The sequence below is a fragment of the Methylosinus sp. Sm6 genome (genome assembly GCF_019802345.1).
Lineage (GTDB): Bacteria > Pseudomonadota > Alphaproteobacteria > Rhizobiales > Beijerinckiaceae > Methylosinus.
In genome coordinates this window covers 1-114,071 of the sequence record NZ_JAINDZ010000013.1, presented here as the reverse complement: position 1 = coordinate 114,071, position 114,071 = coordinate 1, and the positions used below count along the sequence as shown (strand labels likewise).

Annotated in this window: 98 protein-coding genes and 2 pseudogenes (1 of these 100 running past the window's edge); 48 read left to right on the top strand and 52 right to left on the bottom strand. The window is 67.0% G+C overall.

The features are described from left to right. From K3F48_RS10960 to K3F48_RS10945, 4 genes and pseudogenes are all read right to left on the bottom strand, one after another. Window positions 1-832, bottom strand: the 5' portion of a protein-coding gene (locus K3F48_RS10960; protein WP_222575473.1) for a DUF5691 domain-containing protein. It extends 599 nt beyond the left edge of the window; 832 of the gene's 1,431 nt are visible here — the first part of the coding sequence; the start codon lies at window positions 830-832; its stop codon lies beyond the left edge, outside the window. Continuing rightward, complete coding sequence (locus K3F48_RS10955; protein ID WP_222575487.1) at window positions 829-2,238, bottom strand: SWIM zinc finger family protein; 1,410 nt, start codon at window positions 2,236-2,238, stop codon at window positions 829-831. The genes K3F48_RS10960 and K3F48_RS10955 overlap by 4 nt, the downstream gene beginning before the upstream one ends. 66 nt (window positions 2,239-2,304) lie before the next feature. Continuing rightward, a pseudogene (locus K3F48_RS10950) lies at window positions 2,305-2,536 on the bottom strand (DUF3008 family protein); the annotation flags it as partial. A 96-nt stretch (window positions 2,537-2,632) separates the two neighbouring features. Continuing rightward, entirely contained in the window at window positions 2,633-3,559 is a 927-nt protein-coding gene (locus tag K3F48_RS10945; RefSeq protein ID WP_222575472.1) for a DMT family transporter, read from the bottom strand. Window positions 3,560-3,734: 175 nt separating this feature from the next. Between K3F48_RS10945 and K3F48_RS10940 the strand changes: the two genes are divergently transcribed. After that, on the top strand, window positions 3,735-4,727 hold the full coding sequence (locus K3F48_RS10940) for a glycoside hydrolase family 3 N-terminal domain-containing protein (protein ID WP_222575471.1): 993 nt from the start codon (window positions 3,735-3,737) through the stop codon (window positions 4,725-4,727). Between the two features lie 28 nt (window positions 4,728-4,755). On the opposite strand, the gene nagA is transcribed toward K3F48_RS10940, so the two are convergent. Together nagA and K3F48_RS10930 are read right to left on the bottom strand one after the other, a co-directional pair. Continuing rightward, complete coding sequence (gene nagA, locus K3F48_RS10935) at window positions 4,756-5,892, bottom strand: N-acetylglucosamine-6-phosphate deacetylase (protein ID WP_222575470.1); 1,137 nt, start codon at window positions 5,890-5,892, stop codon at window positions 4,756-4,758. Beyond that, complete coding sequence (locus K3F48_RS10930) at window positions 5,889-6,920, bottom strand: SIS domain-containing protein (RefSeq protein ID WP_222575469.1); 1,032 nt, start codon at window positions 6,918-6,920, stop codon at window positions 5,889-5,891. The genes nagA and K3F48_RS10930 overlap by 4 nt, the downstream gene beginning before the upstream one ends. Window positions 6,921-7,165: 245 nt before the next feature. On the opposite strand from K3F48_RS10930, the gene K3F48_RS10925 reads away from it, so the two are divergent. Next, window positions 7,166-8,119 carry an N-acetylmuramic acid 6-phosphate etherase gene (locus K3F48_RS10925; RefSeq protein WP_222575468.1) on the top strand — a complete coding sequence of 318 codons (954 nt, stop codon included), beginning with the start codon at window positions 7,166-7,168 and terminating at the stop codon, window positions 8,117-8,119. Here the strand turns inward: K3F48_RS10925 and K3F48_RS10920 are convergent. The 6 genes from K3F48_RS10920 to K3F48_RS10895 all read right to left on the bottom strand — a co-directional run bounded on the left by K3F48_RS10920 (window position 8,068) and on the right by K3F48_RS10895 (window position 17,959). Beyond that, a complete protein-coding gene (locus K3F48_RS10920; protein ID WP_222575467.1) occupies window positions 8,068-10,212 on the bottom strand; it encodes a patatin-like phospholipase family protein in 2,145 nt (714 codons plus the stop codon). The genes K3F48_RS10925 and K3F48_RS10920 overlap by 52 nt on opposite strands. 189 nt (window positions 10,213-10,401) lie before the next feature. Beyond that, a complete protein-coding gene (locus K3F48_RS10915; RefSeq protein WP_222575466.1) occupies window positions 10,402-11,511 on the bottom strand; it encodes a HupE/UreJ family protein in 1,110 nt (369 codons plus the stop codon). Then, a complete protein-coding gene (locus K3F48_RS10910; RefSeq protein WP_222575465.1) occupies window positions 11,511-12,122 on the bottom strand; it encodes a hypothetical protein in 612 nt (203 codons plus the stop codon). Before K3F48_RS10910 ends, K3F48_RS10915 begins: the two co-directional genes overlap by 1 nt. Before the next feature lie 5 nt (window positions 12,123-12,127). Beyond that, window positions 12,128-14,056, bottom strand: coding sequence for a GMC family oxidoreductase (locus K3F48_RS10905; RefSeq protein WP_222575464.1), 1,929 nt, complete (start codon window positions 14,054-14,056; stop codon window positions 12,128-12,130). Between the two features lie 63 nt (window positions 14,057-14,119). Next, window positions 14,120-16,738 (bottom strand): hypothetical protein, encoded by a 2,619-nt coding sequence (locus K3F48_RS10900; RefSeq protein WP_255608846.1) that lies wholly within the window; start codon window positions 16,736-16,738, stop codon window positions 14,120-14,122. Between the two features lie 96 nt (window positions 16,739-16,834). After that, window positions 16,835-17,959: a DUF4331 domain-containing protein gene (locus K3F48_RS10895; RefSeq protein WP_255608845.1), complete on the bottom strand. Its 1,125-nt coding sequence runs from the start codon at window positions 17,957-17,959 to the stop codon at window positions 16,835-16,837. A gap of 263 nt (window positions 17,960-18,222) precedes the next feature. Here K3F48_RS10895 and K3F48_RS10890 point away from each other — a divergent pair, with 263 nt between their 5' ends. The 7 genes from K3F48_RS10890 to yidD all read left to right on the top strand — a co-directional run bounded on the left by K3F48_RS10890 (window position 18,223) and on the right by yidD (window position 32,876). Further along, complete coding sequence (locus K3F48_RS10890) at window positions 18,223-19,383, top strand: lipopolysaccharide assembly protein LapB (protein ID WP_222575463.1); 1,161 nt, start codon at window positions 18,223-18,225, stop codon at window positions 19,381-19,383. Between the two features lie 114 nt (window positions 19,384-19,497). Further along, entirely contained in the window at window positions 19,498-22,119 is a 2,622-nt protein-coding gene (locus tag K3F48_RS10885) for a DUF2235 domain-containing protein (protein ID WP_222575462.1), read from the top strand. A 588-nt stretch (window positions 22,120-22,707) separates the two neighbouring features. After that, window positions 22,708-23,229 carry a 50S ribosomal protein L10 gene (rplJ, locus tag K3F48_RS10880; protein ID WP_222575461.1) on the top strand — a complete coding sequence of 174 codons (522 nt, stop codon included), beginning with the start codon at window positions 22,708-22,710 and terminating at the stop codon, window positions 23,227-23,229. A 48-nt stretch (window positions 23,230-23,277) separates the two neighbouring features. Continuing rightward, the gene (rplL, locus tag K3F48_RS10875; RefSeq protein ID WP_222575460.1) at window positions 23,278-23,658 is read left to right on the top strand and encodes a 50S ribosomal protein L7/L12; all 381 of its coding nucleotides are present in this window, start codon (window positions 23,278-23,280) and stop codon (window positions 23,656-23,658) included. Between the two features lie 154 nt (window positions 23,659-23,812). Continuing rightward, a complete protein-coding gene (gene rpoB / locus K3F48_RS10870; protein WP_222575459.1) occupies window positions 23,813-27,961 on the top strand; it encodes a DNA-directed RNA polymerase subunit beta in 4,149 nt (1,382 codons plus the stop codon). Window positions 27,962-28,211: 250 nt separating this feature from the next. After that, entirely contained in the window at window positions 28,212-32,402 is a 4,191-nt protein-coding gene (rpoC, locus tag K3F48_RS10865; protein ID WP_222575458.1) for a DNA-directed RNA polymerase subunit beta', read from the top strand. An 81-nt stretch (window positions 32,403-32,483) separates the two neighbouring features. Then, a complete protein-coding gene (gene yidD, locus K3F48_RS10860; RefSeq protein ID WP_222575457.1) occupies window positions 32,484-32,876 on the top strand; it encodes a membrane protein insertion efficiency factor YidD in 393 nt (130 codons plus the stop codon). On the opposite strand, the gene K3F48_RS10855 is transcribed toward yidD, so the two are convergent. Further along, window positions 32,792-33,607 carry a hypothetical protein gene (locus K3F48_RS10855; protein ID WP_255608844.1) on the bottom strand — a complete coding sequence of 272 codons (816 nt, stop codon included), beginning with the start codon at window positions 33,605-33,607 and terminating at the stop codon, window positions 32,792-32,794. The genes yidD and K3F48_RS10855 overlap by 85 nt on opposite strands. Before the next feature lie 104 nt (window positions 33,608-33,711). Then, a complete protein-coding gene (locus K3F48_RS10850) occupies window positions 33,712-34,062 on the bottom strand; it encodes a hypothetical protein (RefSeq protein WP_222575456.1) in 351 nt (116 codons plus the stop codon). 134 nt (window positions 34,063-34,196) lie between these two features. Here K3F48_RS10850 and K3F48_RS10845 point away from each other — a divergent pair, with 134 nt between their 5' ends. Together K3F48_RS10845 and K3F48_RS10840 are read left to right on the top strand one after the other, a co-directional pair. Then, complete coding sequence (locus K3F48_RS10845) at window positions 34,197-34,568, top strand: helix-turn-helix domain-containing protein (protein WP_222575455.1); 372 nt, start codon at window positions 34,197-34,199, stop codon at window positions 34,566-34,568. Continuing rightward, a complete protein-coding gene (locus K3F48_RS10840; protein WP_222575454.1) occupies window positions 34,565-35,410 on the top strand; it encodes a DUF6456 domain-containing protein in 846 nt (281 codons plus the stop codon). Before K3F48_RS10845 ends, K3F48_RS10840 begins: the two co-directional genes overlap by 4 nt. Before the next feature lie 170 nt (window positions 35,411-35,580). On the opposite strand, the gene K3F48_RS10835 is transcribed toward K3F48_RS10840, so the two are convergent. Continuing rightward, on the bottom strand, window positions 35,581-36,024 hold the full coding sequence (locus K3F48_RS10835; RefSeq protein ID WP_255608843.1) for a pilus assembly protein N-terminal domain-containing protein: 444 nt from the start codon (window positions 36,022-36,024) through the stop codon (window positions 35,581-35,583). A 259-nt stretch (window positions 36,025-36,283) separates the two neighbouring features. Here K3F48_RS10835 and K3F48_RS10830 point away from each other — a divergent pair, with 259 nt between their 5' ends. The 11 genes from K3F48_RS10830 to K3F48_RS10780 all read left to right on the top strand — a co-directional run bounded on the left by K3F48_RS10830 (window position 36,284) and on the right by K3F48_RS10780 (window position 47,241). Then, complete coding sequence (locus K3F48_RS10830) at window positions 36,284-36,448, top strand: Flp family type IVb pilin (RefSeq protein WP_222575452.1); 165 nt, start codon at window positions 36,284-36,286, stop codon at window positions 36,446-36,448. Between the two features lie 149 nt (window positions 36,449-36,597). Further along, on the top strand, window positions 36,598-36,762 hold the full coding sequence (locus tag K3F48_RS10825) for a Flp family type IVb pilin (RefSeq protein WP_222575451.1): 165 nt from the start codon (window positions 36,598-36,600) through the stop codon (window positions 36,760-36,762). A 170-nt stretch (window positions 36,763-36,932) separates the two neighbouring features. Continuing rightward, window positions 36,933-37,436 carry a prepilin peptidase gene (locus K3F48_RS10820; RefSeq protein WP_222575450.1) on the top strand — a complete coding sequence of 168 codons (504 nt, stop codon included), beginning with the start codon at window positions 36,933-36,935 and terminating at the stop codon, window positions 37,434-37,436. 47 nt (window positions 37,437-37,483) lie between these two features. After that, window positions 37,484-39,382: a hypothetical protein gene (locus K3F48_RS10815; RefSeq protein ID WP_222575449.1), complete on the top strand. Its 1,899-nt coding sequence runs from the start codon at window positions 37,484-37,486 to the stop codon at window positions 39,380-39,382. A 69-nt stretch (window positions 39,383-39,451) separates the two neighbouring features. Further along, window positions 39,452-40,243: a Flp pilus assembly protein CpaB gene (gene cpaB, locus K3F48_RS10810; protein WP_222575448.1), complete on the top strand. Its 792-nt coding sequence runs from the start codon at window positions 39,452-39,454 to the stop codon at window positions 40,241-40,243. A 58-nt stretch (window positions 40,244-40,301) separates the two neighbouring features. Further along, window positions 40,302-41,753 carry a type II and III secretion system protein family protein gene (locus K3F48_RS10805; RefSeq protein ID WP_222575447.1) on the top strand — a complete coding sequence of 484 codons (1,452 nt, stop codon included), beginning with the start codon at window positions 40,302-40,304 and terminating at the stop codon, window positions 41,751-41,753. Between the two features lie 23 nt (window positions 41,754-41,776). Continuing rightward, window positions 41,777-42,517 (top strand): CpaD family pilus assembly protein, encoded by a 741-nt coding sequence (locus K3F48_RS10800; protein WP_222575446.1) that lies wholly within the window; start codon window positions 41,777-41,779, stop codon window positions 42,515-42,517. Then, complete coding sequence (locus tag K3F48_RS10795) at window positions 42,517-43,770, top strand: CtpF protein (protein ID WP_222575445.1); 1,254 nt, start codon at window positions 42,517-42,519, stop codon at window positions 43,768-43,770. The genes K3F48_RS10800 and K3F48_RS10795 overlap by 1 nt, the downstream gene beginning before the upstream one ends. Window positions 43,771-43,800: 30 nt before the next feature. Then, window positions 43,801-45,231, top strand: coding sequence for a CpaF family protein (locus tag K3F48_RS10790; RefSeq protein ID WP_222575444.1), 1,431 nt, complete (start codon window positions 43,801-43,803; stop codon window positions 45,229-45,231). Between the two features lie 14 nt (window positions 45,232-45,245). Next, window positions 45,246-46,217, top strand: a complete 972-nt coding sequence (locus K3F48_RS10785; RefSeq protein ID WP_222575443.1) for a type II secretion system F family protein — start codon at window positions 45,246-45,248, stop codon at window positions 46,215-46,217. 34 nt (window positions 46,218-46,251) lie between these two features. Next, window positions 46,252-47,241, top strand: a complete 990-nt coding sequence (locus tag K3F48_RS10780) for a type II secretion system F family protein (protein ID WP_222575442.1) — start codon at window positions 46,252-46,254, stop codon at window positions 47,239-47,241. Here K3F48_RS10780 and K3F48_RS10775 read toward each other — a convergent pair. The 3 genes from K3F48_RS10775 to mgtA all read right to left on the bottom strand — a co-directional run bounded on the left by K3F48_RS10775 (window position 47,229) and on the right by mgtA (window position 51,854). Next, entirely contained in the window at window positions 47,229-48,059 is an 831-nt protein-coding gene (locus tag K3F48_RS10775; protein ID WP_222575441.1) for a tetratricopeptide repeat protein, read from the bottom strand. The two genes, K3F48_RS10780 and K3F48_RS10775, sit on opposite strands and share 13 nt — an antisense overlap. Before the next feature lie 70 nt (window positions 48,060-48,129). Continuing rightward, window positions 48,130-49,212, bottom strand: a complete 1,083-nt coding sequence (locus K3F48_RS10770) for an aromatic acid exporter family protein (protein WP_222575440.1) — start codon at window positions 49,210-49,212, stop codon at window positions 48,130-48,132. 32 nt (window positions 49,213-49,244) lie between these two features. Then, the gene (gene mgtA / locus K3F48_RS10765; RefSeq protein WP_255608841.1) at window positions 49,245-51,854 is read right to left on the bottom strand and encodes a magnesium-translocating P-type ATPase; all 2,610 of its coding nucleotides are present in this window, start codon (window positions 51,852-51,854) and stop codon (window positions 49,245-49,247) included. A gap of 149 nt (window positions 51,855-52,003) precedes the next feature. Here mgtA and K3F48_RS10760 point away from each other — a divergent pair, with 149 nt between their 5' ends. Then, window positions 52,004-53,251, top strand: a complete 1,248-nt coding sequence (locus tag K3F48_RS10760) for an O-antigen ligase (RefSeq protein ID WP_222575439.1) — start codon at window positions 52,004-52,006, stop codon at window positions 53,249-53,251. Between the two features lie 83 nt (window positions 53,252-53,334). After that, window positions 53,335-54,522, top strand: a complete 1,188-nt coding sequence (locus tag K3F48_RS10755; RefSeq protein ID WP_222575438.1) for an acyltransferase — start codon at window positions 53,335-53,337, stop codon at window positions 54,520-54,522. Window positions 54,523-54,590: 68 nt separating this feature from the next. Here K3F48_RS10755 and K3F48_RS10750 read toward each other — a convergent pair whose 3' ends face one another. Together K3F48_RS10750 and K3F48_RS10745 are read right to left on the bottom strand one after the other, a co-directional pair. Further along, window positions 54,591-56,276, bottom strand: a complete 1,686-nt coding sequence (locus K3F48_RS10750) for an outer membrane beta-barrel protein (RefSeq protein ID WP_222575437.1) — start codon at window positions 56,274-56,276, stop codon at window positions 54,591-54,593. Window positions 56,277-56,364: 88 nt separating this feature from the next. Beyond that, on the bottom strand, window positions 56,365-56,625 hold the full coding sequence (locus K3F48_RS10745; protein WP_255608839.1) for a DUF2312 domain-containing protein: 261 nt from the start codon (window positions 56,623-56,625) through the stop codon (window positions 56,365-56,367). 245 nt (window positions 56,626-56,870) lie between these two features. On the opposite strand from K3F48_RS10745, the gene K3F48_RS10740 reads away from it, so the two are divergent. From K3F48_RS10740 to K3F48_RS10730, 3 genes are all read left to right on the top strand, one after another. Then, window positions 56,871-57,332 (top strand): RDD family protein, encoded by a 462-nt coding sequence (locus K3F48_RS10740; protein WP_222575436.1) that lies wholly within the window; start codon window positions 56,871-56,873, stop codon window positions 57,330-57,332. A 133-nt stretch (window positions 57,333-57,465) separates the two neighbouring features. Continuing rightward, window positions 57,466-58,197, top strand: a complete 732-nt coding sequence (locus K3F48_RS10735; protein WP_222575435.1) for an arginyltransferase — start codon at window positions 57,466-57,468, stop codon at window positions 58,195-58,197. 262 nt (window positions 58,198-58,459) lie between these two features. After that, window positions 58,460-59,749: a murein L,D-transpeptidase gene (locus K3F48_RS10730; RefSeq protein ID WP_222575481.1), complete on the top strand. Its 1,290-nt coding sequence runs from the start codon at window positions 58,460-58,462 to the stop codon at window positions 59,747-59,749. A 110-nt stretch (window positions 59,750-59,859) separates the two neighbouring features. Here K3F48_RS10730 and K3F48_RS10725 read toward each other — a convergent pair whose 3' ends face one another. Beyond that, window positions 59,860-60,288, bottom strand: coding sequence for a hypothetical protein (locus tag K3F48_RS10725; RefSeq protein WP_222575434.1), 429 nt, complete (start codon window positions 60,286-60,288; stop codon window positions 59,860-59,862). After that, window positions 60,288-62,144, bottom strand: coding sequence for a methylmalonyl-CoA mutase family protein (locus K3F48_RS10720; protein ID WP_222575433.1), 1,857 nt, complete (start codon window positions 62,142-62,144; stop codon window positions 60,288-60,290). Before K3F48_RS10720 ends, K3F48_RS10725 begins: the two co-directional genes overlap by 1 nt. Window positions 62,145-62,336: 192 nt before the next feature. Between K3F48_RS10720 and K3F48_RS10715 the strand changes: the two genes are divergently transcribed. Genes K3F48_RS10715 through K3F48_RS10685 form a run of 7 tightly spaced genes read left to right on the top strand, consistent with a single transcriptional unit; the run spans window position 62,337 to window position 67,967 of the window. Beyond that, the gene (locus K3F48_RS10715; protein ID WP_222575432.1) at window positions 62,337-62,612 is read left to right on the top strand and encodes a phosphopantetheine-binding protein; all 276 of its coding nucleotides are present in this window, start codon (window positions 62,337-62,339) and stop codon (window positions 62,610-62,612) included. Then, a complete protein-coding gene (locus K3F48_RS10710) occupies window positions 62,613-63,866 on the top strand; it encodes a beta-ketoacyl synthase (RefSeq protein ID WP_222575431.1) in 1,254 nt (417 codons plus the stop codon). Next, window positions 63,856-64,272 carry a hypothetical protein gene (locus tag K3F48_RS10705; protein WP_222575430.1) on the top strand — a complete coding sequence of 139 codons (417 nt, stop codon included), beginning with the start codon at window positions 63,856-63,858 and terminating at the stop codon, window positions 64,270-64,272. Before K3F48_RS10710 ends, K3F48_RS10705 begins: the two co-directional genes overlap by 11 nt. Further along, complete coding sequence (locus K3F48_RS10700; RefSeq protein WP_222575429.1) at window positions 64,269-64,691, top strand: MaoC family dehydratase; 423 nt, start codon at window positions 64,269-64,271, stop codon at window positions 64,689-64,691. The genes K3F48_RS10705 and K3F48_RS10700 overlap by 4 nt, the downstream gene beginning before the upstream one ends. Beyond that, window positions 64,688-65,479 (top strand): SDR family oxidoreductase, encoded by a 792-nt coding sequence (locus tag K3F48_RS10695; RefSeq protein ID WP_222575428.1) that lies wholly within the window; start codon window positions 64,688-64,690, stop codon window positions 65,477-65,479. The genes K3F48_RS10700 and K3F48_RS10695 overlap by 4 nt, the downstream gene beginning before the upstream one ends. Continuing rightward, entirely contained in the window at window positions 65,476-66,660 is a 1,185-nt protein-coding gene (locus K3F48_RS10690) for a glycosyltransferase (protein ID WP_222575427.1), read from the top strand. The genes K3F48_RS10695 and K3F48_RS10690 overlap by 4 nt, the downstream gene beginning before the upstream one ends. A 5-nt stretch (window positions 66,661-66,665) precedes the next feature. After that, the gene (locus K3F48_RS10685; protein WP_222575426.1) at window positions 66,666-67,967 is read left to right on the top strand and encodes a glycosyltransferase; all 1,302 of its coding nucleotides are present in this window, start codon (window positions 66,666-66,668) and stop codon (window positions 67,965-67,967) included. Window positions 67,968-67,982: 15 nt separating this feature from the next. On the opposite strand, the gene K3F48_RS10680 is transcribed toward K3F48_RS10685, so the two are convergent. Next, on the bottom strand, window positions 67,983-68,459 hold the full coding sequence (locus K3F48_RS10680; protein ID WP_222575425.1) for a DUF3617 family protein: 477 nt from the start codon (window positions 68,457-68,459) through the stop codon (window positions 67,983-67,985). 248 nt (window positions 68,460-68,707) lie between these two features. Between K3F48_RS10680 and K3F48_RS10675 the strand changes: the two genes are divergently transcribed. The 3 genes from K3F48_RS10675 to K3F48_RS10665 all read left to right on the top strand — a co-directional run bounded on the left by K3F48_RS10675 (window position 68,708) and on the right by K3F48_RS10665 (window position 69,727). Continuing rightward, the gene (locus tag K3F48_RS10675) at window positions 68,708-68,896 is read left to right on the top strand and encodes a DUF3008 family protein (protein ID WP_222575424.1); all 189 of its coding nucleotides are present in this window, start codon (window positions 68,708-68,710) and stop codon (window positions 68,894-68,896) included. Window positions 68,897-69,165: 269 nt separating this feature from the next. Beyond that, window positions 69,166-69,450, top strand: coding sequence for a hypothetical protein (locus tag K3F48_RS10670; protein WP_222575423.1), 285 nt, complete (start codon window positions 69,166-69,168; stop codon window positions 69,448-69,450). Window positions 69,451-69,493: 43 nt separating this feature from the next. After that, a complete protein-coding gene (locus K3F48_RS10665) occupies window positions 69,494-69,727 on the top strand; it encodes a hypothetical protein (protein WP_222575422.1) in 234 nt (77 codons plus the stop codon). 33 nt (window positions 69,728-69,760) lie between these two features. Here K3F48_RS10665 and K3F48_RS10660 read toward each other — a convergent pair whose 3' ends face one another. From K3F48_RS10660 to K3F48_RS10635, 6 genes are all read right to left on the bottom strand, one after another. Next, window positions 69,761-71,587, bottom strand: a complete 1,827-nt coding sequence (locus tag K3F48_RS10660; RefSeq protein WP_222575421.1) for an ATP-binding protein — start codon at window positions 71,585-71,587, stop codon at window positions 69,761-69,763. Further along, the gene (locus K3F48_RS10655) at window positions 71,584-72,285 is read right to left on the bottom strand and encodes a response regulator transcription factor (RefSeq protein WP_222575420.1); all 702 of its coding nucleotides are present in this window, start codon (window positions 72,283-72,285) and stop codon (window positions 71,584-71,586) included. Before K3F48_RS10655 ends, K3F48_RS10660 begins: the two co-directional genes overlap by 4 nt. Window positions 72,286-72,540: 255 nt before the next feature. Further along, window positions 72,541-73,611 (bottom strand): formylglycine-generating enzyme family protein, encoded by a 1,071-nt coding sequence (locus K3F48_RS10650; protein WP_222575419.1) that lies wholly within the window; start codon window positions 73,609-73,611, stop codon window positions 72,541-72,543. A 5-nt stretch (window positions 73,612-73,616) separates the two neighbouring features. Then, window positions 73,617-76,010, bottom strand: coding sequence for a sulfatase-like hydrolase/transferase (locus K3F48_RS10645; protein ID WP_222575418.1), 2,394 nt, complete (start codon window positions 76,008-76,010; stop codon window positions 73,617-73,619). 193 nt (window positions 76,011-76,203) lie between these two features. Then, window positions 76,204-77,130: an adenosylcobinamide-phosphate synthase CbiB gene (gene cbiB, locus K3F48_RS10640; RefSeq protein WP_222575417.1), complete on the bottom strand. Its 927-nt coding sequence runs from the start codon at window positions 77,128-77,130 to the stop codon at window positions 76,204-76,206. Further along, on the bottom strand, window positions 77,127-78,104 hold the full coding sequence (locus K3F48_RS10635; RefSeq protein ID WP_222575416.1) for an aminotransferase class I/II-fold pyridoxal phosphate-dependent enzyme: 978 nt from the start codon (window positions 78,102-78,104) through the stop codon (window positions 77,127-77,129). Before K3F48_RS10635 ends, cbiB begins: the two co-directional genes overlap by 4 nt. 616 nt (window positions 78,105-78,720) lie before the next feature. Here K3F48_RS10635 and K3F48_RS10630 point away from each other — a divergent pair. Continuing rightward, complete coding sequence (locus K3F48_RS10630; RefSeq protein ID WP_222575415.1) at window positions 78,721-81,738, top strand: HAD-IC family P-type ATPase; 3,018 nt, start codon at window positions 78,721-78,723, stop codon at window positions 81,736-81,738. Window positions 81,739-81,745: 7 nt separating this feature from the next. Here K3F48_RS10630 and K3F48_RS10625 read toward each other — a convergent pair whose 3' ends face one another. Both K3F48_RS10625 and K3F48_RS10620 read right to left on the bottom strand, forming a co-directional pair. Then, on the bottom strand, window positions 81,746-82,192 hold the full coding sequence (locus K3F48_RS10625) for a hypothetical protein (RefSeq protein WP_222575414.1): 447 nt from the start codon (window positions 82,190-82,192) through the stop codon (window positions 81,746-81,748). Further along, on the bottom strand, window positions 82,185-82,694 hold the full coding sequence (locus tag K3F48_RS10620; RefSeq protein ID WP_222575413.1) for a hypothetical protein: 510 nt from the start codon (window positions 82,692-82,694) through the stop codon (window positions 82,185-82,187). Before K3F48_RS10620 ends, K3F48_RS10625 begins: the two co-directional genes overlap by 8 nt. Before the next feature lie 172 nt (window positions 82,695-82,866). Here K3F48_RS10620 and K3F48_RS10615 point away from each other — a divergent pair, with 172 nt between their 5' ends. Both K3F48_RS10615 and K3F48_RS10610 read left to right on the top strand, forming a co-directional pair. Beyond that, a complete protein-coding gene (locus tag K3F48_RS10615; protein ID WP_222575412.1) occupies window positions 82,867-83,571 on the top strand; it encodes a YjbE family putative metal transport protein in 705 nt (234 codons plus the stop codon). Between the two features lie 322 nt (window positions 83,572-83,893). Continuing rightward, complete coding sequence (locus tag K3F48_RS10610) at window positions 83,894-84,136, top strand: BON domain-containing protein (RefSeq protein WP_222575411.1); 243 nt, start codon at window positions 83,894-83,896, stop codon at window positions 84,134-84,136. Between the two features lie 184 nt (window positions 84,137-84,320). Here the strand turns inward: K3F48_RS10610 and K3F48_RS10605 are convergent, their stop codons facing one another. Then, window positions 84,321-84,887, bottom strand: a complete 567-nt coding sequence (locus K3F48_RS10605) for a ferritin-like domain-containing protein (protein ID WP_222575410.1) — start codon at window positions 84,885-84,887, stop codon at window positions 84,321-84,323. A gap of 198 nt (window positions 84,888-85,085) precedes the next feature. On the opposite strand from K3F48_RS10605, the gene K3F48_RS10600 reads away from it, so the two are divergent. Beyond that, window positions 85,086-85,382, top strand: a complete 297-nt coding sequence (locus K3F48_RS10600) for a hypothetical protein (protein WP_222575409.1) — start codon at window positions 85,086-85,088, stop codon at window positions 85,380-85,382. 117 nt (window positions 85,383-85,499) lie between these two features. Here the strand turns inward: K3F48_RS10600 and K3F48_RS10595 are convergent, their stop codons facing one another. The 3 genes from K3F48_RS10595 to K3F48_RS10585 all read right to left on the bottom strand — a co-directional run bounded on the left by K3F48_RS10595 (window position 85,500) and on the right by K3F48_RS10585 (window position 87,832). Further along, window positions 85,500-86,333 (bottom strand): hypothetical protein, encoded by an 834-nt coding sequence (locus K3F48_RS10595; protein ID WP_222575408.1) that lies wholly within the window; start codon window positions 86,331-86,333, stop codon window positions 85,500-85,502. Between the two features lie 98 nt (window positions 86,334-86,431). After that, complete coding sequence (locus K3F48_RS10590; protein WP_222575407.1) at window positions 86,432-87,307, bottom strand: manganese catalase family protein; 876 nt, start codon at window positions 87,305-87,307, stop codon at window positions 86,432-86,434. Between the two features lie 21 nt (window positions 87,308-87,328). Beyond that, on the bottom strand, window positions 87,329-87,832 hold the full coding sequence (locus K3F48_RS10585) for a ferritin-like domain-containing protein (protein WP_222575406.1): 504 nt from the start codon (window positions 87,830-87,832) through the stop codon (window positions 87,329-87,331). A gap of 371 nt (window positions 87,833-88,203) precedes the next feature. Between K3F48_RS10585 and K3F48_RS10580 the strand changes: the two are divergent. Next, window positions 88,204-88,749, top strand: a pseudogene (locus K3F48_RS10580) (SDR family oxidoreductase); the annotation flags it as partial. 60 nt (window positions 88,750-88,809) lie between these two features. On the opposite strand, the gene K3F48_RS10575 reads toward K3F48_RS10580, so the two are convergent. From K3F48_RS10575 to rfaD, 4 genes are all read right to left on the bottom strand, one after another. Beyond that, window positions 88,810-89,358 (bottom strand): HAD-IIIA family hydrolase, encoded by a 549-nt coding sequence (locus K3F48_RS10575; protein WP_222575405.1) that lies wholly within the window; start codon window positions 89,356-89,358, stop codon window positions 88,810-88,812. Beyond that, on the bottom strand, window positions 89,355-90,470 hold the full coding sequence (locus tag K3F48_RS10570; RefSeq protein WP_222575404.1) for an AGE family epimerase/isomerase: 1,116 nt from the start codon (window positions 90,468-90,470) through the stop codon (window positions 89,355-89,357). The genes K3F48_RS10575 and K3F48_RS10570 overlap by 4 nt, the downstream gene beginning before the upstream one ends. Then, on the bottom strand, window positions 90,449-91,930 hold the full coding sequence (gene rfaE1 / locus K3F48_RS10565) for a D-glycero-beta-D-manno-heptose-7-phosphate kinase (RefSeq protein ID WP_370631401.1): 1,482 nt from the start codon (window positions 91,928-91,930) through the stop codon (window positions 90,449-90,451). The genes K3F48_RS10570 and rfaE1 overlap by 22 nt, the downstream gene beginning before the upstream one ends. 408 nt (window positions 91,931-92,338) lie before the next feature. Then, complete coding sequence (gene rfaD / locus K3F48_RS10560) at window positions 92,339-93,289, bottom strand: ADP-glyceromanno-heptose 6-epimerase (protein WP_222575403.1); 951 nt, start codon at window positions 93,287-93,289, stop codon at window positions 92,339-92,341. Window positions 93,290-93,645: 356 nt separating this feature from the next. Between rfaD and K3F48_RS10555 the strand changes: the two genes are divergently transcribed. Then, window positions 93,646-95,295, top strand: coding sequence for a hypothetical protein (locus tag K3F48_RS10555; RefSeq protein WP_255608837.1), 1,650 nt, complete (start codon window positions 93,646-93,648; stop codon window positions 95,293-95,295). A gap of 103 nt (window positions 95,296-95,398) precedes the next feature. On the opposite strand, the gene K3F48_RS10550 is transcribed toward K3F48_RS10555, so the two are convergent. The 9 genes from K3F48_RS10550 to K3F48_RS10510 form a co-directional block, all read right to left on the bottom strand. After that, window positions 95,399-96,244, bottom strand: coding sequence for an NlpC/P60 family protein (locus K3F48_RS10550; RefSeq protein WP_222575401.1), 846 nt, complete (start codon window positions 96,242-96,244; stop codon window positions 95,399-95,401). Continuing rightward, window positions 96,241-97,638 (bottom strand): M17 family metallopeptidase, encoded by a 1,398-nt coding sequence (locus K3F48_RS10545; protein ID WP_222575400.1) that lies wholly within the window; start codon window positions 97,636-97,638, stop codon window positions 96,241-96,243. The genes K3F48_RS10550 and K3F48_RS10545 overlap by 4 nt, the downstream gene beginning before the upstream one ends. Before the next feature lie 80 nt (window positions 97,639-97,718). Continuing rightward, window positions 97,719-99,350 (bottom strand): ABC transporter ATP-binding protein, encoded by a 1,632-nt coding sequence (locus tag K3F48_RS10540; RefSeq protein ID WP_222575399.1) that lies wholly within the window; start codon window positions 99,348-99,350, stop codon window positions 97,719-97,721. After that, entirely contained in the window at window positions 99,347-99,793 is a 447-nt protein-coding gene (locus K3F48_RS10535; RefSeq protein WP_222575398.1) for a type II toxin-antitoxin system VapC family toxin, read from the bottom strand. The genes K3F48_RS10540 and K3F48_RS10535 overlap by 4 nt, the downstream gene beginning before the upstream one ends. After that, a complete protein-coding gene (locus K3F48_RS10530; protein ID WP_222575397.1) occupies window positions 99,790-100,035 on the bottom strand; it encodes a hypothetical protein in 246 nt (81 codons plus the stop codon). The genes K3F48_RS10535 and K3F48_RS10530 overlap by 4 nt, the downstream gene beginning before the upstream one ends. A 33-nt stretch (window positions 100,036-100,068) precedes the next feature. Further along, a complete protein-coding gene (locus tag K3F48_RS10525) occupies window positions 100,069-101,247 on the bottom strand; it encodes an ABC transporter permease (protein WP_222575396.1) in 1,179 nt (392 codons plus the stop codon). 4 nt (window positions 101,248-101,251) lie between these two features. Continuing rightward, window positions 101,252-102,358, bottom strand: a complete 1,107-nt coding sequence (locus tag K3F48_RS10520) for a microcin C ABC transporter permease YejB (RefSeq protein ID WP_222575395.1) — start codon at window positions 102,356-102,358, stop codon at window positions 101,252-101,254. A 3-nt stretch (window positions 102,359-102,361) separates the two neighbouring features. Beyond that, window positions 102,362-104,233, bottom strand: a complete 1,872-nt coding sequence (locus K3F48_RS10515) for an extracellular solute-binding protein (RefSeq protein WP_222575394.1) — start codon at window positions 104,231-104,233, stop codon at window positions 102,362-102,364. A 4-nt stretch (window positions 104,234-104,237) separates the two neighbouring features. Continuing rightward, complete coding sequence (locus tag K3F48_RS10510) at window positions 104,238-106,100, bottom strand: extracellular solute-binding protein (protein ID WP_222575393.1); 1,863 nt, start codon at window positions 106,098-106,100, stop codon at window positions 104,238-104,240. Between the two features lie 353 nt (window positions 106,101-106,453). Between K3F48_RS10510 and K3F48_RS10505 the strand changes: the two genes are divergently transcribed. After that, a complete protein-coding gene (locus K3F48_RS10505) occupies window positions 106,454-107,908 on the top strand; it encodes an NAD-dependent succinate-semialdehyde dehydrogenase (protein WP_222575392.1) in 1,455 nt (484 codons plus the stop codon). Window positions 107,909-108,071: 163 nt separating this feature from the next. Here the strand turns inward: K3F48_RS10505 and K3F48_RS10500 are convergent, their stop codons facing one another. Next, complete coding sequence (locus tag K3F48_RS10500; protein ID WP_222575391.1) at window positions 108,072-108,491, bottom strand: SufE family protein; 420 nt, start codon at window positions 108,489-108,491, stop codon at window positions 108,072-108,074. A gap of 117 nt (window positions 108,492-108,608) precedes the next feature. After that, window positions 108,609-108,917 (bottom strand): hypothetical protein, encoded by a 309-nt coding sequence (locus K3F48_RS10495; RefSeq protein ID WP_222575390.1) that lies wholly within the window; start codon window positions 108,915-108,917, stop codon window positions 108,609-108,611. 227 nt (window positions 108,918-109,144) lie between these two features. Between K3F48_RS10495 and K3F48_RS10490 the strand changes: the two genes are divergently transcribed. The 3 genes from K3F48_RS10490 to K3F48_RS10480 are packed head-to-tail and all read left to right on the top strand — an operon-like array spanning window position 109,145 to window position 111,986. Next, a complete protein-coding gene (locus tag K3F48_RS10490; RefSeq protein WP_222575389.1) occupies window positions 109,145-110,965 on the top strand; it encodes a PAS domain-containing sensor histidine kinase in 1,821 nt (606 codons plus the stop codon). After that, entirely contained in the window at window positions 110,958-111,632 is a 675-nt protein-coding gene (locus K3F48_RS10485; protein WP_222575388.1) for a peptidoglycan-binding domain-containing protein, read from the top strand. Before K3F48_RS10490 ends, K3F48_RS10485 begins: the two co-directional genes overlap by 8 nt. A 6-nt stretch (window positions 111,633-111,638) precedes the next feature. Continuing rightward, window positions 111,639-111,986 carry a DUF1491 family protein gene (locus tag K3F48_RS10480; protein ID WP_222575387.1) on the top strand — a complete coding sequence of 116 codons (348 nt, stop codon included), beginning with the start codon at window positions 111,639-111,641 and terminating at the stop codon, window positions 111,984-111,986. Here the strand turns inward: K3F48_RS10480 and K3F48_RS10475 are convergent. Beyond that, on the bottom strand, window positions 111,976-113,043 hold the full coding sequence (locus tag K3F48_RS10475) for a DUF2336 domain-containing protein (protein ID WP_222575386.1): 1,068 nt from the start codon (window positions 113,041-113,043) through the stop codon (window positions 111,976-111,978). The genes K3F48_RS10480 and K3F48_RS10475 overlap by 11 nt on opposite strands. A gap of 142 nt (window positions 113,044-113,185) precedes the next feature. Between K3F48_RS10475 and K3F48_RS10470 the strand changes: the two genes are divergently transcribed. Beyond that, window positions 113,186-113,353: a hypothetical protein gene (locus K3F48_RS10470; RefSeq protein ID WP_222575385.1), complete on the top strand. Its 168-nt coding sequence runs from the start codon at window positions 113,186-113,188 to the stop codon at window positions 113,351-113,353. A gap of 13 nt (window positions 113,354-113,366) precedes the next feature. Here K3F48_RS10470 and K3F48_RS10465 read toward each other — a convergent pair whose 3' ends face one another. After that, complete coding sequence (locus K3F48_RS10465) at window positions 113,367-113,876, bottom strand: CAP domain-containing protein (RefSeq protein WP_222575384.1); 510 nt, start codon at window positions 113,874-113,876, stop codon at window positions 113,367-113,369. Between the last annotated feature and the right edge of the window lie 195 nt (window positions 113,877-114,071).

The window sequence follows — 114,071 nt, the reverse complement described above, 5'->3', positions numbered from 1 at the left end:
CCGTCGCCGGCAGCTCCATCGTCAGCGCGAGGCGCTTGCGCAGCAGCCCCTGGCTTCCGACACGCACGCGCGTCATCGCCTCGGCCAGCATCGGATCGGCGCCGGCGAGCTTGCCGAGAAGCCGCGCGGCGAGATCGCGCACCTTGGGCGCGCGATCCTTGGCGAGCCCTTCCAGAAATGCGCGGTCCTCGATGCAGAGCCCGACGCGCAGGGCTTTCAGCAGCCGAAAGCGCATGTCGGCGGATTCGCCCGGCCAAGCCGCTTCCGCCAGCTCGCGCGCGCGTCGCGGATCGCTCGAGCGGCGTCGCTCGAGAAAATCGACGCGGCGGGCCGGCGCGGCGTCGTTCCAATTGTCGTCGACGACGAACTCCGCATCGAAATAGCCGCGCCGCTCCTCGACCGCCTTGTCGCGCTCGATGAAGGCCAGCGCGTCGGCGCCGAGCCGTTCCGCATGTGTGCGCAGAAACGGCTCCAAGCGATGAAAGTCGAACGGATGCGGCGCGACGCGCGCGCGCTCCAGCGCCAGGGCGACGGCGAAAGCGAGATCGTCCTGCGGGGCGAGCGCCGGCTTTCCGGATGCGAAGAGACGCAGCATCAGCGCGCGCTGTTCCTGCGTCACGAGGCGCCGTGCGGAATCGCGTGGGCTCGCGGCGAAAAAAGTATCCGGCGCAAGCGGCGGCGCGAAGCGCAGCGCCATGGCGAGCAGCGCCAGCGCTTTCAGATCGGCTTTCGGATCGGCGGGTGGAAGGGCGAGCCGCGAATAATCCGGCGTCCGTCGCGACGTCCCGACGACGAAGCCGGGCAGCAGGGAGGAGACGGCCGCGCGCTTCATGCCTGTGTCCATCGGCCGAGATCGGAGCTCGCCTCGGCGAGGAGAAATCCGCGCCCATCCCAGAGACCGACGCCGTCGAGACGCGACGCCATGGCGAGGCCGGGCGCGGCGCCGTCCAGCTCCGGGGCGAGCGGCAGAGCGAGGCCGGCGTCCGTCTCATCGACGAGAAAGGCGCCGGAGGCGGCGCGTCGGACGTGCGCATTGCGAAAGGCCATCGGCCAGACATCGAGCCATGGCCGCGCGGCGAGCGCGCTGCGATAGGTCTCGAAGGCCTGTCCGAGCGACTGCCCGGGAAGGGGCGCCGCGGGGCTCTGCGCCGAAGGCCCGATCTGGCGCGCCACCAGCGCGCGCATCGGCGCGGGCGAGGCGTAATAGACGAGCTCGGCCTCGAACCCGTCTCCGGTCGAATAGGCGGAAACATTGCCGCCGCCGGAGAGCGGAACGAAATCGAGCAGCAGCGCGAAACGCGGCCCTTGCGCGTCACTCTCGCGCAAAAGCCAGGTCTCTACGCGCCGCAGCCGATCCGGCTGGACGATGGCGCGCGTGAGGAACACGCGCCAGCGATCCGCGACCCGCAGCGCGCCGGCGTCGGCGAGCAGGGCCTCGCGCGTCTGCGTCCAGCCGATCAATTGGCGTACGTCGTCGCGAAGCGGCGCATCGAGCGACGCCTGCCGTCGATAGGCTTCCGCGAGCAGATGAAAAAGCCCCAGCTCCTCGGCTGCGGCCTGCGGACGCAGCGGCTCCGCCAGTCTGAAGAGCCGCGCCGGCAGGCTGTCGAGGCGCGTCGCGAGGCCGGGCGCCTTGGCGTCGACGAGGCGCTGCGCCATCTTGCGGCAGGACGAAGCCGCATCGGCGACGAAGACGGCGAGGCCGCGCTCGATCTGATCCTTCAGCCAGACATCGAGCTCGTCCAGCCCCGCGAGCACGCCCGCCTCGCGCGCCTGGCGATTCTTCTCGCGCTGAGCGGCGGCGCGCGCCTCCGCCTCGGGATCGGCCTTCGCGCTGGCGCTTTCTTCTTCGATCGCCTTCGCGATCGATGCCTCGCGCGGGGGCTGCTCGGCGGCTTCGGCGGAGGGGCCGCGTCGACGCGCCGTCCAGTCGCGCACCCATTGCGGCGCCTCGCCCGGCGCAAAGCTCGCCTTGCCCTCGACGCGCAGCCACATCAGCGCGAGCGAATGTTTGCAGGGAAATTTTCGGCTCGGACAGGTGCATTTATAGCCGGCGTCGGTCTCGCAGACGATGACGCGATAGGGAGCCGAGCCGGAGCCCTGCGCCTCGCCCCAGACGAGCCCCTGTCCGTCGCTCGCCAAAGTCGGCCAGCTCGACGGCTTCAGGAGCTTGCGCGCCGCGGCGAGCGAAGCCTGGTCCGGCGCGAGCGCCTCGATGCGAGAGAGTGTGAGCGCCACCAAATCACCTTGCGCCTTCTGGCGACGAATAGGCTGAAACGAAACAGCGCGGCGAGAATAGCCGATCTACGTGATTGTCCCAAGCGGGTTGCGTCCATTCGAGCTCGAATCGATCCTTTCCCTCGATTGCTCGGGCTTGCCCTTGCGCTTCGTCGCGGCGAAGTCAGCGAAGCTGATCCTCGCTCATCGATTCGTACATGGATTTCGACGCGCCTTTCAGCTCGCTCGGAGATATCTCGCCGCGCTTGGCGGCGAGCGCGGCCCCCGCGGCCTGTTGCTGCGCTTTGGATTTTGCCGGCGCTTTCTCCTCCGCATGCGTCCCGCCGCGGCTCGCTGACGCGCGCGACGCGGGACGAAGCCGAGGATAGCCCGGGGCCCGCGGACTCGTTCCGCGTCAGTCGCGTCCGCGGCGCGGCAGGACGTCCGGAAGCCGGCCGCCGCTCGCGAGATAGACGCCGAGCGAGACGCAGAGCAGCGCAGCCTGCTCGACGAGAGAGGGGATCTCGCCGAGGATCGGCACGGCGAGCAGCGCCGCCATGGGCGGCGTCAGCGCCGCGAAGGCCGCTCCGGCGGACGCGCCGAGCAGCTCGATCGCCTTGCCGAAAAAATAAAGTGCGACGATGGAGACGAGCACGCCCTGAAACAAGGTCTGGAAGAGAACGTCGTGCAGCGGCGCCTCGAGCGCCCGCGCGCCAAAAGCCGCGAGATAGATCGGCCCATAGAGCAGCAGCGATCCGGTCGCGACCAGCGCCGCCGCATGCAGCGAATCGAGACGCGCCGCGCGCAGCACGATCGTATAGCAGGCCCAGATGAAAGCGGCGCCGAGCAGCAGAACATGGCCGAGCGCGCCGTCGGCGAGCGGCGCCGTTCCGAGCGCGATCGCCGCGACGCCTGCGGCGATCAGCCCATAGCCGAGCTTACGGCTCGCGGAGAAACGCTCCCTGGTCAGCACGGCTGCGAGCGCCGCGACGAACATCGGCATGGCGCCGGGCAGCAGAGCGCCGGCGTGAGCGGCGGGCGCGAGGCGCAGCCCGCTCGCCGCCACCAGAACGTAAGGGGCGCCGGCGCCGCAGACGAGCATCAACAGGCCCCACGGCCCGAGCCGTTCGAGCGCGAGGCCCTTGCGCAGAACCACCGGCGCCAGCAGCGCGCCGGCCGCGCCGAAGCGCAGCATGGTGAGATCATAGACGGAGAGCGTCGTCGTGACGCCGAGCCGCGTGACCGCGATCCAGGTCGCCCAGACGCAGACGGCGGAAACGCCGAACAGCGCGCCCATCGCATAGCGCGCCGGCGGCGCGGCTTCGGCGATCTGCTCGCTCATGGCCTTTCCTCGTTTCTGGAGCGCGGCCACACTCATAGTCGAGGTCGGGCGAAAACGCAGCAATTATCTCGCCCCGCATTTGACCGCCCGCCCTGCCGCGCCATTTGCGTGTCGAGGTCGGCGCGCTTTTATGCCGGACCACGAGCCTTCGCTCGCATAAAGGGAGCTGTCCGTCATGACGCTGCCGATCGGAGAGCTTTTCCTGCTGGGCTTTCGTAGCCCGCAAATCCCCGCATGGCTGCGCGATTTCGCGCATGACTTCGGCCTCGGCGGCGTCATCCTGTTCGACTATGACTGCATCGATAAGAAATACGAGCGTAATATTTTCGATCCGGCGCAGGTGAGAGCGCTCTGCGCCGATCTGCATGCGCTGCCCGGCGGGCCTTTGATCTTCATCGATCAGGAAGGCGGCAAGGTGCGTCGACTCAAGGAGGAGCGCGGCTTTGCGCCGCTGCCGAGCGCGCGCATGCTCGGCCGCATGAGCGTGGCCGAGCGTCTCGCCGTCTTGCGGCCGGCCTATCGCGAGTTGCGCGAGCTCGGGATCGATGTGAATCTCGCGCCGGTCGTCGATCTCGACATCAATCCCGACAGTCCCGACATCGGCTCCGCGCAGCGCAGCTTCTCCGCCGATCCGGCGATCGTCGAGGAGTGCGCGGCGACGCTCGCCGAGGTCGCGCGCTCGGTCGCGCTGAAGCTTTGCCTGAAGCATTTTCCGGGCACGGGCGGCGCCAGGGTCAATCCGCATGATCATGTGATGGATTTGTCCGACTGCCTGACCGAGCCGCAGGTCGCGGTGTTCGAACGGCTGATCGATCGCATTCCGATGGTTCTGTTCAGCCACGGCGTCGTGAGCCAATGGGAGAAGGACACGCCCGTATGCCTCTCTTCCGTTGCCGTCGGCAAGCTGCGCGCCGTCGCTCCGCAGGCGACGATCCTGACCGACGATCTGCAGATGCAGGGCGTGCAGAAGCTGATGTCGACCGGCGAAGCCTGCAGCCGCGCGCTGCGCGCCGGCGCGGATTTTTTGCTCATCGGCAATAATATGCTGGACGAGCAGGCGCAGGCGGCCGGCTATGCGCATGAATTATGCGAGGCCTGCGAGACGGACGCGCTCATGCGCATTCACGCCGAAGAGTCGATCGATCGCATTCGCGGGTTGAAGCCGTAATATGGTTTTCGGCTGATCGTTGCGCGAGTCACCGCTCGCCCGCCACCCACGTCTCGACGACGTCGACCGTCTCCGGCCGGAATGCGACGAGATCGGCCCGAAAGCCGGGCGCGATGCGTCCGAGCCGGTCGCCGATCCCCAGAAAATGCGCCGGCTCGCGCGACGCGAGGGCGAGCGCGCGCTCCAGCGGCAGGCCCAGCAGCGCGACGCAATTGCGCACGGCGCTCGCCATGTCGAGCGCGGCGCCCGCCAAAGTCCCGTCTTCCGTCACGCAGCGTCCATCGCGCGCGAGAATGCGACGGCCTTGCAGATCGAATGTTCTCGCGCTTCCGCCGACCGGCGGCATGGCGTCGGTGACGAGCATCGGATGGCCGAGGCCGGCGCGCAAAGCGAGCCGCAGCATGGCTGGATGCACATGCTCGCCGTCGACGATCAAGCCGTAGCATGCATCCGCCGATTCGAGGGCGGCGGCGATCGGCCCGCCCTCGCGGCTGCCGAGCGGGCGCATGGCGTTGAACAAATGGGTGAAGCCGGTGAGCCCTTCGCGCATCGCCGCGCGCGTCTGCTCATAGGTCGCCATGGAGTGGCCGAGCGCGACCTTGCAGCCGGTGCGAATGAGCGACGCGATGAAGCCTTCCGGCGCCTCTTCGGGCGCGAGCGTGACGAGAGAGATTCCGCCGGGCGGCGGCGCCGCCAGCGACAGATCATGCGGCTGCGGCCGCCGCACGAGATCGCCGCGATGCACGCCGAGCCGCTGCGGCGAGAGGAAGGGCCCTTCGAAATGAATGCCGAGCACGCCCGGCTCGCGGCCCATGCTCTCGGCGACCGCGCGCGCGGCGGCGCGCATTTTCTGGTCGGTGTCGGTGATGAGCGTCGGCAGCAGCGATGTCGTGCCGAATTGGCGATGCGCGCGCAGGATCGTCGCCACGCCTTCGCACGTCGGCTCGTCATTGAACAGAACATCGCCGCCGCCATTGACTTGAATGTCGATGAAGCCCGGCGCGAGCCAGGCGCCGGAGGGCAGCTCGACGATTTCGACTCCCGAGACTTTTTCGCGCGGCGCGAGCGCAACGATCATTCCCGCTTCGATCGTCACCGCGCAGCCAGGACGAACCGTCTCTCCGTCGAAGACGACATCCGCCGCGATCGCAAAGCTTCGTCTCATCGTGTGCGCGTCACCTTCTGCAAATGGCGCGGCCGATCGACATCGGCGCCGCGCGCCGCCGCGAGCCGCGCGACGACGCCGTAAAAGCTCTGGATCAGGCAGATCGCGTCGATCTCCGGATGGTCGGGCGCGAGTGTCGGCAGATGCGCCGTGGCGTCGCTCTCCCGGTCGGTCGCAAACAGCGCGGCGCCCTTGTGGCGAAGATCGGCGGCGAGCGCGCGCATGCCGGGGGCGGCCTCGTCCTGCGGCGTGAACATCAGCACTGGATAGAGCGACGACACCAGCGACACGGGCCCGTGCAGGAACTCCGCCGAGCTGAAGGCTTCGGCGTGTAAATTGGACGTTTCCTTCAGCTTCAGCGCCGCCTCGCGCGCAATGGCGAGCGTCGGTCCGCGGCCGATCGTCACGAGGCTGTCGGCGCGCGAGAAGGCGCCGACGAGGGCGCTCCAATCGAGCTGCGCCGCCGCCGCCAGGCGCTCCGGCAAGCGCGTCAGCGCCGCCGTCGCGGCTTCGTCCGCCGACCACAGCGCGACCAGCCGCGCCAGCGCCGCGAGCGATGCGATGAACGTCTTCGTCGCCGGCACGGCGATCTCGGGCCCGGCCTCCATCGGCAGCACGAATTCGCATTGCGCGGCGAGCTCGCTGCGCGTCTCATTGACGAGGCAGGCGGTCACAGCCCCGCTCGCGCGCGCGCTGGCGGCGAGCTCGATGAGATCATTGCTGCCGCCCGATTGCGAGATCGCCAGGAACAATTGCCCGTCGAGGGCGAGGCCGCGATGATAGACGCTGGCGATGTTGGGCGCAGCGGCCGCGACGGGCAGGCCGATATGACGTTCGATCATATGCTTGCCGAAGGTCGCGGCATGGGCGGAGCTGCCGCGCGCGCAAGTGACCACGAGCCGAGGCGTTCTTTCGCGCAGACGCGCGACGAGACGGGCGAGCGGCTCGGCGAGCGCACGCTCCTGTCGCGCCACGGCTTTCGGCGCCTCGCGCGCTTCGGCGGCCATCTGATTGTCTGGCGTGGTCATCGGCGGCTCTGCTCATGCGCGCCCCCCGGCCGCTTTCTTATCTCACAATGGCGCACGGCGCGCGAGATGCAAATCGCAAAAGCCTCGGCTCGCGCTTGCGAATCGCGGCCACAGACCAAAACTTTGTCGCAAGACCGCTTTCCGATCGAACGGAGTCGTTCGATCGATCAGAATTCGCTCGAACGAAAGAATGCTGGAGCGCTATTCGATCCAATCGGATCGGATAGCGCTCGAGGAGAAGCGCCATGGAAACGGAACGTCCGAGCCCACGCTACACGCGCATCGACGCATGGGAGCCGGGAGACATCCTCGATGCGATGATCGAGGGGCAGTTCGCCGCGGTCGCCGCGGTGCGGGCGGCGCGCTCGTCTCTGGAACAGGCGGCGCTCGCGATCGGGCGGCGACTGGGCGAGGGCGGGCGCCTCGTCTATGTCGGCGCCGGAACCTCGGGGCGGCTCGCCGTGCAGGACGGCGCCGAGCTGACGCCGACGTTCGGCTGGCCGCCGGAGCGCTTATTGCTGCTCATCGCCGGCGGCGAGGACGCGCTGCTGAAGGCGGTGGAAGGCGCCGAGGACGAGAGCGCGCGCGCGACCGAGCTGATGCGCCGCCATGAGGTGCGGCGTCCCGATGTGCTGATCGCGCTCGCCGCGAGCGGCACGACGCCCTTCACTCTCGCCTGTCTGCGTGAGGCGAGGCGCGCGGGCGCGCTCACCATCGGCGTCGCCAATAATCGCGACACGCCTCTGCTCGCCGAAGCCGATCATGCGATCTTCCTCGACACCGGGCCCGAGGCGATCGCCGGCTCGACGCGCATGAAGGCGGGAACCGCGCAGCGCATCGCGCTGCTGCTGCTCTCCTCTTTGGTGATGATACTGCTCGGCCGCGTCTATGAGGGCCTGATGGTCGATGTGCAGGCGTCGAACAAGAAGCTCATTCGCCGCAGCGAGAAGATTCTCGCGCGCCTGACCGGCCGCGGCGCCGAGGACATCGACGACGCTCTGCGCCACGCCGGCGGCAGCGTGAAGCTCGCCTTTCTTCTGCTGCAGGGCTGGGGTCGCGCCGAGGCGGAGGCGGCGCTCGCCGCCGCCAATGGACATTTGCGTCGCGCCTTCGAGACGCTCGAGGCGCGGCGGGGCGCCGCTGCTGTTCAGATTCCCGGCGCGTCGACGGTGGGCTTGAAGAAGCCGACCCCGAGCTGAATGAGCGCGCGGCTGACGATATCCGGCCGGCGGCTCACGAGCGTGTAGAGACGGCCGCCGTCCTTGTCTCTCCAAGGAGCCTCCCACACCTGGTAGGGCTTGCCGCGCGCCGTCTTCAGGCGATCGAGAACGCGCTCGATCGCCGCCGCGTCGAGCATTTGGCTCATCGGCGCCGCGGCCTTGCGAATGCCTTCGACATTGCGTTCGTCATAGGCTGGATCGAGCAGCTCGCCGATGACGAGACGCGCATCGTCCGGATCGACGCCGATGTCGCCCGGCAACTCCCAGCCTCTGATCTGATCGCGGCGCACGAGGTCGGAGAGAATGGCGAGGCGCGTGAAGCTCAGCGCCTTGTCCTTGATGAGTCCCGGCAGATTGCGGACGCCGGGCAGCAGCACGAAGCCGAGCAGAAGGCCGAGCACGCCGCGTACATTCTGCTGCACCAGCAGCGGCGCGATTCGATCGAAGCGGGCGCCGATGCGCTCCATCAGCCTGTCGAGATCGGCTTGCGCGATCTGCGGCCAGGGCGGCAGCGCGACGGTTTCCTTCGCCGAGCCGTAGAGCGGGACGAGGCAATAGGAGATGGCGTCGGCGCGGTCGCTCGCTTCCGGCAGCGCCTCGAGCGGCGTCTTGTCCAGCTGCTGCGGCCAGCTCGTCACGATCGGGTGATCGGCCGGAACGGCGAATGCGGTCATCAGAAATTTTTGGCAGTTGCGCCGCCCGAGCTGATAATCGTGATCGCGAAAGGCGCGGGCGACGAAGCCGCCGAAGCCGCCGAGCAGCCCGCTGGCGATGCCATAGCGTTGCGGCTTGCCGTCGACGACGCGGCGCGGGCCGATGAGATAGCGGCTGCCGTGATCGGGATCGACGGCGAGGGCGAGCTCGCTCGGCTTGAAGCGCGCCTGATCGATCAGCGAAGGCATCAGCGATCTGAACAGGCTGACGATATCCATCGCCGGCTCGCCTTCGTTGCGGATCGGCTTCGGCTCCGGAAAAGGCGAGATCATCACCACCGCGCGATCGGCCTTGTGGAGATCGAAGAGAATGCGCTGGTCGGTCGCCTTCTTCTTCAGCGTGAAGCGCGCATATTCGAACGGATCATTGTCGATGATGCCGCCGTCCGCGCAGGTGAACCAGAACGGCGTCTCCTTCACCACCGCCGGCGGCCATTGCGGCGCGAGATTGTTCAGCCCGGCGATGTCGCTGTTCGGATAGCGGCGGCCGGCATAATCCTGCGGCAGCGGAGCGTCGATGAGGCGAGGCGCGAGCCCGACGGGAAACGCCGAGGAGCCGAGCGCGCAGACGGCATAATCCTTCCATCCGTTTCGATTCGCAGGATCGGGGATCGTCGCGAGATCGAGCTCGGCGCGCGATGTGTCATTGTCGGCGAAGTCGCTGCTCGTCGCCCAGGCGCCCGCGCCCTGCAGCACGAAATGCGCGCGGTCGCCATGCGAGATCATATGATAATCGCCGCCGTCGAAGCGCAGGCTCCAAGGCACGCCGCGAAGATTGGACAGGGTGAGATAGACATGCAGCGTCGCCGACACATAGGGACGCGGGCCTCGCACCTCGCCGACGCTGATCGCGCCCGCGGCGATATCGTCGAGCAGGCGCGAATTCAGCAGCGAGACCACGGGCAAAGGATCGTTCTTCGCCGGATAGGGCGTCCTGCTCGTGCGCGAAAAGTCCTCGGTTTCGGGCGGACGCGCCTCGATATCGTCGAGAGAAAGGAAATCCTGAATCTTCGGGTCGCCCGCGTCGAGCGTGGGCTTGACGACCCAGGCTTCGTAGAGCTTCGGGAGCGTGTAGCGATAGACGAAGCCGTCATGCGTGAAGGAGCCGGCTTTCGCCTCGTCGACGAGCGCGATGGCGCCGATCGCCGCGGTGATCGCGCCGGCGGAGGCGCCGGACATGACCTTTATGCCGACGCGATGGTTCGGGACCGTTCCGTCCGTGTTCGCTTCGCGCGCTTTTTCCCAGGCCTCCAGCGCCTCGATCAGAAAATCGACGACGCCGGCCGTATAAGCGCCGGCGGATATGGCGCCGGACATTGTGAGGCCGATCTGAAATTCCTGCTTCGACAATTCATGCATGTCGGTGTCCCTCTCGGCTCACGCCATGGCCGCGCCGTGCACGATCGCTTTTCGCCGCTTGGTCCGATCATGTCTCGAAATCTCTCGTCCGCCCGGGGCGACGACGCCGCTCAAAAAGCGGCGCGCGATGTCCCGGCGCCGACACGAATGTTTTTTCTGTTCGATCGCAAGTGCGCAGTGGTCTAAAGATTATCGCAGCGTTCCGACACGGTCAACGAACCATGCGAGCGCGACGACGAATGCGACGAATGTGAGCGCCGGGGCGATCATGCGGACATAAAGAAGATTGCGACGCGCAGCGAACACGATCGGCAGAAGCAATGACGCGGCCGCGATTTGTCCCAGCTCGACGCCGCCGTTGAAGCCGGCGAGCGCCAGCAGCGTCCCGGAAGTGGAGAGTCCCATGGGACCGAGCGCCGTCGCGAAGGCGAGCCCATGCACGAGGCCGAAGCCGAAGGCTACGATCCAGCGCGCACGCGGCAGAATAGGGCGGAGATTATCGATCGCCGCCGCCATGATGGTCGCCGCCACCGCCGGCTCGACGAGGCGTGCGGGCGCGTCGACGAGGCGAAACGCCGAGAGGGAGAGCGTGACCGCGTGCGCCGCCGTGAAGGCGGTCAGAATCGTCACTGTCTGCAGCGCGGACTCGCCGAAGCCGTCGAGCGGCTTCCAGCGGCCGTCCTCGCCACGCCGAAAGGCGGCGAAGATCATGAGAACGGCGACGAACAGCAGATGATCATGACCGAGCAGGATATGCCCGACGCCGAAGCGAACGAAGCCGAGAACGGAGCCGGACTGATCGGAGCTCAAATCATCGAGCGCGCTGTCGGCGCCGTCCGGCGAGAGAATTTCCGATCGCTCGCTCGCGGGCGTCGTGATGGTGAGGAGGCCGCGATGCGTGGGATCGATGTCGAAGAGAAGACGATAGTGAAGGCGCCGCGAGCGCGTCGCGCCGCACTCGGCGGAAAAGCGCAAGACGGCATAGGCGGCGCCGGCGTGGTAATCGACGAGCAGGTCCAGCGGCTGCAGCGCGCAGCCGTCGATTGCGAGCCGCGCATAGGCATAGGCTTCGATCGCGTCGCGCCGCGCTTTCAGCCGTCCCCAGGTCACGACGCCGTCTTCCGGCGCGTCGAGTCCGACGGCGGCGTCGAGATCGCGCAGGGCGATGTCCCATTGCCCGCGCAGGCCCCGCGCATCGACGTCGATATGGAGATAGCTGTCGGAGGAGAGATGCGCGCGCGCATCATGCGCGAGCAGCGCCGGCGCGAGGGCGAGCAGCCTCACGAGAAGGCGAAGCATCAGCCGCTTGCGCAAATCGACGAATGCCCGAGAGCGCAGAAGGCGGCGGCGATTGCGCCGGCTGCGGCGCACAGCCTGAGGCCGACACGCGCATGGCGCCAGGGCGCGACGAAGGAGGCGGCGACCAACCCATAGGCCGCCGCCGCCGCGGCCGCGAGCGACACGCCGATCGCAGCGAGCGCGCGATCGGATATGGTTTCTTCCGCGACGCCGACGGCGCCCGCGAGCGCGCCGCAGCCGGCGGCGGCCAGCAGCAAGGTGCGCGCGTCGGCGCGAACGCCGACGGCCCCGGCGCCGCCGACCAATGCGAGAGCGACGACCGCCGGCGCAAAAGCCGAATGAGCGTCTTCGCCTCTCTGTCCCATCGCCAGCGCAGAGGCGAAGGCGCCGAGAGCGACGACGGCGACGAGGGCCGCATCGGCGCGCTGCGTCTGAGCGCCCGCCCAGATCGCGAGCGCGACGACGAGCGACGGGCGCTCGAAGCCGGTCAGGAAATGAACGACTCCCGACCAGAATCCGCCGAGCGCCGCGAATTCCGCATGCGCATGCGCGGGCGTCGCAAACACCGCGGCGACGACTATGACGAGCGGAATTCGCGAGCCCGGGCGCAAGACGCCTATTCCGCCGCTCGAGCCATGTCGGGTTCGGTCCTGCGATCGGCGAGAATGGCGTCGGCGGCCTTCTCGCCGATCATATAGATCGCGCTGACGATGAAGAAGCCCGGTATGCGCGGAAACACCGATGCGTCGACGACGCGCAGCCCCTTTGCGCCGCGCACCCTGAAGCGCGAATCGAGAACCGCGTCGCCTGCGCCATCCGGACCGATCGCGCAGGTGCAGGAGGCGTGATGGCCCCAGGACTGGTAGCGCACGAAATCGCGCAGCTGTTCGTCGCTCGTCTTGTCGGCGCCGGGCGATTCTTCCTCTTCGATGATGCCGGTCTCGATGAGCGGGCGCGTGAGATCGCGCACGAATTTCACGCCGTCGATCACCGAATCGAGATCCTGATCGTGGTCGGGCGTGCCCTCGCTGAAATAGCGGAAATTGATTTCGGGACGCTCGAGAGGATTCGTCGACTTCAGCTTCACATGGCCGGCGCGGTTGTTGGTGTGCGCCTTCAGCACCGCCCAGGTGAGATAGTTGAGCTTCTCGACGATCGGCCGCGAATAGCCCGGATAATAGCCGCGGAAATCGGCGAGCACGGCGAAGCAGAAGAGATCGGGCAGAGGCCGCTCCCTCGCCGAGCGGCGGATCGCGGCGAGCACCGCGCCATTGGTGCCATAGACGGAACCTGTATAGTCGTTCTTGGTGCGCAGCCAATCGGCATATTGAGAATCGGTGCTCTTATATTTCGCGCCCTTCAATATGCCCCAATCCTTCTTGACCCGGTTGACGACCCCGACTTCATAGCGGTCCTGGAGATTCTTGCCGACGCCCGGAAGATCGATGCGCGTCGCGATGCCGAGAGGCTCCAGCTCCTCCTTGGCGCCGACGCCGGACAGCATCAGAAGCTGCGGCGTGTTGAAGGCGCCGCCGGCGAGGATCACCTCGCGCGTCGCATAGACGGCGCGCGTCTCGCCCGTCTCGCCGCTCGGATCGAAATGCGCCTGATAGAGCTTGCGACCCTTGCGATATTCGACGCCGATCGCGCGATTGTCGTCGTCGAACAGCACGCGCGTCGCCAGAGCGTCGAGCTCTATGGTGAGATTGTCGGGATATTTCTCGGCGGTCTCGATCAGCCGCTCGCGCGTGCCCATGCGCTCGTGCTTGCGCGTGTTGAGCGGCGGATAATGCAGTCCGAACGCATTGTCCCGCACGAGTCGCCAATCATTGGGATCGCCCTTGCCGAGCAGCCACCATGCAAGCCGACGGAGGAGCGAGGGAGAATCGCCGATCGCTTTCAGGATGGACCCGGTCAACGCGCCGACGAGGTCGAAATCGTCGAGCGCCGCAGCCGGAACATTTTTTTCGGTGTGCAGCCACCCCTTCCATCCGTGGCGCGTCGGATTGAGGCCGAGCTTGGCGAGCAGGCGAAAGAAAAAGCGATGATGGCAATTCTCCAGCCGTTCGAAATAGCGGCGCATATTGTCGGCGCGCCAAGACGCGTCGCCGGTGAGCTCGGCGATATGGTCCCAATCCGCATTGTGGGGATAAACCATGATCATCGCATTATGCGCCGTGCAGCCGCCGAGACAGCCGGCGCGCGGATAGAGCACGCCGTCGACACGCTCGCCACGATAGAACTCGCGGTATTTCACATCCCTTTTCTGCAGCTGGTCGTCGCCGTAATGACGCACGAAGAAATCCCATTGCATCGCCTGATTTTCGGTCGAGCAGGCGTGGAACACGGGCACGCGATAATCGTCGGGAAGCCGCTGTTCGTCGGGATAGGCCGCATCGCCTCCCGAAAGCGTTCGCGGATCGCCGCCCGCTTCGAGCACCAGCACCCTGCACCCGGCCTCCGCGAGCCGCGCCGCCACCGTGCCGCCGCCGGCGCCCGAGCCGACCACCACATATTCGAAGCTCGCCTTGTCGCTGAGGCTCATGATCGTTCCCCTTGTTTCCCCTGGACGGTCCGGACCGCCGCGGCGGCCCGGACCGAAGGCGCGTCACATTGTCTTCAGGAAGGCGATCAGGGCCTTTTTGTCGGCGTCGCTCAGCCCCGGCTCCTCGGCGAGATAATCGGTGCCGAAATAATGTCCGCGGTTGGCGATGAAGTCCGGACATTTGTTGAGCTCGAGCAGGTCGCCGTAGGAGCCGGCGAAGGCTCTGCGCGCCTCTTCGTCACTGGCGTTCGCCGGCAGCGATTTGAGCGCGAATTTGAGCTTGGCGAGAAGCTTCAGCACTTTCGCCTTGTGCAGAAGGTCCTCGATCGGATTCTCGCGCTTGTCGAGATCGAGATTGCCGATGAGCGCCACCGGCGTGCCTTTCGGGATGGGTCCGATGGCGACGCCGTTCTCGTCGAAGAAATGGCTGAGGCGCAGAGCGTCCACGAGCCATTTCACATCCTCGCCGACGTCGACGCCCGCCTTCAGCAGGTCGGGCAGGAAGCCCTTGGGAACGCGCAGATAGCTCGTGTCGGTCGTCACATCGACGGCGCCGCGCAGCTTCTTGCCCGAGGCCGTCACATAGTCGATGTCGTGCTGACCGTAGGTTTCATATTTGGTGATGCGCTTTTCCGGCCACAGCAGCTGCTCGATCGAGCTGTCGAAGGATTTGATCCGGCTCTCCACCGACGGGCTCTCTTGGAAATCGCCGAGGCTGTTGTTGAGCAGGAAGGGCGCCGTCGACCAGAGGCTGACGAGCGAGGCCGGACGCGTATAGCCGCGCCCGCCGCCGGGCATTTCATAAGGACGCGGCGCGCCAGTGTAGGGATCATGCACCGTGATCGAGCCGACCGACGGCAGCCGCTTGTAGGAGGTGGAAGAAAAATCGTTCCAGATATTGTCCTTGATGGCGTTCGTCGCGAGCGGGCTGCAGGCGTTGGTCTCGAGCAGCGTCACCGGCACGCGCAGATCCGTGGAGAGGAAATTGTCGGTGAGGAAATCGCTTTTCTTGGCGATCGCCTTGGCCTCCTGCTTGAACGCGTCGGTCTTGCTATAGGCCCAATATTTGTTCCAGCAGGCGAGATAATCCTTGCCGACGCAGCCCTCCTTCGGGAAGAATTCGAAGGTTTTCTCCGGAAGCTTGCTCGAATGGCAGCGCAGGCAGCGCTCGCCGAACACCTCCTTGCCGCGCTCCAGCGTCGCCGAGTCCCAGGTCAGATATTTGTCGCCGCCGGGCGCGCTCCTCAGATAATCCGGCTTGGCGGTGGCGAGGAAGAACAGCGCCGTATTCGGCGTCTGCGCCTCATTGGCCTGCCAATAGGAGGAATTGGCGCGGCCCGTGGCGATCGGAATGGCGCTGATCGGCTTGCCGCCGACGATCGCATTGAAATGCTCGAGCCATTCCTCGCTGAACAGGCCGATATTGACATAGACGCGGTTGAACGAGCCGAGCGCGCCTGCCGAGTCCGATCCGTCCTTGAGCACGTGCGGCGTGAACGCCTGATCGGGCGCCTTGAAGAATTGCGTCAGCGGCGACTGCGCGGGCACATATTCGGTGAACTGCTTGTTGAGCCGCTCCCCGCCCGTCAGCGTCTCGCGGCCGAGCTTCAGGCCGAGCTCGAGTCGCGGACCGAGCTGATAGATCGCGTTCATCGTGCGCGGGTTCATGATGTAGTCGGTCGACAGCAGCGATGTGTCGAGCGCGCCCGGCCGCGACAGGTGGAAATATTGCCAGGCGAAATCCTTCGGATCGGCGGCATAGGTGAAGATGCGGTCCCACCAGAAATATTGCGCGCCGGGGTTGGAGTTGAGATTCTCCCATTTCGGATGCTCGGGGTCCGCCGGCGGATTGGTCGGATTGGGGCCGACATGGCAGAAGCCGCAAGACATTCCGACGCGATAGGGACGAATGAGGTTCTTGTCGTTGTAGTAGGAGGGATCGCTGTAGTAGCGGACCGGATCCCATTTTTTCTCGGCGTCCTCGTCGAAATCCGGATTGGGGAACAGTCTCAGGCCGACGATGCCGGTTGCATAGCCGTAATAGGAGCCGACCGGAAATTTCTCGCTGCGCCCACGCGCGCCGATCTTCACGCCGGGATATTTCGCTTCGTCCTCATAAGGGTCGGCGGGGCAGCCCGGATCGCGCGTGTCGAGCCAGAGTCCGAAACGGTCCTCGCGCGGGCCGGCCGGCTTCTCGAAGCAGGGCTCGTTGACGAGGCCCAAATATTTCCAACGATTGTCGCGGCTGAATTTGGTGAGGCTCGGATGGCTCGACAACGTCTTCAGAAAGTCGAGCTGCCCGAAGGATTTCTGATTCATGATGTTCCAAAGGCGGTCGTTGCCGGCCGTCCACACGACCCAATTGTTGCGGCCGACCACCGCCGCCTTGCGCGCCTCCTCGGGCGTGATCCCGGGCAGATAGGGCGCCAGCGCTTTGGCGAGCTCTTCGGGCCGCTTGGTCGCGCCGTAATCCATGTCGGCGAAATAATCGTCGTCGGCGCCGGCCAGCGATTCGGCCGTGCGTCCGACGCACATCGGCTCGTCCTTGACGTTGCCGGCCCCCGACCCGCAGTCCTCGGCCGCCGTCGCCGCTCCGCTAGCGCAAAATATCGCCGCTCCGAGCGTCAGGCCCCGTAGCAATCTTCCGAGCATCACATCCTCCCGATTGATGAATGCAGACATGTCGCGTCCCTATCGACGATCGGAGTCGATCGGCGGCGCATTTGGCGCTGCGGAATGCGCCGAAGGCTCGCCTCGCGTCTCCGCTGCGCTTATCCGTTAAGCTTTCAGCGCCGCCCGACGTCCGAACCAGTGGATCGCGCCGCGGATCACCAAGAGAAGCAGGAGAGCGCCGATCGCGATCTGCACGATGGGACGTGTGAAGAAACGATAGACATAAGGACCAAGCGCGCCTTCTGGCTGCGGCTTTTGGGGCCAGGGCTCGGCCAGATAGGGAAACTCCTTCGACAATGGCTTGTCGTTGACGGTCGAGCGCGGCCATTGCGTCGTGTCGATGAAAGCGTTTTCCTGCAGCGGACAATCGCCCTGCGCGCATGTCAGCAGCGCGACGTCGTCTTCGAGACGGCGGCCGTTGGGAAAGCCCGGCGGCCGCGTCTGCGTGAAGATCATCACATCCGGCGCGGCGTCGTAATGGCGAATGAGAAATCCGCTCAGCTGGTTGAGATTGGCGAGCGGCGGCGCCCAGCGCGCGAGAAACGATTGAACGCTGCTTCGCGATCCGGCTTTCTCCTTGATCTCGGCTACATGCCGGCTCGGCGGAATCGTGTTCAATATTTCGAAGCGGCCGAGCTGCGTGCGATTCGATCGTCCGACATGATCGATCTGCTCGCCGCCGTCGACGCGCTTGCTCGTCGCCCATAGCAGCCAGCTCTGGGCGTGCTCGGGAAAGGCGGATTTCGGAATGCTGAACGCCATGGTGATGACGTTCACATTGAAGAATTTGGGAAAGATGAAGGGATCGTCGCGCACGCCGGCATAGACTTTTATGTCTTTGGCGTCCGTCAGTCCCTCGAAGGACTGTTCCTTCACCGTGGCGTCATTGTTGAGACGAATGCGGATCGTGGCGTCCGGCGCTATTTTGTCCGGAGTGTCGATCGTGCCGCCGTAGCGCGCGACGTCCTCCGCATTGTCGAAGCGGAGATTCGTGTGAAAGTCCAGATGGATGTTGTATTCGAAGGGCTCGAGATTATAGGGCGGCGGACCGATCAGCGACCGGCGCACGTCGAGAACCGCCACCCAGCGGTCGCCGTCGGGAAAGAAGAAGAGGCCGGTGATATTGGCCTCCTGTTCGTCTTCCGCGAGCCACATGGGATCGGCGTGATCGGAGGCGCGGGCCACAGCGGGCAGGAGAAGCGTCGAGGCCAGCCAGAATGCGATAAACAACGGCTTCGCCGAGATACGAGCGGTCATCATAACCTCACGCGATCAAACGATGTGCTCGCCTCGACGCGAGAAGAAAACAATGGCGTGGATGCTACGAGGCGATCGTCGAGTCATAAACAACCAATTGCGCGGAGGATAAGATCGTCTCATATTTTTTGCAAGGCTCGACGCGCGAAAATGTCTCGATGCGCGAAAAAGACGCGCGAGAAAGAAGCGCGCGTTCGTCATGCGCGCGGGGGGCGCGCGACAGGAGGATCGGGCGCATGCGAATCGTGATCGCGCCATGGTGTCTCATCGCCGCGGCTCTGATCGCCGTCCGGGCCGCGAGCGCGCCATTTGCGCCGATGAACGACGATCAGCCGCTGGAGCGGCTGCCGCGCACGGCTGCGCGAGTGAGCGAGGAGCTGAGCGATCGATCGGTCGATCTATCGCGAGCCCTGCGGCTCGCGCGCAAATATGTGCGGCTCGGCGGAGACGACTCCGACCCGCGCTATTTCGGCTATGCCGCCGCTGCGCTGGCGCCTTGGTGGAGCCTCGCCGCGCCGCCGGCCGAGGCGCGGCTCCTGCGCGCGGCGATTTTGCAAAATCGTCATGATTTCAACGGCGCGATGGCCGACCTCGACGCGGTCGCGCGGGCCGATCCCGGCAATCTGCAGGCATGGCTGATGCGCGCCGCCATCTCCAAGCTGCAAGGCCGCTTCGACGATGCGCGGGCGAGCTGCGCGCCCGTCGTCGCAGCGGCGGATGCGCTGCTCGCCGTCGGCTGCGTCAGCGATGTGGCGAGCCTCGTCGGCGCGTCGGGGGAGGCGGCGGACGCGCTCGAGCGGATCATCGCGGAGCGCCCATCGGCGCCGCCGGAGCGACGTCGCTGGGCGTCGACGCTGCTCGCCGAGATCGCGGCGCGGCGCGGCGAAGCGCAGCGCGCCGAGCGCTATTTCACGCAGGCTCTTCGAGCGGCGAAGCCGACGGCCTATCTCATCTCCGCCTATGCCGATTTCCTGTTGGATGAAGAGCGCTTCGCCGACGTCGCGTCGCTGCTCGCCGACGCGACGCGCAATGACGCGGCTCTGCTGAGGCTCGCGCTCGCCGAGCGCCGGCTCGGCGCAGATCGACTTCCCGAGCATGTGACGGCGATCGCGGAGCGTTTTTCGGTCGGCCGGCGCCGCGGCGAGTCCTTTCACCTCGGCGACGAGGCGCGCTTTGCGCTTTTTCTGCAGCGCGATCCGACGAAAGCGCTGCGCCTCGCCCGAGAAAATTGGCGCATTCAGCGCGCGCCGTCCGACGCGCGCATCGCGTTCGAAGCGGCGAGCGCGACGGGCGAGGCCGGGCTCGCCGCGGAAGCGCGCGCAGCGCTTCTGAACGCGGGATGGGACGAAACGCGTCTCGCGCGTCTCGCGGCTGCGGCGCAGTCGGCCGCGCGATGATCGCAAGCCGAATGTTTGGGCTTGCCAAAGCGTGCGCGCGGGTGGACCATCGCCGCCTTCCTCCTCGCAATGTTTCGCGGGACACGGAAAACGATATTGCAGCGGACGTCGCCGATGATGCGCAAATCCATTCGCGAGAAAAAGAAAATCCTGCTGTTCGCCGACGGGACGGGCAATTCGGTGACGACGCAGGAGTCGAATGTCTGGCGCATCTATCGCGCGCTCGACACGACCGCGCAAAATCAGATCGCTTATTACATTCCCGGCGTCGGCACCTCCGAGTTCAAGCCCTGGGCCATGCTCGACGGCGCGACGGGAATCGGCGTGCCCGCCAATGTGTTGAAGCTCTATCGCTTCCTCAGCTGGAACTACGCCCCTGGCGATGACGTCTACCTGTTCGGCTTCAGCCGCGGCGCATTCACGATCCGCGTGCTGATCGATCTCGTGTATCGAGAGGGCCTTCAGCCGAACGAGATCGATGGCGTCGCGGTCTCCTCGGCGACCATGCGCCGCAATGCGAAGGCGGCGTGGCGCTCCTACCAGAAGAATGACGACAGCCGGCTGAAGAATGTGTGGATATGGCTGCGCCGGCTCGGGCGCAGAAGCAATGCCGCGCCGAAGGGCGACAATATGACATTCGCCTTCGTCGGCCTGTTCGACACGGTCGAGGCCTATGGCGTGCCGATCGAGGAGCTGCGCGAGGCGATCAATATTTTCGTGGCTCCGATCTCCTTCGGCAATGATCGAGCCATCGCGCCCATTGCGCGCCACATGCGTCACGCGCTCGCGCTGGACGACGAGCGCACGTCCTTCCATCCGATCCGCATCGACCAGCGCGGGCGCAGAGGTGGCGGTGGCGATCCCGAGATACAGGAAGTGTGGTTCGCGGGCGTGCATTCGAATATCGGCGGCGGCTATGCCGATGATTCCGTCGCGCATACGCCGCTCGTGTGGATGCTGGAGGAAGCGCAGCGACTGGCGCGCGATCATGCGGGCGCCGAAGGTCTGGCGCTGACGCCCGGCGCGCTCGACGCGTTTCGCGCGACGGCGTCGTCCTTCGCGCCGCTCGCCGATTCGCGCGCTGGCCTGGCGTCGCTCTATCGCTATGATCCGCGCTCGCTGGCGCCGACTCCGCGCTGGGATTTCGGTCCCACGATCGTGCATCATTCGGTCGCCGAGCGCATGGCGGAGCAGTCCTGCAATTATGCTCCCGTTGTGCTGCCGGCGGAGGCCGTGTTTCTCGCTCCCGATCGCGCGCTGCTCGCGCGCGGCGAGACGCGCTGGGAGACGCTTCGCGCCGAGGCCCCGTCGCAGCCGCCGATCGAAGCGGGGCTGCTCGCGCGCATGCAGGAGCGCGCGGAGGCGGCGGTCGCCGCGCTGCTCGGGCCGGCGGAGGCGACTCTCGAGCTCGCGCGCGATCACATCTGGCGGCGGCGCGTCAATTATTTCGCGCTGGTCGCAACTCTGCTCGCGCTGTTGTCATTGCCGGCGACCGGCGATCTCTGGGGCAATCTGGTCCACATCGACACCGATTCCCTGTCGGCGGGCGGCGTCGCGCCGGCGGGCGCGTTCGAGCTGGCGGGGCGGATCGGCGACGGCGTTCTCAGCGCGCTGAAAGGCGTCGCGGAGCTGCTGCTCTCGGTGACGCCTTCTTATTTCGCGCCGTTTCTCCGCGGGGTTTTCACGCATCCCTGGATCGGCGGCGCGCTGGCCGTCCTGCTGGTCTGGCTGTGGCGACGCGCGGGCGCGCTCGAGGAGCTGATCCACGATCTCGCGCAGCGGGGCTGGGTTCAGGGCGCTCCGCCGCCGCCCGAGGCGCGGACCAACGCGCTCGTCCGCATGTTGCGCAAAAGCCTGCTCGCGGCTTTTCTGCATCGGCAGGCGCAGGCCTGGGCGGCGCCGGCGCTGTTTTCCGTGGCGATCCTGGGCGCGGCGCTCGCCGTGGCGAGCCGGCTCTGGTTCAATGCGCTGGTCGGCGCCGGCCTCGTCTGCTGGGCGAGCCCGCCCGAGCGGCTGGAATGGCTCGGCGCCGGCGCAGCCGCGAGCAAGCCGGGCTATTCGGCGGCCCATCCGGATGGCTTCGCGACCAATAATCCCTGCTGGGCGAGCGGCATGGCGGTGGAGCGGGGCGCCGCCTACCGGCTTTCCGTCGAAATCGGCCCGCACGACGACCCTTGGCTGGATCAGACCATGCTGACCGATGTCGAAGGCTTCGACAGTCCCGGCGCGGCGTTTCTTTTCGCCGCGGTGTTTCGGCGCTGGCCGGATGCGGCCTGGCATCAGCCGGTCGCGCGCATCGGCGCGCGGGGCGCCGAGGAATGGCCGCTGCTCCCCGCCTCTCGCGACCTGCCGCTGTCGCCGCGCGAGGGGAAATGCACCGGCCTGCCGCGCGATTTCGCCGCGACCGCCGAGCACGCGGCCTTTTGCTCGAGCGATCCGGATCCGTCCGCCTGCCGGGCTCTCGGGGAACGGCTGAAGCTCGGCGATCCGCTGCCGCGCGCCGAGATCGCGGCGGCGCGCGCGGCCTGGGAGACGCGCGACTTCACCTTTTCCGGCGGCGTTTGCCGCTCCGTCTATCCGCGGCGGACGCTGGTCTCCGACTTCGTCGCCGAGGCGACCGGCGAGCTTTTCCTTTTCGTCAATGACGTCGTATTCTTCCCGTGGGGGCAGACGCCGCAGGGCTTCTACACCGACAACACCGGCACGGCGACGATCACGCTCGAGCGGCGGCCGTGAGGCGAACAGGCGCGAGCGCGGCGTGGACGATTTCGCTTCGCCTTGCGTGGGCGAGAAAATCTCGCGAAAAACAATCTCGCGAAAAACACCTTGGCAAAGGTCGCCGGGATCGTTAAATAGGCCATTCCGGGGTCGGCCAGCGTTCGCGACCCCGCTTTCAAACAGAGCTTCCGCCGGACCGATCTCCCGTCCAGGGAGGAGGCGAGGCGGTGGATAGGCCGGCGGACCCGGGGAAATTTCCTCGCGTCCCGTCCGGCCATGTCCTGTCCGAGACTGCCGGCGCTCCTCTTCGGGCTTCGCCCCGGGGAGAGCTCAATCGGCTCGGGCGTGGCGGAGCGATCCGTCCGACGCGCGAGCGGCCTGCATAGACGGGGAAGACCGGAATTGTAGGGCCGGCGAGCCGCTTTGCAAAGCGGCCTTCGCGCGGTCTTTCGAATTTGGTTGGCGCCCCTCTGATCCGAAGCGCGGCCCGTCCCGGCCGTCGCTGAGGGGACAGGATCTACGGGGCCGTTTCTCTCAGCGCTCGCGGGGAGGGCGGCTTTTCGCAACCGGCGGGGCCCTGCGGTCCCGCTCGAGGAGAGAGCAACCGTGGACAGAGCGGAGAAAAAGCAAGCCGTGGCGGCGCTGAACGAGGTCTTCTCCAAGACCCCGATCGTCGTCGTGGCTCATTACTCCGGCCTGACCGTCGCCCAGATGCAGAAGCTGCGCAAGCAGGCTCGTGAATCTGGCGCTTCCGTTCAGGTCGCCAAGAACCGCCTCGCCAAAATCGCTCTCGACGGCACGAGCGTCGCCTCCATCGGCTCCCTTCTGAAGGGACCGACCCTGATCGCCTATTCGGACGATCCGGTGGCTGCGCCCAAGGTCGCCGCGGCCTTCGCCAAGGATCACGACAAATTCGTCATCCTCGGCGGCGCGCTCGGCGCCACCGCGCTCGACGTGGACGGTGTGAAGTCGCTCGCGACTCTGCCGTCGCTCGACGAGCTGCGCGGCAAGCTCGTGGGCCTCATCCAGGCGCCCGCGACGAAGCTGGCCCAGCTCACGACGGCTCCGGCCGGCAAGCTGGCGCGCGTGGTCAAGGCCTATGCCGACAGAGACGCGAATGCGGCCTGATAGGCGGCTCGCACCAACCATCCAACCAAATTCGAAGGACTGAACACCATGGCCAATCTGGAAAAGATCGTCGAGGACCTGTCGGCTCTGACCGTGCTCGAGGCCGCCGAGCTGGCGAAGATGCTCGAGGAGAAGTGGGGCGTGTCGGCCGCTGCGGCGGTCGCGGTCGCCGCGGCTCCGGGCGCCGGCGCCGCCGCCGCTGCGCCGGTCGAGGAGAAGACCGAGTTCAACGTCATCCTGGCCGCCGCCGGCGACAAGAAGATCGAGGTCATCAAGGAGGTCCGCGCGATCACCGGCCTCGGCCTCAAGGAGGCCAAGGACCTCGTCGAGGGCGCGCCCAAGCCGGTCAAGGAAGGCGTCGCCAAGGAGGAGGCCGAGAAGATCAAGGCCACTCTCGAGAAGGTCGGCGCCAAGGTCGAGCTCAAGTAAGAACGAGATGTCCCTCTCCCGCCTGCCGCGGGAGAGGGTTTTCGACGTGAACGATCAGGAGCGAATGGCGAATGGCGAATAGCGAATAGAGGGGCTCTTCTATTCGCTATTCGCAACTCGCTATTCGCTTACCTAAGAGGAATCGAGAGGCGACATGGCTCAGACGTCGGCGCGAACTTTCTCCGGTCGCAAGCGTGTCCGCAAATTCTTCGGACATATCCGCGAAGCGGCGGAGATGCCCAATCTGATCGAAGTGCAGAAGGCCTCCTATGACCAGTTTCTCCTCGTCGACGAGCCGCAGGGCGGCCGTCCCGACGAGGGCTTGCAGTCGGTGTTCAAATCCGTCTTCCCGATCTCCGACTTCTCGCAGGTCTCGCTGCTCGAATTCGTCCGCTACGAGTTCGAGCCGCCGAAATATGACGTCGACGAGTGCCGCCAGCGCGGCATGACCTTCGCCGCGCCGCTGAAGGTGACGCTGCGCCTCATCGTGTTCGATGTCGATCCCGACACGCAGGCGAAGTCCGTCAAGGACATCAAGGAGCAGGACGTCTATATGGGCGATATGCCCTTCATGACGGCGAACGGCACCTTCATCGTCAACGGCACCGAGCGCGTCATCGTCTCGCAGATGCACCGCTCGCCGGGCGTGTTCTTCGACCACGACAAGGGCAAGAGCCATTCCTCCGGCAAGCTGCTGTTCGCGGCGCGCATCATTCCCTATCGCGGCTCCTGGCTCGACATCGAGTTCGACGCCAAGGACATCGTCTATGCGCGCATCGACCGCCGCCGCAAGATTCCGGTGACGTCGCTGCTCTATGCGCTCGGCATGGACGGCGAGGAGATCCTGTCGACCTTCTACAAGACGATCGTCTACAAAGCCGCGAGCGACAGCTGGCGCCAGCCTTTCGATCCGGACCGGCTGAAGGGCGTGAAGGCGGTCAACGACATCATCGACGCGGATTCGGGCGAGGTGCTGCTCGAGGCCGGCAAGAAGCTCACCGTGCGCGCCGCGCGCCAGCTCGCCGAGAAGGGCGTGAAGGCGATCAAGGCGCAGTCCGAGGATCTCTACGGCCAATATCTCGCGCAGGATCTCTTCGACCCGTCGACGGGCGAGATCTTCGCCGAGGCCGGCGACGAGATCACGGCGAAGACGCTGCCGATGCTGGTCGAGAAGGGCTTCGACGAGCTGCCCATTCTCGATATCGACCACATCAACATCGGCCCCTACATTCGCAACACTCTGGCGATCGACAAGAACTCGTCGCGCGAGGACGCGCTGTTCGACATCTACCGGGTGATGCGTCCGGGCGAGCCGCCGACCATGGACACCGCCGAGGCGATGTTCCATTCGCTGTTCTTCGACGCCGAGCGCTATGACCTCTCCGCGGTCGGCCGCGTGAAGATGAACATGCGTCTCGATCTCGACGCGCCCGACACGATGCGCGTGCTGCGCAAGGACGACATTGTCGCCGTGGTGCGCGCGCTCGTCGATCTGCGCGACGGCCGCGGCGAGATCGACGATATCGACCATCTCGGCAATCGCCGCGTCCGCAGCGTCGGCGAGCTGATGGAGAATCAGTATCGCCTCGGCCTGCTGCGCATGGAGCGCGCGATCAAGGAGCGCATGTCCTCGGTCGACATCGACACGGTGATGCCGCAGGATCTCATCAACGCCAAGCCGGCGGCGGCGGCGGTGCGCGAGTTCTTCGGCTCGTCGCAGCTGTCGCAGTTCATGGACCAGACCAATCCGCTGTCGGAGATCACCCATAAACGCCGCCTCTCGGCGCTGGGTCCCGGCGGCCTGACTCGCGAGCGCGCCGGCTTCGAGGTGCGCGACGTGCATCCGACCCATTACGGCCGCATCTGCCCGATCGAGACGCCGGAAGGTCCGAACATCGGCCTCATCAACTCGCTCGCCACCTTCGCGCGTGTCAACAAATATGGCTTCATCGAGGGGCCGTATCGGCGCGTGCGCGACGGCAAGGTGACCGACGAGGTCGCTTATCTGTCGGCGATGGAGGAGCAGAAGTATCACGTCGCGCAGGCCAATGCGCCGATCGACGCGGAAGGCAATCTGCTCGAGGATCTGGTGCTCTGCCGTCACGCCGGCGATGTCGTGCTCGTCCCGCGCGAGCGCGTCGACGCCATGGACGTGTCGCCCAAGCAGCTCGTCTCGGTGGCCGCGGCGCTCATCCCGTTCCTCGAGAACGACGACGCCAACCGCGCGCTGATGGGCTCCAACATGCAGCGCCAGGCGGTGCCGCTGGTGAAGGCCGACGCGCCTTTCGTCGGCACCGGCATGGAGCCGATCGTCGCCGCCGACTCGGGCGCGGCCATTGCCGCGCGCCGCACCGGAATCGTCGATCAGATCGACGCGACCCGTATCGTCATCCGCGCGACCGAGGAGCAGGACCCGGCCAAGCCCGGCGTCGACATCTATCGGCTGATGAAGTTCCAGCGCTCGAACCAGTCGACCTGCATCAATCAGAAGCCGCTGGTGAAGGTCGGCGACTTCGTGCGCAAGGGCGACATCATCGCCGACGGTCCGTCGACCGACATGGGCGATCTGGCGCTCGGCCGCAATGTGCTCGTCGCCTTCATGCCCTGGAACGGCTACAACTTCGAAGACTCGATCCTCCTCAACGAACGCATCGTGAAGGAGGACGTGTTCACCTCGATCCATATCGACGAGTTCGAGGTGATGGCCCGCGACACCAAGCTCGGACCGGAGGAGATCACCCGCGACATTCCCAACGTCTCGGAAGAGACGCTGAAGAATCTCGACGAGGCCGGCATCGTCTATATCGGCGCGGAAGTGCAGGCGGGCGACATTCTCGTCGGCAAGATCACGCCGAAGGGCGAGAGCCCGATGACGCCGGAGGAAAAGCTGCTGCGCGCCATCTTCGGCGAGAAGGCCTCCGACGTGCGCGACACCTCGCTGCGCGTGCCGCCGGGCGTGCAGGGCACCATCGTCGAAGTGCGCGTGTTCAACCGCCACGGCGTCGAGAAGGACGAGCGCGCCCAGGCGATCGAGCGCGAGGAGATCGAGCGTCTCGCCAAGGACCGCGACGACGAGCTCGCCATTCTCGACCGCAACGTCTATGCGCGTCTTCAGGAAATGCTGCTCGGCAAGGTCGCCGTGGCCGGCCCGAAGAGCTTCAAGAAGGGCGAGTCGCTCACTCAGGCGATCCTCGACGAATATCCGCGCTCGCAATGGTGGACCTTCGTCGTCGAGGACGACAATCTGATGGCCGGCATCGAGGCCGTGCGCAAGCAATATGACGAGTCGAAGAAGGGTCTCGAGAACCGCTTCCTCGACAAGGTCGAGAAGCTGCAGCGCGGCGACGAGCTGCCGCCCGGCGTGATGAAGATGGTCAAGGTCTTCGTCGCGGTGAAGCGCAAGATCCAGCCCGGCGACAAGATGGCCGGACGCCATGGCAACAAGGGCGTGGTCTCGCGCATCGTGCCGCAGGAGGACATGCCCTTCCTCGAGGACGGAACGCCCGTCGACATCGTGCTGAACCCGCTCGGCGTGCCGAGCCGCATGAATGTCGGCCAGATTCTCGAGACGCATCTCGGCTGGGCCTGCGCCGGCCTCGGCAAGCAGGTCAGCGCCGCGGTGGACGCCTACATGCGTAGCCGGAATCCGGCGCCGTTGAAGGAGAAGCTCGTCGAGATCTACGGGCCGAACGACTCGCTCGACGCGCTCGACGAGCCGACGCTGCTCGAGGTCGGCAAGAACCTGCGCCGCGGCGTGCCGATCGCGACGCCGGTCTTCGACGGCGCGCGCGAGAAGGACATTTGCGACATGCTGACGCGAGCGGGTCTCTCGCCGACGGGGCAGGTGACCTTGTTCGACGGCCGCACGGGCGAGTCTTTCGACCGCAAGGTCACGGTCGGCTACATCTATATGCTGAAGCTGCACCATCTCGTCGACGACAAGATCCACGCCCGCTCGATCGGCCCCTATTCGCTGGTGACGCAGCAGCCGCTCGGCGGCAAGGCGCAGTTCGGCGGGCAGCGCTTCGGCGAGATGGAGGTGTGGGCGCTCGAGGCCTATGGCGCGGCCTACACGCTGCAGGAGATGCTGACCGTGAAGTCGGACGACGTCGCCGGCCGCACCAAGGTCTATGAATCGATCGTGCGCGGCGACGACACCTTCGAGTCGGGCATTCCCGAGAGCTTCAACGTGCTCATCAAGGAAATGCGCTCGCTCGCGCTCAATGTCGAGCTGACCACCGCCGAAGAGGGCGGCGAGGAGGAGCAGCCGCCGGCGGCCGAGACGGCGGAGGCCGCGGAATAACCGAACTGTGAGCGGAATCGATCGGCTCGCTCCCTTCTCCCGCTCGCGGGAGAAGGTGGCCCTCGCGAAGCGAGGGTCGGATGAGGGGCCGGCGCAGCGCGAGACGCCCGAGAGCCCTCACCCGACCCGGCTGTCGCCGGGCCACCCTCTCCCGCAAGCGGGAGAGGGGATGCGCACCAAGATGACAGACGTGACGGACAGATATCGGGAGCCGACCGCGCTTTCCGTCCTACGTCTCTAGGAGAAGACCATGAATCAGCAAGAGGTCATGAATCTCTTCAATCCGGTCGTCCAGCCGCAGGCGTTCGACCAGATTCAGATTTCGATCGCGAGCCCGGAAAAAATCCTCTCCTGGTCATTCGGCGAGATCAAGAAGCCGGAGACGATCAACTACCGCACCTTCAAGCCGGAGCGGGACGGTCTGTTCTGCGCGCGCATCTTCGGGCCGATCAAGGACTACGAGTGCTTGTGCGGCAAGTACAAGCGCATGAAATACAAGGGCGTCATCTGCGAGAAATGCGGCGTCGAGGTCACGCTCGCGCGCGTTCGCCGCGATCGCATGGGCCATATCTCGCTCGCCGCGCCCGTCGCGCATATCTGGTTCCTGAAGTCGCTGCCCTCGCGCATCGGCCTTCTGCTCGACATGACGCTGAAGGACCTCGAGCGCATCCTCTATTTCGAGTCCTACATCACCATCGATCCGGGCCTCACGCCTCTGAAGGAGCGCCAGCTCCTCACCGAGGACGAATATCTGCGCGCCCAGGACGAATATGGGCAGGACAATTTCACCGCCATGATCGGCGCGGAGGCGATCCGCAAGCTGCTCGAGTCGATGGACCTCGAGGGCATCGCCGCGCGCCTGCGCCAGGAGATCGCCGAGGCGACGACCGAGCTGAAGCCCAAGAAGCTCGCCAAGCGCCTGAAGATCATCGAGGCCTTCATCCAGTCCGGCAACAAGCCGGAGTGGATGATCCTGAAGGAGGTCCCGGTGATTCCGCCGGACCTGCGTCCGCTGGTGCCGCTCGACGGCGGCCGCTTCGCGACCTCGGACCTCAATGATCTCTATCGCCGCGTCATCAACCGCAACAATCGCCTGAAGCGGCTGATCGAGCTGCGCGCGCCGGACATCATCATCCGCAACGAGAAGCGCATGCTGCAGGAGGCCGTCGACGCGCTGTTCGACAATGGCCGCCGCGGCCGCGTCATCACCGGCGCCAACAAGCGCCCGCTGAAGTCGCTCGCCGACATGCTGAAGGGCAAGCAGGGCCGCTTCCGCCAGAACCTGCTCGGCAAGCGAGTCGATTATTCGGGCCGTTCGGTCATCGTCGTCGGCCCGGAGATGAAGCTGCATCAATGCGGCCTGCCGAAGAAGATGGCGCTGGAGCTGTTCAAGCCCTTCATCTATTCGCGTCTCGACGCGAAGGGCCATTCGGCCACGGTGAAGCAGGCCAAGAAGCTCGTCGAGAAAGAGAAGCCGGAGGTTTGGGACATCCTCGACGAGGTGATCCGCGAGCATCCGGTTCTGCTCAATCGCGCGCCGACGCTGCACCGTCTCGGCATTCAGGCCTTCGAGCCGGTGCTGATCGAAGGCAAGGCGATCCAGCTGCATCCGCTCGTCTGCGCGGCCTTCAACGCCGATTTCGACGGCGACCAGATGGCCGTGCACGTCCCGCTGTCGCTGGAGGCGCAGCTGGAAGCGCGCGTCCTGATGATGTCGACCAACAACATCCTGCATCCTGCCAATGGTCAGCCGATCATCGTGCCGAGCCAAGATATCGTTCTCGGCCTCTATTATCTGACGCTGGAGCGTGACGGCGAGCCGGGGCAGGGCATGGCCTTCGCCGACATGGGCGAGATCGAGCATGCGATCGCCGCCAAGGCGATCACGCTGCACACCAAGATCAAAGGCAGAGCCTGGACGTATAACGAAAACGGCGAGCGCGTGTCGAAGATTTTCGACACGACGCCGGGCCGCCTGATCCTCGGGCAGCTGCTGCCGAAGAACCATCGCAAGATCCCCTTCGACGCAGCCAATAAGCTGATGACGAAGAAGGAGATCTCCAACATGATCGACACCGTCTACCGCAACTGCGGTCAGAAGGAGACGGTGATCTTCTGCGACCGCATCATGTCGCTCGGCTTCCGCGAGGCGTTCAAGGCCGGCATCTCCTTCGGCAAGGACGACATGGTCGTGCCGGAGACGAAGGAGCGCATCGTCGCCGAGACGCGCGCCGCGACCAAGGAATATGAGCAGCAATACAATGACGGCCTCATCACTCAGGGCGAGAAATACAACAAGGTCGTCGACGCCTGGGCCAAGTGCACGGATAAGCTCGCCGAGGAGATGATGATTCGCATCTCGTCGGTGCACAAGGACGAGCATGGCCGCGACATGCCGATCAACTCGATCTACATGATGTCGCACTCGGGCGCGCGCGGCTCGCCGGCGCAGATGAAGCAGCTCGCGGCGATGCGCGGCCTGATGGCCAAGCCCTCGGGCGAGATCATCGAGAGCCCGATCATCTCGAACTTCAAAGAGGGCCTCACGGTTCTCGAATACTTCAACTCGACGCACGGCTCCCGCAAGGGCCTGTCGGACACCGCGTTGAAGACCGCCAACTCGGGCTATCTGACGCGCCGTCTCGTCGACGTCGCGCAGGATTCGATCATCACCACGGTCGACTGCGGCTCCGAGAAGGGCATCCGCATGCGGGCGATCATCGACGCCGGCCAGATCGTCGCGACGCTCGCCTCGCGCATTCTCGGCCGCACGACGGCGGAGGAGCTGCGCGATCCGGACGGCAATGTGATCGTTCCGATCGGCGAGATGATCGAGGAGTGGCATATCGAGCGCATCAACGCCGCCGGCATTCAGGAGGTGAAGATCCGCTCGGTGCTGACCTGCGAGGCCAAGAACGGCGTCTGCGCCAAGTGCTACGGGCGCGATCTCGCGCGCGGCACGCCCGTCAACATGGGCGAGGCGGTCGGCGTCATCGCGGCGCAGTCGATCGGCGAGCCGGGCACGCAGCTCACCATGCGCACCTTCCACATCGGCGGCGCGGCGACGATCGCGGATCAGTCCTTCATGGAGTCGAACTTCGAAGGCACGGTTCATATCCGCAACCGCCATTTGGCGCGCAACTCGGACGGCGATCTGATGGTGATGGCGCGCAATGTCGCGGTCGTCATCGTCGGGCCGGACGGCGTCGAGCGCGCGGTGAACCGCGTGCAATATGGCGCGCGGCTCAAGGTCGACGACGGCGACAAGATCAAGCGCGGCCAGCGCATGGCCGAATGGGACCCCTACACGCGGCCGATCCTCAGCGAGGTCGACGGCGTCGTGGGCTTCGAGGATCTCGTCGAAGGCCAGTCGATGGCCGAGACGGCCGACGAATCGACCGGCATCACCAAGCGCATGGTGATGGACTATCGTCTCAACCTGCGTTCCGCGACCTTGAAGCCGTCGATCGTCATCAAGACGGCGGACGGCAAGGTCGCCAAGCTCCAGCGCGGCGGCGACGCCCGCTACACTCTGCCGGTGGATTCGATCATCGCGGTGGAGCCCGGCTCGACGATCAAGGCCGGCGACATCGTCGCACGTATCTCGGTGGAGAGCGCCAAGACGCGCGACATCACCGGCGGTCTGCCGCGCGTCGCCGAGCTGTTCGAGGCGCGCCGTCCGAAGGATCACGCGATCATCGCGGAGATCTCCGGCACGGTGCAATTCGGCCGCGACTACAAGAACAAGCAGCGCCTCTCCATCGTCCCGCACGAGGAGGGCGCGGAGCCGGTCGAATATCTGATCCCCAAGGGCAAGCACATCCATCTCCAGGATGGCGACGTGGTGGAGAAGGGCGACTACATCGTCGACGGCAATCCGGCGCCGCACGACATTCTGGCCATCAAGGGCGTCGAGGAGCTCGCCGCTTATCTCGTCAACGAGATCCAGGAGGTCTACCGGCTGCAGGGCGTCAACATCAACGACAAGCACATAGAGGTGATTGTCCGTCAGATGCTGCAGAAGGTCGACATCGTCGATCCCGGCGACACCGGCTTCCTCGACGGCGAGCAGGTGGATCACACCGAGCTCGAGGAGGCGAACGCCAAGGCGCTGGAAGAGGGCAAGAAGCCCGCGACCGGCACGCCGGTGCTGCTCGGCATCACCAAGGCCTCGCTGCAGACGCGCTCCTTCTTCTCGGCGGCCTCGTTCCAGGAGACGACGCGGGTGCTGACCGAGGCGGCGGTCAATGGCAAGGTCGATCCGCTGGTCGGCCTCAAGGAGAATGTGATCGTCGGCCGGCTCATTCCGGCCGGCACCGGCGCGGCGATGGCGAAGTTCCGCGGCATCGCCACCGGCCGCGACGATCTCATCCTCACCCAGCGCCAGGCGGAGGCCGACGCGCGGCCGGCCCCGCAGCTTCCGCCCGCGGCGGCGGAGTGAGGGACGGGGACCAAAAAAACGAAGCCGCCCAGCGATGGGCGGCTTTTTTGTCGTCGTCGACCACACCGGGAGCTCGATGTGATGTTCCGACCGCCACTCGCCACGTTGGCACGCGCGCTGATTCTCCTCTATCGGCTGACTCTCTCCGCCTTCGTCGGGCGAGACTGCCGCTATCTGCCGACGTGCTCCGAATATGCCGACGAGGCGATCCGTCGGCACGGCCTCTGGGCGGGCGGCTGGATGGGGCTCGCGCGCGTCTGCCGGTGCCGGCCGGGCGGCGGCGATGGGTATGATCCGGTCCCCGAGCGTCTGGCCGAGGACGCGCGCGCATTTGCCCCCTGGCGCTACGGCCTGTGGCGCCGTCCGTCCCTGTGCGACGCGGTCGAGGATCAGGAGCGCGCCATCAGCTCCACGGCGAGCCCCCAAATGCGCAGCCGCACCGGCTCCTCCAGGCCGCGCAGCGCTTCGAGATAGGTCTGGCCCATCGCGCAGGTCTTCTCGTCGTCGAAAGGCGGGTCGGGCGTCTTGCCGTCGAGCAGCGAGCCGATCTCCGCCTTGCCGAGCCCGCGCGCGATCAGCGCCGTCTCCAGCGCGTGAAAATCCTCGTCGCTCGGCGCGGCGCGCTCCTCATTGCGCGTGCGGCCGCTCGCGATCGCCTCGAGGCCGACCGTCGCCATCTCGCCCACCAAGGCGCGTCGACGCGCGGCAAAATTGTGAAAATCGTGATCGACTCCGCCATAGAGGAAAGCGGCGCACAGACGCTTGTCCTCGCCGGCGAGGGCGCGCAGCACGGCGAGATTGAGGTCGAACACGCGCGCGAGCGCGGCGGGCTCGGCCCGCGCCGCGAGGATGCCGCGCGCCTGCCGCAGCCGGCGAACCGCCTCGGCGAGATAGAAGTCGACGCTGTCGGCGCCGGCGCCGCCGGTCGCGAAGGCGTCGAGCGTCGAATCGTAATCGCCTGGGAAAGCCGAGCGGAGCCGATCGAAGAACGGCCGGTATTCCGGCGCGCCGGCGATCACTTTCTCGATCTGCGACCGCGCGGCCGCGCGATCGATGGTCGGCGACGCCTCCAGGAAGCGCGCATGCGGCGGATCGGCCGAGTCCTTCCGGCCGGGGCCGAACGCCATCATCACCAGTCCAACGCCGAGACAAATCGCGACGATCGCGCCGGTCGCCAGAGCGAGCAATCGTTCGATCAGCATCATCGGTCTTCGATACGCCCTTTACGACAAATGACGAGGATCGGACGGCGCGTCTTTACCGCTCGTCCTATGTAGACCATTCGCGCGGCGTCACAAAGAGCGGCGCGCTACGGTCTTCGCCGGCGCGCATGTCTCGCGATGCGCTCGGCGCGCGCCTGCTCGGCGCGATAGGCGACGACGAGCCCGATGTGGCGGTCGAGATCATACGTCCAATGGCCGGCGCGGGCGCGTTCGCCGCGCAGCGCGCGCTCGATCTCGTGCAGCACGAGGCGGCACGCCTCGGGTGTTTCGGCGGCGATCGTCTCGCCGGACAAGCGATGGAAGCAACGAAGAAAATTGCGGCGGTCATAGGCGGCGAGCGCAGAGTTGAGCGTGGAGCTCAGCGCGGCGCGCGCGCCCTGCAGCAGGCGATCGCTGCGGCGCGAAGGGGATGACGACGAATTGGGCGAATGCGGCATGAGCGGCCTCCAGACGCCGCAGCATCGCCGCGGCGCGGCGCTCTGGGGATAAGTATTTTGTCTCTTGAATAGGATTTTAGTCTGACATATCGTCGGCGCTCCTCGGCCGAGCGCCGCTTTCGTCGATGACCCTCATGTGTGACGATTCTAGATTTTGTAGCGCTGTTTCAGCCCTTTGCGTCGCCGCCTCGGCCTCCGCGCGCGGCGTCGATCCGGGTGCGGTGGCGTCCGCGCGCCGCGGCCGGGCGCCCGTCTCCGCGACGCGGCAGCTCGCCGTCTATCTTCATCATGTCGTCTTCGGCGCGAGCCTCTCGGCTTGCGCACGCGCGTTTCACCGCGATCGCGCCAGCGTGCGCCATGCCTGCGCCACGATCGAGGACCGTCGCGACGATCCGCGCTTCGACCGGGCCGTCGCCGCCCTCGAGGCGGGCCTCGCCGCGCAGCGCGAGCTTGTCGCGCTATTCCAATCTTTTTCGGCCACTCCAGCGATCGGAGACGATTCATGACCCAGCGACAGCGATTTGCTTCGAACACTCTCGACCGTGTCACTCGACGCCTGCTCGAAGCGCTCGACGAGCCCGGCGCGCGCGCGCTGCGCGGCCAGATCGACGAGAGCGCCATCGTCGTCGTGGCGCCGCGCAAGGGCGTCACGGTCGTGCGCGCCAGCCTGCCCTTGGGCGCGGCCGATTCCGCCGTGGCGCAGGGTCTCGCGCGGTGGGAAGGGGAGGGCGAGGCGCGCCGTCTCGCGATCGCCCCGGAAGGGCGCGCCGCTCTTCGCCGCGACGCCGCGCCGGCGGAGGTCGATCCGTTGCGCGCCCAGCACTCGCCGCTGGCGCGGCAGCGCATCGAGCAGGGCGCGGCGCTGGCGCTGGTCAATGAGGGCGAGAGCCCGCTCGCCTGGCTCGCTCGGCGCAAGGGTCGCGACGGCCGGCCGTTTGTCGCGCCGGAGCAGGTGGAGGCGGGCGAGCGCTTTCGCCGCGATGTGACGCAGGCGCAGCTCCTGCAGCGGGTGACCGCCAATTGGGAGGCGCCCGCCGCCCGCGGCCGTGGCGGCGGCGGCGCGCCCGTGGCGGACGTGGCGTTGGACGCGCGTCGCCGCCTCGCGCGCGCTTTCGACGCGGTCGGTCCCGATCTCGCCGGCCTGCTCCTCGATGTCTGCGGCTATCTGAAGGGGCTCGAGCTCGTCGAGAGCGAGCGGGGCTGGCCGCATCGCTCGGCAAAGGTCGTTCTCAAAATCGCGCTCGAACGGCTGGCGCTGCATTATGGCCTCTGCGGCGAGGCGCGCGGCCCCGAGCAGGCGCGGCGCCTGCTGCATTGGGGCGCGGAGGATTTTCGTCCGCAGATCTGATCGCAGCACGGCGACGCCGGCCGCGGCTTTGCGTCGGTCGAGCCGAGGGGTTTCGAAGAGCGAGCCTCTAAGGCTCGCGGTCCAGACGCGCTCTCGGACCGCGAGCCTTAGAGGCTCGTACTCGAGAGATCGCAATCGACTGACGCAAGCGCTACAGCGTCTTTGCGCGCTCAGCGCTTGCCGGGCGCCGCGGCGCTCTCGTGCAGCTTCATCGCGTCGACGACCTGCGACGTATACTCTCTGTCGTCGGCGAGATCGACCGCCGGAGCGCAATCGGGCGAGCAGGCGTAGGACTCGCGCCGCGTTCCGCGCAGGACCACCAGCTTGTCGGCCGGCGACGTGACGGTGATCGTCTGCTCGACCACTTCCGCGCCGGTCTGGTCGAGCAGAATGAGATTGGTGGTTCCGAAGCTCTTTCCCGTCACGACCAGCAGCCGATTGGCCTTGAGCATGGTCACGTCGGCGACGAGCGGATTGCCGATGATGATCGTATGCGCTCCGTCCGGCATGCGCACGACGCGGGCGCGGTCCACATCGACATAGAGCGTGCGCGAATCCGCGAAGCTCCGCGACGCTGCGCCCGTGGCGGCGGCGACGACGGCGAAAGGAAACATGAGCCGAGAGACTCGCCGCCAGTTCATTACGCACCTCGTCATGACGCGGGATTTACATGGGCGCGAATCGGAGCCGATGCGCGCGATCCATCGCAACATGCAATCGTGAATTCTTGCTGAAGACCGACGCCGTTCGGACAATGATTCGCTGCACAACCCGATTAACGCGATTGCAAGGAGTTCTACCTAGTGTCTTCTCCGATCCGGCGAGCGGGGCTCGACAAGCGGATCACGTATTGTGGTGTCAGGAGCAAATGCCATGAAATCCATGATCGCCCGCTTCGTCGGGAGCGAATCCGGCGCGACGGCCATCGAATATGGCCTGATCGGCGCGCTGATCTCGGTCATCATCATCGTCGCCGTGAGGCTGGTCGGCAGCAATCTGTCGAACACCTTCGACAAGATCGCCAAGAATCTGACCTGATCGCCGCGGCGCCGAAGCCGCTGCGGCTCGCGATCGCGACGCCATAGAGAGCGCTCGGCAATGGTCGATCATCTATGTGTCTGTCGCTAACAGCGGCGCGGATCATATCTCTTTGCTCCGTCGCCACCCCGAATAGGAGAAAGCCCGCCATGAAGAATATTTTTGCCTCTTTCATCAAAAACGAGTCTGGCGCGACGGCCATCGAATACGGCCTGATCGGCGCGCTGATCTCGGTGATCATCATCGTCGCCGTGAGGCTGGTCGGCAGCAATCTGTCGAACACCTTCGACAAGATCGCCAAGAATCTGACCTGATCGGACGCCGGCGTCGTGAGCGGCCACCGAAGGAGCGGCTCTCGGGCCGCTCCTTTCGTTTGGCCACAAGTCTGCTCGAGGCCTCGTTAACGCTCCGTCAACCTTCTTGCCCGAGCTTCAGCCTCGTCATCGCGCGCGCCGCTGCGTCGTAGCGAACAGGAACGACACACATGATCGAAGCCGTCGCGCTGGTCCTGTTTCCGACTCTCATGGTGTTCGCGGCCTTCACCGATCTCTTCACCATGACGATCCCCAATCGCGTGTCGATCGCGCTGGTCGGCATTTTCGCCGCGCTCGCCGCCTACACGCAGATGCCGCTCGCGAGCGCGCTCGCGCATGCGAGTTGCGGGCTCGCCATGCTCGTCGCCACTTTCGCGATGTTCCAGCTCGGCTGGATCGGCGGCGGCGACGCCAAGCTCGCTTCGGCCACGGCCTTGTGGCTCGGCTGGGATCATCTGCTCGATTATGGATTGGCCGCCTCGCTCATCGGCGGCGTGCTGACCCTCGTCATTCTCGAGCTGCGTCGGCGCGAGCCGCCCGTTGTGGCGAGCTCGCCGCGCTTTGCGCATCTTTGCGACAAGATGGCGGGAGTGCCCTATGGAATCGCGCTCGCCATCGGCGGACTGCTGATCTATCCGCAGTCCCGGGTGTGGACGCTGCTCGTCGGCGCGTGAGCGGTCCGGTGCTCGCCCCGGCGCAATCATCGCTCCCGAGCCCGCCTGTGGCGCAATCCTTCCGGCGTGCGGCGGCTTGCGCGGCGCTCGTCGCCTGCATCGCGCTGTTGCGGCCCTATACGGGAATCGTCGGCGATTCGGTGCTCTATATGGGCGGGGCGCTGGCGGCGCTCGATCCGCAGGGGATCGGACAGGATCCCATGTGGCGGCTCGACGGCCAGATGCGGTTCAGCCTGTTTCCGGCGCTGCTGCGCCCCCTCGTCGCGTCGCTCGGCGCCGAGCGCGCCGCGCTCGTCGTCGCGGCGTCCGGCCTCCTGCTCTGGTCCGCCGCGCTCGTCGTGCTGGCGCGCCTTCTCGCGGGACGCGAGAAGGCCGTCGCCGTCGTGCTCGCCTGCGCGGGCTTTTCCGCCACTTATAATTCGCACGCCACCATCTATTTCGGCGAGCCGGTCGCGACGCCGCGCGTCTTCGCCGAGGCCGCCGTGCTCGCTGCGCTCGCCGCGACTCTCTGCGGCCGCGCCGCGCTCGCTGCACTATTCGCTGCGCTCGCCGCGCTGCTGCATCCGGTGATGGCGCTCGCCGGGGTCGGCGCGATTGTCGTCTTTCATGGCGCTTCGGACCGGCGTTGGCTCATCGCCGGCTTCGCCGGCGCCGTGCTGCTCGTCGGCGCGGCCCTGCTCGGCGCGCCGGTTCTCGACCGGCTGACGACGCCGATCGATGCGCAATGGCTGGCCATGCTGCGCGGTCCCGATGATTATCTGTTCCCGACCACCTGGCCCGAGCGCGTCTGGCAGCTGATGGCGCAGCGCGGCGCGACCGTCGCGCTCGCCGCCGTCGTTACGCGAGGGGCGACGCGGCGCCTTTTCGTTTCGATTCTCGTCGTCGCCGTGGCGGCGATGGCGCTCACTCTCGTCCTCGGCGATCTCTATCCGCTGCTGCTGATCGTGCAGGCGCAGCCCTGGCGCGCGGGATGGCTGCTGGCGCTCGCGGCCGCGGCCGGCTTCGCCCTCTGCGGCCTCGCGCTATGGCGCGAAGGACCGGCCTCGCGAATTATATTCGCGCTGCTCGCTCTCTCCTGGCTCATCGACTCGAGCGCCGCGGGCGCGCTCCTCGCGGGTCTCGCCCTCGCGCTGCGCTGCGCGCGCGTCGATCTTTCCCGCTTCGCCGAGGGAGCGGCGGGCCGCTGGCTGTGGATCGGCGTCGGCCTGCTCTCGCTGTTCGAGATCGTGGCGAATTATCGCCTCGCCGCGGCGTTCACCGCCGCCGCGCCGGCGGGCGCGCGGCCGCCGCCCTATTGGCTCATGCTCGACGGACATGTGTTCGCCGTGCCGATCGCATTGCTCGGCGTCTATCTCGCCTCGCGTCCGCCGTTCCGCGTTTCCCCGCGCGTGTCGGCGGCGGCGAGCGCGGCCTTCTGTCTCCTCGTCGCCGCGAGCTGGCGGCAGGAGTGGGACACATTTCGCATGTCGCTCGTTCGCTCCGGCCGCCAGAGCGCGCTCGTCGACATTCTGTCCGCGCGGCCCGGGCCGGTTTTGTGGCTCGGCGGCAATCAGGAGGCCTGGTATTGGGCGGGCCGTCCCAATTGGGCGGCGGGCGTGCAGGGCATGGGGATCATCTTCTCGCGCGAGCTGACGCTCACCTGGTTCGAGCGCATGCAGGCGCTGATCGATCAGGGCTGGATCGCCGACGGCGGCACGATCTCGCGCACGCTCTCCAAGCCGGATCCGATCTATCCCGACATTTCGACGGATAAACGCGAGCGATTCTGCGCGCGCCCGGATGCGCCGGCTTGGCTCATCGCGCCCATTCCCTCGGAGAGCGCGGCCGCCGGCGCGACGGTCTGGCGGGCGCCGGGCCGGCGCTTCGCCTTCGGTCCGAACGAGGGGCCTATGATCGGCCTCGATCTCCTCGCTATCTATTCTTGCGCGCGCGTAACGAGCGATTAACCATAATTTGACGTTTGTCCGCTTCAATCGCCAACGCTCCGTTCGAGCTGGAGAGTTGGGAAGCACGCAATGAACAAAGCCCAGATCGCTGTCCTCGGCGTCGCCATTATCGCGGGCGGCGGAGCTTTCGTCATGCTGAACGCCGATCCGCCGCAGCAGGAGCCGATGCAAGCCGTTGCGCCGCCGCCGGCGCGAACCGATCAGGTGCTCGTCGCCGCCCGCGACCTTCCCTATGGCGCGGCGCTGGCCGAAGCGGACACGAACTGGCTCGAATGGCCGATCAACGCCGTGCCGCACGGCGTTTTGCGCAAGAGCGAATCGCCGGAGATCAAGAAAGATCTCCAAGGCGCATTCGTGCGCAGCCCGATCGCCAATGGCGAGCCGATCCGCCGCGAGCGGCTCGTCAAGGGCCAGACCCCCGGGCTGATGTCCACCATGCTCTCCTCGGGCCGGCGCGCCGTCGCGATCGACGTGTCGCCCAATACGACGGCAGGCGGATTCATCCTGCCCAATGATCATGTCGACGTCATCCGCTTGTATCGCGACCCCGACCAGGGCGGGCAGATCGGCTCCGACATGAACTCCGAAGTGATCCTGCGCAATGTGCGCGTCCTCGCCATGGGCCCGGTGTTCGAGACCAAGAACGGCGAAGCGGTTCTCACCGGCGCGACCGCGACGCTCGACCTCGAGCCGCGCCAGGCCGAGATCGTCATTCTCGCGCAGCGCTCGGGGCAGCTCGCGCTGATGCTGCGGCCGATCGCCGACGCGCTCGCGGAGGAGAAGCCGCAGGCGGCGCCGGCCGCCGACGACCCGCTGACGATCGTGCGCTTCGGCGTGACGTCCACCATGCGCGCGAGATGACGCGCGCCGCACCGAAGAAAGAGGCGATGCAATGCACATTCGACGAGGAGCGGCGCGCATGACCAGCCCGAGACGTCACCTCATCCTCACCCTCGCCGCCGCGTCCCTGGCGCTCGTCGGCGCGGGAGCGCTTCCCGCTCGGGCGGCGCCGCAGAGCTTCGGCATCGAATCGGAGTCCGACGCGATCATGTCGCGGCGAGTCGCGATGGGCGTCGGCAAGTCGATCATCGTCGACCTGCCGGCCGACGCGGCGGAGATCGTCGTCGGCAATCCCAAGGTCGCCAACGCCGTCGTGCGCTCGACCCGCAAGCTCTACATCATGGGCGTCGACACCGGCCAGACGACGATCTTCGCGATCGACCGCAGCGGCCGGCAGATCGCCAATCTCGAAATCAGCATCGGCCGCGACGTCGGCGAGCTCGCCCCGCTGCTGCGCGCGGCCCTGCCCAATTCGAATATTTCCGCGCGCACCGTCAATGACTCGATCATTCTGACGGGGACTGTCGACTCCGCCTCCGAGGCGCAGCGCGCCGTCGACATCGCCAAGGGCTTCGCCGCGCGCTCGGCCTCGGCGCAGGGCTCCGGCTCCGCCGCCGACGGACTCGTCGTCAACGCGCTCGTCATCCGCACGCAGGACCAGGTGATGTTGAAGGTCACCGTCGCCGAAGTGCAGCGGCGCGTGCTCAAGCAGCTCGGCATCTCCGCCCAGAGCGGCGGCGAGACCATCTTGAAAGGCGGCTGGGGCCAACTCGTGCAGAGCAACCCCTTCTCCGTCAACTCCACGCTGACAGCGAGCGCGCTGACGATCAACGGCAACAACGGCGCGACGACGACCTTGCAGGCCTATGAGCGCTACGGCGTCTCGCGCGTGCTCGCCGAGCCGACGGTCACCGCCATCTCGGGCGAGAGTGCGAAATTCACCGTCGGCGGCGAGATCGCGGTGCCGGGCAATAGCAGCTGCATCGCCGGCTCGACCGTCTGCTCTTCCGTCGGCATCGTGTTCAAGCCTTATGGCGTGTCGCTGAACTTCACCCCGGTCGTGCTCGCGCAGGGACGCATCCTGCTGCATCTCGCCACCGAGGTGACGGAGATCGATTATCAGGCGGCTCAGTCCTACAATGGCGTCACCGTTCCGGGCTTCAAGACGCGCAAGAACGAGACCAGCGTCGAACTTCCCTCCGGTGGCTCGATCGCCACGGCCGGCCTTTTGACGCAGAAGTCGGATCAGGCGATCAACGGACTGCCGGGCCTCATCAATCTTCCGGTCCTCGGCGCGCTGTTCCGCTCGCGCGATTATCAGCGCAACGAGACGGAGCTGCTCATTGTCGTCACGCCCTACATCGCCCGCGCGCTCGCGGCGCGTGACGTGACGCGGCCCGACGACGGCTTCTCCGACGCGAGCGATCCGCAGGCCTGGCTGCTCGGCCGCGTCAACCGGCTCTACGCCAATCCCCAACATCCGCAGGCGGCTCCCCAGCTCAAGGGCCGCATCGGCTTCATTCAGGACTGAGCGCCAAGCGAGGAGCGGCTCATATGTCTATGCGATCCAAGAGAGCGACGATCGCCGCGCGCCTTGCCGCGCTCTGCGCTCGCGCCGGCTGCGCCGCGGCAGTGGCGGCGCCGCTCGCCGGCTGCGGCGTCAACAAGGTGCTGCCGCCGCCCTCGGTCGTTCACGATTACCGCGACCGTCATCCGGTCGTGCTCGCCGACGCGACCACCGCCATCGATGTCTTTCCCACACAGAGGCTCGATCAGGGGACTGTCGACCGAATCCAGTCCTTCGTGCAACGCTATCGGCGGATCGGCCATGGACAGATCACGCTGCTCGCGCCGGCTGGCGCGCGTGATCCTGCGGCGGCGCGCGCGGGCGTCGACGCCGTGCGGCGACAGCTCGCCGAATCCGGCGTCGCCGGCTCGGTCTATGTCGGCTCCTATCCGGTGAGCGACGCCGATCTCGCCGCGCCCGTGCGGCTGTCGTTCCAGGGGATCAAGGCCAAGGTCGCGGGCCGTTGCGGCGAATGGCCGGAGGATCTCGCCTCGGCGAGCTCGCTCAAAGGCTGGAACAACGACACGCATTGGAATTTCGGCTGCGCCAATCAGGCGACGCTCGCCGCGCAGATCGATGACCCGCGCGATCTCGCCGCCCCGCGCGGCGAGACGCCGGCCGATATCGAATCGCGCATGCGCTCGCTGAACAAGGTGCGCGCGGGCATGGATCCGTCGACCAAATGGACGGTCAAGGGCACGAATATCAGCTCGGTGGGAGGCGATTGATGACCAGTGACGCCGGCGCGGCGAGCGGCGGAACCGCGCCGCAGATCGCCCCTTTGCCCCGCGTTTCCGTGCAGGCCTTCTGCGAGACGCAGGACTGCGTGGCCGTGATGAATGCGGCGGCCGTCGACCGCCGCATGGACAAGACGCATGTGAAGGTTCACATGGGCGGCGTCGCCGCGGCCATCGAGGCGTTTCGCGGCGCGCCGACGCCCAATCTCATCGTGCTGGAGACGCTCGGCGATCGCCGCCAGCTGATCGGCCAGCTCGAATCGCTGGCCGAATTCTGCGATTCGGGCACCAAGGTCGTCGTGATCGGGCACGAGAACGACATCGCGCTGTACCGTGATCTGATCGCTCGCGGCGTCAGCGATTATGTGGTCGCTCCGCTCGACACTCTCGGCTTCATCGCGAGACTTTCCGAGCTCTATTCCGTCGCGGCCGAAACCCTCGGGCGCATCATCGCGGTCGTCGGCGCCAAGGGCGGCGTCGGCGCGTCCTGCATCGCCCATAATCTCGGCTGGTCGATCGCGCGGGGCCTGCAGATGCAGACGGTGATCGCCGATCTCGATCTCCCCTTCGGCACGGCGGGTCTCGATTTCAACCAGGATCCGCCGCAAGGCGTCGCCGAGGCGGTGTTCGCGCCCGACCGCGTCGACGCCAATCTCGTCGATCGTCTATTGTCCAAATGCAGCGATCAGCTCAGCCTGCTCGCCGCGCCCGCGACGATCGAGCGACTCTACGATCTGCCGGAATCGGCCTTCGATGCGATCATCGACGTGCTGCGGTCCACCTCTCCCTGCACGGTTCTCGACGTTCCTCACCAATGGTCGGCGTGGACGAAGCGCGTGCTGGTCGGCGCCGATCAGGTGGCGATCGTCGCCGCGCCCGATCTCGCGAGCCTGCGCAACACCAAGACGCTTCTCGACGCGCTGCGGCAGGCGCGGCGCAACGACGCGGCGCCGAGGGTCATTCTCAACACGGTCGGCGTGCAGCGCCGGCCCGAGATATCGCCCGCCGATTTCGCCAAGGCCATAGAGATCGACCTCGCCACGGTGATCCCGTTCGAGCCCAAGCTGTTCGGCTCCGCCGCCAATAACGGGCAGATGATCGCCGAGGTCGAGCCGGGATCGAAGATCGTCGAATCCTTCGACTCTCTCGGACGCGAGCTGATGGGGCGCACGGGATTGCGAAAGGCCAAGGCGAGCCTGCTCGCGCCACTCATCGAGCGATTTTCTCGCAAGCGCGCCGGCTGACGCGCGGCGCCAGGAGACGGGGAGCCGGGAATGTTCGGAAAGCGTACCAATGTCGGCGCGGAGACGCGCAAGCGGACATCCGAGCCGGCGGCGCCTGCGCCCAAGCCCATGGTCGCGGCGCCTGCGCCCGTCGCCTCCGCGCCGCCGCCGGCGCCGGTCGAGCAGCGCAAGTCCGAGCAATATTACGCCACCAAGGGCATGATCTTCGCGGCGCTGATCGAGGCGATCGACCTCGCTCAGCTCTCCAAGCTCGATCCAGACAGCGCCCGCGAGGAAATTCGCGACATCGTCCATGAGATCGTCGCGATCAAGAATGTCGTGCTGTCGATTTCCGAGCAGGAGGATCTGCTCGAGGACATCTGCAACGACGTGCTCGGCTACGGCCCGCTGGAGCCGCTGCTGATGCGCGACGACATCGCCGACGTCATGGTCAATGGCGCGTCGAAAACCTATATCGAGGTCGGCGGCAAGATTCAGCTGACCAGCGTCAGATTCCGCGACAATGCGCAATTGATGAATATTTGTCAGCGCATCGTGAGCCAGGTCGGCCGCCGGGTCGACGACTCCTCGCCGATCTGCGACGCGCGTCTGCTCGACGGCTCGCGCGTCAATGTCATCGCTCCGCCGCTCGCCATCGACGGCCCCGCGCTGACGATCCGCAAGTTCCGCAAGGACAAGCTCACTCTCGATCAGCTGATCCGCTACGCCAGCATCTCGCCCGAGGGCGGCGAGGTGCTGAAGATCATCGGCCGCGTGCGCTGCAATGTGCTGATCTCCGGCGGCACCGGCTCGGGCAAGACCACGCTGCTCAACTGCCTCACCAATTACATCGACGCCGACGAGCGCGTCATCACCTGCGAGGACGCGGCCGAGCTGCAATTGCAGCAGCCGCATGTGGTGCGCCTCGAGACGCGCCCGCCCAATCTCGAGGGTCAAGGAGCGGTGACGATGCGCGATCTCGTCAAGAACTGTCTGCGCATGCGTCCCGAACGGATCATCGTCGGCGAGGTGCGCGGACCGGAGGCTTTCGATCTGCTGCAGGCGATGAACACGGGCCACGACGGCTCGATGGGCACGCTGCACGCCAACTCCCCGCGCGAGGCGCTCTCGCGCTTGGAATCGATGATAACCATGGGCGGCTTCTCGCTGCCGGCCAAGACCATCCGCGAGATGATCGTCACGTCGATCGACATCATCGTGCAGGCGGCGCGCCTGCGCGACGGCTCGCGCCGCATCACCCATATCACCGAGGTGCTGGGGCAGGAGGGCGACGTCGTCACTCTTCAGGATCTGTTCATCTACGAAATCCTGGGCGAGGACAGCAGCGGCCGCATCATCGGGCGTCACCGCTCGACCGGCATCGGCCGTCCGCGCTTTTGGGAGCGCGCCCGCTATTACGGCGAAGAGAATCGTCTCGCGGCGGCGCTCGACGCGGCGACGGTCGACGAAGCGATCGATTAGAGAAAGGGCATCGCGTGGATCGGCAACCTCTCCTCATCGGCGCCACGCTCGTCACGCTCGCGGTCGGCGGCGTCATGTATTCGGTCGTCTATCCTTATCTCTCGGGCGACATCAAGGCGCAGAAGCGCCAGGCGGCGCTGATGGCCTCGGGCGAGCGGCGGCGCGAGGGCCGCGGCGCCGATCCGGCCAAGCGCCGGAAAATGATTCAAGACAGCCTCAAGGACGTCGAGGCCAAAGCCAAGACGGTCACGCTGGAGCAACGCATCGCCCGAGCGGGCCTCTCCGTGTCGCAGACCTTGTTCATCATCGGCGCCGGAATGGTCGGTCTCGTCGCGGCCTTCGTGTCCTTCGTCTTCAATCAGGATCCTCTGCTCGCGCTCGGCGTCGGCCTCGTCGTCGGCGTCGGCCTTCCGCATTGGACGCTGAGCTTTCTGGCGAGCCGGCGCGTCGCCAAATTCATCGAGGCCTTTCCCGGCGCGGTGGATATCATCATTCGCGGCATCAAGGCGGGCCTGCCGGTCGGCGACTGCTTCCGCATGATCGCCAGCGAGGCCGAAGAGCCGGTGCGCAGCGAATTTCGCCAGATCGTCGAGTCTCAGACGATCGGCCTTTCGATCGGCGAGGCGACGGAGCGATTCGCCGAGCGCATGCCGGTGGCCGAAGCGTCGTTCTTCTCGATCGTCATCAGCCTGCAGGAAAAGTCGGGCGGCAATCTGTCCGAAGCGCTGAGCAATCTCGCCGGCGTTCTGCGCGAGCGCAAGAAAATGAAGGCGAAGGTCAGAGCCATGTCGGCGGAGGCCAAGGCCTCGGCCGGCATCATCGGCAGCCTGCCGTTTCTCGTCGGGCTCGCCGTCTGGTTCACCAACAAGCCCTATATGGCGGTGCTGTTCAACACGACGGTCGGCAATGTGATCATTGCCGGGAGCCTGCTGTGGATGGTGGTCGGCGTGTTCATCATGAAGAACATGATCGACTTCGAGATCTGAGCGCAGAACGCCATAGTGTAAAACGAGCGAAGACATGTTCGACACCTTCGTCAAATATGCGTTCAACGGGCGGTTCATGTTCAGCCTGATCGTCGCCGCGGCGGTCGTCGCCATGGTGATATCCATCGGGCTCACCTTCTCGGGCGGCGACCGGCTGGCCAAGCGCATGAAGAGCGTCGCCAGCGAGCGCGAGCGCATCAGAGCGCGCGAGCGCGCGGCGGCCAACGCCAAGGCCAATGACAATGGCCCGAAAGGACTGCGGCAACAGCCCAAGGTCTATATGAAGAACGTCGTCGACCGCTTCTCGCTGTCGACATGGCTCAACACCGAAGACGCCAAGATGCGCCTCGCGTCGGCCGGCTATCGCGGCCCGCAGGCGGAGGTGGCGTTTCTCTTTTTCCGTCTCGTCGCGCCGATCGGCTTCGTGCTGTTCGCCATCTTCTATTTTGCCGTGCTCGACGATTCGGACTGGTCCTTTCTCGTCAAGACCGGCGTCGTGATCTTCGTCGCCTATCTCGGCGTCAAGGCGCCGGAGCTGTTCCTCACCAATGCGATCGCCAAGCGCCAGCAGAGCATGCGCATCGCCTTTCCGGATGCGCTCGATCTGATGTTGATCTGCGTCGAATCGGGCATGTCGATCGAGCACGCCTTCCGCAAGGTGGGCAAGGAGATCGGCGTGCGCTCCGTGCCGCTCGCGGAGGAGTTCGCGCTGGCGACGGCCGAGCTCTCTTATCTGCCCGATCGTCGCGCGGCTTTTCACAATCTCGCCTTGCGCACCGGCCTCGATAGCGTCAAGCAGATCTGCACCGTCCTCGTTCAGGCGGAGAAATATGGAACGCCGCTCGGCCGCGCCTTGCGCGTGACGGCGCAGGAGAGCCGCGACATGCGCATGGCCGAGGCGGAGCGCAAGGCGGCGGCGCTGCCGCCCAAGCTCACCGTCCCGATGATCGTGTTCTTTCTGCCGGTGCTGATGGTGGTGGTGATGGCGCCGGCCATCATTCAGGTGATGGCTCAGAGCTGGTGAGCCGCGCGCGGCGCAGACGCCTTCGCGCCGCGCGCGCCATAGTTCTGAATCTCGCGCCAGCTGTTGGACTGCGCGATCATCTGCCGGATCGACGCGACATTGGCGGCGGCGTCGATCGGCGAGAGATCGTGGCGCGACCAGCTTTCGGCCTCCTCGAACTTGCCCTCGAGAGCCAGCACCAGAGCGAGGTTCTGCCGCACGCGAATATCGGCGGCCGGCTGCGCGGCGGCCGTCAGCAATGTCTCTTCGGCAAGCGGTAGCCGCTTCGAGAGAGGGTAGGAGAGGCCGAGATTGGACAACACGCTCGGTTCGTTGGGCCTGATCTTCAAGGCCGTCTGATAAAAGTCGCGCGCTTCTTCGTGATGGCCGAGCTGATCGGCGATCGAGCCTTGCGCCGAGAGCACCGACCAATCGGGCCGTTCGGGCGTATGCGCGCGCGCCAGTACATCGGCGGCTTCCTGAAGGCGGCCGGCGTCGGCCAGCGCCTTGCCATAGGCGGCGAGCACGTCCATCTGCTCGGGATAGCGGATGGCGAGACCCTGCAGCACGGCGACGGCCTGAGCGTGGCGCTCGAGCCGCGTCAAGGCGCGTGCATAGGTGGTGGCGACGCGCTTGTTCTTCGGGTCGGAGTCGAAACGACGGCCCCATTCTTCGGCGAAGCGCCGCAGCTCCGCGTCGTCGCGCGGCAGCTCCGTCTGCCGCTGCGGGCCGAGCGATCCGGTGACGTCGCCGAGCTTGCCGCAGCCGCCGAGCGCGAGGAGCGCGCATATGGCGAGAGCCGTCGCCGTCGGCCGCGCGTCGAGTTTCGAAAAGGACATGGCGCCGCTGCTCCTCGGTCTCGCGAAAATAGTCGAGGTCGAGCAATAAATCGTTAACCTTAACGCTTTGCTAACGCGGCCCGTCGCCGATGCGGCGGGCGAGCTCGGCGAAGTCCTCGCGCCATTGCTCGAAGGCGAAGCCGAGCGCGAACACATGCTCCAGCTCCTCGACCGAAAGGCTGCGCAGACGTCCGTCTCGCCGCAGCGATGCGATTTCCTGAGCATAGGCGTCGAAAGCGGCGTCGAGCTGCGCGCTGTGGTCGACGGCGCGATTCGTTCGGAGCGCGCGGGCCAGGTCGCGCGCCCGTTCTCCCGCGCGCAGCGCGATCGCATCGAGCGCGGGGCCGAGACGCTCGCCGAATTCGGGCGGCAGGGGCGAGAGCGCGGCGCGTCCGATCATCACGAGATCATGGCGCATGCGCAGCAGCGCCTGCAGCAGCGGCGCGAGGTCGGGCTCGGCGCGCAGAATGGCGATGCGCTCGTGCCGCGCCTCCTGCTCGATCCGATCGACGCGAGAAAAAGCGGCGCCGACGCCGCGTTGCAGCGCGCGGATCGTCTCGGATTCTTGTCCATCCCTCAGGCCGGCGAACAGCGGCGGCAGCGTTTCGGCGATGGTGTCGAGCATGTCGGCGGCGGCCTGACGCGCCAGCACACGCGCGCGCGCCGGGAAGACGAGATGGGAGACGACCAGCGCGACGGCGCCGCCGAGCGCGACCTCGAGCACGCGATCATAGGCCGAATGGAAAGCCGTCGCATGAGTGAGCGTCGGCGCCAGCACGACAAGGACGCCAGTCGAGGGCGCGACCGAGAAGCGCGGGCTGAAGGCGGCGAGCATCGCCAGCGGGGCAATGCCGAGCGCGAGCGAGGCGACGAGCGCCGCTTCGCCGTGAGGAGGCAGCAGGGCGGAGACGAGTCCGGCATAGATCGCGCCGCCGACCGTGCCGAGCGCATAGTCGATCGTCGCCTTGACCGAGCGGCCGACGCTCATCTGCGTCAAGATGACCGCGGTCAGCACGGCCCAGAGCACCATCGGCGTGCCGAGCAGATGGCCGACGATCAGCGTCGTCACCGCGGCGACGGTGATGCGCGAGCCGAGCGCCCATTGCACATGGCGGGTCGAGAAGGCGCGGCGCGCCGCTGCGATGCGTTTCATGAGTCGTCCTCGATCGCGGTCGGATCTCCGCGCTACATTCCCCAACGCCGTGCAAACCAGCTCTTGGCGAGCTGCGCGAGCATGGCGTAGCAGAATAGAAAGCCGAAGATCGCCGGCCAGTAGAGCGGCGGCAGCGGCGTGAAGCCGAACACGCCGGCAATGGGCGTGAAGGGCAGCGACGCGCCGACGAGGCAGACGACGAGAGTCGTCAGCATCAGGGCGTCGCTCGCCCGGCTCTGCAGAAAGGGCATGCGCGCGGTGCGGATGACATGGATGACGAGCGTCTGCGTCAACAGCGACTCGACGAACCATCCGGTCTGGAACAGAGCGGGATCGGCGAGCGCGCCGAACGCGAAGATCATGAGCCCGAAGGTCGCGTAATCGAAGATCGAGCTGATCGGCCCGATGCAGAGAACGAATTTGGCGATATTGTCGATGTCCCACCGACGCGGCGCGGCGAGATATTCCGCATCGACCGTGTCGGTCGGGATCGCCGATTGCGAGATGTCGTAGAGCAGATTATTGGTGAGCACCTGGATCGGCGTCATCGGCAGGAAGGGGAGGAAGGCGCTGGCGCCGAGCACGCTGAACATGTTGCCGAAGTTCGAGCTCGCGCCCATCTTGATATATTTGACGATGTTGGCGAACACCTTGCGGCCCTCGAGCACGCCGTCGCCGAGCACGGACAGGCTCTTCTCGAGCAGGATGATGTCGGCCGATTCCTTGGCGATGTCGACCGCCGTGTCGACGGAAATGCCGACATCGGCCGCCTTCAGCGCGGGCCCGTCGTTGATGCCGTCGCCGAGATAGCCGACGACATGGCCGCCGCGATGCAGCGCGTCGATGACGCGCGCTTTCTGCGGCGGCGACAGCTTGGCGAAAACAACGGTCTTCTCCGCGAGCGCGTCGAGCTCCGCGTCGCTCGCCTGCTCGACTTCGGCGCCGAGCGCGACGCGATCGACGGCGAGGCCGACATCCTTGCATACCTTGCGGGTGACCGCGTCATTGTCGCCGGTCAATATCTTCACCGCGACGCCGGCTCCGGCGAGAGCCGCGATGGCGCCGGCGGCGCTGTCCTTGGGCGGATCGAGAAAGGCGATATAGCCGACGAGAATGAGCTCGCGCTCGTCCGCGGTCGAGAAGACGGCCTGCTCCTGCGGCAGCTCCTTATAGGCGACGGCGACGACGCGGAAGCCGTCGCCGTTCAGCTCGTCGGTCTCGCGCCGCGCGGCGTCGAGATGCGCGGCGTCGAGAGCCCCGCAGCCGCTCTCGGTCTCGTAACGGCTGGAGGCGGCGAACAGCTCCTCGACGGCGCCTTTGCATATCAAAAGATGCGGTCCGTCGTCGCGCCGCACCACCACGGAGAGGCGACGACGCTCGAAGTCGAAGGGGATTTCGTCGATCTTCTCGAATGCATGATCGGGCCGCAGCGCGTGAGCGAGCTCGTGATGCTCGAGCACGGCGCGATCGAGCAGATTTTTCAGCCCCGATTGAAAATGACTGTTGAGAAAGGCGAGCTCGAGCACGCGGGCCGAATCCTCGCCGAATATGTCGAGGCAGCGCTTCAATATGATGCGGTCCTGCGTCAGCGTGCCGGTCTTGTCGGTGCACAGCACGTCCATCGCGCCGAAGTTCTGAATGGCGTTCAGCCGCTTCACGATCACCTTCTTGCGCGAGATGGCGATCGCGCCCTTGGCGAGATTGACGGTGACGATCATCGGCAGCATTTCGGGCGTGAGGCCCACGGCGACCGAGACGGCGAACAGCATCGCCTGCAGCCAATCGCCCTTGGTGGCCCCATTGATGACGAAGACGGCGGGCGCCATCACCGTCATGAAGGCGATCATCAGCAAAGTGAAGCGCGTGACGCCGCGATCGAAGCTCGTCTCGACGCGCGGCCCGGCGATCTCGTCGGCCATGGCGCCGAACAAGGTGCGCCGTCCCGTCTCGACGACGACCGCCGTCGCATAGCCGCTGACGACATTCGCGCCCATCAGCGCGAGATTTTTCGCCTCGAACGGATCGCGCGCAGGCGCGGGCTGCGCGGTCTTCTCGACCGGCATGGATTCGCCGGTCAGCGCCGATTGATTGACGAACAGATCCTTGGCGTCGATGAGCCTGAGATCGGCGGGAATCATGTCGCCGGCGGAAAGCCGCAGAATATCGCCCGGCGCCAGCCGCTCGACCGGCTCCTCGACGAACCCGTCCGCCGTATGCGCGCCCGGGCGGCGCACGGAAGCGTGGGTGCGCACCATGGCTTGCAGCTTCGCGGCGGCCTCGTTGGAGCGATGCTCCTGGACGAAGGCGAGGCCGACGCTGAGCGCCACCATTGCGGCGATGACGATCGCCGCGCGCACATCGCCGAGAGCATAGGAGGCGAGGGCGAGCGACAGCAGCAGCGCATTGAGCGGATTCTTGGCCCGGCCGGCGAGTTCTCGCAACATATTGGGACGACGTTCGCGGGCGATGCGGTTGAGGCCCACATGACGCAGCCGCAGCGCCGCCTCGCGCGCGGAAAGGCCGTTGCGAGTCGTTCGCAGCCGCGCCAGCAGCTCCTCGCTCGATGTTTCGGCGGCGCGCAGCAGCGCGTCGTCGCGCCGTCGTCCGGTCGGGAGGCGCATAGCGGCGAATTGCCGATTCATGGGAGCGGCTCCGGGTGAGGGCGCGTTACGCCAAGCCGAGATCACGCTTTCTTAACTATAGCGAGGCTACCAAATCGCAAAGACGCCGTCTTCATCGCTCATCCCGATCCTGTCGCGCCCGGGGGCGCGGCGGCACAGCGGAACTCGACATGGCGCAAACGGTGACAGACGCCGCGGCGCCATCGTCCGGTCCGACATTGAACTATGCGCGGCTGCTCGAAGCGCTGTTCTGGATCACGTCCTGTTCCGGCTCGGTGGTGTTCATCGAGCCGTCTCCTTATGATTTTCTCATTCTCTCGACCATGGTCGTCTGGTTCCTCGGCGGCTTCACTCTGCATCGCGCGGTGCTGCCCGGCGCGGCGCTGCTCCTCCTGTGGACGCTCGGCGGCTATATCTCGCTCATTCCCTATTGGAACGAGCACGATCCCGTCGACTTCATGACGCATACGCTGTTCATTTCGATGACCGGCGTCTTCTATATGCTGTTCTTCTCGCAGGACGCCGCGCGGCGCTTCGAATTGTGCATGAGCGGATATGCGGCGAGCTGCATGCTGGCGGCGGTGATCGCGGTCGGCTCCTGGGCGCAGGTCGTCGGCGATCCTCAGGCGATGACGCTCGAGGGCCGCGCCATGGCGCCGTTCAAGGACCCCAATGTGCTCGGCTCCTATATGGTGCCGGGCGTGCTGTTCTTCGTGCAACGGCTGCTGCTCGGCCGCATGCGCTTCTGGCCGGTCACTCTGCTCGGCCTGCTCCTGTCGGGCGCGGCCTTGTTCGCCTCCTTCTCGCGCGGCTCCTGGGGCGCGGCGATCGTCTCCGTATTCGTGCTCACGCTGCTGTCGATGATCACCGCGGAGTCGCGGCGCATGCGGATGCGCATCGGCGCGGCGGCGGTGGCGGTGACCCTCCTCGTCTCGCTCGCCGTCGCCGGCGCGCTCGCCGGAGACTCCTCGGTGCGCGAATTCTTCTTCAAGCGGGCGTCGGCGACGCAGGAATACGACGAAGGCCCGACCGGGCGGTTCGGCAATCAGCTGCGCTCGCTGCCCATGCTGGTCGAGCGGCCGAACGGCATGGGGCCGCTGCGCTTTCGCCTGACCTTCGGCGTCGAGCCGCACAATAGCTATGTGAACGCCTTCGCCTCCAATGGCTGGCTCGGCGGCTTCGCCTTTTTCGGCCTCGCGATTCTCACGCTCGGCGTGCTGTTTCGCGCGAGCCTGCAGCGCACGCCGTTCCAGAGGCCGGCGCAGCTCGTCGCTGCCGCGTTGCTGGTGTTCTTTCTGCAGGGGCTGCAGATCGACCTCGATCATTGGCGCTTCTTCTGGATCTTCGTGGGGGCTGCCTGGGGGCTCGAGGCGGCGCGCGTCCGCTTCATCGCGCAGGGCCGGCCGCAGACGGCTTAAGCGCTTCTTTATGAGTGGCGAGGAAGATCGGGCCGCTGCCGTCGCGGCCCCTCGGCCGGCTCGTCGCGCAGCGAAGAGGACGGATGATGAATCTCGACGCCGCGCTGCGGGAGAATGACGGGAAGGGCCCCGGCTTCCACTTCGTGCGCCATGCGCTGTCGCTCGTCATCCTGCTTCACCACGCGTCCGTGCTCGCCGTCGGCGGAGAGCGCGCGCCCGCGGCGACCAAGGGCGACGCCGTCGCCAGCCTCGCCATGCTGCTGCAGGGCGGCGACGCCGTTTTCCTGCGCCAGTCGATCATCGAGCTGCTGCGGCCGTTGCTGTTCTCGCTGGTCGGCGCCTTCTTCGTGCTGAGCGGCTTTCTCGTCGCCGGCAGCGCGTTTCGCACGCGCGACACGCGCCAATTCCTCACATTTCGCGCTTTGCGCATCGCGCCGGCGCTGGCCTCGGAAGTGCTGCTCTCCGCGCTCGTGCTCGGACCGCTCGTCACCACCAGCGCGCTCGGCGCTTACTTCGGCGATCCGCAATTCTATCGCTATTTCGGCAATATCTTCGGCTTCGTGACCTATGAGCTGCCGGGCGTCTTCGCCGACAATCCGGTTCCCGGCCTCGTCAATAGCAATTTGTGGACTCTGCCGCCGGAGTTCTATTGCTATCTCGTGCTGAGCGCGCTGATCGCGAGCGGGCTGTTGTTCACGCGCAAGGGCTTTCTCGCCTTTTTCCTCGCCGTCTCGGCAGGCGTGGCGCTGACGGCGAGCTTCGGCTGGCCGGCGCCGACGCGACTCGACACGACGCGCTTTGCCGGCTGGTTCCTCGTCTATCTCTTCCTCGTCGGCGTGGCGCTGTGGATCCTCGCCGCGCATGTGCGGCTCGACAAGCGCCTGTTCATTCTCTTCGGCGGACTCTATGTGCTGCTGATGGCGACCAAGACGAGCGATGTCCTCGCCGGCCTTTGCCTCGCTTATTGCGTCGTCTATGTCGGAATGCTTCGCTTTCCCTGGTTCGACCGCCTGCTGAAGGCCGATCTCTCCTACGGCCTCTACCTCTACGGCTATCCGATCACGCAGGCGCTGGTTTTCTTTCTGCTGCCTCATCTCGACGGGGCGCCGAAGGGCGTGAGGCTGGCGGCGATCATGAGCCTCGCGCTCGCCGCAACGCTGATCTTCGCCGCCGCATCCTGGACCTTCATCGAGAAGCCGGCGCTGAGATTGAAGCGCTTCGTGCTTCCGCCCCGCCGCGCAGCGACGCCGAATCTCGCGCCGGCGGAATAAGCTCGAAAAGACGACAATCCCTCGCCCCGAGGAGCCTGCGGCGCGGGCGCCGCGCGACGGACGCCCGGTCACGGCTCGAAGCGCAGCCCCGCCATGATCACATTGGCGGTGAAGCTCGAATTCTGTCCGGCCGTGCTCTCGAGATGCTGATAGAAATAGCTCGCCTTGATCGCGATGGCGCGCGTGATCTTATACTCGAGCCTGACGCCCGCGGTGACGACGCGCTCCAGCGTGTCGCCGCCCTGATAATTATTGGTCTGGAAGCTCCCCGTGCCGGTGATGGTGAAATTGCGCCGCAGCGCATGCACGACATCGAGCGTCACATTGCGCGAGAGCACGCCGGCGGCGCCGGCGAGCGTCGTCTCGGAGAGGGTGGTGCCGGTGCGCAGAGTGAAGGTGGTCAGGGGCGTCGCCGAATAGATGAGCGCCGCGTCGACGATGGGACCGCGCAGCCGCGGCAGGCGCGCATCGGCATAGTCGCGCTGCGCATAGCCGCCGGACGCCTCTCCGCGCAGGAGATCGGTGATCTTGAAGGTCGTCCCGATGCGCGCCTGGGCGCCGGTGCTGTCGCGCGCATAGCCATAAGGGTCGAGCCAGGAGTCATGAACCCGGCGGTCGAGCGTCGCCTCGGCATAGGGCCGCAGGTTCGGCGTCAGCTCATAGGACACGCGCGGATTGATCCCATAGGCGTTGTAGCTCGTGCCTGCGAGATCGAGCACCGAGCCGTCGTTGTAATAGGCGTTTTGATAGAGCCAGCGATCGAAGGAGCCGCGCAGGGTCGTGTCGAGGCGGCCGAAGCTCTGCGTCACGCCGACGGCGGTTCCGAGCGAGACGATCAGCGGGCGGTTGATGACGACGACGTCGGTCTGGCTGCTCGCGAGGCCGGGCGCGCCGGGGCGCTGCGTATCCAGCGAGAAGCGCCCTTCGAATTTCACCTTGGTGTCGCGCGCGATGTCATAGCGATAGAGGAAGTCGCCGACGCCGTCCGGCCGGTCGGCGTTCTCCACGCTGAAATAATCCACATATCCGAGGCGCAGATTGGCCTGCACGTCGTCGCGCATCCAATCCGAGCGCAGCCGCAGCCCGACGTCGACGCGAGCGAATTTCGAGCCTTGCACGTCCTGCGCGAGGCGGTTGGGATTGGAGTCATAGCCAAAGCTCGGCTCGGCGTAAGCGAAGAGCCGCAGCGAGCCGACGCCGAACCCCAGCGCGCCGTAGGGATCGGGCTCGAGCCGAGGTTTTGCTCGCGGCGGGAGGAAATCCGGCAGCGCCACCGTCGGCGGCGGCGGCCGCTCCGGCAGCTGCAGCGTCCCGCGCAGCCCGAGCCGCAGGGCGCGAACGCGCCGGCGCGCCGCTTCCTTTGCCTCGACCGAGGTCTGATAGGGCTTCAGCCGGGGCAGGGGATGCGTCGGCGAGAAGGGCGGCGGCTTCAGCGCCTGCGGCGGCGGATAGGGCCTCGGCAGCTGCGTCCGGGGGCGGGGCAGCCCGTAATTGGGCGCGCCGGGCGGCGGCGCCTCGGCTCCGCGTCTGAGGCTCGGCGCCAGCGTCTGCTGCGCCTGTGCGGGCGTCGGCGCCTCGGCGCCGGGAATGGGCGGGACCGTCGGCAAATCGCGCAGCGGCGCGATATCGAGCGAATTGGGCGACAGCGTCTGGCCGAGCGCCGGGCGCGGCGGCGCGATCGCCGCCGGCGTCGCCAGCGACAGAACGATCAACGTCGTGGCCGCTGCGCGGCTCTCGAACCTTGCGGAAGACACTCGAATCCTCGCGCGGACGCCCAGCGGGGCGCGCCGAATTCGAGCGTTAAGGAGTTATGGTTAACGGAGGCTTACCGACAGACTCGCGTCACTCGCCGAGGGCGGCGAGGTAGAGATCGAGAATCTCCTCCTCCTCCCGTCGCTTGTGCTTGTCCTGGCGGCGCAGGGAGATGATCTTGCGCATGATCTTGGGGTCGAAGCCCGTGCCTTTGGCCTCGCCATACACGTCCTTGATGTCGTCGGCGATGGCGCGCTTTTCTTCCTCGAGCTTCTCGATGCGCTCGATGAAGGCGCGCAGATGGCCGCCATTGACCGTATTGCTCGACATGTCGACCGTATCGCTGGACATGAGGCCTCGTCTTCCGGTTTGTCTCGCGGCGGGGCCGCCTCGCGCCCGGCGCGCGTGTCGCGGTCCGCGCGTCGCTGGACCCCGAGCCGTCGGGCTCGCATTCCGCCAGTCTGGCGCGAGCCATGCTACGAGGCGCCGGCGCCGTCAAGCGCGGGGGCGATTAATCCCCGCTTTCCCCGCACGCGGCTTGAATATTGGTTGCGGCGCGCCGACATTTCGGGCTCGCTCGGAAGGACAGGACTGCCATGTTCGACGCCGGCGGCGACGGCCGCTTCTACTCACATCCGCACACTCTCGTCCCGCGCGAGGCGCTCGACGGCGTGCGGACCCGCCGGATCGCGGCCCTGTGCCTGGACCTCGTCCTGGTGACCTTTCTCACCGGGATCCTGTGGCTGGCGCTGTTCGTGCTGAGCTTCGGCCTGTCGGTCTTTCTGCTGCCGCCGCTCTTCCCGCTCGTCGCCTTTTTTTACAATGGCTCGACCGTCTCCGGCTGGCGCATGGCGACGCTCGGCCAGCGCGCCATGGACCTCGAGGTGCGGCTGATGAGCGGGGAGCCTGCGCCATTTCTGAACGCAGCCGTTCACGGCGTGCTGTTCTATGTCACCTGGCTGTTCCCGCCGCTGCTGCTCGTGACGTTCGTCACCCCGGACAAGCGTTGCCTTCACGATATCCTCGCCGATGTCATCGTGCTGCGGCGGGTGGTTTGAGCCGCCCCTTCTCGCAAAACGCTTGGCGCGGCGCCGCGCTCGATTCTAATATGTTTCGAATATGCCCGGGCGGCCTGCGCTGGCCGGCGTCGGAGGAAGCGGTATATCGATTCCGCCACGAGGACGAATAAGCGTGACGAGAGAGCCCCGCGACGCGCCGCAATTTTACCTGACCTCCCCCGCGCCCTGCCCCTATCTGCCGGGACGCGAGGAGCGCAAGGTCTTCACTCATCTGATCGGCCGGCGCGCGCCGGCGCTGAACGACACGCTCACCCAATCGGGCTTCCGCCGGTCGCAGACGATCGCCTATCGGCCGGCCTGCGAGACGTGCCGGGCCTGTGTCTCGGTGCGCGTGCGGGTCGACGAGTTCGACCTGTCGCGCAATTTGAAGCGGGTGAGGAAGCGCAACGCCGATGTGACGGCCGAGGCGCGGCGCCCCCATGCGGGCGCCGAGCAATATGCGCTGTTCCGCGCCTATGTGGGCGCGCGGCACAATGACGGCGGCATGGCCGATATGAGCATGGTCGACTATCAGATGATGGTCGAGGACAGCCATGTGGAGACCCGGCTGATCGAATATCGGGTCCCGCGGCCGGGTGGCGGACCGGGCCATCTCGTCGCCTGCTGCCTCACCGACTATCTCGCCGATGGATTGTCGATGGTCTATTCCTTCTATGATCCGAACCGCGACGAGCGCTCGCTCGGCGCCTTCATGATCATCGATCATGTGGAGCGGGTCCGCCGCGCCGGCCTGCCGCATCTCTATCTCGGCTATTGGGTCGAGGGCTCCCGCAAGATGGACTACAAGGCCCGCTTCCTGCCGCAGGAGCGTCTCGGGATGGACGGATGGAAGCGGGTGGGGTGACGCTCCTCCCGTCGGGAATCGAAGCGGCGCTCATGTCTCGAGTCGAGGCCGACGGCGGGGACGCAAGCGCCGTCCGCGTCACAAAATCGCCGGACTATTCGGCCCTTCTTAACCGAACTGCCGTAAATCGAACTCGCGTGTCGCGCTTCGCCCGGCGCGGGTGACGCCGGCTCTGCGGCCCTATCGGGAATTGGAGCTTCTGGTGCGTAGATTTTCATCCTCCGCCTTCACGCCCTTTCGCGCATCCGTCCTCGCCGCGGCGATGGGCGCGCTCGCCGGCGCCGGCTCGCCCGGCGCGCTCGCCGCCGGGGACAACTACAGCGGTCAGGCCGAATGGGCGCAGCGCTACGACGCCGACCCACGCCTCACCGTGTCGCGCTCGACGACGCCGATCCTGTCGCCGCAGACCGTCGCCGCGACCGAGATGGCGATCACGCAGATGCAGGACATCGTCGCGCGCGGCGGCTGGCCGATGACGCCCGCCGGCCAGCAGCTGCGGCTCGGCTCCAACAGCCCGGCGGTCTCCATCTTGCGGCGTCGCCTCATCGTCTCCGGCGACATCGGGCCGGAGACGGGAACGAGCCCGGTGTTCGATTCTTATGTCGAGGCCGCCGTGCGCCGGTTCCAGGCGCGGCACGGAATCAACGCGACCGGCGTCGTCTCGCAGCAGAGCTTCGTTGCGCTCAACGTGCCGGCCGAGACGCGCCTGCGCCAGCTCGAGACCAACCTCATCCGCCTGCGCAGCTTCTCGCGCGATCTCGGCAATCGCTACGTCACCGCCAATATTCCCGCCGCCTCGGTGGAGACGGTGGAGAACGGCTATGTCGTCACCCATCACATCGCCGGCGTCGGCAAGATCGACCGCCAGTCGCCGGTGATGCAGACCAAGGCGATCCAGATCAATTTCAATCCGTTCTGGACCGTGCCGGCCTCGGTGATCCGCAAGGATCTCATCCCCAAGATGCAGGCCGATCCGAACTATCTCACCGCCAATCACATCCGCGTCTACAACAAGGACGGGGTGGAGCTCGCGCCCGAGCAGATCAACTGGAACTCGCTCGAGGCGATGAACTACAAGTTCCGTCAGGATACGGGCGGCGACTTCAACTCGCTCGGCGTCGTGCGCATCGACATCGCCAATCCTTACGGCGTCTATATGCACGACACGCCGGCCAAGGGCATTTTCGGCGACGACTTCCGCTTCGTCTCCTCGGGCTGCATCCGCCTGCAGAACGTGCGCGACTATGTCGCCTGGCTGCTGAAGGAGACGCCCGGCTGGGACCGCGATCATATCGACGAGGCGATTCGTTCCGGCGAGCGCGTCGATGTGAAGATCACGCCGGCCGTGCCGGTCTATTGGGTCTATGTGACCGCCTGGGCGGCGCCGGACGGGGTGATCCAGTTCCGCGACGACATCTATCAGCGCGACGGGCTCGGCCTCGCCTCGGCGGTCATGGCGCCGCAGCCGACCGCTCCGGCGACCCCGGTCCCGCAGCGCCAGGCGGCGCGCTCCGCGCGGCCGTACCCGGTGTTCGGCGAAGACGAGAATTGAGGCGGAGGCGCCTTATAGAGAGCGAAGACTCGCGAAAAGGTCGAGCCGCGCCCCTTCTCCCGCAAGCGGGAGAAGGGGGAACGCGCGCCTTTTGACACTGTCGAAATCTCTTACCGCCCCGCGCGCTCGGCGCCGCCACGTTGGGCGCGCCAGGCGCCGCCGCATTTATCGGTCGAGGAGGACCAGGCCCCCGAGCCCGAATTGCCGCGCAGATGACCATGCGCGCGCGCCACATGCCCGTCCCGCGAGGTGAAGCGCGTCATGATCGCGCCGTCGCCTTCCACATAGCCCCAATGCGCCATGCGTCCAGCGGCGAGCGCCGCCGCTCCGGCCTGCGTGCCGACCAGCAGGTCGTCGCGAATCTCGATCGATTCGGGCAGCAGTCCGGGGCAGGCGCCCACCGTCACGCGCGCCTCGAAAACCCAGGCGCCGTCGTAGCGGCCCGCCTCCGGCGCGGCGCCCGCGCTCTCGCGCGGAGCGGCGAGCGCGCCGCCCGCGAGAACCATCGAGCCCAGAACAGAAACAACGATCCCCCGCATCACCCGGCCTCTTCGAACGCACGTTGCAAGGTCTCGAACATATCGCCGCCGGCGTAAATAAATTCTGCGATTCCCGCCGATCGCAGACGCGCCTCCAGCTCGCCGGGCCGTCCGGCGAGATAGACTCGCGCTCCCGCGCCGGCGAGCGCGCGCGCGGCTTCCTCCGCGCGTTCCGCATAGATCGCGTCGGAGGAGCAAAGGCACGCGAGCCTGGCGCCGCTCGCGCGAAACAGCGCGGCGATGTCGGAGTCGTCCTCGCCGAACACCGCTTCGACGCCGCCGGCCTCGAAGAAGTTCTTGGCGAAATTGGCGCGCGCCGTATAGGCGGCGACGGAGCCGAGATTGGCGAGGAAGACGCGCGGCCGGGCGCCTGTCTCGGCGAGCGCGGCGTCGGAGCGCTCGCGCAGGCCCTCGAACGGCTCGGCGAGCCGGCGCGGCCGCAGCGGCGCCGAGCGGACCGCCCCGTCCGGCGCCGGGGCCGCGAGCCGCGCCGCGTCGAAGGGCGCGAGCGTCGCCACCGGCGCCTCGCCGATGTCGGGAAACTCATTGGAGCCGGTGATCTTGTCGCGCGAGCGCGCGACATTCCGCGCCCTCTCGCCCGAAAGATCGGCGACGCGGCCCTGCAGAGCGCCCTTCTCCAGCGCCGCCGCGAGCCCGCCTTCGGCCTCGATCTTCTGGAATTCGCTCCAGCCGCGCTCGCAGAGCGCCTCGGTCAGCGCCTCCATGCCGCCGGCGCCGGCGGACGGATCGTCGACGACATGCACATGCGATTCGTCCTGCAGCACGAGCTGCGTGTCGCGCGCGAGCCGGCGGGCGAATTCGTCCGGCGTTCCGAGCGCCTGGGTGAAGGGCAGCACGGTCACGGCGTCCGCCCCGCCGATCGCCGCTCCGAAAGCGGCGAGCGTCGCGCGCAGCAGATTGGTCCAGGGATCGCGCCGCGTCGCCATGCGCCAGGCGGTCTCGGCGTGGATGTAGATCGGCGCGGGCGAGAGGCCGCAAGCCTCCTCGACGCGCGCGAAGAGGCGCCGCAAGGCGCGGAGCTTGGCGATGGTGACGAATTGGTCGGCGTCGGCGGCGAGGCGGAAGGCCAGAAGCGCGCGCGCCGCGTCCAGCGGCAGGCCGCCGGCCTCGAGAGCGCGCAAATAGGCGAGGGCGGCGGCGAGCGCGAAGCCGAGCTCCTGCGCCTCGGAGCCGCCGGCCGCGTGAATGACGCGCGCGTCGGCGAAGGCCGCGCCGAAGCGGAATCCGGCCTCCGCGACACTGCGGACGCTGCGGGCGAAGGCGCCCGAATGCTCGGCCCAGGGGCCCGGCAGGAAGCCGTGCAGCGCCTGCGCGCCCAATGGATCGAAGCCGAAGGCGACGCGGGTGATCGAGGGCTCGATATGGGCGCGGTCGAGCAGGCGCCGGACGGCGTCCACGGCATTGGTCGCGCGCGGAGAAAATTCGATCAGCGCCGGAACGCCATAGTCGAAGTGAACGGCGTCGAACAGATGGGCCACGCCCTCGTCGCTGTCGTCGAGAACGCCGCTTCCATAGGCGCCTTGGGCGCCCGCGAACACGATGTGCAATCCGTCGGCGCCGCCTTCGAGGTCGTCGAGCGCGAGACGATTGGCCGCGGCCGCCTCGCCATGGTCGACGCGGGCGAGGATGGACCAGCGGCCGGGGGCGGCGCGCAGCGCGCGCGGGCCGGGCGCGGCCGTCCGCGAATAGAGCGGCGAGATGGCGATTCCGTCATAAGTCTTGGAAATCAGCTTTTCGAACGGCGCTCCCTTGAGCGCGCGATCGACGATTTTGCGCCAGTCCTCCTCTTTTCCCTGTGGAAAGACGCCGGCCAGCGGCGCATCGTGCAAAGTCATGAGCGAGCCTCGAAGGGTAGTCGGTTCGAGCCGTCTTCTTACATGAAGCGCGCCGTGCCGCGAGTCCTATCGGTAGCGCTTCGCTCGGGCCGGGCTTTCTTTTCCGGGCCGGGCGCCTTAACGAGGATTACAGCGCCGCCTCCACGGTCCGGGGCGGCCGGCGCGGCTGAAACACCCTGAACGGAGGTGGACGTGGCAGATGATCCGCAGGAGAAGGCCAAGCTCGTCGAGGAGATCATCGAGGTCATTGCGGCCGAGGGAATGGTCGACCGCACCAAGGTGACCCCGGACGCGACGATCGAGAGCCTCGATCTGAAGTCGGTCGACATCGTCATGATCCTCACCGCCCTCGAGGAAAAGTTCAACGTCTACATTCCGATGGACGGCTCGCTGCAGGACGCCAAGACGGTGGAGCAGCTGATCGGCGCCATCGCCGAATATGTGATGAAAGAGCGAGAGAAGCAGTAAATGGCCGCTTCCGGGGGCGCCGGCGAGCGTCGCGTGGTGATTTCCGGCATGGGGGCGGTGTCGGCGGCGGGCGTCGGCGCCGGGGCGTTGTGGGCGGCGGCGCGCGACGGCGTCCCGCAGATCCGACCGTTGATAACGCCGCATCCCTATGACGGACGGGTCAAATTCGCCGCGCAAGCGCCCGATTTCGATCCGGCCGCGCATATCGACGCGAAGTTCCTGCCCTTCTGCGATCCGTTCACGCAATTCGCGCTGGTCTCGGCCGACGAGGCGGTCGCGCAGGCGGGCCTCGGCCGCGACGAGCTCGCCGGCCCGCGCACCGCCGTCATCATCGGCTCCGGCATCGGCGGGATGACGACCATCGACAATGGTCTCTATCGTTATTACACGCAGTCGATCCGCCCGGACATGCTGAGCGTGCCGCGCCTCATTCCGAGCGCCGCGCCGACCACTCTCGGCATGCGCTATTCCTGCAATGGGCCGACCTTCTCGATGGGCAGCGCCTGCTCCTCGGCGAGCCAGTCCGTCGGGCTCGGCGCGCAGATGATCCGGCTCGGGCTCGTCGACCGCGCCATCGTCGGCGGCGCGGAAGCCTGCGTCATCAATGGCACCATTCGCGCCTGGGAAGGGCTGCGGGTGCTGACGCCCGATCTCTGCCGGCCCTTCTCCAAGGGCCGCAACGGCATGAATCTCGGCGAGGGCGCCGCGGTGTTCCTGCTGGAGACGCTGGCGGCGGCCGAACAGCGCGGCCATGCGCCGCTCTGCGAGGTCGCGGGCTATGGCACGACCAGCGACGCCAAGGATTTCGTGCGTCCCGATCTCGACGGGGTCGCCAATTCGATGCTCGCAGCCCTCGACGACGCCGGCCTCTCGCCGGACGCGATCGATTATGTGAACGCCCATGGCACCGCGACCCACGCCAACGACATCACCGAGGCGGCGGCGATCGTGCGGGTTTTCGGCGAGCGCGCGGCGCGGCTGCCGGTCTCGTCCACCAAGCCCATTCACGGACATGCGCTCGGCGCGAGCTCGGGGCTCGAGCTCGTCGTGACGATCGCGGCGCTGCGCGAGGAGATCGCGCCGCCGACGATCAACTTCCTCGACTATGATCCGCGCTGCCCGATAGACGCCGTGCCCAACGAGGCGCGGCGCGTTCCCATGCGCGTCGCGATGACCAATTCCTTCGCCTTCGGCGGCATCAATGTGGTGCTGATCGTGCGCGCGCTCGACCGCGGGGGCGCGCATGGCCATTGAGCCGGCGAGCGACGACATCCGCCTCGGCCCCTTCCGCGTCGTCGCCGACGAGGAGCGGGTCGCGCGCTATCGCCGCGAGGCCGGCTTCGCCGACACGCTCGAGAAGATCGTGCCGGTCGCCTTTCCCGCCGTCTGGATGACGACGTCGGAGATCGGCGAGGCGATCCGCGCCGCCCTCGCCGCCGAAAACGCCATCGCCGTCCACGAATCGCAGGATTTCCGCTATTGCGCTCCACTGCGCGTCGGCGAGAGCTATGATCTCACCGTCTCGATGCGCCGCGAGGCCAGTCCGCCGCGGCTCGTCGTGAATGCGTTCGTCGCGACGCAAGGCGGCGAGGCGCGGCTCCACGCCGAGGCGCTGCTGCGCATCGTGCCGCGCCCGGCGGCGCTGGAGGGCGCTCTGTGAGCGGCCTGCGCCTGCCTTGCGTCGGCGAGCGCCTGCCCGATCGGCGCATCGGCCCCTTCGACGCCGCGGCGCTCGAAGCCTATGCGGCGGTCTCGGGCGACGACAATCCGATCCATCTCGACGAGCGGCTGGCGCGGGCCGTCGGCTTTCGCGCGCCGCCTGTTCATGGCATGAAGCTGCTGGCGGCCTTCGAGCCCATGCTGCTCGCCTGGCGGCGCGATCTCTTCCTCGCCCGCTTGTCCGGAAAGTTCGTGCAGCCGGTGACGCGCGGCGAGGCGGTGACGCTCACCGCCCGCGTGCTCCGCGCCTCCGAGCAGGAGGGGGTGTTCTTGCGGCTTCTGGCCAGCGGCGAATCTCGGGCGCCGACGATCGTCGGCGAGGCGCTGATGACCTTGCCGAAGCGGGTGGGGGGACGATGAAGACGAGGCGCATCCTCATCACCGGCGCGTCGAGCGGCATCGGCCGCGCGCTGGCGCTCGGCTATGCGCGCGAGGGGCGCAGCCTCGCGCTCTATGGCCGCGACGCCGGACGGCTGGAGGAGACCGCGGCCGCCTGCCGCGCCGCCGGCGCCGAGATCGACACGACCATCGCCGATGTGCGCGACCGCCACGGCATGGCGGCGCGCATCGCCGAGTCCGACGCGCGCGCGCCGCTCGATCTCGTCATCGCCAACGCCGGCGTCGCCACGGGCCTCGCGTCCGGCCAGATCGCCGAGGATCCGGACGCCGTGCGCGGCCTGCTCGCGATCAATGTGCATGGCGTGTTCAACACGGTGGAGCCGGCCGTGGCGGCGATGACGGCGCGGCGCAAGGGGCAGATCGCCGTCGTCGGCTCCATGGCGGGCCTGCGCGGTCTTCCCTATTCGCCGGCCTATTGCGCGAGCAAGGCGGCCGTGCACCTATATGCGGATTCGCTTCGCGGCGCGCTGGCGCCGCATGGGGTCGGCGTCAGTCTCATCGTGCCGGGCTTCGTGACGACGCCGATGACGGCCAGGCTCGACGCCTGGCAGCCGGGACGCGTCAGCGACGCGAAGGCCGCGGAGATCATCATCCGTGGACTGGAGCGCCGTGCGGCGGTGATCGCCTTTCCGCTGTTCGTCTATTATGCGATGAAGCTGTTCGCGTGGCTGCCGCCCGGCGTCATCGATTCGGCGATGCGCCGATTCGACGTGACCGTGCCGCAAACCCTCGAGCGGGAGGAGCCGTGATCGACAGTTTCGCATTGCCGTTCCTCGTCTTCTGCGTGATCTTCTACGCGAGCTCGGTCGGCCTGCTGTTCGTGTCCGTCCTTGCGGCGATCATCCACCCCTGGATCGTCGAGCGGCGCGGGTCGCGCAAGGACCGCCCTCCGGTGTCCGTCGTCTTGCCGGTGAAGGCGTGCGAGCCGGGCTTCGCCAAGGCGCAGGAGTCGGCGCTCGCGCAGAATTATCCACAATTCGAGGCGATCGCCTCGGCGACCGAGGCCTCCTCTCCCGCCGTCGAGGCGATGCGCGGGATTTTCGCCCGTCATCCGCATGTCCCCTCCCGCGTCGTGCATTCGACGGCGCGCTTCGCGGCGAGCCCCAAGGTCGACAATCTGTTCCGGCCCTTCAACGACGCCGAGAACGACGTGATCTTGATGAAGGACTCGAATGTCATCCTCGAGCCCGGCGATCTCGCCGAGGCGATGCGCCATTTGAAGGAGGGCGTGGGGCTCGTCTGCGGCATCTATTATGCCGCGCAGGCGGAGAATTTCGCCGCGCAGGTCGAGGCGGCGATCCTGAACGGCCCGCATCAGCGCATGTTGTTCACGACCTCCGTGCTCGGCGGCGGCTTCGGCGTCGGCAAGATCATGCTGTTCCGCCGCGGAGATTTTCTGCGCGCCGGCGGATTCGCCGCGATCGCCCACACGGTCGGCGAGGACAATGCGACCGCCAAGGCGCTGAAGAAGATCGGTCTGCGCACCGTCTTCTCGCATCGTCTCGTCCGCCTGGAGGTCGGCCGACGCAATTTCCGCGACGTCTATGATCGCCAATTGCGCTGGTTCGTCGTGCGCCGCAACGACGAGATCCTCTCCTTTCTCGCCGAGCCTTTCTGCCAGGCGCTGCCGGCCGTCGCGGCCTCGCTGGCGGTCGCGCCGCTGGTCGGGCTCGCTCCGCTGGTCGGGGCCGCTGCGACCCTCGGCCTGTGGCTCGTCATGGAGCGGCTGTTGTGCCTCGCCAAGGGATGGCCGCTCTCGTCGGCGTCGCCTGTTGTCTTTCTGGCCCGCGAGGCGACGATGCTGGCCGTATGGCTGCACGCCTGGACCGCGAGCAAGGTCGTCTGGGCGCAGGCGACGATCGACACGCGCACGGCGGGAGGCGAGACGGCCGTTCCGGCTCCGCATTCCGTCGCCGAAGAAGAAGGATAAGGCGCTTGATCATCGCACTTCTGCAGTTTCTCGCCGATTGCGTCTGCCTCACGGCGGCGCTGATCCTGATCCTGATCGGCGCGGGCTTCATCGCGATCATCGCCCGCTTTCTGTTCGATCAATTGCGCGGCGTGAAGGACCCGGAGGCGATCGCTCTTCCCGAGGACGAGCTGCCGCATGTGCTGCTGCAAATCCCCGTGTTCAACGAGCCGGCGGTGACCGAGCAGGCCTTGCGCTGCGTCGCGCAGCTCGACTGGCCGCGCGACCGGCTGCACATTCAGCTGCTCGACGATTCGACCGACGAGACGCCCGAGCGCGCCGAGGCGGTGGCGCGCGAGCTGCGCGCGCAGGGCGCCGACATTCTGCATGTGCGCCGCGAGGATCGCTCCGGCTTCAAGGCCGGCGCCTGCGCCGCGGGCCTCGCCCTGTTCGACGCTCCTTATGTCGCCATGCTGGACGCCGATTTCCGCCCGCCGGCCAATTGGCTGAAGCGCACCGTGCCGCTGCTGGTGAAGGACGAGCGCGCCGGCTTCGTGCAGTCGCGCTGCGAATTCGCCAATTTCCGCAAGAACTGGCTGACGCGCGCGCAAGGTCTCGTGCAGGACGGCCATTTCCTCATCGAGCAGCGCACCCGCGCGCGCGCCGGCTGGCTGTTCCAATTCAACGGCACCGGCGGAATCTGGCGCCGCGAGACGATCGAGGCGTCGGGCGGCTGGTCGGATTATTCGCTGTGCGAGGATCTCGATCTCACCGTGCGCGCCGCGCTCGGCGGCTGGCATGGCGTTTTCGTCACCGAGCCGCCGATTCCGGGCCAGGTGCCGGAGGAGCTGCGCGACTTCCGCCGCCAGCAGCGGCGCTGGTCCAACGGCTTCGTGCAAGTGGCGCAGAAAACGCTGCTGCCGCTGTGGCGCGCGCCCTGGACGCTGACCCAGCGCATCGCCGCGATCGTGCTGATCGTGCATCAGATTTTCTTCCCGACGGCGGCGCTCGGCCTCATCGCCCTCATGCTCGGCGCGCTGCTGCGCGGCTCGCTCACGCCCTATCTGCCGGTGCTGAAATTCATCGGCATCGAGACGGCGATCGTCGTCCTCGGCTTCACCCTGCCGCCCTATCTCGCGCTGAAGCGCGGCTCCTTCGTCGATTATGTGAAGACGATGCTGTCGGTGCCGCCCTTGATGATCTATCTCGCCTTCTCCAATGGCGCGAAGATTTTGCAGACGATGCGCGGCCGCAAATCGACCTTCAAGCGCACGCCCAAGATCGAAACCGCCCCGGCCGCGCCGACGCAGGTGCGCGAGGCCGAGTGAGAGCGGCCGACGGCCTCAGCGCTCCTTGGGACAGTCGGGGCCGAGGAATTTCGCGTCGATGGTGAAGCCGGAGCCCGGCGCCGCCGTGCCATCGGCTCGCGTAAAGGTCGTCTTCGCCTGAGCGCGGTACCAGCTGGTGAAATCTCCGGTGAACAGCAGGCTCGTCACCTCGCGCCCGCCCGCGCGGCCGCAGGAGATCGTGACGATCCACTGGTCATTGGCCGATTCGACCACCGGCTTCGCGCAATTTTCCTCGACCGGCCCGACGAGGCCGTCGCCGGCCGCGATGCAGACCTCATGAGCCTGCAGGCCGATCTCGGGCGAGAGGGTGGAGATGCGCCATGATCCCGGCCGGCGCCGGGGCAGGTCCGAGCCGCTCGTCTGCGCGGGCTGCGCGCCGACGCTCGCGGCGAGCGACAGAGTCGCCGTGACGGCCGCGAGGCGCGCAAAGCGCCGGCGCGGCGCGTCGCCCCTGTGATCTCTGGTCGGCATTGGTCTCGCCCCTCGGCGTTCGTCCTCGGCTCGCTTTGCTCCGGACGCGATGCAATTGCAAGCGCCGCGGCCGGTCCGCCGCACGGGCGCATCATGGCTCGTGGGAACTTTCGCGCTCATCGCGGGTTCGTCGATCGGACCTTCAGCGGGCCGGAACCGCTCGGGCGGCGCGGCGCCGCAATGGCCGACACGGTCGGGGGGCCGCCTTCATCCTGAACCGCAGTCCGAGCAAAAAAGAGGGACGAACGATGCCAGCGAAATCGAAGGCTCAGCAAATGGCGGCCGGCGCGGCTCTCGCGGCCAAGCGCGGCGAAAAGAAGAAGAGCGAGCTGAAGGGCGCATCGAAATCGATGGTCGAATCGATGAGCGAGACGCAGCTTCACGATTTGGCTTCGACGAAGCGCAAGGGCAAGCCGGAGCATAATGCGAAATCGTGAGCCGGCGGCCGTATTGCGCGGCGCGCGCCAGAACGCCCGGCCTCGGCCTGCAACCGCGGCCTATTCGGCCTCTCGATCGTCACGCCACGCAACAGATGCGGAAGAGCTCATAGGCGACACTTTTCTGCTTTATCAGCGAGTCGGCCCATCCCATGTACATGGGATGGGCCGACCGCCCGTCGATTGCTAGAGAGGGACGAATTCGAGATCACCCTCGAGTTCCGCCCGCGCCGCCTCGCGCGCTGTTCTCATCGCCTCGGGATTTTTACATGATCCGTCCGCTCTCCGTCCTGGCCGTGGCCGCCGCCATGCTCGCTCTGTCCCCGACGTCCTCGCTCGCCGATCGCGCCAAGGCCGACGCCTGCGCCGCCGGCCTCTCTCCCGACGCCAAGCTGATCTACTCGTCGATCATCGGAAAGATGGCGCCGGGCGTCGATCTCGTCGCGACCGTGAAGTCGCAGGCGCGCTCCCTCGTCATGGCCGGAAAGCTCGAGCGCGCCCAGGCGCGTTCCGCCGCTCAGTCCGCCGGCGCCTGCCTCGAGCAGGCATTGTGATGCGCCGATGCGCGAGCGGCCGATCGGGAAAAGGAGATCGACGATGACAACACTCATGCTGCGTTCCGGCTTTTGCATCCTCGGTCTGGCGATGGCGATCACGCCAGCGGACGCCGTCGTCTACTGCAAATATGCCGGTGTGCCCAAAGGCTGCGTCGCGCGGCCCGGAGCAAGGATCGCGCCGGCGCCGCGCGTCGTCAGACACGGGGCCGTCGTCGTTCGGCCCCGCGGCGGCGCCAATCTCGGAGGCCCCGTCAATCGTATCGGCCCTCGCTGAGGGCGCGGCGACCGCCTCGTCGTCGCGCGCGGTTCATCCGTTGAGATCTGGCAACCGAGACGGCAGCGTGATCGTCACGCGCGTTCCGGCGTCGAAAGCGCGGATCTCGAGGTCTCCGCCCAGTCGCCGCGCGCGTTGGCGCATGTTCTCGACGCCCCAGCCGGCCGAGGCGCCGATGGCGAAGGGTCGGCCGTCGTTCTCGATGGTGATCACCGCGCCATCGGGCGCCCGGCCGGCGCGGATCACGATGCGCCGGGCCGGGCCGTGCTTGATCGCATTGGTGACCGCCTCCTGCACGATACGGAGAATCATCAGCGCATTGCCGGGCGTGACGCCGGTCACTTCCGCGAGCCCGTCATTGGACCAGCAGAGGTCGACGCCGATGCGCGCGAGCCGGGGGGCGAGCCGCTCACGCAGGGTCGCGAGGGCGAGCGGCAGTTCATGGTCCTCGAGATCCAGAGAGTTTATGACGAGCCGCAGATCGTCGAGCGCCTCCCGCGCGATCTGCTCGATAAATCTGGCGTCGGCCGGCGAACGCTCGGCCATGGCGATGATGGAAATCAGGTGCCCGCTGATTCCATCGTGCAGATCGCGCGTCAGCCTCTGGCGCTCCTCTTCCCGGACCAGCCTCGCCGCCTCCCGGCGTTCCTCCAGATGGAGCGCCGCCAGTTCCGCCTCGCGCTCTTCGAGCCTCGCATTCAGATGCTCGTTCGCACGATCGAGCTTATCGAGGCTCAGCGCCAGGCTTCGCATCAAGATGACGAGCAAGGCGGCGAGCACGAGCGGCCGCGCATAGGGCGCGATCACGATCTCGCCGTCGAAAAAGCCGAACAGCATGCCGGCGTCGCGAGTCTGGAACCATGCCAGAAGGAAGACGGGCGCCAGCAGCAATCCCGCGTCGGCGCTATGACGCCGGACAGCTCCCCAGGCGAGGACGACCAGAGCGACGGCGACCGCCGCCAGATTGAGAGCCACGCCGACCGCCGCGACGGTTTCTCTGGAGATCGCGCCGGCAACCAACGCCGAGCTCAGGACGACCGGAATCGCGGCGGCGGCCGCCGCGAGCGCGAATGGCGGACGCCGGCCGAGCAGACCGAGGGCGACGCCGATGGTCGCGAGGCCGGTCGCCGGAAGAAGCGCGATGATATGCGGCCGAATGAAGCTGCGATTGCTGTCGAGCTCCACGATCAGACCGGCCGACACGATCAATGTGAGCAGGGCCGCCGCGGCCAGCCAGGCGAAGAGACGGTCCCTCGGACGATAGAGATAAGCGATCAGAATGCCGATCGCGAACAGCGCCTGCGCCGCCAGCGCCGCCACCTTCAAATGTGTCTCGATCAGATTGCGGAGCTTGAAAGCGGGAGCGAGCGCCGATCCGCCGCCGACGAAGACTCGTCCCATGCGCGCCGGAATGATCGTCTGCGACTTCTCGAAAGTGAAGGCCAATTCATTGGAGCCGGCGCGCAGCAGGGAGCGCGGCAGACGAACGAGCAGTGAGCCGCGCATGATCGGGTCCGCCCAGATCCTGCGAAGGTCGCTGTCGTAGATCGGCTCTCCATTGAGCGATAATGCGAAATCCTGTCCCGTCGGGGGAACGAGCAGGAACAGCGGCTCTCCCGGCGGCGACGCCAGATCGACGCGCAGCAGATAAGCAACGCGCTCCGCCGCAGCGAGGCGGCGCTCCGCCGCGCTCGGCGGAAGGCGAATGTCGCGCATGGAGCCGCTCTCCAACCGCAGGACGGCGCGATCGACGACGATGGCGTCGGCGGGCTCGGGGAGAATGGCGAAGGAGCCGGCGATCGCCGCGCCCAAGGCGGCGACAGCGAGGATCGCGCCGCCGAGCCGATGCCGCCGGCTCATAGTCGGATGAGGCCTCGGCGCGACGCTTCGTAGACGGCTTCGGAACGGTTGTTCGATTGCAGCTTGCGGTAGACGTTCTTGATGTGCGCGGGCACGGTCTGCCGCGAAATCTGCAGATGCGCCGCCAGTTCGGCATAGGTGAGGCCTTTGGCGATGCCGCGCAATATGTCCATCTCGCGCGGCGTGAGGCGTTCCGCCGCAGTTGGCGCATCCTGCTCGCGCGCCGGCGCGTGACCGGATATCCGGCGAATGATCGTGCGGGCGATCGTCGAGGAGATCGGCGAACGGCCCGCTAGAAGATCGGCGATGGCGTCGAGAATATCGATCGGATCGCTATCCTTGAGGAGATAACCGGAGGCGCCGGCCTCGATCGCCTCGATGACGCTGCGATCATCGGCCAGCGCCGATATCACCATGGCTTCCGCCTCGGGATGCGCGGCGCGCAGAAGGCGAATTGCTTGAACGCCGTGCCCATCCGGCAGCTTGAGATCGGTGACGAGAAGATCGACGCCCCGGCTGTCGATGACCGCCGTCGCCTCCGCCAGGGTGGAGCAGGCCGCGAGCAATTCGCCGTGCGGCCAAGCGCCGATCACCCGGGCGAGCCGCTCGCGGATCGGCCCATCGTCCTCGACGAGCAGAATGCGGCAGCGAGGCGGAGTCTCGCTCTCTCCGGTCGCGCGCGCCGGCGGCTCTCGCATGTTCTCCCTCCCGTCGCACTGCGCTTTCGTGCTCGAAGCCTCATCCATGGAGCCGTCCGAACGACGCTGCGACGCCTGCTCACTCAGGATGTAAGACCATTCTGCGCGAAGCTACACAGCGAGCCGATCTAAGCAAGCGTGGCGCCCTAAATCCGGCAGCCGCCCATATGCAGGCCGCGGGCGCGGCGGACTGGACTGGTCGAAGCGATCGGCGGACGCGACGGGACGGGACGAGATCACATCGCCGCGCGCGGCTCACGGAGCAGGCGGCGGGCGCCCGCGCAAGACGGTGCGGAAGCCGAGGTGCGAGGCGCCGAGGTCGATCTCGTGCGGCTGGCGGGCGGCGGGGCGGTAGCGGCCGCAGTAGTTGGACGAGCAGAGCCAGGAGCCGCCCTTGATCACCCGAGCGGCGAGGGCCTCGTCGCCGCCAGGGCTGCGTGTCGGACCCTGTGGATCGCGGCTCGCCTCGGCGGCGTGGCCGGGGGCCCACCAGTCGCCCGTCCATTCCCAGACATTGCCGGTCATGTCGAACAGGCCGAGACCATTGGGCGCGTAGCAGCCGACCGGGGCGAGGCCGTGGAAGCCGTCGGAGGCCTCGTCGAAGACCGGGAACGCCCCCTGCCAGCTATTGGCCATGTAACGTCCGTCGGGACGGACCTCCGAGCCCCAGGCGTAGGGCCGGCCCTCTAGCCCGCCGCGGGCGGCATATTCCCATTCCGCCTCGGTCGGCAGGTCGCGGCCGAGCCAGTCGGCATAGGCGCGGGCGTCGCGCCAGGCGACATGCACCACCGGTTCCGCGTCCTTGCCGTCGATCGAGGTGCCGGGGCCGCCGGGATGGCGCCAGTCGGCGCCGTGGACGTAACGCCACCAGCTCTCGGGTCGCGAGCGGCCGGGGTTCGTCGTCGGCATGACGAAGACCATCGAGCCCGGCGCGATGAGCTCGGCGGGCAGGCCCGGATAGTCCTTCGGGTCGAGGCCGGTCTCGGCGACGGTGCGCCAGCCGGTGGCGGCGACGAAGGCGGCGAACTGAGCGTTGGTAACCTCATGGCGATCGATCCAGAAGCCGCCGACCGAGACGCGGTGGGCCGGGCGCTCCTCCGGATAGAAGTCCTCCGAGCCCATGAGGAACGCCCCGCCGGGCGCCCACGACATGCCGGCAGTGAGGGCGCGGGCGTCGCCGGCGCCGAAGCCCTTGGGCTTGCCGGCATAAGCGCGGCAGAGACGGGCCTGCGGGTCGATGGCGCGCGCCTGCGACATCGCCAGCGCGAATCCGACCGCCGTCGCAACGGCGATGAGCGACATGGCGCGGGCGGCGGCGTGGGCCATGCCGGTCAGTGGCCGATGGCGGCGGAGCGCGCGCCGCCGCCGCAGATGCCGATGACCTTGAGCATCTTGACCTCGTCGCTGGCGCCGACCCGGCCGTCGCCGTCGAGATCGCCGCCGCACAGCGTGTCCTTGCAGGGGCCGAACTGGGCGCGCAGCAGCGCCAGATCGGCCTCGCCCACCTTGCCGTTGCGATTGAGATCGGCGCGGCGGCAGACCGACATGCAGGTGTGGCCGAGATTGGCGCGGATGATCGCCAGATCATCCTCGTCGGTCTCGCCGTCGACATTGATGTCGTAGCGGCTCGGACCCTTGCCGGCGAAGGCGTTCCAGCCGGCGATGTCCTGGCGATTGATGCGCATGTCGAGGTTGCCGTCGCCCTTGGCGCGGCAGGCGGCCTCCTCGCTGGTCTCGTCGGCGATGCGGTCGATCTCGGCGGCGAGCTTGCGGTAGGTCGAACGCAGGTTCGACGGCAGGCAGGTCGCCGGGTCGGCGGCGGCGCAAGAGGCGAGCTTGTCGTTGGCGGCGTAATCCATGCCGGCGGGATTGGCGCCGGCGACCTTCTTCAGGTCGTAGAACTCGTCCTTGCTCTGGGTGGCGTATTCGGCCCAAGGGACCACCGGCTGCTGGCCGGAGCCGGCGAGCGGCTTGGAGCAGTTCATTTTCTCGCTGCGCACCAGCTTCCAGCGGATGTCGCGGGCGGCGCGCTGGCGCACCGCCATCGGCGTGACGCCGGCCGAGGGGTTGGCGGCGGCGACGGCGCAGCACGAGGAATATTGGGTGGCGGCGCCCGGCCCGTACCAGACCCCGCCATTGTCTTTGCAGAACCCCTCGGTCGGGAACAGGACGTCCGAGCACTGGGAGCCGATGACGCAGGGCCAGCTGCGCTCGGCGAGATCGGGGGTGAAGGTGCCGGAGTTGATCTCCGTGTAGTTGATCTGGCGGGTCGGGGTCGCCGTCGGATCGGTCAAATAGGCGCGCATCGGGATGCTGTCGAGGCGGTGGGACGGCGGCGTCATTTTGGCGGCGTCGAGGCCGGCCACGGCGGCGAAGAGGCCGTAGAGGTCGGCGGTGTTGATCAGCGCGTCGACGACGCGCCCGGGCTGGACCACCTGCGCGCCGGCGACGATCAGCGGAACCCAGACGCCGGTCTGATAGGTCGTGCCCTTGGAGCGGCCGGCGTCGAAGCCGTCGGTCGCCCGCACGGTGGGGCCGAAGCTGCCGTTGTCGCCGATGATCGCCACCAGGGTGTCGCCGAGGTTCAGCTGTGCGATGGTGCGGCCATCGGCGGCGAGCTGGGCGAGACCCATCTGGGCGAGGGTGCGGCCGATGGCGGTGTCGAGGCTCTCGATCGCCAGATTGAGCAAATTGCGGTCGGGCACCATGGCGTTGCAGGTCGACGGCGCATTGTCCGGGTCGGGGACGAGGGTGGTCGGCGGCTTTTGCAACGGGGCGTGGATGGCGTTGAACGACAGTGTCAGCATGCGCGGCCCGGTCTGGCTCTTCCACCAGCTCACGCCGTCGTTCTGCTGGGCGACGGTGAGATAGGTGCGATCGACCGTCGAGCCGACGTCGCAGCTCGACAGCGTCGGCGAGCGCTTGCCGGAAAAGGCGGTGCGCGGCCAGACGTAATAGGCGTTGAAGCGGTCGAAGTCGCTCGCCGCCGGCGTGTCGGCGCCGCAGTTCTTGCCGGGAGTGAAGATGCCGCCGCGCTGCAGGCAGGCGCGGGCCGGCGAGGTCTGGGAATCCGTTTGGTCGGAGCGGATGTAGCGGCAGGAGAGGCCGCTCGAGCTCTGCGTGTAGCAGGCGCCGGCTGCGCGGCCCTGATAATAGCCGCAGACCTGGCCGCCGGTCGGATCGACATTGCCGGCGGTCAGATCGATCGACGGCGGTCCGGAGCGCATGTTGCCGGCGAAACTGTCGAAGCCGCGCGAGGCCGGGGCGCAGTCGCCTGCCGGGTCGCGCTCGGAGCCGAGATGGTATTTGCCGACCAGCGCGCTCTTGTAGCCGGCGGTCTCGAGCAGCCTCGGCAGGGTCGTCTCATAGGAGGAGACGTAGGTTTGCGGCAGGTGGTTCTCCTGGATCGCCAGGCCGACGCCGGTGCGCGGCGGCAGGCGGCCGGTGAAGTAGGTCGAGCGGCTCGACGAGCACTGCGGCATGCTCCAGACGTTGGAGAAACGCACGCCGGCGGCGGCGATCTTCGCCATGTTGGGCGTCTTGGGCGGAGTCGCCCCGCCATAGCCGAAGATCGACAATTGGTCGATGCCGACGTCGTCGAGGACGACGAAGAGGATGTTGGGGGCGGCGCGGGCCGGTTCGGCGGTCGTCGCGGCGCCGAGAAGGCCGAGAGCGGCGGAGACGAACGCGGAAATGGCTGATGTCTTGGCAAAGCGCGCAGTCATGGACGATCTCTTCCACGTCGAGCCGAAAAATTGCAGCGCTGAGAACAGCGCATCCGCGCGGGGCGGTCCGCGCGGGCGGAACTCGAGGGTGATCTCGAACTCGTCCCTCTCTAGCAATAGGCGGGCGGGCGGCCCATCCCATGTACATGGTATCCCCGACTCACCTCCAATGCCGTTTCGATGGCGTTCGGAGTCACGGCCAGCGCCATGCCGCTCCCGCCGCGAGCAGCCACAACAGGCCGCAGGCCCTTACATAGAGGTTCAGGCCGCGGCCGAGGTCGTGCGCCTGCGGCCGGCGTCCATCGCCGAACTGCGGACGGTCGACCGGCGCGCCGTCATAAGAGGCGGGGCCGCCCAGGCGCAGGCCGAGCGCGCCGGCCATCGCCGCCTCGGGCCAGCCGGCGTTGGGCGAGGCGTGCTTGCCGGCGTCCCGCAGCATCACGCGCCAGCCGCCGCCCGCGAGCGCGATCAGCGCCCCGGCGAGGCGCGAGGGCGCGAGATTCATCAGATCGTCCGCGCGGGCCGAGGCCCAGCCGAAGCTGCGCCAGCGCGGCTCCTTGTGCCCGATCATGCTGTCGGCGGTGTTCACGGCCTTATAGGCGAAGAGCCCCGGCAGGCCGCCGACCGTCAGCCAGAAGGCCGGGGCGACCACTCCGTCGTTGAAGCTCTCGGCGAGGCTCTCCAGCGCCGCCGCCGCCACATCGCCGGCGTCGAGCCGGGCGACATCACGCCCGACGATGCGGCCGACGGCCTCTCGCCCTGCGTCGAGGTCCCCGCTCGCTAGCGCGCGACGAACGGCGGCGACATGATCGTAGAGGCTGCGCTGGGCGAGGCCGGTCGTCGCCAGAAGCGCAAGGGCGGAGGCTCCGAGAGGGCCGTGGCCGAGAGCATGGGCGGCGACGGCGCCGGCGAGCGCGGCGCCGCCGGCGACGAGGAACAATGTCGCCGCCCCGGCGATTTTTTTCGCGCTTTCCCCGCGCTCGGGCCGGTTCCATCGGCGCTCCAAGGCGGACAGCGCCGCGCCGACATGGACGACCGGATGCGGCAGGCGTCGATGCAGGCGGTCGGGATAGCCGACCGCCGCCTCGAGCGCGAGCGCCGCCAGGGTCAGCCCGCTCATGCGCGTCTCGCCAGCGCCGCGTCGAGCCGCGCCATCTCCCGCGCCCGCGGCAGCCCGAAGCGCAGCCAGCGCGGTGAATGATCGAAGGGCCGCGTGAGGATTCCCGCCGCCGCCAGCCGGTCGAAGCGCGCGCCGGCGTCATCGGCCTCGGCCAGGCGGAACAAGGAGGTTCCGCCGATCACCTTCAGCCCGGCGCGGGCGAGCATCCGGTCCAGGCGATCGGCGCGGGCGCGAAGCCGCTCGCGGGCGGCGATGCGCCATGTCGCGTCCGCATAGGCGGCGAGGCCGGCGGCGACGGCGTCCGCGCCGATCGGCCAGTCGCCGAGCAGCCGTCGCAGCCGCGCCGCCGTCTCGAGCGGCGCCAGCGCAAAGCCCAGCCGCAGCCCGGCGAGGCCATAAAACTTGCCGAAGGAGCGCAGCGCCAGAATGCGCGAATGGCCCTCGGCGGCAATGCTCGGGCGGTCCGAGACGTCGGCGAAGCTCTCGTCGACGATGAGCCAGCCGCCCCGCGACCGCAGCCGATCGGCGAGAGCCAGGAGCGCGCCGCGCTCCTGCGTCCTCCCGTCGGGATTGTTCGGGTCGACGAGCACCATTGTCCGGGCGTCTTCCTCTCGGCCGACCTGCCGCGCGCCGGCCTGCGCCCACGCCTCGCCATGGCTCGCATAGGTCGGCCCCGGCGCGAACACCGTTTCGGCGCCGAGCAGATGCGGCAAGAGGCGTAGCCCCGCCTCGGCGCCGGGAAGAGCGACCACATTCGCCGGATCGCGCAGTCCGAAGACGGCGCCGGCGGCCGCCTCCAGCGCGGCGACCTCCTCGGGAAAGGGCAGGCGGGCCCGGGCCGCGCGGCTCGCGCGCGGCGCTGGATAGGGATCGGGATTGATCCCGGTGGAGAGGTCGATCCACGGAAGCGGCGCGGCAGGCCACAGCTTCGCGGCGGTCGCCAGACGGCCGCCATGCAGCGAGAAATCACCCATGGCGCTCATCCCCGAGGACGGGGGTCGTCGCCCCCTCCCGCGCCCTCGTCTCGCAGATCGAATGTGCTTGCCCGATAGCCGCGCATCGGCGCCCTCCAGAGGTTGCGCCGTCATCGGGAGGACCGCCGGAACCTGTCGCGAGCGCGGATATATCAGCGCGCTCGGAAAGCAGTCAACGCGGCACCTTGTCAGGGCAGTCGAGTGAAGGACTATATCCCTGACCCTCGTCCTGAGGAGCCCGCGAAGCGGGCGTCTCGAAGGACGGCAATGGGAAGAAAGCTAAAGATTTCGCCCCACGGCCGCCCTTCGAGACGCCGCCTGCGGCGGCTCCTCAGGACGAGGGTTGGGGATTTTATCCTTCACTCGAGCGCCCTGGAAAGGGACATGCGCGGCCTTCCACGCCGAATGATAGCCGAAGACGACGCCGACCGCCGCCGAGAACAGGAGGCCGACCGCAACGGCGACGATCGAGATCGGCGAGCGCCACTCGCAGAAACGTCGCGGGTCGCGCCGAAGCCGATGTCGCAACCCTCACGCCGGCTATTTCTTGTGAGCGCATGCGAATTAAATAGGATCGCGGGCGTTCGGACCCGCCCGGTCGCACTATCGGACGACAATGGCCACGCCTGTGCATGCCAATGCCGAAAAGTCGCTGGCCCGCGCGGAAATCGTCCATGCGGCGGTCCCGGGTCGGGTGAGACTCCGTCATCCGGGACTCGCGGAGCGATGTTCCGTCGTCGAAACATTGACGAATGGGCTGCTCGCGCTTCCGGGCGTGACGTCTGTTCGCGCGAGCGCCTTGACCGCCACTGTGCTCGTCGAATTTTCTGCGCCAGCGTCGACGCGGAAAATTTTGCAGGCTGTCGAGGACGCCGTCGCCGCGTCGCCGCGCGATCCGGCCGAAGAGCGTTCGGCGTGGTCCCTCGGCGCCGCCGTCGCCGGCGCCGAGCCGGCCGATCTGCAATGGCACGCCATGACCGCCGGCGATTGCGCGCTGCGGCTCGGAGCCCGCGCCGAGGCGGGTCTCGACGCTCGCGAGGCGGCGCGCCGCTCGGCGGCTCACGGCCGCAACGAAATCCCGCGCGTGAAGCCGCGTTCGGCGGCCGCCATTTTCGGCGATCAGATGGTCGGCCTGCCGGCGCTCCTCCTCGCCGGCTCGGCGGCGCTGTCGCTCCTGACCGGCGGAATGATCGACGCCGCCGTCATTGCAGCGGTCGTTCTGCTCAACGGCGGCATCGCCACGGCGACCGAACGTCGCGCCGAACGAACGATCCGCAGCCTCTCGGACTATTCTCCGCGCCCCGTTCCCGTGATGCGCGACGGCGCGCGCATTCTCCTCGACCCCGTGCAGATCGTGCGTGGCGACATTCTCTTGCTCGAGCGCGGAATGCTGATCCCCGCCGACGCCCGCCTCATCGGCGCCGCCGATTTCTCCGTCGACGAATCGAGCCTGACCGGAGAGGCTGCGCCGGTGCAGAAGGAGGCGGAACGGGTGCTTCGTCCGGACACGGTCCTGCCCGAGCGCCGGAACATGCTGTATCGAGGCACGGCGGTCACCGGCGGCTGCGCGACCGCGCTCGTCACCGCGACCGGCGCGACGACGGAAATCGGCCGGGTCGAACGTCTGCTCGGCTCGCTGCGGCCGCCCGATACGCCCATGCAGCGCCAGCTCGACGAGGTCGAGCGCAAGCTGATCCTCATAAATGCGCTCGTCTGCGCCCTGGTGTTCGGCGTCGGGCTCTATCGGCGGCATGGATTCATCCCCATGCTTCGCAACGCCGTCTCGCTCGTCGTCGCGGCGATCCCAGAAGGATTGCCGGCCGTCGCGACGACGACGCTGGCGCTCGGAGTCGAGAACATGCGCCGGCGCGACGTGCTGGTGCGCAAGCTCGACGCGGTGGAGACATTGGGCGCCATTCAGGTGATCGGCCTCGACAAGACCGGCACGCTGACCGACAGCCGCATGGAGACGGTCGCCGTGCATGTCGACGGCTCGCTCCTGTCGTTGGAGGGCGGGCGTCTCGTCGTCGATGGCGGCGACGACGCTGCGCCTGCGGCGTCCGCAGCGACGAAGCGCCTGCTCGAAGTCGCGGCTCTGTGCAGCGACGCCGCCTTGCGGCCAATGAGCGAGGGCTTTCGCGTCGACGGAACGCCGACCGAATGCGCATTGGTCGAGGCGGCGCTGGCTTTCGGCGTCGACGTGGCGGCCCTGCGCCGGGACGCGCCGCTCGTCGCCGACGTCCCCCGCTCCGAGAATCGCAAGCGCATGAGCACGCTGCATGAGCACGGCGGCGGAGCGCGACTGCTCTGTGTGAAAGGCGATCCGGAGGAGGTGCTGCTCTGCTGCTCCGCACGCGCGGCGCGGGACGGCGCCACGCCGCTCGACGAAGCCTCGCGCGCGCAGATTCGCGAAGCGAACGAGCGGATGGCGGCGCGGGCCTTGCGCGTTCTCGGCGTGGCCATCGGCGAGACGGGCGGCGATCCGCATGACGAGCGCGAGCTCGTCTGGCTCGGCCTCGTCGGCCTCGCCAATCCGATTCGTCCGAGCGTCCGGCCCGCGCTGAAGCAGCTGCATCGCGCCGGCATTCGCTCCGTCATGATCACCGGCGACCAGAGCGCGACCGCGCTCGCCATCGCGCGAACGCTGGATCTCGGCGACGGCGGCGACATCAAGGTGCTCGAAGCCGGCGAGATCGCCGCCCTTCCTCCCGGCATGCTGGCGGCGCTGGGCGGTCAGGCGCAAGTTTTCGCGCGCGTCAGCCCGGTCGACAAGCTCAATATCGTCAGGGCGCTGCAGAATGGCGGACGCATAGTCGGGATGACCGGCGACGGCGTCAACGATGGTCCCGCGCTGCGCGCCTCCAACATCAGCATCGCGATGGGCGGAGACGGGACCGATGTCGCCCGCGAGGTCGCCGACATGGTGCTCGTCTCGAACGACCTTCGCGGCGTCGTCGAGGCGGTGCGTCTCGGGCGCGCGACCCATGCGAATATCCGCAAGGTTTTGCGCTACCTCATTTCGACGAGCGTGTCCGAGACCTTGGCCATGCTGGGCGCGGCGCTTCTCGACGGCGGCGTCGCGATGACGTCGACGCAGCTCCTCTGGCTCAACATCGCCGGCGAACCGCTGCCGGCGCTGGCGCTCGGCCTCGAGGAGCCGGACGACGGCCTGCTGCAGCAGCCGCCTCGCGATCCTCGCGCGCCGATTCTGACGCCGGCCGATTTCGGCTATCTTCTGCTCGAGGGCGCGGTCCTGGGCGTGGCCACGCTCGCTGCCTATCGCCTCGCCGGCGGATCTCGAAACATCGCGCGCGCCGGCACGGTCACCTTTCACGGACTGACCTTGGGCCAGCTGCTCCACGCGGTGAATTGCCGATCGGAGCGCGCCGGCCTCGCCGGCAAGCTGATCCGCTCTCCCAACCGCAAGCTCGCGGGAGCCATTGTTCTCTCGGTCATCGCGCAGGCGGCGGCGCAGGCCTTTCCCTGCACTCGCCGAATTCTTCGCCTCTCGCCCCTCGGCGGACGCGAACTGCTCGGCGTCGCCGGCGTCGCCATCGGCGCCGCGGCGGCGAATGATGCGATCCGCTTTCTTCTCCCGACGGAGCCGCCGCAAAGCGCGGCACAGAAATCGTGAGGGTGGACTATTCGTCGGGACTCCAGTCGTCGCCGCCCGCAGGCCGGAGCCCGGCGAGAGCGGCCGCATACCAGACGAGCGTGAGCGCCGACGGAAAGAGCTTCTCCTTGTTGATTTGCCAGATCGCGGCCAGCGCCAGCGCGACCGCCGCCGCCGTGCGCGGGCGAAGGTTCGGATCCGCCGGCTTCTCGATCGGCCGGCTGCCATTTCTCCGGAGGCGAAACAGCCCGGCCGTTGCCGCCGCTTCGCCGATGTCGGCGAGCGGCGCATCGTGAAAGAGCAAAATGCCGCCGGTGAGCGGCGACGGGTCCGCCCGGCGGACGCCGCCGATCTCCGCGAGCTTTTGCGCGGCGTCGGCGAAGAATTTTTCATCGCCCCGCATCTCGTCGAGGCGCAGGCGCGTGCGTCCGCTCATCGTATGGACGACCGTCGCGGCGGGCAATTCGTCACTCATTTTCGCCTCCGCCGGCGCGCGTCCGCTTGATCGCAGAGAGATCGATCGTCTCGGCCGAGGCCGAGCGCCCACCTGCCGTTCGGCCCGCGTCGACGATCGCGCGAGCGCGCTCCTCGGCGGCGGCGATCGCGGCCGCCAGTCTGTCGCTCGACGGCTCGCCGGGCGTCTCCGCGTAGAGAGCCCGGACAGCGGCGACGATCTCGGCGCGGCGAACGAGCTCGTCATTGCGCGCTTCGGCGGCTTTCTGCGCGTTGGCTCGGATCGCTGCGGCGACAGCCTCGGTGCGCTCTTCTGCGACTTCGGCGGTCGCTTCCGCGAACAAGTCCTCGGCGTGCTCGACGAGCTGCGCCTGACGGACGCGCGCTTCGTGAAGCGCGACCATCGCCGCTTTGGCCACCGCTTTGGCTCCTGGGCGAGCGGCCTCCGCCATCTCTTTTCCGCCGAGCGCGATGCCGATCGCGCCGACGACAGCTCCGAAAGCAAAACCTGCCAAAGGCCACATGAGCGCTCCTCCGACCGCGAACGACAGCGTCGCGCGAACGCCCTCGTCCATCCCGTTAGACTTTGCTTAGCGTCTACCCGAAGCTCGAGCAGAGGCGCCTCTGTCACAATCGAAAAATCATTCTCGCCCGATATCATATAAGGCCATCGGCTCCTCGAACAAAAAGCGTCCCATGCAGCCGTTCGTCTCCCGATTGGCGGAGCCGTCGTTCTGGGAGCTCGCGCTCCAGGTGGCGGGCGTCAACTTCCTGCTCTCCGGCGACAATGTCGTCGCGATCACCCTCGCCTCCCGTGAGCTCCCCGCGCGACAGCGGCGCTGGGGCATCGCGCTCGGCGTGGGCGTTTCCGTGATCGTGACCGCGTTCTTTATCGCGATCGTGTCGTTTTTGATGCAGACGCCATTTCTGAGGATCGCCGCCGGCGTCGCGCTCTTGCATATCGCCTGCAATCTGGGATCGATCGATCCAGACGACGACCCCAGCGCCTCGGACGCGACCGCCGGCGTGTTCCGCGCGGCGCGCGCGGTCGCCGTCGCCACTCTGGTGATGAGCCTCGACAATGTGGTCGCCATCGCGGCCGTCGCGCGGGACGATCTCGTCGCGATGACGTCGGGCCTCGTGGTCAGCATTCCGCTCGTCGTCGCCGGCGCGGCGACGCTCGTCGCGGCGCTCGATCGATTCCCCAGTCTCGCCCTGGCCGGCGCAGGATTTCTCGGATGGATCGCCGGCGAAACGATCGCAGCGGATCCGGCCATCGCGCATCTGCTCGACGAGCGGCTCGGCTCCGCCGCCGCGCCCGAATTCCGTTTCGCGATTGCATTGGCCGGGGCGGCGTCTGTCATCGTCGTGAAATGGCGGTCGACTTTCCGAGACCGCTAGTTCAGCAGCGACGCGCCCCTGGCTCGCGTCGATGAATTTGCAGCCTCTCGAGAGCGAGCCTGAAGGCTCGCTCAAATCGGCGGAAGCCGCCCTACTCTTCCGCAGCCGCCCGACACTCGAAGGACGAATCGAAACAAGCGAGCCGCGAAACGGAACCAGAGAGGCGCTTCGACGTTCCACGGAGCGGAGCCTTCGTCGGCGACGAGATCGTCGAAGGGCGACGCCTTCGAGCTGCGGGAGCGAGCGGGCGTGACGGCAAAGCACTGAATCCGATCACCGCGCCGAACGCGCGGCAAACAGAAAACGCGCGAGCTCGAGGACGATGCCGACTTTTCGAAACCATCTCAGCGTCTCGCTGGAAGCCGGTTCGGCCGTGCTGAGAGGAACGGTTCCGACCTCGGCGGCGGCGCACGAGGCCGAGGCCTTGGCGCGCAAGCTTTCCCAGACGGGAAAGGTCATCAATCTTCTGGCGATCGCAGAACGACACGATCAGGACGAGGTTTACGAGTCGGGCCTCGAGTCGTTCCCGGCGAGCGATCCGCCATCCTGGACATCCGGACGCTAGGCGACACGGCGAAATAACTGCGTCATTAGCCGACTCTCGACGCGCGTCCATTCTCCCACTCGTGGGAGAATGGACGCGCCCTTTTCGACAACGGAATGGACAAGCGATTCATTTATTTCGCCGTATCGCCTTAGTGGCGTGGCCGCTCCCGGGAATCGGGAGCGGCCGGTTCTGCTATTCCCGTCTATTCGGACTGCACGCCCTTCCCGCGCTTGCTCTTTGCTTTCTTCGCGCTCGCCGCCTCTTGCCGCTCGTCCTCGCTCTCGATCGCCGCCGGATTGATCGCGCCCTCCGCCAGCTCCGACATTTGCTCGTCCCAGCGATAGCCTTCGTCGAGCGCGCGCTGCATCGCTTTCGTCAGCTCTTCTTCTTTGAGCTCGTTGGCGATCGCCTTCACCGTGCCCCAAGCGGCTATGCAATAATGCTCGAGCTTCTGGGCTCCGGCGATGATGACAGCCTCCTTCATCTCCTGCGCCTCGACCTCCTCCGCCGTCTCCTCGGCTTCCGCGATCAGACCGCGCGCAGCCTTGTTCTGCGCTCCACGTCCTTTTCCGTCGAGCTTCTCGAGCGAGGCGCGAACGTCCCGCCGGACCTGCTCGCCTTCCTTCAAGCGCCGTTCGAGGAGCTCGCAGAGCTCTTCGTCTTCGACCTCTTCGAGATGCGACTGCAGCGCCTTGGCGGCCTGCGCCTCGGCGTCCTGAATGCTCTGGAGCTCGTGAACGAGCAGCTGTCGAGTCGATCGAATCGGCATGGCCCTCTCCCTGGACTGTCGCGCGCTCGACACGAACGCGTGTTTCGCCAAAATCGCCGGGCTGGTCGACAGTTCCCGACCTTCCCGCAAATTTGCGTGTCGAGCGACGGCGAAGCGGCGAAAAGCCGGATTCCCTTCTTGCCTTTGCACTGGCGCGCCCAATCTCGAGAGCGATCGAGGCAGCCCGAGGAGATCGCAATGGACGACAAAGATCGGCCGCCGACGAGCGACCGGCTGCGTATCGACATCGATCATGGCCTGGCCGCGGATAAGGTGGCGTCGCCCGATCCTGCCGCGGCGCCGCTCGGGACGGATGACGAAGCGGGCGGGGCGCCGCCGACTGCGGAACAGCGCGCCCTCGCCGCCGCTCACCAGCATCGCGCGCGTATCGCCGCCGGAGTCGCCCGCAAGCGGACGCTCATCGGCCGAACGATGGTCATCGCCCTGTTCGCCTTGATCGCTCTCGCCAGCCTCCTGCTGCTCGCGCCCCGATGACGCGAGCGCAGTTGAGCGGGGCGCGTCAGCGTCCGAACAACGCCAGCAATATGATGATCGGGATCGGCACGCCCAGCATCCAGAGCAGTATGTTGCGTCCCATGATGTGCGGCGCTCCTATCGCCAGGGTTTTACGAGGGTGCGAAGGTCGATGTTCTGATCCTGATGTCGCCCGCCGACCCTCGCCGCGCACCAGGCCGTCGCGGCGCCTATGGCGAGCGTCGCAGCGGTCAGGAATCCGAAATAGATTCCCAGCTTACGCGCCTTGTCGACGTCGGACCGCATATTCGCCGCCACGGCGTCGACGCGCTCATCGGCGGCGCCCGGCGGAAAATTGGTTTGCGATGCGATGACGTTGACGAGATAGGCTCTGTCTTCCGACGCAAAATTTCCCGTCGGGCTCGCCAGCACCAGTCTCGACACGACATTCCTGGTCGCCTCCGGGACAGGAGCGCCCCGAGCCGCATCACCCTCCCCGCGCAGGAGACGATCGACATAGCGATCGGCGAGCGAAGCATTCGTGTTGGAAGGCCCGCCAGCCCCCGGCGTCGAGCGCGCGAAGGCGTCGATCGTCGCCGCCGTCAGCAGAGCCCCGAGCACGACAGCTGCCGCCCAAACCGTCAGCCCGCTCACTCCGTCGCGCAAATCCACCTCTGGCTGAGAGGCGAATTCTCCGCGCCGCCTGAGACGACCCGCGAGATAGCCGCCCGCCGCGAAACTCGACACCGCGACGAAAATCATCCACAGCCCGACGGCGATGTAGAAGAACGAGGGGCTCGCGCCTCGGTAGGGCGAGGTCGCCGTCAGGCCGATGGACGCGCCGAACGCCGTTGCGACAAAAGATACCGCCACCGCCACGAGGGCGCCGGCGATGATCGCCGGCCAGTCGACCGAAGAGGTCGGAACCGATCGCGTTGTCGAGGGCGCGACATCTGCGGCGAGATCGGTCATCGTGATGTCCTTTCGCGACGTTTCAGCGTAGCCCGAGAAGAGACAAGATCGCCATGATCACGACGATCAGGCCGACAAGATAGATGATCCCGTCCATTTCATCCTCCGCGAGGCTCGTGAGCCGCAGGATCGCCGCGTCTGCCGTCGTCGAGGTGGGACTCCATGCGCCGCATGAAGGTGGTGAGGTCTTGGGCCTCCATCTCCGTCAACTTCACCGTCGCCGATCCCGCTCCGCCGTCCAAAGGAATTTGCCCGACGACGTCATCCAGGCGCTTCCATTCGTCGCCCGAATTCCAGGGACCGTCGCTGTCCCCGCTTCCCTGCGAGGTGTTGACGTAGAGATCGGCGAATTGCCGCTTGCCCTCCAGCTTTCCGGGCGGGAAATTCTGCTCGATCGAGCAGAGCGCCTTCTCGAACGACTTCTGATGCGCGATCTCTCGCGTCATCAGGAAGGACAGCGCGTCCTTGACGCCTGGATCTTCGGTGACGTTGACGAGACGCTCATAGACGATCTTGGCTCTCGCCTCTGCGGCGATATTCGATCGCAAGTCGCACGCCGGATCGCCGATCGTGTCGATATAGGCCGCCGTCCATGGCACGCCCGAGGAGTTCGTCAATGCAGGCCCGCCGCCGTAGAGAATCGCCTGCGTATGACTATCGCCGCCCTGCGTCAGCGATCGATAGAGATCCGCCTCCGTCTGGGTCGCTTCCGCGAGCTCGCCCTTCATCCCGCGGTTGAGCATAGCGACGATGCTGCCGATGATCTCGAGATGCGAGAGCTCCTCCGTCGCTATGTCATAGAGCATGTCCTTGCGACCCGGGTCCTCCTCCGCGAGCGCCTGAGTGAAATAGCGCATTGCCGCGGCCAGTTCGCCCTGTGGCCCGCCGAACTGCTCGAGCATGAGGCTCGCGAGAACGGGGTTCGCCTCCGACACGCGAACCGTGTACTGCAGCTTTTTGTTGTGGATGAACATGACGGCGCCTCCCTGGGTCCCTCACGCCGCGCGACGATTGATCGTCTGCTCGGCCAATCCCGTGAGCTTTGCGTCGGCCGCTTTCTCCTCCTCGAGAGTCTTGCGCAGCAGCGGCACGCAATCGGTCTTGCCGAGGCACTGCGCCCAGGCGATGAGCGTGCCGTAGCGCGAAATCTCGTAATGCTCGACCGACTGAGCCGAAGCGATCAACGCCGAATCGAGCACGGACTTGTCGGCGATCTCCGAGTTCACATCCTTGGCTTCGTCGATGATGCCGTCGATCGCCGGACATTCGACGCCTTGCGCCTGCGCTCCTTGCAGCTGGAACACCTGCTCGAGACGCTGCACCTGCTGCTCCGTCTCGCGCAGATGCGTCTGCAGCGCGTCCTTCAGCGCCTCCGAAGACGCGCTGTCGATCATCGTCGGCATGGCTTTGATGATCTGCTTTTCCGCATAGTACATATCCTGCAGCTGATGCAGGAAAAGATCATCCAAGCTCTCGATGTCGCGTGTGAACAGTCCCATCTCGTCCTCCCGATTCGGCTGCTTTTTGATCCACGATAACCATGAATGCCGGACGCGGTTCCTGCCCTGCGCAAAAAACGCGACAGCTAGAGACGGGCGCCGTCGCTCGGCTTCAGGCCGGCGCCGCCAGCAGCGTCGCAGCGGCCACCAAAAATCCCTGCCGTCTCACGCCTTCTCATCCTTGATCACGCGTCACGCGAGCCGAAAGCTCCGCGCCGGCGCATCCGCATGGACGCCGCGGCCGGCGCGAACTATCTGGTCGGCGCTCCCGCGCTCGGTCCCTTCTGTTGGCGCGAGAGCTTCCGGGAACTCGCCGCACGGGCAATCGTTGTCCCGGCATCAGAGTCCCGCGGCCATGCAATCCGATCCGACTGATTTCCTATCTCGATGAGGATGTGGATGCGGAATCGGCTCGGGAGCTCGTGCGGTCCGCCGGGCGTCGAGCAATTCTGGCCCCCTGGCGACGTTCAAGACGCCGCTCATTGTCGAGCAATGGCGGACCCTTCCGTGTCAATCTCCATTCGATGTTCTATCTCGCCAAAGCAGCCGTTCCGCATATGAAGCCGGGCGGCGCGATCATCAACACGGCCTCGATCAATTCCGACGCGCCCAATCCTCTGCTTCTCGCCTATGCGACGTCGAAGGGCGCAATTCACAACTTCACCGCGGGACTGGCGCAAATGCTCGCGGGCAAAGGCATTCGCGTCAATGCCGTCGCTCCGGGCCCGATCTGGACGCCGCTCATTCCCTCCACGCTTCCGGATGGATGGGTGGAAAGCTTCGGAGGCGCCACGCCGATGAAGCGGCCGGGCCAGCCCGCCGAGCTCGCGACGGCTTATGTGATGCTGGCCGACCCTCTTTCGAGCTATGTCTCGGGCGCGACCATCGCCGTCACCGGCGGCAAGCCGATGTTGTGAGGGCGCGGGATCGATCGAAGTAGGCTTGGATCGAGGAAGGCTCGGATCGAAAAAAGCGCGTCAGCTCGCGGCGGCCGAAGAGTCGAGCAGTTCCGCGAGCGCTCTGCGCGTGAGCGCGTCCAGCTTGCCGCCCTCGAAACGAAGGGCGCGCATGCCGGCGCGGAACCCGGCTTCCACATCGCTCTCCTTGTCCCCGATCATGACGCAGCGCATCGGGTCGAGACCATGGTCGGCGATGGCCCGCAGCAGCATGCCGGGGTTCGGCTTGCGGTCGGGGTGGTCAGGACGAACATAGATGTCGACCGACCCGACGTCATTGTAAGGACAATGATAGAAAGCGTCTATGCGCGGCAGGCCGCGTGCTGTGAGATCGTCGTTCATGAAGGCGTGCAGCGCATGCACATGACTCTCTTCGTAATAGCCGCGCGCGACGCCGGACTGATTGGTCGCCACGACGACGAGCAGTCCGGCGGCCTTGGCCGCGGCGATCGCTTCCGGCGCGCCCTCGACCCAGACGAAATCGGCGGGGTCGTAGAGATAGCCGGTGTCGACGTTGAGGACGCCGTCCCGGTCGAAGAACACCGCGCCTCTGCCCGCTCCCGACGTCATGGCTCGCGCCCTTCGCACATTTCGTGCACGGCCATCGAAATATGATAGAGGCTCGTGGCCGGCGCCGGGTCGGAGACGAAGCCCTGCTCGGGAGTCCAGCGCTCGAACCACAAGCCTTCGACCGGCGTGGCGAGATAGCGCCGAAGCGCCGACCATGCCCGCCCCACCCGCTCGTCGCGCTGCGGTCCTGGCGTGATCGCTTCCGCCTTGATCCATTCGGTGAGGGTCCAGATGCGCGCGCCGGCCGAGATGATCTCGCCGGAGGCGTCGAGTTCTGCGCGCACCGCGCCCGCGCCGTCATGGAGCCCGTCCGCGCATGCGCGGGCCATCAGCGCCTGCGCCGCCTCGGACAAAGGCCGCGCGCCGCCGCGGGCCGCCGCTTCGAGCAGCCAGACCCATTCGAAATGATGGCCGGGCTCCCATGTCTCGCCCTGGCGCCCCGGCAGGGGAGACAGATCATCGGCGAGATATTCGCGCAGGATTGCCGCCTTCGGGTCGAAGAAGCGCGTGGTGAAGAGATCGAGGATCGCATCGCGCATGGCGGCGAAGGGGCCGGACGGATCCTGCTCCGACCAGGCGATCACCGCCTCCAGCAGATGCATATGCGGGTTCTGCCGCCGCGGCTGACGCGCAGGCAGCGCCTCCACATAGCCGCCATCGGCGTGACTCATCCGGGCGAGAATGAAGTCGACGAGGGCTCTCGCCTCGTCGCGCAGAGCGGCGTCGCCGAGGCGACGATAGGCCGCGCAAAGCGCAAAGAGCACGAAGGCGAGGTCGTAGAGATCGCGCGTCTCGTCGACGACCTTGCCGTCGAGGTCGAAGCGATTGACATAGCCGCCGCCCGAATGCTTCGCGGGCCCGAGCAGAATGTCGAGCCCGGCCAGCAGGACGTCGCGCGCGCCCGGAGCGTCATGGCCGATCGGGCTCGAGAACACGTAGATCTGGCGCGTCAGCACGCGCAGCCTGCGGAAATCGGCGTGGCAGGCGAGCCCGTCCAGCGTCAGATGCTCGTGAAACCCGCGACGGGAGCGATCGAAACCATGCTCGGCCCAGAGCGAGATCGAATTCTTCAGCCAGTTCCGGGCCTCGATCACGACTCCGTCAATTCCCATTGTCTTTCATCCTGGCGCGAGCGCGCGATGAGATTCGTCGTCGAATGTCCGGAGACGATGTCGATCCGCACGACGCGGCCTCCGCCGGCCTTGACCAATTCGGCGCCGACGATGCGATCCTCGGTGTAGTCCCCTCCCTTTATGAGCACATCGGGCTCGAGCGCGGTGATGAGCTCGAGCGGCGTGTCTTCGTCGAAGACGACCACCACATCGACGACGCCGATTGCGGCGATGACTTCCGCCCGGGCCGCCTCGGATTGGACGGGACGCGTCTCGCCCTTCAGCCGCCGCACCGAGGCGTCGCTGTTGAGGCCGACGACGAGCCGGTCGCACTCCGCCGCGGAGCCGCGCAGAATGGCGACATGGCCGGGGTGAAGCAGATCGAAGCAGCCATTGGTGAAGCCGACCGTGAAGCCTTCCGCGCGCCAGCGCTGGGCGAGCTCGCGCGCTTCCTGGCGCCGGAGAATGGAGGCCGCAGGCGCGATGCTGCGCGCGCGGCGTCCGGCGAGCTCCACCGTCAGCTCGTCGCGGCCGACCGTCGCCGTGCCCGCCTTGGAGACGACGACGCCGGCGGCCACATTGGCGAGGCGCATGGCCTGATGCCGCGTCGCCGCGCCGACCAGAGCAAGGGCGAATGTGGCGATGACCGTGTCTCCCGCGCCGGAGACGTCGAAAACTTCGCGCGCGGCGGTCGGCAGCGCGACCTCTTCACGGCCGTCGACGGAATAGAGCGACATGCCGCGCTCGGAGCGCGTCAGCAGGATCGACGCGCCGGTGCGCGCGACGAGATGGCGCGCGGCGGCGGCGACCGCCTCATCCGTCGAGCAGTCCATCCCCGTGCTTTCCGCGAGCTCGGCGAGATTGGGCTTGATGTAGGTCGCCCCGGCATAGGCCGAGAAATCTCGGCGCTTGGGGTCGATCAGCACGGGCACGCCGCGTTCATTGGCCATGCCGATGACGCCGGCGAGCACCCGATCGGTGAGGCAGCCCTTGGCGTAATCCGAAATAATGATCGCCTGCGCCTCGTCGAGCGCGGCCGCGACACGTTCGAGAAGGCGATTCTCGACCTCCTCCGGAATCGGCTTGTTCACTTCGCGATCGATGCGCAGCATCTGCTGGCGGCGAGAGGCGAGGACGCGGGTCTTGATGGTCGTCGGCCGGTCCGGGCTCGCCACCAGCTCGGTCGCGATGCCGCGCGAGGCCATCAGAGCGGCCAGCCTGTCGGCGGTGTCGTCGACGCCGACGATGCCGATCAGCAGCGGATCGGCCCCGAGGGCGCTGAGATTGAATGCGACATTGGCCGCGCCGCCGGCCGTCTCGTCCTGGCCGACGAACCGGAGCACGGGAACAGGCGCCTCGGGAGAAATCCTGTTGACCGACCCGTGAATGTAACTATCGAGCATCAGATCGCCGAGGACCACGATACGCGAGCCGACGGGTAGAAGCGCGCCTATATCCACTGATTCCGGCCTCCGCAACAGATGATGATGTCTCACAGGCCCAGGTTGCAGCGAACGACCCCCTCGCGATTTGTGCTGGAAATCTTCGGCGACGGCTCCGGGCCGAGCGATACTATCTGATCAAGCTTGGCGGTCAATGGCTTCGACTGAGCTGCTGGCGACGAGACGAGATCGTCCTCGCTCGGCCGCGAGACGAGTGGCGCCGATTTGACCGGGTGAACGGGCGAGCCTTAGAGGCTCGCTCTCGAAGCCCATCACATTCGATGAAGCAGACGACAAGCTCTTTCTTGAATGTCGGCTGCGGCCCTCGTCGCGCGCGGCGTCTACACGACGAGCCGGAACAGCGCGCGATATTTGGCGTTGCCGGTCGCCTTCCGCGCGACGCCTCGACGAGGCGGCCCGGCCCCGTCAGGCGTTCGGCGCGCCTGCGCCGACATAGGCCTTCACGCCCTCCTCCACCGTCTTGAACGGCGCGTCATAGCCCGCCGCCCGCAGCTTCGCGAGGTCCGCGCAAGTATAGCTCTGATACGCGCCCTTCAGATGATCGGGGAAGGGAATATATTCGATGCGCCCCTGGCCCAACGTCGCGATCACCGCCCGCGCCATGTCGTTGAAGGTCTGCGGCTTGCCCGTGCCGCAATTGAAGATGCCGCGGCGCTCGGGATGGTCCAGGAACCAGAGATTGACGTCGACGCAATCGCCCACATAGACGAAATCGCGCTGCTGCTCGCCATCCGCATAGCCGTCGACGCCGGCGAACAGCCGCGCGACCCCCGTCTCGCGGATTTGCCGGCTGAAATGGAAAGCTGTCGACGCCATGGAGCCCTTGTGCGCCTCGCCCGGGCCATAGACGTTGAAATAGCGCAATCCGACCACCTGGCTCGCCGCGCCGGCCGCGTGCCGGCGCACATATTGATCGAATTGGAATTTCGAATAGGCGTACATATTGATCGGCAGCTCGCAGGCCAGATCCTCGCGGAAGCCGTGCTCCCCGAGCCCATAGACCGACGCGGAAGAGGCGTAGATGTAAGAGACCGAACGCGCCAGGCACCATTGCAGCAGGGCTTTGGAATAATCATAATTGATCTGCATCACATAGCGGCCGTTCCACTCCGTGGTCGCCGAGCAGGCGCCCTCGTGAATGATCGCGCGAACGTCGCCAAAGACGTGATTGGAATTGATCTTGTCGAGAAACTGGTCGTATTCCATGTAATCGGCGATCCGCAGATCGGCGATGTTGGCGACCTTCCGGCCGTTCTCGAGATTGTCGACCAGCAAGATGTCGTCTATGCCCCGACGATTCAAGGCGCGAACGATATTCGATCCGATGAACCCAGCGCCGCCGGTGACGATGATCATATCAGCTCCGTAGCTCCTCGAGGCTTCCCATCGGGCCCGCTCCGATCTCGCGCTGTTCCACTCGCCTCGCGAGCCATGAAACGAAGCGCGCCGCCCCAAGCCAAATTATTCCCGTCCATGACCTATCGAGCTTAGCCATCTGCGTCAATCCGACGCCCCTCCGGCGCGCGGGGTCGCGTGGGCCGGGTGTGGACGCGCCCGGCGCCGGCGAGCCGAGCTCGACGACAAACTGTCATGCATCTCCCCCAATTTCCCCCGCCTCGGACTCGGGCGATTTGCCCGAGCCGCTGTCTGATGGGGGCGCTACAATGACTGCTCGGTTCAAATACTCCCGCGGGAGCGCTTCGCGCCTCGCATTGATCGCTTCTCTTTCCAGTCTCGCCACGATCGGAGTGGCCGAGGAGCGCGGCGCGCGTCTTCATCCCGGAAATCTGATGGTCAGCCGGACCGTTTATGACGACAAGCCGAGCAATGTTCGGGTCGGGACTCCGCTGCCGCCGAACTGCGCGCCGGCCAACTGTGTCGCCGCGACCGACGATGGAACTTTTCCCTTCGTCTTCAACAATGTTCTCGCAGACGACTATTTCGGAATCACGTCGAAGATCATCCTCGATCAGCTGACTCCGGACGGAGCGCTGGTCAGTTCGCTGGAGGTGCCGAACAGCTCGCAGCGCGGCGTCCCGCCATCCAAAGATCAGATGGTGGCGAGCTTCTCGTCGAGGTCGGAGCTCGCGCTCAATCTGTCGCCGGATGGCGAGCGCCTCACGTTCATGGGCTATCTCGCGCCCGTGAACGCGATCGACGTCTCGAACTCCAACACGCCCGGCGTGATCGATCCCACCAATCCGGACCCGAACGCCTATTACCGCGTCGTCGCCGAGCTCGACAAAGAGGGCCATTTCCATTTCACCAAGACCAACGCCTTCAGCGGCGACAACGGCCGGGCGGCGATCTCCTATTCTCGCGGCGATGTGACGCTGCTCTATGCCGCGGGCAACGCCGGCAATGGCTCCAATCCGCAGCCGGCGGGCGTGGTGCTCGGCGCCGGAGCGCAGATCATGGCGTCGGCGAGACGGGCGCTCGTCTCGCAGCAGCCGGGAGCGCCGACGCCGGTCGCGAGCTTCAACATCACCCAGCTGCCCGCGAATACGAAGCCCGACAAGGTCGGCAAGGACGACAATTTCCGCGGCCTCGCGATCTTCCATAATACGTTGTTCTTCACCAAGGGCAGCGGCAGCAATGGGATCGACACGGTCTATTTCGTCGACACCACGGGGGTCGACGCCAATGGCCGCCCGCTGCAGTGCCCCGAGGGCGTCGGCCTGCCGAGCCGCTCCGCGCATCTGCCGAACGCTCCGCTCGCCTATGACGAGGCGACGCTCGTCACCAATGGCCTTCCCAGCAACATGTGCATTCTGAAAGGCTTCAACACCACGCTGGCGAAGACGACGACCAATGTCTTCCCCTTCGGTCTCTGGATCGCCGACGAAAACACGATCTATGTCGCGGACGAAGGCGACGGCTCGACCAAATATGACGCGAGCAAGGACCTCTATACGAACGCCGCCGCGCAGACGACCGCCGGCTTGCAGAAATGGGTGTTCGACCAAGCCACGGGAGGGTTCAAGCTCGCCTATACCTTGCAGGCCGGTCTCGATCTCGGCGTCCCCTACACCGTCGCCGGCTATCCCACCGGGACCAACGCCAGGAACAAGAACCTTCCCTGGTCGCCGGCCACGGACGGACTGCGCAATCTGACGGGGCGCGTGAACCGTGACGGAACCGTCACGATCTGGGCCGTCACCTCGACGGTGAGCGGAGCCGGCGACCAGGGGGCCGCTCCGAACAGGCTGGTCAGGATTGTCGACGATCTCGCGGCCACGACGCTGCCGGCCGGCGCCAAATTCACGACGGTGAAGACGGCGGGCTTCGCCGAGGTGCTGCGCGGCGTCGCCTTCGCGCCCGGAACCATGACCGAGCACGAGCGCCATAGGAAACATTTTTAAAAGCAGGCATGATCGCTCAGCGATAGAGCCTCGCGGGCCGGGACATCACCCGGCCCAAATCCTTCGCGGCGACAGCTTCCGTTTCGCGCGCCGCCGCCAGCGGCTACGTCAGCCGCCGCACGCTCGTCACCGGCGAGCCCGCCGCCAGAATGCGCGCGCGCGCGGGCGCAAAAGGCTCGCTCGCGACCTGCATATGGTGGGCGTTGGCGTGCAGCAGCGTCTCCGCGTCGCGCATCACGCCGACATGGCCCTTCCAGAACACGAGGTCGCCGCGCCGCAGCGCCGCGCCCTCGGGCAGCGGCTCGCCCAGCGCCTTCTCCTGCAGATCGGTGTCGCGCGGCGCCTCGACGCCGGCGAAGGCGAGCGACGTCTGCACGAGGCCGGAGCAATCGATCCCGAGCCAGGATTTGCCGCCCCACAGATAGGGCGCGCCGATCAGCATTTCGGCGAAGGCGACGAAATCGGCGAAGCGCTCCGCGCGCGGCGCGAGATGCGTTGCGTAGACGAAGCCGCCGTCGGCCGCGACGAGAAAAGAGTCGCGCTCGCTGACGATCTCGATCTCGGCGCCGAGCGGCAGAGCGAGCAGCGGCGGGTCCTTTATGTCCGGGCGCGGAAACACGAAGGCGCGCGGGACGCGCACGCGATGCGTCGGGCGCTCGATGCGGCTCCACAGCAGATTGGCGGGCAGCCAGCCGACATAGGAATCGCGCGCGAGCTGGGCCCAGGCCCAGCCCTCTTCTTCATCGTAAACGGTGACGATCTCGCCATAGAGCGCCTGCGTGTCGAGCCGCGCGTCGGGGCGCGGCTCGCGCTTCAAATCGGCGACGCCCTCCTTCACCTGCATGCGCCGCCCCTCGACGAAGCGGGCCGCCTGCACGCGGCCTTCGAGATGGCGCGCGGCGAGATCGGGGCGCGCCGGCGTCAGGCGCTTGTCGAATGCGTCGCTCACTTCTTGTTCGCGCTCCAGCGGACGGCGCGCTCCTCGATGAGATCGAAGAGCAGCCGCGCGGTTTGAATCTCGCCGCCCTCCGGCCGCCCGGGCTTGGCCGAGGCGTTCCAGGCGAAGAGGTCGAAATGCGCCCAGCGCTCCGGCGCCGAGACGAAGCGCCGCAGGAACAAGGCCGCGGTGATCGAGCCGGCATGCGGCCCGCTCGACACATTGACGAGATCGGACGCCTTGCCGTCGAGCTGGGAGTCATATGGCTCCCACAAGGGCAGGCGCCAGACCGGATCGCCGAGCTTGCGGCCATGCGCCTCGATCTCCTGCGCCAGCGCGTCGTCGCCGGTGTAGAGAGCCGGCAAGTCCGGTCCGAGGGCGACGCGCGCGGCGCCGGTGAGCGTGGCGAAATCGATGAGCAAATCGGGCTCGTCCTCGCTCGCCAGCGCCAGCGCGTCGGCGAGGACGAGACGCCCTTCGGCGTCGGTGTTGCCGATCTCGACCGAAAGGCCCTTGCGGCTCGGATAAATGTCTCCCGGCCGCATGGCGTTCGCCGAAATGGCGTTCTCGACGATCGGCAGCAGCACGCGCAGGCGCAGCGGCGTCTTCGCGCCCATCAGCATGTCGGCGAGGGCGAGCGCCGTGGCGGCGCCGCCCATGTCCTTCTTCATCAGCAGCATGGCGCCGCCGGGCTTGATGTCGAGGCCGCCGCTGTCGAATGAGACGCCCTTGCCCACCAGCGTGACCTTACGCGCGCTTTCCGGGCCGAACGTAATGTCGACGAGCCGCGGCGGCTCGGCGGCGGCGCGGCCGACGGCATGGATCAACGGGAAATTCTCGGCGAGCAGAGCGTCGCCGGCGATGACGCGCGCCTCTGCCCCATGCCTCGCCGCGAGCTGCAGCGCCGCCTCGGCGAGCGCTGTCGGTCCGAGATCATTGGCCGGCGTGTTGACGAGATCGCGGCCGAAGCAAATCGCCGCGGCGACGCGCTCGATGCGGTCGCGGTCAGTCTGCTGCGGCGCGCAGAGGCGCGGCTCCTCATTCTTGCGCTCGCGATAGCGCGTGAAGGAATAGGCCGAGAGGAGAAAGCCCAGCGCCGCCGCCGCAGGGTCGTCGACGCCCTCGCGCAGGCGATAGAGGCCCGCGGGCAGCACGGTCGCGAGCTTGCCCGGCAGGAAAGGATCGCGATGACGCGCGCTCGGCGCCTCGAGGCCGAACAGAACCAGCGCCGGCGCGCCATCCGGCCCCGGCGCCAATAAATGCGCGCCCGCCTTGCCGTCGAAGCCGCTGGCCTTGGCGAAGGCCGCGATGGGCGGCGGCAAGGTCTCGGCGTGAATCGGCCAGCTTTCCTTGTCGACGAAATCGATCGGCGTGGCTTGTTCCGACCAATCCTGCAGCTGGCTCATGTTCTCGTCTCTCCTCGGCGGGCTGCCCACCGCAATTCTTCGGCCGTTCCGGCTGCGAAGGCAAGGAGCTTGCCGGCCGCTCACGCCGCCGGGTCGATCTTGTGATTCTCGGTCTCGATGCGGAAGGCGGCGGCGAACAGCGCCCGCGTGTAATCGCTCTTCGGCGCGGCGAAGACATCGACCGCCGGCCCCTCCTCCACCACCTTGCCGTGGCGCATCACGATGAGATGGGCGGCGAGCGATTTCACCACCTTGAGATCATGGCTGATGAAGAGATAGGCGAGCTGGTGCCTGACCTGCAGATCGCGCAGGAGGTCGACGATCTGCGCCTGCACCGACATGTCGAGCGCCGAGGTCGGCTCGTCGAGCACGATGAATTTCGGCTTCAGCACGATGGCGCGGGCGATGGCGATGCGCTGGCGCTGGCCGCCCGAGAACTCGTGCGGATAACGATCCATCATCGCCGGATCGAGCCCGGTCTCGGCCAGCGCCTGCGCGACGATCTCGCGCGTCTCGTCGAGCGAGAGCCCGCGCATCTGCACGCCGAGGCCTTCGGCGACGATCTCGGCGACCGACATGCGCGGCGACAGCGAGCCGTAAGGATCCTGGAAGACGATCTGCATGTCGCGGCGCAGCGGGCGCATTTCGGCGACGGTCTTGGCGTCGATGCGCTCGCCGAGATAGAGGATCGGCCCGTCCGATCTGATGAGGCGCAGCAGCGCGAGGCCGAGCGTCGTCTTGCCGGAGCCCGATTCGCCGACGACGCCGACCGTCGAGCCCTGGCGCACCGCGAGCGTGACGCCGTCGACCGCTTTGATATGGCCGACCGTGCGGCGCATGAAGCCGCGCTTGATCGGGAACCAGACTTTGAGGTCGTCGGCGGCGACCAGCACCGGCGCGTTCACATCCTCTTCCGGCGGCGCGCCCTTGGGCTCGGCGGCGAGCAGCGCCTTGGTGTAGGGATGCTGGGGCGCGGAGAACACCGTCTCGACGTCGCCTTTCTCCACGATGCGGCCGTGCTGCATCACGCAAACATCATCGGCGAAGCGCCGCACGAGGCCGAGGTCATGGGTGATGAACAGCATGGCCATGCCATAGGTCTTCTGCACGCGCTCGAGCAGAGCGAGAATCTGCGCCTGCACGGTGACGTCGAGCGCCGTTGTCGGCTCGTCGGCGATGAGCAGATCGGGCCGATTGGCGAGCGCCATGGCGATCATCACGCGCTGACGCTGGCCGCCGGACAATTGATGTGGATAGGCGCCGAGCCGCTCGGTCGGGTTCGGAATGCCGACCTCCTCGAGCAGCTCGACGACTCGCGCGCGAATCTTCTCCACGCCGCGCGCGCCATGCAGCTCGAGAATCTCGCCGATCTGCCGCTCGATCGTGTGCAGCGGATTGAGCGAGGTCATCGGCTCCTGGAACACCATGGTGATCTTGGCGCCGCGAATGGCGCGCAGCTTGGCGTCCGAGAGCGTCAATATGTCCTCGCCCGCAAAGCCGATGCGTCCAGAAGGAAGGATCGCTCCGGGCGGCAGCAATCGCACGATGGAGAGCGCGGTGAGCGATTTGCCGGAGCCGGATTCGCCGACGAGCGCCAGCGTGCGCCCGCGCTCCAGCGAGAAAGAGACTTTATCGACCGCGAGCGTCTCCTTGCCGCCTTGCGCGAAGGCGATGGAGAGGTCGCGGACATCGAGGAGGGGGGAGTGGGTCATGCGAGGGCGCGGATCGCTTCTACGGTATGTGGGCCGAGGTCGATCGACTCGAGATCCATCGCGACCTCGAGCTTGCGATCCGCCGTCACGAACGCGCGACAGGCATGCAGGCGCGCCGTGGCGACATGGATAGCATCCGGAAGCTTCGTTTTTCCTCGGATCGCCCGTTGTCTGGCGGCCTCGACGAGGACTTGCCGGTCGATCGGTCGAGTTTCGAAGCCGGTTGGCGATCCGAGCAACTCGCTGTAGACGGCCGCAAGCCGATCATCGCCTTTACGAATGGGATGAACGAGAAGCTCGGCGACGAGAAGCTCGCTTATCACGGCCACCGCGCCTCTTTCGTTGACCAGGTCGAAAACAGACCGGGCGCAATCGGAAACGGGTCCCTGCCGCTCAAAAGCGAGAATGAAGATATTGGCGTCGAGGTAGCCCTTGATTGTCATCGCTCGCGATGGCTCCACTCGTCACGCAGCGCCCGGACATATTCATTGACCTCTTCCGTGGACTTATAATAGTCGCGCTGAATGTGCTTGTGCCGATCGAACCAGCTTAGGCCTTCGCCTGCTCTCTCGGGCGTGTCCTCCACGACAATCGTCACAGTGACCTTCGCGTCGTCTCCGATCTCCTCGCGCAGATCGGCGGGCAATTGCGAGGCGGGGTAATGTTCGCGGACGATCTTGTTCATGGGTAAACTCTCCCTGCAGACTCTAGCATCTTCTCACCGAAACGTCTTTCTCGGGTCGAAAGCGTCGCGCACCGCCTCGCCGATGAACACCAGGAGCGAGAGCATCAGCGCGATGATCACGAAGCCGGTGAGGCCGAGCCAGGGCGCCTGGAGATTGGATTTGCCCTGCAGCAGCAGCTCGCCGAGCGAGGGCGAGCCCGGCGGCAGGCCGAAGCCGAGGAAGTCCAGCGAGGTCAGCGTCGTGATCGAGGAATTGAGCACGAAGGGCAGGAAGGTCAAGGTCGCGACCGTCGCATTGGGCAGAAGATGCCGCGTGATGATGCGGAAGTTGGAGAGGCCGAGCGCCCGCGCCGCATTCACATATTCGAAATTGCGCGCGCGCAGGAACTCCGCCCGCACCACATGCACGAGCGAGACCCAGGAGAACAGCAGCAATATGCCGAGCAGGACGAAGAAGCCCGGCACGAGAAAGGACGAGATGATGATGAGCAGATAGAGTTGCGGCAGCGACGACCACACTTCGATGAAGCGCTGGAACACGAGATCGACGCGCCCGCCGAAAAAGCCCTGCACAGCTCCCGCCGCAACGCCGATCACCGACGAGACTCCCGCCAGGATGAGGCCGAACAGCACCGAGATGCGGAACCCATAGAGCAGCCGCGCCACGACGTCGCGGCCCTGATCGTCGGTGCCGAGCCAATTCCATTCGATCGCCGAGCAGCCGAGATGCGCGTTCTGAGGTCCGAGCTTCTTGGCCGCGGCCGCCTCGCATTGCGCCTTGCTCAGCGCCCAGGTGGGCGGCGAAGGCGCCGGCGTCGGCAGATCGAGATTATGCGTGTCGTAGGAGTAGCGGACCGGCGGCCACAGCATCCAGCCATTGGCCTCGATCTCCTTCTCGATCACCGGATCGCGATAGTCGGTGCGGGCGAGAAATCCGCCGAATTTTTCCTCCGGATAATCCCTGAACGCCGGGAACAGCAGCTCGCCCTTGTAATAGGCGAGGATCGGCTTGTCGTTGGCGATGAAGTTGGCCATCAGCGACATGACGAACAGCGCCATGAACAGGAAGAAGGACAGAAAGCCTCGACGATTGGCCTTGAAATTGGCGAGCCGCCGGCGGTCGATCGGACGCAGCCGCAGCAGCCCGTCGCCGGGAATCGCCGGCGCGATGCGCGGCTGCGTGTCGAGGGAGAAGGCTCTCGTCTCGTTCATCGGATCATACCTCGCGCGTCTCGAAATCGATGCGCGGATCGATCCATGTGTAGGTGAGATCCGACAGCAGATTCACCACGAGGCCGAGCAGCGCGAATATATAGAGATTGGCGAAGACGACCGGATAATCACGATTGACGATCGATTCATAGGAGAGATAGCCGAGACCGTCGAGCGAGAAGATCGTCTCGATCAGCACCGAGCCGGTGAGAAAGGCGTGCACGAAAGCGCCCGGAAAGCCCGAGACGACAATCAGCATCGCATTGCGGAACACATGGCCGTAGAGCACGCGGTTCTCGGTCAAGCCCTTCATACGCGCGGTCTGCACATACTGCTTGCGGATCTCGTCGAGGAACGAGTTCTTGGTGAGAAACGTCTGCGTCGCGAAGGCGCCGAGCGTCATGGCCGAGACCGGCAGGACGATATGCCAGAGATAATCGCCGATCTTGGCCGGGAGGGACAGTTCGGCGAAATTTTCAGACATGAGGCCGCGCAACGGAAAAATCTGCCAGAAGGAGCCGCCGGCGAACAGCACGATCAGCAGCATGGCGAAGAGAAAGCTCGGAATCGCATAGCCGACGATGATGAGATTGGATGTCCAGGCGTCGAAGCGCTGGCCGTCGCGCACCGCCTTGGCGATGCCGAGCGGAATCGACACCGAATAGGAGATCAGCGTCATCCAGAGGCCGAGCGACATGGAGACGGGCAGCTTCTCGCCGATCAGCTTCAGCACGCTCTCGTCGCGGAAATAGCTGCGGCCGAAATCGAAGACGGCGTAGTTTTTCACCATCAGCAGGAAGCGTTCCCAGGCGGGCTTGTCGAAGCCGAACTGTTTTTCCAGCTCGGCGATGAATTTGGGGTCGAGCCCCTGCGCGCCGCGATATTTGGCGCCGGCGTCGGCGCCGATCTGCCCGGCGCCGCCGCCGCGTCCGACATCGCCGCCGCCCCCCGAGAAGCGCGAGGTCGCGCCGGAGTCGAGCCCCTGCATCTGCGCGATCACGCGCTCGACCGGGCCTCCCGGCGCGAATTGCACGATCACGAAGGAGATGAGCATGATGCCGAAGATCGTCGGGATCATCAGCAGCAGCCGTCGCGCGATATAGGCGCCCATTGTTCAGCGTCCCGTCATTTTGAGCTTCTCGGCCTTGTCCGTGTCGACCCACCAGGTCTGAGCGACGCCGGGATCGTAGCGCGGCGCGCGCGCGGGCCGCCCGAACATGTCCCAATAGGCGAGCCAGAACGAAGGCTTGTACCAATGCGGGACCCAATAGGCTCCCGCGATGAGCACGCGATCGAGCGCGCGGCAGACCGTCGCCAGCTCCGCGCGCGTTCTCGCCTGCAGCGCTTTGGCGATCAGCGCGTCCACGACCGGATCGGCGACGCCGGAAATATTGCGCGTGCCGGGGATGCCCGCTTGCTCGGACCCGAACAGCGCGCGCAGCTCCTCGCCGGGCGAATGGGTGATGCGCAGCCGTTCGGTGCGCACGTCATAGTCGAATTCGTCGACGCGACGCTTATATTGCGCCGAATCGACGACGCGCTCGGTCGCGGTTATGCCGAGCAGCCGCAGATTCTTGATATAGGGCTGTGTGATCTTCTCGTAGAAGCTCGAGAATTGCAGGAATTCGAAGCGGAAGGGCGCGCCGTCCGGCAGCAGCAGAACGCCGTCGCGCCGCGTGCATCCCGCCGCCGCGAGCAGATCCGAGGCCTTGCGCAGCAAAGCGCGATCCTGGCCGGAGCCGTCGGACGCCGGCGGCCGGAAAGGCTCGCCGAACACCTCCTTCGGCGCCTTGTCGCGAAAGGGCTCCAGCAGAGCGACCTCGTCGGCGCCGGGCGGGCCCTCCGCTTTCAAATCCGAATTTTCGAAATAGGAGGTCGTGCGGCGATAGGCGCCGTGGAAGAGATTGCGATTGGTCCATTCGAAATCGAAGGCGTAGACCAGCGCGCGGCGGATGCGCGCATCCTGAAAGATCGGACGCCGCGCATTGAGGAAATAGCCTTGCGCGCCGGAGGCGTTGCGGTCGGGGATCTCCTCGCGCTCGACGCGCCCCTGGCGCATGGCGGGAAAATCATAGCCGGTCGCCCAATAAGAGGCGCGGAACTCCTCATGCAGCGAGATGGTCCCGGCCTTGAAGGCCTCGAAGGCGACGCCGGCGTCGGCGAAATAATCATAGCGTATGGTCGCGAAATTGCCCTGTCCGCGATTGACCGGCAGCTCGGCGCCCCAATAATCGGCGACGCGCTCATAAACGACGTAACGCCCGGGCTCGACCGCGGCGATGCGGTAGCGTCCCGAGCCGAGCGGCGCCTCGAGCGTGGTCTCGGCGAATTTATGAGCTTGATAATAAGCCTTCGAGAAGATCGGCTGGCTCGCGACCAGCACCGGCAATTCGCGCGGGCGCTCCGGCGCGAAAGCGACGACGAGCTCATGGTCGGAACTTGCTGTCGCGCTCGTCATGTCGCGCAAGGGCAGCGCGATCAGCGGATGGCCGTCCTTCTTCAGCGCCTCGAGCGAGAAGGCCACGTCATGGGCGGTGAGCGGCGAGCCGTCGTGGAAGCGCGCTTCCGGCCGCAGGAAAAACGTATAGGTCGAGCGATCCGCCGATACGCGCACGCTGCGCGCGACGAGACCATAGACCGCGTCCGGCTCGTCGAGGCTCGGCGCCATCAGCCGGTCGAACAGAAGCTCGAGCCCCGCCGCCGGATTGCCGCGCAGAATATAGCCGTTGAGCGAGTCGAAACTGTCGTTCTTGGTCGCCGGCCGCTCGAGAATGAGCGTCCCGCCGATCGGCGCCGCGGGATCGGCGTAAGGAAAATGGTCGAAATCGACCGGCAGCTCGAGATCGCCGAAAATCGAGAGGCCATGGCTCTCATATTCGCCGCCCGCCTGCGCCGCAGCTCCGCGCGCGGGCGCGGCGAGGAGCGCGGCGGCTCCGAGCCGCAACGCGCCGCGACGCGTGAGGAGCGGCGAATGGCGGCGATCCATGCCCTCAGCGCCCCACGAAATGGATTTTCTTGGCCTTTTCCTCGTCCCACCACCAAGTCGAGCCGATGCCGGGATCGAAGCGCGGCGCGCGTTCGGGGCGACCGAACGCGTCCCAATAGGCGACACGGAACGCGCCCATGTAATAATGCGGGATCCAATAACGTCCGGCGATCAGCACGCGATCGAGCGCATGGATCACCGTCCGCAGCTCGGCGCGCGAATTGGCGGCGGCGGCTTTCTCGATCAGCGCGTCGACCACCGGATCGGCGACGCCGGCGTAATTCTGCGAGCCCGGCGTCGTCGCCGCCTTCGAGCCGATGAAGGCGCGCAGATCGTCGCCCGGCGTGTAGACGACGATGAAGCGGATCGACATCACGTCGAAATCATAATCGTCGAGCCGGCGCTTCCATTGCGCCGAGTCGACGAAACGCAGCGAGGCGTTCACGCCGATGAGCTTGAGGTTCTTGATGAAGGGCAGGATCAGCTTTTCGAGCGATTGCTGATGTTCGAGAAACTCGAACTCGAGCGGCTCGCCGTCCGGCAACAGCATCACGCCGTTCTTGCGCGTGCAGCCGGCGGCGAGCAGCAGCTCGGTCGCCTTGCGCAGCAGATTGCGGTCCTGGCCGGAGCCGTCCGAAACGGGCGGACGGAACGGCTCGCCGAAGACTTCCCGAGGCAGCCTGTCGCGGAAAGGCTCGAGCAGAGCGAGCTCCTCGGCGCTGGGCGGGCCTTCCGCCTTCAGATCCGAATTCTCGAAATAGGAGGTCGTGCGCTTATAGGCGCCGTAGAACAAATTCTGATTCGACCATTCGAAATCGAAGGCGTAGCCGAGCGCCTCGCGAATGCGCGGATCCTTGAACTTCGCGCGGCGGGTGTTGAAATGCCAGCCCTGCATGCCGGACATGTTGTGATCGGGGATCAATTCGCGCTTGATCCGCCCGTCGCGCACGGCGGGGAAATCATAGCCCTTCGCCCAATTGGCCGAGACGAACTCCTCATGCACCGAGATCGCGCCGGATTTGAACGCCTCGAAAGCGACATTGAGATCGCCATAATATTCATAGCGGACGACGTCGAAATTGCCCTGCCCGACATTCACCGGCAGATCCTTGCCCCAATAATCGGCAACGCGGACCAGCGAGATATAGCGGCCCGCCTCGAACTTGCCGATCTTGTAGCCGCTCGAGCCGAGCGGCGGCTCGAGGCTCGACTCGTTGAACTTATGGGCCGTGTAATAGGCTTTCGAGAAGATCGGCATGCCGGCGACGATGAGCGGCAGCTTGCGGGAGCGGGTCGGCGCGAGCTTGACGACGAGAATATCGTCGGCGACGGCGACGGCGCTCTCGAGATCGAGGAGCAGCTGCGAATAGACCGGGCTGCCTTCCGTCTTGATGATGTTCAGCGAGAAGGCGGCGTCATGCGCCGTGAGCGGCGAGCCGTCATGGAAGCGCGCTTCCTTGCGCAGAAAAAACGTGTAGGTGAGCCTGTCGGCGGAGATGCGCACCTTCTCGGCGACGAGGCCATAGGCCACATCGCGCTCGTCGAGGCTCTCGACCATCAGCGAATCATAGATCATCGCCGCGCCCGCGGCGGGATTGCCGCGCAGGATGAAGGGATTGAACGAGTCGAAGGCGCCGTTGGAGTTCACGGTGGGCTGAACCGTCAGCGTCCCGCCCTTGGGCGCATCGACATTCACATAGGCGAAGGACCTGAAATCCGGCGGCTCGGAAAAATCGCCGAAGATCGACAGGCCGCGGCTCTCGACCTCTCCCGGCTCCGGCGCGGCGTAAGCGGCGCGGATCGCCCATCCGGGCGTGACGAGGCCGGCGAGACTCGACAGAGCGGCGAGCGCGCGCCGCCGAGTCATGAGAAATCGCGTGACCGGGAGAACGGATTGGACTTCGGCCAAGGTCGGGCCTCGCTTTCGAGAATTGCCAAGGGCGCGAGCGCGGCCGCGCCGTGATTCCCGCGATTATGTCGGATTTCGGCCGTGAAGCCATATCAGATTGCGCTTCGCTTCGGATAAGACGCGCGACGCCGGGCCGCGGTTCCGCCGGGGCGGGAAGCGGGCCCAATAAGCGGAGAAAGCGCCGGATTTCAGGCAGCGCGAGCGCAGCGCCCGGCCGCCGCTCACGGAATTGCTGGACGCGGATGTTGTGTCGGGAGGCGAAGGCGCCGTATTCGAGGACCCCTTCGTTTCGCGTCCGGAGCGCAGCCGAGATGACCGCCAGAGAGCCCCGTCCCTTTCGCCAGCAGGCTTTCATCGATGGCGCCTTCGTCGGCGCCGACAGCGGTGCGACCTTCGCCGTTCGCGATCCGGCGACCGGCGCCGCCATCGCGGAGGTCCCGGACATGGGGGCGGCCGAAACGCGGCGGGCGATCGAAGCGGCGGCGCGCGCGCTCCCCGACTGGCGCGGACGTCTCGCCAAGGAGCGGGCGCAGATTTTACGGCGCTGGCACGATCTCCTCATCGCCGAGCAGGAGCGGCTCGCGCAGATTCTCACCGCCGAGCAGGGCAAGCCGCTCGCCGAGGCGCGCGGCGAGATCGCCTATGGCGCGGCCTATCTCGACTGGTTCGCCGAGGAGGGCCGCCGCGTCTATGGCGACATCATCCCGCAGCAGTCGCGCGACAAGCGCATTCTGGTGATGAAGCAGGCGATCGGCGTCACGGCGGCGATCACGCCCTGGAATTTTCCTTCCGCGATGATCTGCCGCAAGGCGGGCGCGGCCATCGCCGCCGGCTGCACGATGGTGGTGAAGCCGGCCGAGCTGACGCCGCTCTCGGCCATCGCCCTCGCGGAGATCGCCCAGCGCGCCGGCGTGCCGGACGGCGTGTTCAACGTCGTGACGACCAATGACCCGGCTCCCGTCGGCGCCGAGCTCACCGGCAACCGCAACGTCCGCAAGATCACCTTCACCGGCTCGACCGAGGTCGGAAAAATTCTTCTCCGCCAGGCGGCGGAGAATGTGCAGAAATGCTCGATGGAGCTCGGCGGCAACGCGCCTTTCATCGTCTTTGCCGACGCCGATCTCGATCTCGCGGTGAAGGGCGCGCTGGCGACCAAATATCGCAACAGCGGCCAGACCTGCGTCTGCGCCAATCGCTTCCTGGTGCAGAGCGGCGTCGTCGACGCTTTCGCGGAAAAGCTCGCCGCCGCCGTCGCTGCGCTGAAGGTCGGCCGCGGCGTCGAGCCCGGCGTCGTCATCGGCCCGCTGATCGAGGAAGCCGCGGCCCAAAAAGTCGAGCGCCTCGTCGCCGACGCGCGCGCGCGCGGCGCAAAAGTGCTGACCGGCGGCTCCCGTCATGCGCTCGGCGGGACCTTTTTCACTCCGACCGTGATCGCGGGCGTCGACCCCGACATGCAGATTTTCAGCGAGGAGATATTCGGGCCGGTGGCGGCGATCACCACTTTTACCGACGAGGCGGACGCCATTCGCCTCGCCAACTCCACGCAATACGGACTCGCCGCCTATTTCTACAGCCGCGATCTCGCCCGCGCCTTCCGCGTCGCCGAGGCGCTGGAGTTCGGCATGGTCGGGGTGAACGAATCGCTGATGTCGAGCGAGGCGGCGCCGTTCGGCGGCGTCAAGCAGTCGGGCATGGGGCGCGAGGGCTCGAAATACGGCATCGAGGACTATCTCGAGATCAAATATGTGTGCCTCGGCAATATGTGAGGCGTGAAGAATGTAGCGGCGGCCCGTCCTTCGAGACGGCTGCTTCGCAGGCTGCTCAGGACGAGAGAGCGGGTTTTTGTCGCAAAAAACAGTCCCCTCGTGCTTGAAGAGCGCCTGAAAGGCGCATCTCGAAGCACGGAGGACCACAACCTATGGCGCCCGATCAAGCCAGAGCGGCCCGCGCCTCGTTCTTGATGCGCTCGACCATGGAGCGCACGCCATTGCTGCGCTGGGGCGTCAAATGCTGGGCGAGGCCGAGGTCGGTGAACAGCGGCATGGCGTCGAGCCCCGTGATCTCATCCGCCGGACGGCCCGAATAGAGCGCGAGGATCAGCGCGACGAGGCCGCGCACGATATGGGCGTCGCTGTCGCCGCGGAACGAGAGGATCGGCGCGCCCGGCCCCTCCTTGCTCGATTTGCTCTCCAGCCACACCTGGCTGGCGCAGCCGCGCACCTTGTTCTCCTCGGTATAGGCCTCCTTGGGCAGAGGCTCCAGCGTGCGGCCGAGCTCGATGAGGTAGCGGTAGCGGTCCTCCCACTCGTCGAGCATTTCGAAATTGCCGATGATCTCGTCTATGGCCATGTCCGTCGCCCGATTGTCCGTCGCCCGAGGGTGAGCGCGCAACGCCCAGTCTAATATGGCGACTGTCCGTTTTCGCGCAATCGCCTCCTCGGATGCAAGCACGGCGCCGGGAGCTCCTCAGCGCTTGCCGGGCTCGATCTTGGCCGCTTGCAGCTTTTCGGCGGCGCGCAGGCAGTCGAGCGGATGCGCGAGGCAATGGTCGCGCGCCGCCTCCGCGACCCGGCCCGCCGCCTGATCCGCCGCCCGGCCCGCAATGTCCGAAATGGCCGCCCGCGCCGCGCCGAGGCTCGCCGCCGCCTCGCTCGCACCGCCGCCCCGCGCCGGCGAGCGGCCGGCGACATGCGCGTCGCGCTCGCCGCCTTCGCGGGCGGCGATGGCGAGAAGGACGATTCCCAGGAAGATCATACATTTGAGCAAGAACAGCACGGTGGCGGCCCCTTCGTCGCGACGGCTTCGTCGCCGCGCCCACAATCCGCCTCGATTGCTACCTCGGGGTAAAGATTTCGCGCGATCTCGCGCCGCTTGCGGCAAGAAGTTGCAAACCATAAGGCGCATTCGCCTCGCCATGCGTCGCAAAGGCGTCCTTCGCGCAATCGGCTTAGCAGTCACTTAAGACGGATTTGCCAGAGTGCCCGGTGAACAGGAGCGCGAATTTGCCTAAGCTTTCTGTAACTTGGCCGGCAGCCTCGAGAGACTGGATCGAGCGGCTGGCGCAATCGGGCCGGGCGCTCGCCGAAGCCGAGCGCGCGCGGCGCGTCGCCTTCCTCGCGCCGCGCCTCGCGCTCGCCGCGGCCGTCCTGCTGGCGGCGCCGCTGTGGGTGGTCGCCGCGGGCGCGCCGAGCTCCGGCGAGAGCCTGCTGTTCGCGCTCGCGCAGCTTCCGCTGTTGTCGGTCGTCGCGCTGCTGCGCTTCGACGATCTGCGCGTGGCGCAAGCGGTCTCGGCCGTCGGCTGGCCGATCTTCGCCGGAGCCGCCGTGCTGATTTGCGGCGCCTCGACCGCCGCCGCCGGCCCGCTGCTCGCGATCGGGCTCGTCGAGGCGACGCTGGCCGTCGATATCACGCTCCTCGGCGCGGCGACCGCCGCCGCTCTTGCTCTGCTGACGATCGCCGCCCTGGCCCGCGGCGAGAGCTACGCCCTGCTCCTCGCCGCGCCGCTCCTCGCTTATGCCGTGGCGCTCGCCGCGGCGGCGATCCGCGTCACACGCTTCGACGCGGGCGAGGCGCGCCGCAAGACCGCGGACATCGCTCTGCTCTGCGAATCGGCCGGCGATCTGATCATCGGATTCGACGAAGGCGGAGCCGTTTCCCGCGTCATCGGCGAGCGGCACAGAATCTACGGGCTCGAGGCGCGCGATCTGATGGGGCGCGGCTTCTTTCATCGCGTCCATGTGGCCGACCGCCCGGCCTTTCTGAAGCTCGTCTCCGACACGATCGCGACAGACGCGCCGGCGTCCGCCGAGCTGCGGCTGCGCGTCGGCTCCACGGCCGGCGCCGGCGACTACGCCGAGCCGGTGTTCCATATCTTCGAAGCGCGCAGCCGGCCGACGCAGGGCGGGGCGCGGGTGATCTGCTTTGTCAGCGATGTGACCGCGGCGCGCCGCGCGGAAGAGGCTCTCGCCGAGGCCCGCCGCGAGAGCGAGCTCGCCAGCGTCGGCAAAACCCGCTTCCTCGCCAATGTGAGCCATGAGCTGCGCACGCCGCTCAACGCCATCATCGGCTTCTCGGACATGCTGGCCAGCGAGCAGCTCGCCCCGGCCGATCCCGTCAAGCGCCGCGAATATGCGGAGATCATCCACAATTCGGGCCAGCATTTGCTCGCCGTCGTCAATTCGATTCTGGACATGTCGAAGATCGAATCGGGATCGATGCAGATCGTGCCGGAGCCTTTCTCCGCGCCCGAGCTCGTCGATCAATGCGTGAAGATGATGCAGCTCAAGGCCGAACAGGCCGAGGTCGAGCTCGTGAGCGATTACGCCGCCGGACTGCAGGAGATCATCGGCGACAAGCGCGCCTGCAAGCAGATCCTCATCAATCTCCTGTCCAACGCCGTGAAGTTCACGCCCGCCCGCGGGCGCGTGACGGTGCGGCTCTATCCGGACGGCAATCGGCTGGCCATCGCGGTGAGCGACAGCGGCGTCGGCATCGCCGCTTCCGACCTCGGCCGGCTCGGCAATCCCTTCTTCCAGGCCAGCGCCTGCCATGACCGCGCCTTCGAAGGAACCGGCCTCGGCCTCTCCGTCGTGCGCGGCCTCGTGGGGCTGCACGGCGGCGCGATCGCCGTCGAGAGCGCGCCGCAGCGCGGCACCTGCGTGACGGTGCGCCTGCCGCTGGACTGCCGGCCGCATCAGAGCCGCCCGCCCGCTCTCGCCAGGATCGAGACGATCGCGCGCCGCAGCGCGATCCGCCAGGGGGACGTCGATCTCCACGACGACATCGAAATCCGCGACGACATGATGGTGAAGAAAATTGCGTGAAGCTCTCGCCGCCGCCAATCACGACATGCTGCTCGACGACGATCGCCGCGAGCAGAAGCGCCGCGCCGGCCGCGGCGGCAAGAAGACCTCGGCGACCCGCCTGTTCGGCGGACGCCGCCGCGCCCTCGTCTTTCTGAGCGTCGCCGCGCTCGCCGGCGTCGGCGTGCCGCTCAATGCGCTCTATCTGCAGGATGGCCGCCATCCGGCGCCTTTGTTCCAGAAGGGGCGGCCGGAGCCCGAGGCGCGGCGCGCGCGTCTCGAGACGCCCCCGGCGCCGCTGCGCGCGCCGATCGACGAGCCGATCCCGGAGCCTGCGGCTCTCAAGCCCGCTGCCGCGAAGGCCGAGCCGCGCCCGGCGGAGAAGCGCCACGCGGATTCGATCGGCGCCCTGCTCGGCAGCGCCCCCGCGAAAGCCGGCGAAGCCGAGAAAAACATCCGGCAAGCGCAGCAGGCGCTCGCGAAATTGGGCTATTCTGTCCAGACCGACGGCGTCATGGGCGCGGGGACGCGGCGAGCGCTCGAAAAATTCGAGCGCGCCAATGGGCTGCCGGCCAATGGCGAGCTGGACGCGGCGGTTCTGCGCCGTCTGCGCACGAAAGCCGCGGCGGCGGCTCCTGCTCCGGCGCCCCATCCTGCTCCTCCGACGCCGCCGGCTCGGACCAACTGACGACCGATGCGCCTTCGCTCCGATCTCTTCGTCGCCGCCCTGATTCGCCACGCCGAGATCGCCGGGGCGAGCGCCATGCTGCGCCGGCGTGGGGCGGCCGAGGCCGGCGCGGTGTTCGTGAAGATCGACCGCCTCGACGGGCGCGCCGCCCTGCTCGGGCCGGCGCCGCAGAGCGAGGAGCTTCCCGAGGGCGTCGACCGCCTGTTCACGCGGCTCCACCGCGACGAATGGATCGCGCCCTTCGAGGCCGAGGAGCGGATGAAGAAGGAGATCGCCTTCGACGGGGACCTCTGGCTCGTCGAGATCGAGGATCGCGACGGGCGGCCTTTCGTCGACCTCGCGCCTACAGCCTGACCTTGGAGCCGAGCCGCCGCCGGCCGTTCCTGCGCTGCGTGAGGCCGATCTCGGCGGCCTGAGGACGCTGGGCCGAAGGCGAAGCGGCGCGCTCCTTCTCCGGCCGAATCGCTCCGGTCATCGCCGCGACCAGCCGCTGCGCCGCTCGCGCCGGGGTCGAGCGCATCAGCGCGACCAGCGCGCGCACGCGCGCGACATCCGGCGCCGCGCGCTCCGCGCCGAGAAAGATGCGGATCGCGGCGTCCTCGTCGACGCCGAGCGCCAGCAGCGCCAGCGCCAGCGCCTCGCCGCCCGGATCCGCGAGAATGGCGCGCGCCCGCGCCTTGCGGCAGTCGAGCCCTTCGGCCAGAACCGCAGCCAGCGCCTCCGCGTCTCGCGCCAGCGCGCATTCCCTGATTCGTCCGGCGATCTGCGCCGGCGCCCGGGCGAGCGCGTCCGACCCGACCGAGGCCAGCGCACGGGCGCTCGCCTCCCTGACGATAGCCCGCCGCTCGTGCGTGTCGGCGGCGAGGAACAGGGGCTCGGCGTCGAGCGACAGATCGTCGCGATCGAGCAGGACGCGCGCGAGCTTCAGATCGTCGCGGCCCATCTGCACGAGGGCGCGCCGCGCCGCTTGATCGAGATGGATGCGCCGATTCGCGGCGAGCGCGCAGAGCACCTCGCTCTCGCCGCGCGAGGCGAGAGCGGCGACGATCTTGCGGTCGAGCGTCTCGCGCCGCGCGATCGCCGCGGCGAGCTCGGCCGGCCCATGCTCGGCAGTGACGCGGACGAGCCCCGGATGCAGCGCCGCAGCGCGCTCGAAGACGATGCGCGCCGACCGGCCGCCCTTTTCTAAAAGCGCGGCGATGACGGCCGCAGGCGTTTCGGCATGTCCGCAAAGATCGCCCGCGCAATCGGCGACGGACTCGGCGTCGAGCAGCTGGACGAGGCCGCAGGCGAGCTTTTCGAACTGATCGAGATCGATCGGGCGATGCGTGGGGCGCATGAGGAACTGGTCGACGGTCGCTCTCAGCAGCGCCGCATCCGCCAACCGTCGTTCACTCTCGCCGTGAGGCATCGACAATCGCACCGAAGGAAGGAACCCGAAATGACAGTTTTAGGACCATTGCGTTGACGCGACATTAACTGTCGCCGTTTCTGCTAGCAATCGCGACTGCGTCTCGCGCGAGTCGCGGCGCGGCGTCGCGAGGGGCGATGGCATGGGCGAGATCATAGCGTTCACGCCGAACGCGAGAGCCGCGGCGAGCCCGCCGCCGGCTGCGGGCGGAGCGAAAATTCTGTTCTTCCTCGGCGTGCGCTATGAGCGCGACGACGCGACAGCCAAGCGCTCTCCGCGCGGCCGCGGCAAGCGCAAGAAGCGCGCGTGACCGCCGCGCGCGCTCAATCGGCCAGGATGAGCGCCCAATAGACCCTGTAGCGCGTCCCGGGCGCATAAGCGGTGGCGATCCCCATGCGGGTCGCGCCTTTCATCAGCAGATTGCGATTGTGCGGCGGCGACTGCCGCCAGCCGGAAAAAGCCTCGGCGAGCGTGTGATAGCCGGCCGAGACATTCTCCGCCGCGCTGGCGCTCTTCAGTCCGCGCGCCGTGAGGCGCTTGTCGAGCGTGCCGCGCACATTATGGTCGAGCGAATTGGCGCCGGCCATCGCGTCGGCCTGAGATTGCGCCGCTTCCTGCAGCGTGTCGTCGAGCGCGAGCGCCGAGAGGCCGTTGTTGCGCCGATAGAGAGAGATCATCTCGCGCGCCGCCCGCGCGTCGACCCGGGCTCCGGGCGCGGCCAGCGAGCGATAGAAGCTCGGCTCTCCGGGTTCGGGCGCGACGCTCTCGCGATCGCCGCATGCGCAGAGCGGCAGCAGCGCCGCAAGCGCCAGAAAACGAAGCGTGAGGGGCATGGAGAATGGCCGGATCGCAGCTGAGGGCTCCTCGCCCGAGGCGGGAGATTCGCGCGCCACTATAGAGCCATCGGCTCCACGTCGAAACGCCCCGCGGCTTGGAATGCGCAGCGCCGTCATGGCCGGGACAAGCCCACGGCTGTCCGGTTCAAGATAGGCATAGTATTATCTCGTATTGGCGTGGGTCCGGCTTGT

Bases quoted from the DNA above. Each gene is read 5' to 3' on its own strand.
- K3F48_RS10945 (WP_222575472.1), bottom strand. From the start codon at position 3,559: ATGAGCGAGCAGATCGCCGAAGCCGCGCCGCCGGCGCGCTATGCGATG.
- K3F48_RS10940 (WP_222575471.1), top strand. From the start codon at position 3,735: ATGACGCTGCCGATCGGAGAGCTTTTCCTGCTGGGCTTTCGTAGCCCG.
- nagA (WP_222575470.1), bottom strand. From the start codon at position 5,892: ATGAGACGAAGCTTTGCGATCGCGGCGGATGTCGTCTTCGACGGAGAG.
- K3F48_RS10930 (WP_222575469.1), bottom strand. From the start codon at position 6,920: ATGACCACGCCAGACAATCAGATGGCCGCCGAAGCGCGCGAGGCGCCG.
- K3F48_RS10925 (WP_222575468.1), top strand. From the start codon at position 7,166: ATGGAAACGGAACGTCCGAGCCCACGCTACACGCGCATCGACGCATGG.
- K3F48_RS10920 (WP_222575467.1), bottom strand. From the start codon at position 10,212: ATGCATGAATTGTCGAAGCAGGAATTTCAGATCGGCCTCACAATGTCC.
- K3F48_RS10915 (WP_222575466.1), bottom strand. From the start codon at position 11,511: ATGCTTCGCCTTCTCGTGAGGCTGCTCGCCCTCGCGCCGGCGCTGCTC.
- K3F48_RS10905 (WP_222575464.1), bottom strand. From the start codon at position 14,056: ATGAGCCTCAGCGACAAGGCGAGCTTCGAATATGTGGTGGTCGGCTCG.
- K3F48_RS10900 (WP_255608846.1), bottom strand. From the start codon at position 16,738: ATGTCTGCATTCATCAATCGGGAGGATGTGATGCTCGGAAGATTGCTA.
- K3F48_RS10890 (WP_222575463.1), top strand. From the start codon at position 18,223: ATGCGAATCGTGATCGCGCCATGGTGTCTCATCGCCGCGGCTCTGATC.
- K3F48_RS10885 (WP_222575462.1), top strand. From the start codon at position 19,498: ATGATGCGCAAATCCATTCGCGAGAAAAAGAAAATCCTGCTGTTCGCC.
- rplL (WP_222575460.1), top strand. From the start codon at position 23,278: ATGGCCAATCTGGAAAAGATCGTCGAGGACCTGTCGGCTCTGACCGTG.
- rpoB (WP_222575459.1), top strand. From the start codon at position 23,813: ATGGCTCAGACGTCGGCGCGAACTTTCTCCGGTCGCAAGCGTGTCCGC.
- rpoC (WP_222575458.1), top strand. From the start codon at position 28,212: ATGAATCAGCAAGAGGTCATGAATCTCTTCAATCCGGTCGTCCAGCCG.
- yidD (WP_222575457.1), top strand. From the start codon at position 32,484: ATGTTCCGACCGCCACTCGCCACGTTGGCACGCGCGCTGATTCTCCTC.
- K3F48_RS10855 (WP_255608844.1), bottom strand. From the start codon at position 33,607: ATGATGCTGATCGAACGATTGCTCGCTCTGGCGACCGGCGCGATCGTC.
- K3F48_RS10850 (WP_222575456.1), bottom strand. From the start codon at position 34,062: ATGCCGCATTCGCCCAATTCGTCGTCATCCCCTTCGCGCCGCAGCGAT.
- K3F48_RS10845 (WP_222575455.1), top strand. From the start codon at position 34,197: ATGTGTGACGATTCTAGATTTTGTAGCGCTGTTTCAGCCCTTTGCGTC.
- K3F48_RS10840 (WP_222575454.1), top strand. From the start codon at position 34,565: ATGACCCAGCGACAGCGATTTGCTTCGAACACTCTCGACCGTGTCACT.
- K3F48_RS10835 (WP_255608843.1), bottom strand. From the start codon at position 36,024: ATGTTTCCTTTCGCCGTCGTCGCCGCCGCCACGGGCGCAGCGTCGCGG.
- K3F48_RS10830 (WP_222575452.1), top strand. From the start codon at position 36,284: ATGAAATCCATGATCGCCCGCTTCGTCGGGAGCGAATCCGGCGCGACG.
- K3F48_RS10825 (WP_222575451.1), top strand. From the start codon at position 36,598: ATGAAGAATATTTTTGCCTCTTTCATCAAAAACGAGTCTGGCGCGACG.
- K3F48_RS10820 (WP_222575450.1), top strand. From the start codon at position 36,933: ATGATCGAAGCCGTCGCGCTGGTCCTGTTTCCGACTCTCATGGTGTTC.
- cpaB (WP_222575448.1), top strand. From the start codon at position 39,452: ATGAACAAAGCCCAGATCGCTGTCCTCGGCGTCGCCATTATCGCGGGC.
- K3F48_RS10805 (WP_222575447.1), top strand. From the start codon at position 40,302: ATGACCAGCCCGAGACGTCACCTCATCCTCACCCTCGCCGCCGCGTCC.
- K3F48_RS10800 (WP_222575446.1), top strand. From the start codon at position 41,777: ATGTCTATGCGATCCAAGAGAGCGACGATCGCCGCGCGCCTTGCCGCG.
- K3F48_RS10795 (WP_222575445.1), top strand. From the start codon at position 42,517: ATGACCAGTGACGCCGGCGCGGCGAGCGGCGGAACCGCGCCGCAGATC.
- K3F48_RS10790 (WP_222575444.1), top strand. From the start codon at position 43,801: ATGTTCGGAAAGCGTACCAATGTCGGCGCGGAGACGCGCAAGCGGACA.
- K3F48_RS10780 (WP_222575442.1), top strand. From the start codon at position 46,252: ATGTTCGACACCTTCGTCAAATATGCGTTCAACGGGCGGTTCATGTTC.
- K3F48_RS10775 (WP_222575441.1), bottom strand. From the start codon at position 48,059: ATGTCCTTTTCGAAACTCGACGCGCGGCCGACGGCGACGGCTCTCGCC.
- K3F48_RS10770 (WP_222575440.1), bottom strand. From the start codon at position 49,212: ATGAAACGCATCGCAGCGGCGCGCCGCGCCTTCTCGACCCGCCATGTG.
- mgtA (WP_255608841.1), bottom strand. From the start codon at position 51,854: ATGAATCGGCAATTCGCCGCTATGCGCCTCCCGACCGGACGACGGCGC.
- K3F48_RS10760 (WP_222575439.1), top strand. From the start codon at position 52,004: ATGGCGCAAACGGTGACAGACGCCGCGGCGCCATCGTCCGGTCCGACA.
- K3F48_RS10755 (WP_222575438.1), top strand. From the start codon at position 53,335: ATGATGAATCTCGACGCCGCGCTGCGGGAGAATGACGGGAAGGGCCCC.
- K3F48_RS10745 (WP_255608839.1), bottom strand. From the start codon at position 56,625: ATGTCCAGCGATACGGTCGACATGTCGAGCAATACGGTCAATGGCGGC.
- K3F48_RS10740 (WP_222575436.1), top strand. From the start codon at position 56,871: ATGTTCGACGCCGGCGGCGACGGCCGCTTCTACTCACATCCGCACACT.
- K3F48_RS10730 (WP_222575481.1), top strand. From the start codon at position 58,460: ATGGGCGCGCTCGCCGGCGCCGGCTCGCCCGGCGCGCTCGCCGCCGGG.
- K3F48_RS10725 (WP_222575434.1), bottom strand. From the start codon at position 60,288: ATGCGGGGGATCGTTGTTTCTGTTCTGGGCTCGATGGTTCTCGCGGGC.
- K3F48_RS10720 (WP_222575433.1), bottom strand. From the start codon at position 62,144: ATGACTTTGCACGATGCGCCGCTGGCCGGCGTCTTTCCACAGGGAAAA.
- K3F48_RS10710 (WP_222575431.1), top strand. From the start codon at position 62,613: ATGGCCGCTTCCGGGGGCGCCGGCGAGCGTCGCGTGGTGATTTCCGGC.
- K3F48_RS10705 (WP_222575430.1), top strand. From the start codon at position 63,856: ATGGCCATTGAGCCGGCGAGCGACGACATCCGCCTCGGCCCCTTCCGC.
- K3F48_RS10695 (WP_222575428.1), top strand. From the start codon at position 64,688: ATGAAGACGAGGCGCATCCTCATCACCGGCGCGTCGAGCGGCATCGGC.
- K3F48_RS10680 (WP_222575425.1), bottom strand. From the start codon at position 68,459: ATGCCGACCAGAGATCACAGGGGCGACGCGCCGCGCCGGCGCTTTGCG.
- K3F48_RS10675 (WP_222575424.1), top strand. From the start codon at position 68,708: ATGCCAGCGAAATCGAAGGCTCAGCAAATGGCGGCCGGCGCGGCTCTC.
- K3F48_RS10670 (WP_222575423.1), top strand. From the start codon at position 69,166: ATGATCCGTCCGCTCTCCGTCCTGGCCGTGGCCGCCGCCATGCTCGCT.
- K3F48_RS10665 (WP_222575422.1), top strand. From the start codon at position 69,494: ATGACAACACTCATGCTGCGTTCCGGCTTTTGCATCCTCGGTCTGGCG.
- K3F48_RS10660 (WP_222575421.1), bottom strand. From the start codon at position 71,587: ATGAGCCGGCGGCATCGGCTCGGCGGCGCGATCCTCGCTGTCGCCGCC.
- K3F48_RS10655 (WP_222575420.1), bottom strand. From the start codon at position 72,285: ATGCGAGAGCCGCCGGCGCGCGCGACCGGAGAGAGCGAGACTCCGCCT.
- K3F48_RS10650 (WP_222575419.1), bottom strand. From the start codon at position 73,611: ATGGCCCACGCCGCCGCCCGCGCCATGTCGCTCATCGCCGTTGCGACG.
- K3F48_RS10645 (WP_222575418.1), bottom strand. From the start codon at position 76,010: ATGACTGCGCGCTTTGCCAAGACATCAGCCATTTCCGCGTTCGTCTCC.
- cbiB (WP_222575417.1), bottom strand. From the start codon at position 77,130: ATGAGCGGGCTGACCCTGGCGGCGCTCGCGCTCGAGGCGGCGGTCGGC.
- K3F48_RS10635 (WP_222575416.1), bottom strand. From the start codon at position 78,104: ATGGGTGATTTCTCGCTGCATGGCGGCCGTCTGGCGACCGCCGCGAAG.
- K3F48_RS10630 (WP_222575415.1), top strand. From the start codon at position 78,721: ATGGCCACGCCTGTGCATGCCAATGCCGAAAAGTCGCTGGCCCGCGCG.
- K3F48_RS10625 (WP_222575414.1), bottom strand. From the start codon at position 82,192: ATGAGTGACGAATTGCCCGCCGCGACGGTCGTCCATACGATGAGCGGA.
- K3F48_RS10620 (WP_222575413.1), bottom strand. From the start codon at position 82,694: ATGTGGCCTTTGGCAGGTTTTGCTTTCGGAGCTGTCGTCGGCGCGATC.
- K3F48_RS10615 (WP_222575412.1), top strand. From the start codon at position 82,867: ATGCAGCCGTTCGTCTCCCGATTGGCGGAGCCGTCGTTCTGGGAGCTC.
- K3F48_RS10610 (WP_222575411.1), top strand. From the start codon at position 83,894: ATGCCGACTTTTCGAAACCATCTCAGCGTCTCGCTGGAAGCCGGTTCG.
- K3F48_RS10605 (WP_222575410.1), bottom strand. From the start codon at position 84,887: ATGCCGATTCGATCGACTCGACAGCTGCTCGTTCACGAGCTCCAGAGC.
- K3F48_RS10600 (WP_222575409.1), top strand. From the start codon at position 85,086: ATGGACGACAAAGATCGGCCGCCGACGAGCGACCGGCTGCGTATCGAC.
- K3F48_RS10595 (WP_222575408.1), bottom strand. From the start codon at position 86,333: ATGACCGATCTCGCCGCAGATGTCGCGCCCTCGACAACGCGATCGGTT.
- K3F48_RS10590 (WP_222575407.1), bottom strand. From the start codon at position 87,307: ATGTTCATCCACAACAAAAAGCTGCAGTACACGGTTCGCGTGTCGGAG.
- K3F48_RS10585 (WP_222575406.1), bottom strand. From the start codon at position 87,832: ATGGGACTGTTCACACGCGACATCGAGAGCTTGGATGATCTTTTCCTG.
- K3F48_RS10575 (WP_222575405.1), bottom strand. From the start codon at position 89,358: ATGACGTCGGGAGCGGGCAGAGGCGCGGTGTTCTTCGACCGGGACGGC.
- K3F48_RS10570 (WP_222575404.1), bottom strand. From the start codon at position 90,470: ATGGGAATTGACGGAGTCGTGATCGAGGCCCGGAACTGGCTGAAGAAT.
- rfaD (WP_222575403.1), bottom strand. From the start codon at position 93,289: ATGATCATCGTCACCGGCGGCGCTGGGTTCATCGGATCGAATATCGTT.
- K3F48_RS10545 (WP_222575400.1), bottom strand. From the start codon at position 97,638: ATGAGCCAGCTGCAGGATTGGTCGGAACAAGCCACGCCGATCGATTTC.
- K3F48_RS10540 (WP_222575399.1), bottom strand. From the start codon at position 99,350: ATGACCCACTCCCCCCTCCTCGATGTCCGCGACCTCTCCATCGCCTTC.
- K3F48_RS10535 (WP_222575398.1), bottom strand. From the start codon at position 99,793: ATGACAATCAAGGGCTACCTCGACGCCAATATCTTCATTCTCGCTTTT.
- K3F48_RS10530 (WP_222575397.1), bottom strand. From the start codon at position 100,035: ATGAACAAGATCGTCCGCGAACATTACCCCGCCTCGCAATTGCCCGCC.
- K3F48_RS10525 (WP_222575396.1), bottom strand. From the start codon at position 101,247: ATGAACGAGACGAGAGCCTTCTCCCTCGACACGCAGCCGCGCATCGCG.
- K3F48_RS10520 (WP_222575395.1), bottom strand. From the start codon at position 102,358: ATGGGCGCCTATATCGCGCGACGGCTGCTGCTGATGATCCCGACGATC.
- K3F48_RS10515 (WP_222575394.1), bottom strand. From the start codon at position 104,233: ATGGATCGCCGCCATTCGCCGCTCCTCACGCGTCGCGGCGCGTTGCGG.
- K3F48_RS10510 (WP_222575393.1), bottom strand. From the start codon at position 106,100: ATGACTCGGCGGCGCGCGCTCGCCGCTCTGTCGAGTCTCGCCGGCCTC.
- K3F48_RS10505 (WP_222575392.1), top strand. From the start codon at position 106,454: ATGACCGCCAGAGAGCCCCGTCCCTTTCGCCAGCAGGCTTTCATCGAT.
- K3F48_RS10500 (WP_222575391.1), bottom strand. From the start codon at position 108,491: ATGGCCATAGACGAGATCATCGGCAATTTCGAAATGCTCGACGAGTGG.
- K3F48_RS10480 (WP_222575387.1), top strand. From the start codon at position 111,639: ATGCGCCTTCGCTCCGATCTCTTCGTCGCCGCCCTGATTCGCCACGCC.
- K3F48_RS10475 (WP_222575386.1), bottom strand. From the start codon at position 113,043: ATGCCTCACGGCGAGAGTGAACGACGGTTGGCGGATGCGGCGCTGCTG.
- K3F48_RS10470 (WP_222575385.1), top strand. From the start codon at position 113,186: ATGGGCGAGATCATAGCGTTCACGCCGAACGCGAGAGCCGCGGCGAGC.
- K3F48_RS10465 (WP_222575384.1), bottom strand. From the start codon at position 113,876: ATGCCCCTCACGCTTCGTTTTCTGGCGCTTGCGGCGCTGCTGCCGCTC.